100 protein-coding genes and 1 pseudogene (2 of these 101 running past the window's edge) are annotated in these 114,358 nt (G+C 62.0%); 47 read left to right on the top strand and 54 right to left on the bottom strand.

Annotation, left to right across the window (positions count from 1 at the left end; all coding sequences use genetic code 11):
- Positions 1-37: the beginning of an ATP-binding protein gene (locus HU715_RS03955; RefSeq protein ID WP_186705313.1), read on the bottom strand. 1,298 nt of this gene lie to the left of the window's left edge; the window shows 37 of its 1,335 coding nt (coding positions 1-37); it begins with the start codon at positions 35-37; the stop codon falls past the left edge of the window.
- The gene (locus HU715_RS03950) at positions 34-714 is read right to left on the bottom strand and encodes a response regulator (RefSeq protein ID WP_186705314.1); all 681 of its coding nucleotides are present in this window, start codon (positions 712-714) and stop codon (positions 34-36) included. Before HU715_RS03950 ends, HU715_RS03955 begins: the two co-directional genes overlap by 4 nt.
- A gap of 175 nt (positions 715-889) precedes the next feature.
- Between HU715_RS03950 and dsbD the strand changes: the two genes are divergently transcribed.
- The 3 genes from dsbD to dsbG are packed head-to-tail and all read left to right on the top strand — an operon-like array spanning position 890 to position 4,229.
- The gene (gene dsbD / locus HU715_RS03945) at positions 890-2,617 is read left to right on the top strand and encodes a protein-disulfide reductase DsbD (protein WP_186705315.1); all 1,728 of its coding nucleotides are present in this window, start codon (positions 890-892) and stop codon (positions 2,615-2,617) included.
- Positions 2,617-3,486, top strand: coding sequence for a TlpA family protein disulfide reductase (locus HU715_RS03940; RefSeq protein ID WP_186705316.1), 870 nt, complete (start codon positions 2,617-2,619; stop codon positions 3,484-3,486). Before dsbD ends, HU715_RS03940 begins: the two co-directional genes overlap by 1 nt.
- Positions 3,462-4,229 carry a thiol:disulfide interchange protein DsbG gene (gene dsbG, locus HU715_RS03935; RefSeq protein ID WP_186705317.1) on the top strand — a complete coding sequence of 256 codons (768 nt, stop codon included), beginning with the start codon at positions 3,462-3,464 and terminating at the stop codon, positions 4,227-4,229. Before HU715_RS03940 ends, dsbG begins: the two co-directional genes overlap by 25 nt.
- 174 nt (positions 4,230-4,403) lie before the next feature.
- On the opposite strand, the gene HU715_RS03930 is transcribed toward dsbG, so the two are convergent.
- Together HU715_RS03930 and HU715_RS03925 are read right to left on the bottom strand one after the other, a co-directional pair.
- Positions 4,404-5,210 carry an alpha/beta fold hydrolase gene (locus tag HU715_RS03930; RefSeq protein ID WP_186705318.1) on the bottom strand — a complete coding sequence of 269 codons (807 nt, stop codon included), beginning with the start codon at positions 5,208-5,210 and terminating at the stop codon, positions 4,404-4,406.
- A gap of 216 nt (positions 5,211-5,426) precedes the next feature.
- Positions 5,427-18,431: a non-ribosomal peptide synthetase gene (locus HU715_RS03925; RefSeq protein ID WP_186705319.1), complete on the bottom strand. Its 13,005-nt coding sequence runs from the start codon at positions 18,429-18,431 to the stop codon at positions 5,427-5,429.
- Positions 18,432-18,712: 281 nt separating this feature from the next.
- Here HU715_RS03925 and HU715_RS03920 point away from each other — a divergent pair, with 281 nt between their 5' ends.
- The gene (locus HU715_RS03920) at positions 18,713-19,261 is read left to right on the top strand and encodes an RNA polymerase factor sigma-70 (protein WP_092327046.1); all 549 of its coding nucleotides are present in this window, start codon (positions 18,713-18,715) and stop codon (positions 19,259-19,261) included.
- Between the two features lie 136 nt (positions 19,262-19,397).
- On the opposite strand, the gene HU715_RS03915 is transcribed toward HU715_RS03920, so the two are convergent.
- The 3 genes from HU715_RS03915 to HU715_RS03905 form a co-directional block, all read right to left on the bottom strand.
- Complete coding sequence (locus HU715_RS03915) at positions 19,398-20,411, bottom strand: GNAT family N-acetyltransferase (RefSeq protein ID WP_186705320.1); 1,014 nt, start codon at positions 20,409-20,411, stop codon at positions 19,398-19,400.
- A 70-nt stretch (positions 20,412-20,481) separates the two neighbouring features.
- Positions 20,482-21,258: a substrate-binding periplasmic protein gene (locus tag HU715_RS03910; RefSeq protein WP_186705375.1), complete on the bottom strand. Its 777-nt coding sequence runs from the start codon at positions 21,256-21,258 to the stop codon at positions 20,482-20,484.
- A gap of 117 nt (positions 21,259-21,375) precedes the next feature.
- Positions 21,376-21,999, bottom strand: coding sequence for a TetR-type transcription factor C-terminal domain-containing protein (locus HU715_RS03905; RefSeq protein WP_186705321.1), 624 nt, complete (start codon positions 21,997-21,999; stop codon positions 21,376-21,378).
- Positions 22,000-22,179: 180 nt separating this feature from the next.
- On the opposite strand from HU715_RS03905, the gene HU715_RS03900 reads away from it, so the two are divergent.
- The 6 genes from HU715_RS03900 to ppnP all read left to right on the top strand — a co-directional run bounded on the left by HU715_RS03900 (position 22,180) and on the right by ppnP (position 30,058).
- Positions 22,180-23,970: an acyclic terpene utilization AtuA family protein gene (locus HU715_RS03900; RefSeq protein ID WP_186705322.1), complete on the top strand. Its 1,791-nt coding sequence runs from the start codon at positions 22,180-22,182 to the stop codon at positions 23,968-23,970.
- A gap of 178 nt (positions 23,971-24,148) precedes the next feature.
- Positions 24,149-25,765, top strand: coding sequence for a geranyl-CoA carboxylase subunit beta (gene atuC, locus HU715_RS03895; RefSeq protein WP_186705323.1), 1,617 nt, complete (start codon positions 24,149-24,151; stop codon positions 25,763-25,765).
- A 26-nt stretch (positions 25,766-25,791) separates the two neighbouring features.
- Entirely contained in the window at positions 25,792-26,949 is a 1,158-nt protein-coding gene (gene atuD / locus HU715_RS03890) for a citronellyl-CoA dehydrogenase (RefSeq protein WP_186705324.1), read from the top strand.
- A gap of 155 nt (positions 26,950-27,104) precedes the next feature.
- Positions 27,105-29,075, top strand: a complete 1,971-nt coding sequence (locus HU715_RS03885; RefSeq protein WP_186705325.1) for an acetyl/propionyl/methylcrotonyl-CoA carboxylase subunit alpha — start codon at positions 27,105-27,107, stop codon at positions 29,073-29,075.
- Positions 29,076-29,137: 62 nt separating this feature from the next.
- Complete coding sequence (locus tag HU715_RS03880; RefSeq protein WP_186705326.1) at positions 29,138-29,680, top strand: 3'-5' exonuclease; 543 nt, start codon at positions 29,138-29,140, stop codon at positions 29,678-29,680.
- A 93-nt stretch (positions 29,681-29,773) separates the two neighbouring features.
- Positions 29,774-30,058, top strand: coding sequence for a pyrimidine/purine nucleoside phosphorylase (gene ppnP / locus HU715_RS03875; RefSeq protein ID WP_014337306.1), 285 nt, complete (start codon positions 29,774-29,776; stop codon positions 30,056-30,058).
- 166 nt (positions 30,059-30,224) lie between these two features.
- Here the strand turns inward: ppnP and HU715_RS03870 are convergent, their stop codons facing one another.
- On the bottom strand, positions 30,225-31,034 hold the full coding sequence (locus HU715_RS03870; RefSeq protein WP_186705327.1) for an MOSC domain-containing protein: 810 nt from the start codon (positions 31,032-31,034) through the stop codon (positions 30,225-30,227).
- A gap of 70 nt (positions 31,035-31,104) precedes the next feature.
- The gene (locus HU715_RS03865) at positions 31,105-32,028 is read right to left on the bottom strand and encodes a chemotaxis protein CheV (RefSeq protein ID WP_053120553.1); all 924 of its coding nucleotides are present in this window, start codon (positions 32,026-32,028) and stop codon (positions 31,105-31,107) included.
- A 479-nt stretch (positions 32,029-32,507) separates the two neighbouring features.
- Here HU715_RS03865 and HU715_RS03860 point away from each other — a divergent pair, with 479 nt between their 5' ends.
- From HU715_RS03860 to HU715_RS03850, 3 genes are all read left to right on the top strand, one after another.
- Positions 32,508-32,975, top strand: coding sequence for a hypothetical protein (locus tag HU715_RS03860; RefSeq protein ID WP_186705328.1), 468 nt, complete (start codon positions 32,508-32,510; stop codon positions 32,973-32,975).
- A 220-nt stretch (positions 32,976-33,195) separates the two neighbouring features.
- Complete coding sequence (locus HU715_RS03855) at positions 33,196-34,089, top strand: sensor histidine kinase (protein WP_186705376.1); 894 nt, start codon at positions 33,196-33,198, stop codon at positions 34,087-34,089.
- On the top strand, positions 34,086-34,745 hold the full coding sequence (locus tag HU715_RS03850) for a response regulator (protein WP_186705329.1): 660 nt from the start codon (positions 34,086-34,088) through the stop codon (positions 34,743-34,745). Before HU715_RS03855 ends, HU715_RS03850 begins: the two co-directional genes overlap by 4 nt.
- Here the strand turns inward: HU715_RS03850 and yegS are convergent.
- Positions 34,729-35,646 (bottom strand): lipid kinase YegS, encoded by a 918-nt coding sequence (gene yegS, locus HU715_RS03845; protein WP_186705330.1) that lies wholly within the window; start codon positions 35,644-35,646, stop codon positions 34,729-34,731. The two genes, HU715_RS03850 and yegS, sit on opposite strands and share 17 nt — an antisense overlap.
- Positions 35,647-35,955: 309 nt before the next feature.
- Here yegS and HU715_RS27230 point away from each other — a divergent pair, with 309 nt between their 5' ends.
- Positions 35,956-36,264, top strand: a complete 309-nt coding sequence (locus HU715_RS27230; protein WP_225917545.1) for a hypothetical protein — start codon at positions 35,956-35,958, stop codon at positions 36,262-36,264.
- Between the two features lie 59 nt (positions 36,265-36,323).
- On the opposite strand, the gene HU715_RS03835 is transcribed toward HU715_RS27230, so the two are convergent.
- Together HU715_RS03835 and moaB are read right to left on the bottom strand one after the other, a co-directional pair.
- Entirely contained in the window at positions 36,324-37,511 is a 1,188-nt protein-coding gene (locus tag HU715_RS03835; protein ID WP_186705378.1) for a molybdopterin molybdotransferase MoeA, read from the bottom strand.
- A 22-nt stretch (positions 37,512-37,533) separates the two neighbouring features.
- Positions 37,534-38,073, bottom strand: a complete 540-nt coding sequence (gene moaB, locus HU715_RS03830) for a molybdenum cofactor biosynthesis protein B (RefSeq protein ID WP_053120541.1) — start codon at positions 38,071-38,073, stop codon at positions 37,534-37,536.
- Between the two features lie 78 nt (positions 38,074-38,151).
- On the opposite strand from moaB, the gene mobA reads away from it, so the two are divergent.
- Together mobA and HU715_RS03820 are read left to right on the top strand one after the other, a co-directional pair.
- Positions 38,152-38,754, top strand: coding sequence for a molybdenum cofactor guanylyltransferase MobA (gene mobA, locus HU715_RS03825; RefSeq protein ID WP_186705331.1), 603 nt, complete (start codon positions 38,152-38,154; stop codon positions 38,752-38,754).
- 75 nt (positions 38,755-38,829) lie between these two features.
- Positions 38,830-39,051: a YgdI/YgdR family lipoprotein gene (locus HU715_RS03820; RefSeq protein ID WP_186705332.1), complete on the top strand. Its 222-nt coding sequence runs from the start codon at positions 38,830-38,832 to the stop codon at positions 39,049-39,051.
- Positions 39,052-39,358: 307 nt separating this feature from the next.
- Here HU715_RS03820 and HU715_RS03815 read toward each other — a convergent pair whose 3' ends face one another.
- The 3 genes from HU715_RS03815 to HU715_RS03805 all read right to left on the bottom strand — a co-directional run bounded on the left by HU715_RS03815 (position 39,359) and on the right by HU715_RS03805 (position 40,969).
- The gene (locus tag HU715_RS03815; protein WP_186705333.1) at positions 39,359-40,249 is read right to left on the bottom strand and encodes a pseudouridine synthase; all 891 of its coding nucleotides are present in this window, start codon (positions 40,247-40,249) and stop codon (positions 39,359-39,361) included.
- Between the two features lie 71 nt (positions 40,250-40,320).
- Positions 40,321-40,641: a transcriptional regulator gene (locus HU715_RS03810; protein ID WP_186705334.1), complete on the bottom strand. Its 321-nt coding sequence runs from the start codon at positions 40,639-40,641 to the stop codon at positions 40,321-40,323.
- 91 nt (positions 40,642-40,732) lie between these two features.
- Positions 40,733-40,969, bottom strand: coding sequence for a glutaredoxin family protein (locus HU715_RS03805; RefSeq protein WP_186705335.1), 237 nt, complete (start codon positions 40,967-40,969; stop codon positions 40,733-40,735).
- A gap of 188 nt (positions 40,970-41,157) precedes the next feature.
- Here HU715_RS03805 and HU715_RS03800 point away from each other — a divergent pair, with 188 nt between their 5' ends.
- Positions 41,158-42,870 (top strand): cation:proton antiporter, encoded by a 1,713-nt coding sequence (locus HU715_RS03800; protein ID WP_186705336.1) that lies wholly within the window; start codon positions 41,158-41,160, stop codon positions 42,868-42,870.
- Here the strand turns inward: HU715_RS03800 and HU715_RS03795 are convergent.
- Entirely contained in the window at positions 42,867-44,075 is a 1,209-nt protein-coding gene (locus HU715_RS03795) for an ammonium transporter (RefSeq protein ID WP_186705337.1), read from the bottom strand. The two genes, HU715_RS03800 and HU715_RS03795, sit on opposite strands and share 4 nt — an antisense overlap.
- A gap of 328 nt (positions 44,076-44,403) precedes the next feature.
- Between HU715_RS03795 and HU715_RS03790 the strand changes: the two genes are divergently transcribed.
- The 7 genes from HU715_RS03790 (at position 44,404) to HU715_RS03760 (ending at position 54,762) form a co-directional block, all read left to right on the top strand.
- Entirely contained in the window at positions 44,404-44,718 is a 315-nt protein-coding gene (locus HU715_RS03790; protein ID WP_092166820.1) for an ElaB/YgaM/YqjD family protein, read from the top strand.
- A 2-nt stretch (positions 44,719-44,720) separates the two neighbouring features.
- Positions 44,721-45,110 (top strand): phage holin family protein, encoded by a 390-nt coding sequence (locus tag HU715_RS03785; RefSeq protein WP_060738527.1) that lies wholly within the window; start codon positions 44,721-44,723, stop codon positions 45,108-45,110.
- Positions 45,107-45,442 (top strand): hypothetical protein, encoded by a 336-nt coding sequence (locus HU715_RS03780; RefSeq protein ID WP_053120523.1) that lies wholly within the window; start codon positions 45,107-45,109, stop codon positions 45,440-45,442. The genes HU715_RS03785 and HU715_RS03780 overlap by 4 nt, the downstream gene beginning before the upstream one ends.
- Before the next feature lie 212 nt (positions 45,443-45,654).
- Positions 45,655-46,983 carry a deoxyguanosinetriphosphate triphosphohydrolase gene (locus HU715_RS03775; RefSeq protein WP_186705338.1) on the top strand — a complete coding sequence of 443 codons (1,329 nt, stop codon included), beginning with the start codon at positions 45,655-45,657 and terminating at the stop codon, positions 46,981-46,983.
- Between the two features lie 458 nt (positions 46,984-47,441).
- On the top strand, positions 47,442-48,068 hold the full coding sequence (locus HU715_RS03770) for a response regulator transcription factor (RefSeq protein ID WP_186705339.1): 627 nt from the start codon (positions 47,442-47,444) through the stop codon (positions 48,066-48,068).
- 8 nt (positions 48,069-48,076) lie between these two features.
- On the top strand, positions 48,077-51,697 hold the full coding sequence (locus tag HU715_RS03765) for a transporter substrate-binding domain-containing protein (RefSeq protein ID WP_186705340.1): 3,621 nt from the start codon (positions 48,077-48,079) through the stop codon (positions 51,695-51,697).
- Between the two features lie 116 nt (positions 51,698-51,813).
- Positions 51,814-54,762: an HD domain-containing phosphohydrolase gene (locus HU715_RS03760; RefSeq protein WP_186705341.1), complete on the top strand. Its 2,949-nt coding sequence runs from the start codon at positions 51,814-51,816 to the stop codon at positions 54,760-54,762.
- 125 nt (positions 54,763-54,887) lie between these two features.
- On the opposite strand, the gene HU715_RS03755 is transcribed toward HU715_RS03760, so the two are convergent.
- Both HU715_RS03755 and HU715_RS03750 read right to left on the bottom strand, forming a co-directional pair.
- Positions 54,888-55,370 (bottom strand): GAF domain-containing protein, encoded by a 483-nt coding sequence (locus HU715_RS03755; RefSeq protein WP_186705342.1) that lies wholly within the window; start codon positions 55,368-55,370, stop codon positions 54,888-54,890.
- Positions 55,367-56,257 carry an ATP-binding protein gene (locus tag HU715_RS03750; protein WP_186705343.1) on the bottom strand — a complete coding sequence of 297 codons (891 nt, stop codon included), beginning with the start codon at positions 56,255-56,257 and terminating at the stop codon, positions 55,367-55,369. The genes HU715_RS03755 and HU715_RS03750 overlap by 4 nt, the downstream gene beginning before the upstream one ends.
- A 163-nt stretch (positions 56,258-56,420) precedes the next feature.
- Between HU715_RS03750 and HU715_RS03745 the strand changes: the two genes are divergently transcribed.
- Positions 56,421-58,742 (top strand): hybrid sensor histidine kinase/response regulator, encoded by a 2,322-nt coding sequence (locus HU715_RS03745; RefSeq protein WP_186705344.1) that lies wholly within the window; start codon positions 56,421-56,423, stop codon positions 58,740-58,742.
- On the opposite strand, the gene HU715_RS03740 is transcribed toward HU715_RS03745, so the two are convergent.
- The 3 genes from HU715_RS03740 to msrB all read right to left on the bottom strand — a co-directional run bounded on the left by HU715_RS03740 (position 58,726) and on the right by msrB (position 60,317).
- Positions 58,726-59,187: a MarR family winged helix-turn-helix transcriptional regulator gene (locus tag HU715_RS03740; protein ID WP_072408019.1), complete on the bottom strand. Its 462-nt coding sequence runs from the start codon at positions 59,185-59,187 to the stop codon at positions 58,726-58,728. The genes HU715_RS03745 and HU715_RS03740 overlap by 17 nt on opposite strands.
- Complete coding sequence (locus HU715_RS03735) at positions 59,184-59,669, bottom strand: glutathione peroxidase (protein WP_072408021.1); 486 nt, start codon at positions 59,667-59,669, stop codon at positions 59,184-59,186. Before HU715_RS03735 ends, HU715_RS03740 begins: the two co-directional genes overlap by 4 nt.
- A gap of 255 nt (positions 59,670-59,924) precedes the next feature.
- Positions 59,925-60,317, bottom strand: coding sequence for a peptide-methionine (R)-S-oxide reductase MsrB (gene msrB, locus HU715_RS03730; protein WP_186705345.1), 393 nt, complete (start codon positions 60,315-60,317; stop codon positions 59,925-59,927).
- Positions 60,318-60,537: 220 nt separating this feature from the next.
- On the opposite strand from msrB, the gene HU715_RS03725 reads away from it, so the two are divergent.
- Positions 60,538-61,749, top strand: coding sequence for a pyridoxal phosphate-dependent aminotransferase (locus tag HU715_RS03725; protein ID WP_018603142.1), 1,212 nt, complete (start codon positions 60,538-60,540; stop codon positions 61,747-61,749).
- Positions 61,750-62,052: 303 nt separating this feature from the next.
- Entirely contained in the window at positions 62,053-62,940 is an 888-nt protein-coding gene (gene htpX / locus HU715_RS03720) for a protease HtpX (RefSeq protein WP_186705346.1), read from the top strand.
- Between the two features lie 92 nt (positions 62,941-63,032).
- On the opposite strand, the gene HU715_RS03715 is transcribed toward htpX, so the two are convergent.
- Positions 63,033-63,686 (bottom strand): thiopurine S-methyltransferase, encoded by a 654-nt coding sequence (locus tag HU715_RS03715; protein ID WP_186705347.1) that lies wholly within the window; start codon positions 63,684-63,686, stop codon positions 63,033-63,035.
- A 102-nt stretch (positions 63,687-63,788) separates the two neighbouring features.
- Between HU715_RS03715 and HU715_RS03710 the strand changes: the two genes are divergently transcribed.
- Complete coding sequence (locus HU715_RS03710) at positions 63,789-64,556, top strand: DODA-type extradiol aromatic ring-opening family dioxygenase (protein WP_186705348.1); 768 nt, start codon at positions 63,789-63,791, stop codon at positions 64,554-64,556.
- A gap of 196 nt (positions 64,557-64,752) precedes the next feature.
- Here the strand turns inward: HU715_RS03710 and HU715_RS03705 are convergent, their stop codons facing one another.
- Together HU715_RS03705 and HU715_RS03700 are read right to left on the bottom strand one after the other, a co-directional pair.
- Positions 64,753-66,426: a DEAD/DEAH box helicase gene (locus tag HU715_RS03705; RefSeq protein WP_014337279.1), complete on the bottom strand. Its 1,674-nt coding sequence runs from the start codon at positions 66,424-66,426 to the stop codon at positions 64,753-64,755.
- Positions 66,427-66,912: 486 nt separating this feature from the next.
- Positions 66,913-67,668, bottom strand: a complete 756-nt coding sequence (locus HU715_RS03700; RefSeq protein ID WP_186705349.1) for a spermidine synthase — start codon at positions 67,666-67,668, stop codon at positions 66,913-66,915.
- A gap of 143 nt (positions 67,669-67,811) precedes the next feature.
- Between HU715_RS03700 and HU715_RS03695 the strand changes: the two genes are divergently transcribed.
- Positions 67,812-69,158 carry a class II 3-deoxy-7-phosphoheptulonate synthase gene (locus HU715_RS03695; RefSeq protein ID WP_053183144.1) on the top strand — a complete coding sequence of 449 codons (1,347 nt, stop codon included), beginning with the start codon at positions 67,812-67,814 and terminating at the stop codon, positions 69,156-69,158.
- A 134-nt stretch (positions 69,159-69,292) separates the two neighbouring features.
- Here the strand turns inward: HU715_RS03695 and HU715_RS03690 are convergent, their stop codons facing one another.
- Together HU715_RS03690 and HU715_RS03685 are read right to left on the bottom strand one after the other, a co-directional pair.
- Entirely contained in the window at positions 69,293-70,522 is a 1,230-nt protein-coding gene (locus HU715_RS03690; RefSeq protein ID WP_186705350.1) for a winged helix-turn-helix domain-containing protein, read from the bottom strand.
- Between the two features lie 64 nt (positions 70,523-70,586).
- Positions 70,587-70,805: a DUF1127 domain-containing protein gene (locus tag HU715_RS03685; RefSeq protein ID WP_039588913.1), complete on the bottom strand. Its 219-nt coding sequence runs from the start codon at positions 70,803-70,805 to the stop codon at positions 70,587-70,589.
- A 97-nt stretch (positions 70,806-70,902) separates the two neighbouring features.
- On the opposite strand from HU715_RS03685, the gene HU715_RS03680 reads away from it, so the two are divergent.
- Positions 70,903-71,757: a LysR substrate-binding domain-containing protein gene (locus tag HU715_RS03680; protein WP_027912697.1), complete on the top strand. Its 855-nt coding sequence runs from the start codon at positions 70,903-70,905 to the stop codon at positions 71,755-71,757.
- Here HU715_RS03680 and HU715_RS03675 read toward each other — a convergent pair.
- Positions 71,747-72,523, bottom strand: coding sequence for a sulfite exporter TauE/SafE family protein (locus HU715_RS03675; RefSeq protein ID WP_434705471.1), 777 nt, complete (start codon positions 72,521-72,523; stop codon positions 71,747-71,749). The genes HU715_RS03680 and HU715_RS03675 overlap by 11 nt on opposite strands.
- Positions 72,524-72,642: 119 nt before the next feature.
- On the opposite strand from HU715_RS03675, the gene HU715_RS03670 reads away from it, so the two are divergent.
- From HU715_RS03670 to HU715_RS03660, 3 genes are all read left to right on the top strand, one after another.
- A complete protein-coding gene (locus tag HU715_RS03670; RefSeq protein ID WP_186705352.1) occupies positions 72,643-73,104 on the top strand; it encodes a MarR family winged helix-turn-helix transcriptional regulator in 462 nt (153 codons plus the stop codon).
- Between the two features lie 308 nt (positions 73,105-73,412).
- Positions 73,413-73,832 carry an organic hydroperoxide resistance protein gene (locus HU715_RS03665; protein ID WP_186705353.1) on the top strand — a complete coding sequence of 140 codons (420 nt, stop codon included), beginning with the start codon at positions 73,413-73,415 and terminating at the stop codon, positions 73,830-73,832.
- A gap of 36 nt (positions 73,833-73,868) precedes the next feature.
- Entirely contained in the window at positions 73,869-74,882 is a 1,014-nt protein-coding gene (locus tag HU715_RS03660) for an alpha/beta hydrolase (RefSeq protein ID WP_186705354.1), read from the top strand.
- Positions 74,883-75,124: 242 nt separating this feature from the next.
- Here the strand turns inward: HU715_RS03660 and HU715_RS03655 are convergent, their stop codons facing one another.
- Positions 75,125-75,694, bottom strand: coding sequence for an elongation factor P (locus HU715_RS03655; RefSeq protein WP_003199385.1), 570 nt, complete (start codon positions 75,692-75,694; stop codon positions 75,125-75,127).
- Between the two features lie 48 nt (positions 75,695-75,742).
- On the bottom strand, positions 75,743-76,876 hold the full coding sequence (earP, locus tag HU715_RS03650; RefSeq protein ID WP_186705355.1) for an elongation factor P maturation arginine rhamnosyltransferase EarP: 1,134 nt from the start codon (positions 76,874-76,876) through the stop codon (positions 75,743-75,745).
- Positions 76,877-76,997: 121 nt separating this feature from the next.
- Here earP and HU715_RS03645 point away from each other — a divergent pair, with 121 nt between their 5' ends.
- Positions 76,998-77,384, top strand: coding sequence for a hypothetical protein (locus HU715_RS03645; RefSeq protein ID WP_186705356.1), 387 nt, complete (start codon positions 76,998-77,000; stop codon positions 77,382-77,384).
- 1 nt (position 77,385) lies between these two features.
- On the top strand, positions 77,386-77,868 hold the full coding sequence (locus HU715_RS03640; RefSeq protein ID WP_186705357.1) for a GreA/GreB family elongation factor: 483 nt from the start codon (positions 77,386-77,388) through the stop codon (positions 77,866-77,868).
- Positions 77,869-77,875: 7 nt separating this feature from the next.
- Here the strand turns inward: HU715_RS03640 and cysB are convergent, their stop codons facing one another.
- The 4 genes from cysB to HU715_RS03620 form a co-directional block, all read right to left on the bottom strand.
- A complete protein-coding gene (cysB, locus tag HU715_RS03635) occupies positions 77,876-78,850 on the bottom strand; it encodes an HTH-type transcriptional regulator CysB (RefSeq protein ID WP_003199376.1) in 975 nt (324 codons plus the stop codon).
- Positions 78,851-78,960: 110 nt separating this feature from the next.
- On the bottom strand, positions 78,961-79,461 hold the full coding sequence (locus tag HU715_RS03630; protein WP_186705358.1) for a universal stress protein: 501 nt from the start codon (positions 79,459-79,461) through the stop codon (positions 78,961-78,963).
- A gap of 96 nt (positions 79,462-79,557) precedes the next feature.
- Entirely contained in the window at positions 79,558-80,463 is a 906-nt protein-coding gene (locus tag HU715_RS03625) for a 5'-nucleotidase (RefSeq protein WP_186705359.1), read from the bottom strand.
- A gap of 20 nt (positions 80,464-80,483) precedes the next feature.
- Complete coding sequence (locus tag HU715_RS03620; protein WP_186705360.1) at positions 80,484-81,437, bottom strand: putative 2-dehydropantoate 2-reductase; 954 nt, start codon at positions 81,435-81,437, stop codon at positions 80,484-80,486.
- A 267-nt stretch (positions 81,438-81,704) separates the two neighbouring features.
- Between HU715_RS03620 and HU715_RS03615 the strand changes: the two genes are divergently transcribed.
- Positions 81,705-82,781: a 3-deoxy-7-phosphoheptulonate synthase gene (locus HU715_RS03615; RefSeq protein ID WP_186705361.1), complete on the top strand. Its 1,077-nt coding sequence runs from the start codon at positions 81,705-81,707 to the stop codon at positions 82,779-82,781.
- 153 nt (positions 82,782-82,934) lie between these two features.
- On the opposite strand, the gene HU715_RS03610 is transcribed toward HU715_RS03615, so the two are convergent.
- Complete coding sequence (locus HU715_RS03610; RefSeq protein WP_186705362.1) at positions 82,935-83,216, bottom strand: GNAT family N-acetyltransferase; 282 nt, start codon at positions 83,214-83,216, stop codon at positions 82,935-82,937.
- A gap of 634 nt (positions 83,217-83,850) precedes the next feature.
- On the opposite strand from HU715_RS03610, the gene oprI reads away from it, so the two are divergent.
- Positions 83,851-84,102 carry an outer membrane lipoprotei OprI gene (oprI, locus tag HU715_RS03605; protein ID WP_003183784.1) on the top strand — a complete coding sequence of 84 codons (252 nt, stop codon included), beginning with the start codon at positions 83,851-83,853 and terminating at the stop codon, positions 84,100-84,102.
- A gap of 140 nt (positions 84,103-84,242) precedes the next feature.
- Here oprI and HU715_RS03600 read toward each other — a convergent pair whose 3' ends face one another.
- From HU715_RS03600 to HU715_RS03590, 3 genes are all read right to left on the bottom strand, one after another.
- Positions 84,243-85,214 (bottom strand): L,D-transpeptidase family protein, encoded by a 972-nt coding sequence (locus HU715_RS03600; protein WP_186705363.1) that lies wholly within the window; start codon positions 85,212-85,214, stop codon positions 84,243-84,245.
- 238 nt (positions 85,215-85,452) lie between these two features.
- Positions 85,453-85,746, bottom strand: coding sequence for a hypothetical protein (locus HU715_RS03595; RefSeq protein WP_003199347.1), 294 nt, complete (start codon positions 85,744-85,746; stop codon positions 85,453-85,455).
- Positions 85,747-85,802: 56 nt separating this feature from the next.
- Entirely contained in the window at positions 85,803-86,408 is a 606-nt protein-coding gene (locus tag HU715_RS03590; protein WP_186705364.1) for an arylesterase, read from the bottom strand.
- A gap of 10 nt (positions 86,409-86,418) precedes the next feature.
- On the opposite strand from HU715_RS03590, the gene HU715_RS03585 reads away from it, so the two are divergent.
- Genes HU715_RS03585 through greB form a run of 3 tightly spaced genes read left to right on the top strand, consistent with a single transcriptional unit; the run spans position 86,419 to position 90,138 of the window.
- Complete coding sequence (locus HU715_RS03585; protein ID WP_060738553.1) at positions 86,419-87,102, top strand: ABC transporter ATP-binding protein; 684 nt, start codon at positions 86,419-86,421, stop codon at positions 87,100-87,102.
- Entirely contained in the window at positions 87,102-89,606 is a 2,505-nt protein-coding gene (locus HU715_RS03580; protein WP_186705365.1) for an ABC transporter permease, read from the top strand. Before HU715_RS03585 ends, HU715_RS03580 begins: the two co-directional genes overlap by 1 nt.
- 34 nt (positions 89,607-89,640) lie before the next feature.
- A complete protein-coding gene (greB, locus tag HU715_RS03575) occupies positions 89,641-90,138 on the top strand; it encodes a transcription elongation factor GreB (protein ID WP_003199337.1) in 498 nt (165 codons plus the stop codon).
- Positions 90,139-90,155: 17 nt separating this feature from the next.
- Here greB and HU715_RS03570 read toward each other — a convergent pair whose 3' ends face one another.
- Positions 90,156-90,464, bottom strand: a complete 309-nt coding sequence (locus tag HU715_RS03570; protein ID WP_186705366.1) for a class I SAM-dependent methyltransferase — start codon at positions 90,462-90,464, stop codon at positions 90,156-90,158.
- A 515-nt stretch (positions 90,465-90,979) separates the two neighbouring features.
- On the opposite strand from HU715_RS03570, the gene HU715_RS03565 reads away from it, so the two are divergent.
- A complete protein-coding gene (locus HU715_RS03565) occupies positions 90,980-91,255 on the top strand; it encodes a hypothetical protein (protein WP_217884306.1) in 276 nt (91 codons plus the stop codon).
- A gap of 257 nt (positions 91,256-91,512) precedes the next feature.
- Here the strand turns inward: HU715_RS03565 and HU715_RS03560 are convergent, their stop codons facing one another.
- Both HU715_RS03560 and HU715_RS03555 read right to left on the bottom strand, forming a co-directional pair.
- On the bottom strand, positions 91,513-91,947 hold the full coding sequence (locus tag HU715_RS03560; protein ID WP_186710836.1) for a DoxX family protein: 435 nt from the start codon (positions 91,945-91,947) through the stop codon (positions 91,513-91,515).
- A 100-nt stretch (positions 91,948-92,047) separates the two neighbouring features.
- Positions 92,048-93,469 (bottom strand): MltF family protein, encoded by a 1,422-nt coding sequence (locus HU715_RS03555; protein WP_186710828.1) that lies wholly within the window; start codon positions 93,467-93,469, stop codon positions 92,048-92,050.
- Positions 93,470-93,705: 236 nt separating this feature from the next.
- Between HU715_RS03555 and HU715_RS03550 the strand changes: the two genes are divergently transcribed.
- The 3 genes from HU715_RS03550 (at position 93,706) to HU715_RS03540 (ending at position 96,960) form a co-directional block, all read left to right on the top strand.
- Entirely contained in the window at positions 93,706-94,515 is an 810-nt protein-coding gene (locus tag HU715_RS03550; protein WP_186710820.1) for a TatD family hydrolase, read from the top strand.
- Between the two features lie 243 nt (positions 94,516-94,758).
- A complete protein-coding gene (locus tag HU715_RS03545; RefSeq protein ID WP_186710813.1) occupies positions 94,759-96,240 on the top strand; it encodes a methyl-accepting chemotaxis protein in 1,482 nt (493 codons plus the stop codon).
- Between the two features lie 345 nt (positions 96,241-96,585).
- Complete coding sequence (locus HU715_RS03540) at positions 96,586-96,960, top strand: terminase (protein WP_186710811.1); 375 nt, start codon at positions 96,586-96,588, stop codon at positions 96,958-96,960.
- A gap of 12 nt (positions 96,961-96,972) precedes the next feature.
- On the opposite strand, the gene HU715_RS03535 is transcribed toward HU715_RS03540, so the two are convergent.
- The 3 genes from HU715_RS03535 to HU715_RS03525 all read right to left on the bottom strand — a co-directional run bounded on the left by HU715_RS03535 (position 96,973) and on the right by HU715_RS03525 (position 99,145).
- A complete protein-coding gene (locus tag HU715_RS03535; RefSeq protein WP_186710809.1) occupies positions 96,973-97,770 on the bottom strand; it encodes an acyl-CoA thioesterase in 798 nt (265 codons plus the stop codon).
- A 230-nt stretch (positions 97,771-98,000) separates the two neighbouring features.
- Complete coding sequence (locus HU715_RS03530) at positions 98,001-98,762, bottom strand: CHAD domain-containing protein (RefSeq protein WP_186710807.1); 762 nt, start codon at positions 98,760-98,762, stop codon at positions 98,001-98,003.
- A gap of 92 nt (positions 98,763-98,854) precedes the next feature.
- Entirely contained in the window at positions 98,855-99,145 is a 291-nt protein-coding gene (locus HU715_RS03525; RefSeq protein WP_014337256.1) for a hypothetical protein, read from the bottom strand.
- 207 nt (positions 99,146-99,352) lie between these two features.
- Here HU715_RS03525 and HU715_RS03520 point away from each other — a divergent pair, with 207 nt between their 5' ends.
- Complete coding sequence (locus tag HU715_RS03520) at positions 99,353-100,390, top strand: patatin-like phospholipase family protein (protein ID WP_186710805.1); 1,038 nt, start codon at positions 99,353-99,355, stop codon at positions 100,388-100,390.
- Between the two features lie 119 nt (positions 100,391-100,509).
- Here the strand turns inward: HU715_RS03520 and HU715_RS03515 are convergent, their stop codons facing one another.
- From HU715_RS03515 to kdpF, 6 genes are all read right to left on the bottom strand, one after another.
- Complete coding sequence (locus tag HU715_RS03515) at positions 100,510-101,208, bottom strand: response regulator (RefSeq protein ID WP_217884305.1); 699 nt, start codon at positions 101,206-101,208, stop codon at positions 100,510-100,512.
- A 78-nt stretch (positions 101,209-101,286) separates the two neighbouring features.
- Positions 101,287-103,938 carry a DUF4118 domain-containing protein gene (locus tag HU715_RS03510; RefSeq protein WP_186704742.1) on the bottom strand — a complete coding sequence of 884 codons (2,652 nt, stop codon included), beginning with the start codon at positions 103,936-103,938 and terminating at the stop codon, positions 101,287-101,289.
- A gap of 238 nt (positions 103,939-104,176) precedes the next feature.
- Positions 104,177-104,722 (bottom strand): potassium-transporting ATPase subunit KdpC, encoded by a 546-nt coding sequence (gene kdpC / locus HU715_RS03505; protein ID WP_186704741.1) that lies wholly within the window; start codon positions 104,720-104,722, stop codon positions 104,177-104,179.
- 204 nt (positions 104,723-104,926) lie between these two features.
- Positions 104,927-106,981 carry a potassium-transporting ATPase subunit KdpB gene (kdpB, locus tag HU715_RS03500; RefSeq protein WP_186704740.1) on the bottom strand — a complete coding sequence of 685 codons (2,055 nt, stop codon included), beginning with the start codon at positions 106,979-106,981 and terminating at the stop codon, positions 104,927-104,929.
- A 10-nt stretch (positions 106,982-106,991) separates the two neighbouring features.
- Positions 106,992-108,686 (bottom strand): potassium-transporting ATPase subunit KdpA, encoded by a 1,695-nt coding sequence (gene kdpA / locus HU715_RS03495; protein WP_186704739.1) that lies wholly within the window; start codon positions 108,684-108,686, stop codon positions 106,992-106,994.
- Between the two features lie 8 nt (positions 108,687-108,694).
- Positions 108,695-108,784, bottom strand: coding sequence for a K(+)-transporting ATPase subunit F (kdpF, locus tag HU715_RS03490; protein ID WP_003218754.1), 90 nt, complete (start codon positions 108,782-108,784; stop codon positions 108,695-108,697).
- 416 nt (positions 108,785-109,200) lie between these two features.
- On the opposite strand from kdpF, the gene eat reads away from it, so the two are divergent.
- Positions 109,201-110,565, top strand: a complete 1,365-nt coding sequence (eat, locus tag HU715_RS03485) for an ethanolamine permease (protein ID WP_186704738.1) — start codon at positions 109,201-109,203, stop codon at positions 110,563-110,565.
- 120 nt (positions 110,566-110,685) lie between these two features.
- Positions 110,686-110,853: a DUF2897 family protein gene (locus HU715_RS03480; protein WP_003183831.1), complete on the top strand. Its 168-nt coding sequence runs from the start codon at positions 110,686-110,688 to the stop codon at positions 110,851-110,853.
- Between the two features lie 185 nt (positions 110,854-111,038).
- On the opposite strand, the gene HU715_RS03475 is transcribed toward HU715_RS03480, so the two are convergent.
- The 5 genes and pseudogenes from HU715_RS03475 to HU715_RS03460 all read right to left on the bottom strand — a co-directional run.
- Positions 111,039-111,890 (bottom strand): urea carboxylase-associated family protein, encoded by an 852-nt coding sequence (locus tag HU715_RS03475; RefSeq protein ID WP_186704737.1) that lies wholly within the window; start codon positions 111,888-111,890, stop codon positions 111,039-111,041.
- 15 nt (positions 111,891-111,905) lie between these two features.
- Positions 111,906-112,559, bottom strand: coding sequence for a GntR family transcriptional regulator (locus HU715_RS03470; RefSeq protein ID WP_186704736.1), 654 nt, complete (start codon positions 112,557-112,559; stop codon positions 111,906-111,908).
- A gap of 142 nt (positions 112,560-112,701) precedes the next feature.
- Entirely contained in the window at positions 112,702-113,037 is a 336-nt protein-coding gene (locus HU715_RS03465; RefSeq protein ID WP_186704735.1) for a ComEA family DNA-binding protein, read from the bottom strand.
- Positions 113,038-113,151: 114 nt separating this feature from the next.
- Positions 113,152-113,297 (bottom strand): annotated as a pseudogene (locus tag HU715_RS27590) (hypothetical protein); the annotation flags it as partial.
- 192 nt (positions 113,298-113,489) lie between these two features.
- On the bottom strand, positions 113,490-114,358 hold the 3' portion of the coding sequence (locus tag HU715_RS03460; RefSeq protein ID WP_186704734.1) for an acyltransferase family protein. It continues 223 nt past the right edge of the window; only the last 869 of its 1,092 coding nucleotides appear in the window; its start codon lies off the right edge, out of view; the stop codon is at positions 113,490-113,492.

The following is a 114,358-nucleotide window of genomic DNA, read 5'->3' as shown; positions in this document are numbered from 1 at the left end:
CGAGGGTCAGGCTCAGGCGCAGTCGCAGGCTTATCACTTGGAGGACTCTGCGCCGTCGGCCGGCCCCAGGCGATAACCCAGGCCACGCACGGTCTCGACAATGCCGTTGCCCAACTTGCGCCGCAGGTGATGGATATGGACGTTGAGGGCGTTGCTTTCCAGCTCGTCGTTGAACCCGTAGACACTGTCCTTGAGTTGCTCGCTGGACAACACCCGGCCGCGACTGTGCAAGAGTGCCTGCAACAGCGACTGCTCACGCCGGGACAGATCCACCGGCTGGCCGTCGAGGGTGGTTTCCCGACTGCTGGGGTCGTAAGTCAGGCGACCGTGCTCGATCAGGTTGACGCTACGCCCCGCCACGCGCCGCAGCAACGTGTGCAGGCGCGCCGCAAGCTCGCGCAGGTCGAAGGGCTTGAGCAGATAGTCGTCGGCGCCGGCCTGCAAGCCGTCGACCCGGTCGGTCACCGAGTCGCGGGCGGTGAGGATCAGCACCGGCGTCTCCAGCCCCTGCTGGCGCAATTGCTTGAGCAGCTTGAGGCCATCCTCATCGGGCAATCCCAGGTCCAGCACCATGACATCGAACTCCGCCACGCCGACCATCGCCCGCGCCGCCGATGCGGTGGCCACGTGCTCGACGGTCAGGCCCTGCGCCGTGAGGCCGGCAACGATCCCGCTGGCAATCAACTCATCGTCTTCGCAGACCAGTACGCGCATGGAAAGCCCCGTTGAAAAAGGTACATTAGGCCGCCGGCCGATTAAGCCGACATTATGCGACGACTATGGCCAACATGGGCGATCATTGCTGCCTGCCGGTCGTCGCCGGGTTAATCGACGGTTAATCGCCAGTCGCCATTGTGCTTTCCACATGCTTCGTTCTAAGGCTCTGTCCATGCGTCGATTGTTTTTTTTGTGGCTGTTCCTGATCTCGGGCCTGGCCCAGGCCGCCAATCCCTTCGAAACCAAACCCGATTTCCTGCCGGTGGAAAAGGCGTTCGTGTTCACCTCCGAACGCCTGGACTCCGGTGAAACCCAGCTGTTCTGGCAGATCGCCGATGGGTACTACCTCTATCAGCAACGGCTCAAGTTCGATGGCCTGGCCGAGGCGCAAAAACCCAAGCTGCCGGAGGGTGAAGCCCACAGCGACGAGTTTTTCGGCGACCAGCAAGTCTATCGCCAGGCGCTGGAACTGAAGATACCCGCCGGCGCCACGGGCAAGATCAAGGTGGGCTTCCAGGGCTGTGCCGACGCTGGCCTGTGCTACCCACCCCAGACCCAAGTCGTCGACTTGGGCGGCAGCGCACCGGCGGCGACCACCGACGAGGCGCCGGACCAGGCCCTGGCCAGCGGCCTGCAGCAACGGGCCTTGGGCTGGAGCCTGCTGGTGTTCTTCGGCCTGGGCCTGCTGCTGGCGTTCACGCCCTGTTCGCTGCCGATGCTGCCGATCCTGGCCGGGCTGGTGGTGGGCAGCGGCGCCGGACCGAGACGTGGCCTGGCGCTGGCCGGCAGCTACGTGATCAGCATGGCCCTGGTGTACGCCGCCATGGGCGTGCTCGCCGCACTGCTGGGGGCCAACCTTCAAGCGTTGCTACAACAACCGTGGCTGCTGGGCAGCTTCGCGGCCATCTTCGTGTTGCTGGCGCTGCCGATGTTCGGTTTCTTCGAATTGCAATTGCCGGCCGCCCTGCGCGATCGCCTGGAAAACGCCGGGCGCCAGCGGCGCGGTGGCAGCCTGGTAGGCGCCGGCGTGCTCGGCGCCCTGTCGGGCCTGCTGGTGGGACCATGCATGACCGCCCCGCTGGCCGGTGCGCTGCTGTATATCGCCCAGAGCGGCAATGCGCTGCACGGTGGGCTGATCCTGTTCACCATGGGCATTGGCATGGGCCTGCCGTTGTTGCTGCTGGTGACCGTGGGCAACCGCTTCCTGCCCAAGCCCGGCGCCTGGATGAACCTGCTCAAGGGTGTGTTCGGCTTCCTGTTCCTCGGCACCGCGCTGCTGATGATTCGCCCGATCATCGACGGCTCGCTGTGGGTCGGCCTGTGGGGCGTGCTGTTGTTGATCGCCGCCTACAGTGCCTGGCGCCAGACCGAAGGCTTCGGTCGCATCGCCTATGTCTGCGGCAGCGCCTCGTTGCTGTTCGGCCTGTGGGGCAGCCTGCTGGTGATTGGCGCAGCGGGCGGTGGCGATGATTTCTTCCAGCCCCTGAAGGTGTACGCCGCCAGCGAGGGCAGTGCGAACGTCAGTGCCCACGACGCATTCGTCACCGTCAGCGAGCCCGCCGCCCTGCAACGGGAACTGGACGCCGCCAAGGTCCAGGGCCAATGGGTGCTGCTGGACTACTACGCCGACTGGTGCGTGTCCTGCAAGATCATGGAAAAGCAGGTATTCGGCCGCGCCGAGGTGCTCGACGCCCTGAACGGTGTACGCCTCTTGCGCCTCGACGTCACCGCCGACAGCCCCGCCAGCCGCGAGTTGCTGAGCCGTTACCAAGTGCCTGGGCCGCCGAGCCTGCTGTGGATTGGTGCCGACGGTGAAGAGCGCCGCAGCCAGCGGATCACCGGGGAAGTCGACGCCAAGGCCTTCCTGGAGCGCTGGAACCTCACCCGAGACGCACGCTGATGCTGACGTTCACCCTGGGCACCTTTGCCATCGCCCTCAATCATTTGTTGTTGATCAGCGCCCTGGCCCTGGCGACCTTCGTCGGCTGGCGGGTGGCCAAGCGCGGGGGCGAGAACCCCGAGTCGGTGCTATTCGTGCTGTTCGTGCTGGGCCTTTTGGCCGCACGGGTCGGTTTTGTTGTCGCCTATTGGCAACATTACCGGGACGACCCGTGGCAGATCGTCGACCTGCGTGACGGCGGCTTCCTGGCCTGGCCGGGCATTGTCGCGCTGCTGGTCGGCGCCTTGCTGTGGGCCCGGCGCCGCCCGGCCTTGCGCCGACCGCTGGGCTTCGGTGTCGGCAGTGGCTTGCTGTTCTGGCTGGTGGCGACCATGTCGTTGACGATTTATGAACAAGGCACCCGGCTGCCCGAGATAAACCTGCGCACCGCCGACGGCGAGACCGTGAAGCTCACCGACTACCAGGGCGGCCCTCTGGTGATCAACCTGTGGGCCACCTGGTGCCCGCCTTGCCGACGAGAAATGCCGGTGCTGGAAGAAGCCCAGCAACAGCGCCCGGACCTGACCTTCCTGTTCGTCAACCAGGCCGAAAGCATGCAAAGCGTCAGTACCTACCTGGCCACCCAAGGCCTGAGCCTGACCAATGTTCTGTTCGATGGCAGCGGCCGCCTCGGCCAGGCCGTGGGTTCCATGGCCCTGCCAACTACCCTGTTCTACAGCGCCGACGGCCGCCTGCTGGGCAGCCACCTGGGCGAACTGTCGGAAGCGAGCCTGGCCCGCGCCCTGGAACACTTCGAAACGCCCGACTCGCCTACGACGCCCCACTCCGCCACAAGGAAACCGCCATGCCCCGCCTCCGCCACCTGCTGACCCTGGCCGTTGCCGCCGCACTGTTGCAGTCACCGCTGCTCCAGGCCGAAGAGTTGCCTGCGGCCATCAAGAAGATCGAAGCCAAGGGCGCGAAAATCGTCGGCACCTTCGAGGCCCCGGACGGGTTGCGCGGTTACGCGGCGCAATACCAGAACCGCGGGATGGCGCTGTACCTGACCCCGGACGGGCAGCACGTCCTGCTGGGCAACCTGTACGACGCCGACGGCAAGGACTTGAGCGCCGAACCGCTGCAAAAACTGGTCTACGCCCCGATGGCCAAGGAAATCTGGGCAAAGATGGAAGCCAGCAACTGGATCGCCGACGGCAACAAGGACGCACCGCGCACGGTGTACCTGTTCAGCGACCCGAACTGCCCGTACTGCAACATGTTCTGGGAACAGGCCCGGCCTTGGGTCAAGGCTGGCAAGGTGCAGTTGCGCCACATCATGGTGGGCATCATCCGCGAAGACAGCCCGGGTAAATCCGCTGCCTTGCTGGCCGCCAAGGACCCGGAAAAAACCCTGGCCGAGCATGAAAAGGCCGGCAAGGGCAGCCCGCTCAAACCGCTCAAGGACATCCCACCCGCCATCCAGGCCAAACTGGACGCCAACCAGCAGTTGATGGACGAACTGGAACTGTCCGCCACCCCGGCGATTTTCTACCTGGATGAAAAAGGTGACCTGCAACAGCAGCAAGGCGCGCCGTCGCCGGACAAGCTGGTGAAGATTCTCGGGCCGAAGTGACCGGCCTCCACTGCAGATCCCCTGTGGGAGCGGGCTTGCTCGCGAATGCGAAGGATCAGTTAGTACAGCTGTGACTGACCCACCGCATTCGCGAGCAAGCCCGCTCCCACAGTTTTCCCGCGTGTTCACAAAATCAATGTCTATTCCCCATTCCTTGTTCGCGATGACGGTGGATCAGCGACGCAAGAGTCCCAGCAACATCCGATTCACGAATTCCGGATTCTCCAGGTTGGAAATATGTCCAGCCTCGGGAATCAGCACATGGGAACAGCCAATCAGCTCGGCCATTTCCAACGCCTCGGACGGTGGTCGCGGCTTGTCCTGGTCGCCGCACATCACCAGCGTGCGCTTGGCATCCAGTTCATGCAGGCGCGGCAGGATGTCGTCCCGGCCAAAAATGATCCGTCCCAGCGGCACGACGCTGTCGCGCAGGCGCTCGCGCGGCAACGTGGCCAAGGTGGCGCGGAACTGCTGGTAGAGGGCTGACTGCGGATCGATACCCGGCCGGAAGAAGATCGGCACGATGATGTCCAGCAACGGCTCGGGGATACTGCCGCTGGCTTCGATCTTGTCGAACAGCGAGAAGTAGTAAAGCCGGGTCGGCTCCGGCTCGACGCCGACGTAGGTATCCATCAATACCAGCGACTGCACACGCTCGGGCGCCGCCAGTGCCAGCCGCGCGCCCCACATCCCGCCCACTGAAAGCCCGACCAGGTTGAAGCAGTCGATATTCAAGTGATCCATCAATGCCAGCGTCTGGCGGGCCAGGTCGTCCAGGGACGACATGCCTTCTGGCAAGCGTCCGGACTGGCCGTGGCCCCATAATTCCGGAACGATCACCCGGTAGTGCTTCGACAAAACGTCAATCTGCGGCGCCCACATGCTGTGATCCCACAGGTAGCTGCTGCCCAGCACCACCACCGGGCCTTGGCCCTGGTCCAGGTAATGGAGCGGTTGTCCGTCGATCATTGCAAACGGCATCGGTGACCTCCTTGTTTGAATCTGGAAAAAAGCCCTGGGGAGACTGAGCCGCCAGGCGCGAGGCGTCAACCTTGGGCTTGGCAATGTCCGGGCAATGCCATCGCGGGCAAGCCTTGCTCCCACAGGGTTGAAGCTCGAACACAGATAATCTGTTCGCAGCCGATTCCTGTGGGAGCAAGGCTTGCCCGCGATGAGGCCACTACAGACACCATAAAACTACATGCCTTCCAACTCCGCCATCAGGTCATTCAACCGATCCACCTTCTCCTCAGTGATCTCGCTTGCCGCCAGCCCATCGATGTACTCGGCCAGTTCCTGCACCGTGCTGCACTCGAACATTGCCCGCAGTGGCACATTGCGTTGCAGGGCCTTTTGCACCCGTGAGGCGATTTGCGTTGCCAGCAAGGAATGGCCGCCCAGTTCGAAGAAGTTGTCCTTCACCCCTACCCGCTCGACTTTCAGCACCTGGGCCCAGATGTCGGCCAGGGTCTGTTCCAGCTCATTGCCGGGCGCCTGATAATCCTGACTTTGCAACTGGCCGATCTCCAGGGCCGGCAAGGCCTTGCGGTCCAGTTTGCCGTTGGCGTTGAGGGGCAAGCGATCGAGCCACAGCCAGTGCAGCGGCACCATGTATTCCGGCAGTTCGGTCCGCAGGCGCTGCTTGATGCGGTCCAGGCGTTCGGCGGGTTTCAGCGCCGAGTCGGTGGCCACGAGGTAGCCCACCAGATGTTTGCCATTAACCCCCTCCTGCACGCCCACCGCGCCATCGCGCACTTCCGGCTGTTCATGCAACCGAGCCTCGATTTCCCCCAGCTCGATGCGGTAGCCGCGGATCTTCACCTGATGGTCGATGCGCCCGACGTACTCCAATACCCCGTCGCTGCGCCGCCGCGCCAGGTCGCCGGTGCGGTACAGCCGCTCCCCCGGCGCCCCGAACGGGTTCGGCACAAACACCGGGGCGGTGCGCAACGGATCACTGACATAACCACGCCCGACCCCGGTGCCCGCCACGCACAACTCACCCACCGCACCCAGCGGCACCAGGTCCAGCGCGCCATCGAGCAGGTACAAACGGTTGTTGTCGGTGGGCGTGCCGATCGGCAGATAGGTGCCACGGGTCGACGCCTGGTCGACGCGGAAGAACGCCACGTCGTCAGAGCATTCCGCCGGGCCGTAGGCGTTGACCAGGCCGATGTCCGGGTAACGCAACAACCACTGGTGAGCCAGTTCCGGCGGCATCGCTTCGCCGGTGGGCAGCATCCAGCGCAGGCCGTCCAGGCCGATGCGTTCCTGGGCGAGCATGCCCTGGATCAACGACGGCACGCTTTCCAGCACGCTAATGCCCTGCTGCTGCACATGCTCCAGCAGCCCTTGCGGGTCATGGGCGATGGCGTTGGGCACGATGTCGACCCGGGCGCCGAACAACGGCGCGGCGAGGAACTGCCAGACCGAAATATCGAAGCTCTGGGAAGCGGTCTGGGCGATCACATCCGCCTCGCTCAGCGCCAGGTACGGCACTTTGCTCAGTTGGTTGTTGAGCATGCCCCGTTGTTCCACCATCACGCCTTTGGGCAGGCCGGTGGAGCCGGAGGTGTAGATCACGTAGGCGAGATTGTCCGGCCCGCTGTAGACACCAGGGTTTTGCGGCGAAAAGTCGCCGGCCTGGACGCTTTCCCATACCAGCAGCTTCGGCCGCCCGGAGCAGGCAAACTCATCCAACAAGGCCAGTGCCTGGGCCTGGCAGGCCTGGGTGCAAACCAGTAGTGGCGTACGACTCAACTCGATGATGCGGCTCAAGCGCTGGCTTGGCAGGCCGGGATCCAGCGGCAAGTAACCGGCACCGGCCTTGAAGCTGCCGATGATCATGCCCAGCAACTCGGCATCTCGTTCGGCCAGCAGCGCCACCGGCTGATCCAGACCGACACCGGCCGCAATCAGGGCGTGACCGAGGCGGTTGCTGCGGGCATTCAACTCGGCGTAGCTGTAGGTCGCGTCCAGGAAACTGACCGCAAGGCGTTGCGGATGGGCCGCGACCCGCGCCTCGAACAACTCGACGTAGCTCTGCTCCAGCGGATAAGCATGCTCGCTCCGGTTGCAGCCTTCGATCAGGAAATCCTGTTCTTCGGCACCGATCAGCGGCAGCTCGCTCATATCGCCGTGCAAGCCCTCCATCAGCGCCAGCAGCAGCCGCTTGAACTCGCCCAGCAGGCCTTGGACGGTGCTTTCATCGAAGTAGCGCTGGTCGTACGAAAGGTGCAGCCCCAGGTCGTCTCCCGGGTAGCAGACCGCCGTCAGCGGGAAGTTGGTGTGGGTACGACCCGAGTCTGAAGTGGCGTTGAGGCTTTGGGCGCGATCCAGCACCGAGACTTCCACCGGCGCGTTCTCGAACACGAACAAGCTGTCGAACAGCGGCTGGCCCTTGGGCAGTTCGCTGACTTCCTGGATGCTCACCAACGGCAGGTATTCGTACTCGCGCAGTTGCATGTTGCGGTCCAGCAAATCGCTGAGCCACTGGCGCACGCTGCAGCGCTGATGAACCTCGGGCATCTGCACGCGCAAGGCGATGCTGTTGATGAACAGCCCCACGGTGCGTTGCATCTGCGGCAACTCCACCGGGCGCCCGGCCACGGTGACACCGAACAACACGTCGCGGTCGCCGCTGACCCGGCGCAGTACCAGGGCCCACGCCGCCTGGGCGAAGGTGTTGACCGTCAGTTGATGGGCCTGGGCCAGCTCCCGCAGCCGCGCACCGTCCCGAACGTCGAGGCGGGTGTAGCAGTCGCCGACGATCATGCCGCCGCTGTCACCGGCGTGCTCGCGCAGGAACGGCCGGTCGCCAGGGATCGGCGTGGTCCGCTCGAAACCTTGCAGGTTGTCCTTCCACCACTGCCGGGCTTCGTCCAGGCTCTGGTGCAGCAGCCAGCCGATGTAGTCGCGATAGCGCGGCGGCACGGCCAACCGCGGTTCGCGCTGTTCGCCCAGGGCGGTGTAGACCTCGAAGAAATCGTCCATCAGCAGCGAACGGCACCAGGCATCGATGAGGATGTGGTGATTGCTCATCATGAACCAGTAGCGTGCCGCGCCGACCCGGATCAGCCGCAAGTGGAACGGGGCCTGGTTCAACAGATCGAAACCGGCCTCGCGCTCATCCTTGAGCAAGGCCTGGAGCTTGGCTTCCTGGGCGTCTTCGGCCACCTCGGACCAGTCGAGATAGTCCACTGGCGTGCGGCCGGGCTTGTGGATGATTTGCAGCATGTCTTCGCCAACGTTCCAGCAGAACGAGGCTCGCAAGGCTTCGTGGCGAGCGATGACCGCCTGCCAGGCCTGGGCGAAACGCTGCGGGTCCAGTTCACTGTCGATGCGGTAGCGATCCTGCATGTAGTACAGGCCAGTGCCCGGCTCCAGCAAGGTATGCAGCAGCATGCCTTCCTGCATGGGCGTCAGCGGATAGACATCTTCGATCTGCGCGGCCGGCACAGGCAAGCTGTCGAGCTGGCCCTGGGTCAGCTTCGCCAGGGGGAAGTCCGAAGGCGTCAGGCCGCCCGCCTCGTCCGTCAGGCAGTGTTCGATCAGGCGTTGCAACTCATCGAGGTAGGCCTCGGCCAGCGTAGCAATGGTCTCGCGCTCATGACGTTCGGCACTGAAGGTCCAACGCAACACCAACTCGCCGCCGCTGACCTGGCTGTCGACGCTCAGCTCATTGGGCAGCGGCGCGGCGGGATCATGGATCGCCCCCAGCGGCGCATCCAGCGGCTGGAACAGCGCCTCCTGGCCCAAGGTCTGGTCGAGCTGGCCCAGGTAGTTGAAGGTGATCGCCGCGTGCGACAGGCCGGCCATCGCCTCGCGAGTCGCCGCGTCCGCCAGGTAGCGCAGCACACCATAACCGAGGCCCTTGTGGGGCACCGCGCGCAGTTGCTCCTTGATAGCCTTGATCGAGCCGCTGACGCTTTCGCTCGCGGGAGTCAGGCGCACGGGGTAGACGCTGGTGAACCAACCCACGGTGCGGGTCAGGTCGAGGTCGTCGAACAGCGCTTCGCGGCCGTGGCCTTCGAGCTGGACCAAAGCCGAATCATGGCCGCTCCATCGGCACAACACTCGAGCCAGCGCCGTGAGCAGCAGGTCATTGACCTGGGTGCGGTAGGCGCTCGGCGCCTGTTGCAGCAGCTGCCGAGTGCGCTCGGCGTCCAGGCGCACGCTGACGGTTTGCGCGTGACGCTCCTGGCGTCCCCCCTCGGGGTTCGTGCACGGCAGCGCGACGTGCGCACCGCTCAACTGCGCTTGCCACCAACCGAGTTCTTCGCGCAGGGATTCGCTGCCGGCGTAGGCCTGCAAACGCGCGGCCCAGTCGCGCAACGGGCTGGTCTTGGCCGGCAATTGCGCCTCTTGCCCAGCGACGAGCTGGCGGTAGACGGTTTGCAGGTCGTCCATCAGCACCCGCCACGACACACCGTCCACCACCAGGTGATGGATGACGATCAGCAACCGTTGCCGGCCATCCGGCGTTTGCGCCAACACGGCATGCAGCAACGGCCCGGTGGTTAGATTGAAACGGCTCTGCGCCTGGGCAAACAACGCTTCGCACGCTTGCGCGGTGTCCACGGATACCTGCTGCAACAGCACGGCGTCAGACAGCGGCTGGTGCTCGGCGCGCCAGTGCCCGGCGGTTTCGCCGAAGACCAGGCGCAAGGCATCGTGGTGCTGGAAGATCGCGTGCAGGGCCTGTTCCAGCGGTTGCGGGTCCAGGGCCGTGGTCGGCTCCAGCAACAACGCCTGGTTCCAGTGATGCCGGTTGGGCATCGGGCGGTCGAAGAACCAATGCTGGATCGGCGTCAACCCGGACTCACCCTGCACCAGGCCCTGTTCGGCGTGCACCTGCTGGCTGCGCGTGGCGACGGCGGCCAGGGTCTGTACGGTCTGGTGCTGGAACAAGTCCCGGGGCGTGAAATGAATGCCCTGTTGCCGGGCGCGGCTGACCACCTGGATCGACAGGATCGAATCGCCGCCCAGTTCGAAGAAGTTATCGTTGAGGCCCACCTGCGTCACGTTCAGCACGTCGCACCAGATCGCCGCCAGGGTCTGCTCCAGGGCATTGCTCGGCGCCACGTAGTGTTGGCGATTGAGTCCTGGATCGGGCAGCGGCAAGGCGCGGCGGTCGAGCTTGCCGTTGGCGGTCAGCGGCATGCTCGCCAGCAGGATCAGGTGCGTGGGCACCATGTAGTCCGGCAGTTGGGCCTTGAGGTGGTTTTTCAAAGCGTCGCGCAGGGTCGCTTGTTGCTCGCCGTCCTGGCTGGCGATGTCGCTCACCAGGTAGCCGGCCAGTTGCGTGCCGCCCGGCAGGTCGAGAGCCAGGACCACGGCCTCGCGCACCGCCTCATGTTCCAGCAGGCGGGTTTCGATTTCCCCCAGCTCGATGCGGAAACCACGGATTTTCACCTGATGGTCGATCCGTCCCAAATACTCCACCAGACCGTCGGCACGCTGGCGCACCAGGTCGCCGGTGCGATACAAGCGTCCGCCTTCGGGGGCGAACGGGTCGGCGACAAAACGCTCGGCGGTCATGCCCGGACGCTGGTGATAACCCTGGGCCAGGCCAGCACCGCCGACGTACAACTCACCCGTGGCGCCTGGTGGCACCAACGCGAGGTCGGCGTCGAGGATGTAGGCCACCCGGGCGCCAACCACGCTGCCAATCGGCACACTGGCCGCGCCTTCCTCCAATTGCTCGGGGGCCAGGCTCGCCAGCGGCATGACCACGGTTTCGGTCGGACCGTAGGCGTTGAAGAACAGGCTCGGGCTGAACGCCGCGCGAATGCGCTGCAAATGCTCGCCGGTCAGGGCTTCGCCGCCGGTGATGCACATGCGCACCGGCAACGTCTGCCCTTGGGTAGCCAACCACTGCGCCAACTGACTGCCATAGCTGGGGGTGAAGCCGAGAATGTTGATGCGATGCTGGCGAATCAGCCCGCAGATTTCCTCGGCGTCCCACTGGCCTTGGGCACGCAGCACTACTTGGGCACCACTGAGCAACGGCACCAACAGGCGTTCGGTGGCGGCGTCGAAGTTGATGGAATAGAAATGCAGCTCGCAATCGTCCGGGCGCATGCCAAAGCGCTGGATCACCGCCTGGCAATGCATGGCGATTTCACCGTGGGACACCACCACGCCCTTGGGCTTGCCGGTGGAGCCGGAGGTGTAGATCAGGTACGCCTGGTGTTGCGGCAGGTTGATCAACGGCAGCGGGTGGTCCGGGTAGTGGGCCAAGGCCGCCGAGTCGTCTTCCAGGCACCAGCAGCCCACGCCCTCGGGCAAAGCACCCAGGGCCTGGAGCATCGCCCGATCGCTGAGCAACAGGCTGATGCCGCTGTCTTCGATCATGTAGTGCAGGCGATCCAGTGGGTATTCCGGATCCAGCGGCACGTAGGCGCCACCGGCCTTTAGGATCGCCAGCAGGCCGATGACCATTTCCAGCGAACGCTCCAGGGCCAGGCCGACCCGCACCTGCGGTCCGACGCCTCGCTCGCGCAAGTGCCAGGCCAGGCGATTGGCGCGGCTGTCCAGTTGCGCATACGTCAGGGTCTGCCCGGCGAAGGTCAGGGCCGGCGCATCGGGACGCGCCCGGGCCTGTTCGTCGAACAGTTCATGGATGCATTGGTCGAGGCGATGCTCACCGGGCTCGACGCCCAGGCTGTCGAGCAATTGTTGCTGCTCGCCAGCCTCCAGCAACGGCAGCTCGCTCAACCGGTGGGCCGGATCGTCCAGCAACGCTTCCAGCAGGTTACGCCAATGCCCGGCCATGCGCGCGATGCGCGGCTCGTCGAACAGGTCGGTGCTGTAGGTCAGGCAGCAACCCAGGCGCTGGTCCAGATCCGTGACTTCCAGGTTGAGGTCGAACTTGGTGGCCCGGGCGTCGTTGACCAGGTAGTCGACGCTCATGCCGGCCAGCGTGCGGCTCTGCTGGAACTCCCAGCGCTGCACGTTGCACATCACTTGGAACAGCGGGTTGTAGGCCGCACTGCGCGGTGGTTGCAGGGCTTCCACCAGATGATCGAACGGCAAGTCCTGATGGGACTGGCCTTCGATGACGGTGTGGCGGACCTGTTCGAACAATTCGCCCACCGACATTTGCCCGTCGAGTTGGCAACGCAGCACTTGGGTGTTGAGGAACGCACCGATCAGCCCTTCGCTTTCCGGACGGATACGGTTGGCCACCGGCGCGCCGATGCGCAGGTCGGTCTGGCCGCTGTAGCGGTAAAGCAGCACCGCCAGGGCGGCGGTCATGGTCATGAACAGGGTCAGGCCCTGTTGCGCATTGAAGGCGCGGACCCGCGCCGCCAGTTCATCGCTCAGATCGAAACGGAACAATTCGCCGCGATGGCTCTGCACCGACGGACGCGGTCGGTCGCCGGGCAGTTCCAGCAGCGGGTGTTCACGGCCCAGTTGCGCGGTCCAGTAATCCAGCTGCCGCTGACGCTCGCCGGACTCCAGCCACTGGCGCTGCCAGACGCTGTAGTCCAGGTATTGCACCGGCAACGGTTCCAGCGGGGACTCACGATCGTCGATAAAGGCTTCGTACAGCGCGCTCAGTTCACGGGCGAAAATGTCCATCGCCCAGCCTTCGGTGACGATGTGGTGCAGCGTCAGGACAAAGTAATGTTCATGCTCGGCGGTCTTGACCAGGCAGGCCCGTAGCAGCGGCCCGGTTTCCAGGTCGAAGGGCTGGTGGGCCTCGCTGTCCGCCAGTTGCTGCACCCGCTGCTGGCGCGTGTCGGCGGCCAGTGTCGAGAAGTCCTTCCAGTCCATGCGCAGGCCCGTCTCGTTGTGCACCTGTTGGCGGGCCACGCCATCGACGCTCGGGAACGTGGTGCGCAGGGTTTCATGACGCAGGATCAATGCCTGCAACGCCGCCTCGAAGCGCCCGACATCCAACACCCCGCGCAAGCGCGCCATGCCGCCGACATTGTAGGCCGGGCTGTCCGGCTCCATTTGCCAGAGGAACCACATGCGCTGCTGGGAATACGACAGCGGCACCGGTTGACTGCGGTCGACCTGCTCGATGGGTGGCTGGCGGTTGGTCTGGCCGCTGGCTTGGATCAAGCGCACCTGTTCGGCGAAGGCTCCCAATTCACTGGCCTCGAACAGCGCCCGCAACGGCAGTTCCACGTCACAGGCCTGGCGAGTGCGGGAAATGATCTGGGTCGCCAGCAGCGAATGGCCGCCGAGGGCAAAGAAATCGTCCCGCAGGCCGATACGCGCCAGTCCCAGCACATCGCGCCAGATGCCGGCGATTTGCTGTTCGAGGGCGCTGACCGGCTCGACGTGCTCGCGCACCTGCCATTGCGGCTCGGGCAAGGCGCGACGGTCGAGCTTGCCGCTCGGGCTCAGGGGCATGGCGTCCAGGCGCAGCAGTTGGGCCGGCACCATGTAGTCCGGCAGCTCGGCGGCCAGGGCGGCCTTGAGTCGACTATTCAACTCGTCCTGACCTTGAGCGACATCCGGGGCGGTGTAATAGCCGATCAGTTGCGGGCCGGCCGAAGTGTCGCGCACCAGCACCGCCACTTGGACGATGCCGTCCTGGGCCAGCAGGCGCGCTTCGATTTCCTGCGGTTCGACTCGGAAGCCGCGCAGCTTGACCTGCTGGTCGAGGCGGCCGAGGTATTCAATCACACCGTCGGTGCTCCAACGCGCGCGGTCGCCAGTCCGGTACAACCGCGCCCCGGCCGGGCCCAAGGGGTCGGCGACGAAACGCTCGGCGCTCAGGCCCGGACGTCCGAGGTAACCCCGGGCCAGGCCCAGGCCGCCGATGCACAGCTCGCCCGGGACACCGGCCGGCACCGGATTGAGGTCGCTGTCGAGCACCCGGCACAAGACGTTGCCCAAGGGACGGCCGATGGGCGAGCGCTCGCCATCGGCTTCGGTGCACTGCCAATGGGTGACGTTGATCGCGGTTTCGGTCGGGCCGTAGCGGTTGTGCAACTGTACCGACGGCAGTTGCGCCAACACCCGGTTGCGCAACTCGGCCGGCAAGGCTTCGCCGCCGGAAAACAGCCGGCGCAGGCTGGTGCAGCGGGCACTCAGGGGTTCATCGATGAACAGGCTGAGCAGCGGCGGCACGAAGTGCAGCGTGGTGACGCCAAACTGCTGCACCAACTGGGCGATGCGGTGCGGGTCACGGTGTTCGCCGGGGCCAGCCAGCACCAGTTGGCTGCCAGTGATCAGCGGCCAGAAGCATTCCCAGACCGACACGTCGAAACTGATAGGGGCCTTTTGCATCAGCACATCGCTGGCGTCCAGCCCGTAGGTCGCCTGCATCCATTGCAGGCGCTCGGCCAGGGCCGCGTGGGTGTTGCCGACGCCTTTGGGCTGACCGGTGGAACCGGAGGTGTAGATCACGTAGGCCAGGTGATCGCCGTGCAGGTGCAGACCCGGCGGGTTGCTCGGCCATTGCTCCAGATGCAGGGCGTCCATGGCAATGACACTGACGCCGTCGCAGGCTGGCAAACGCTCCAGCAATGCGGTTTGGGTCAGCAGCAGATCGACGCCGCTGTCGTCGAGCATGTAGGCCAGACGGTCGGCCGGGTAGTCCGCATCCAGCGGCACATAGGCGCCGCCGGCCTTGATGATGGCCAGCACACCAATGAGCAACAGCGGCGAACGCTCGGCGGCAATCGCCACGCAGACATCCGGGCCAACGCCCTTGTCCCGCAGGTAATGGGCCAAGCGATTGGCCTGGGCGTGCAGCTCGGCATAGTCGAGTTGGCCGCCGTCCCAGCGCAACGCGATCCGTTGCGGCGTGCAGCGGGCCTGCTCGTTCAGCAGCTCCGGCAGCCATTGACTGGCCGGCGCGCACGGGGCCGCGCTCCACTGTTGCTGTTGGCGGTGCTCATCGGCGGTCAACAGCGGCACGTCACCGATGGCTTGCTGCGGATCGGCACAGACCGCCCGCAACAGGTTGCAGTAGTGCTCCGCCAAGCGGGCGATGGTCGTCGCCTCGAACAGTTCATCGGCGTAGTCGAACGACAGGGTCAAGCGACCGTTGCGATCTTCTTCGCTGTGCAGTTGCAGGTCGAACTTGGCTTCGCGGCTGTGCCACGGCAACGCTTCGGCGAGCAGCCCCGGCAGGCGTCGCAAGGCGCTCAGGTCACGTTGCTGGTGGTTGAACATCACTTGGAACAGGCCGTGCTCGCGCGCCTCGGGAAACGCTTCGAGCAACTGTTCGAACGGCAGGTCCTGGTGAGCCTGGGCACCCAGCGTGGCTTCGCGGGCCTGGGCCAGCAGCGCGGCGAACGGTTGGCGGGAATCGACCTGCCCACGCAGGACCTGGGTGTTGATGAAGAAGCCGATCAGCCCCTGGGTTTCCAGGCGCGGACGGTTGGCGTTGGGTACACCGATGCGCAAGTCGGATTGCCCGGTGTAACGCTGCAACAGCGCCTGGAAAGCGGCCAGCAACAGCATGAACGGCGTCGCGTCATGGGTCTGGGCCACTTGGCGCAGGGCTTCGCCGAGGTCCTTGTCCAGGCGCAAACTGTGCCGCGCGGCGCTGCGTTGGCGTTGAGCGCTGCGTGGATGATCCGTGCCCAACATCAGGGCCGAATGTTCAGCGCCCAGTTGCTGCTTCCAATAGCTCAGTTGACGCTCGGCCTCGCCCTCGGCCAGCCACTGGCGTTGCCAACTGCCGTAGTCGGCGTACTGCAAGGGCAATGGCGCAAGTTCGGCGACCTGCCCTTGGGAAGCGGCGGCGTACAGTCGGGAGAATTCTTCGATCAACACATTCATCGACCAGCCGTCGGCGATGATGTGGTGCAGTGTCACCAACAGTTGGTGGTCATCCTCGTCGAGACGCAACAGGGTGACCCGCAGCAGCGGTCCCGTCTCCAGATCGAACCGCGTGGCCGCCTCGTCTTCTCGAACCTGTCGCGCCCGGTCTGCGCGCGAGTCGGCAGGCAGGTCGCCAAGGTCGATGACATGCAGCTCGAACTCGCCGGCCGGATCGACATGTTGCAGGGCCACGCCATCGCGTTCCAGGAACCGTGTGCGCAGGGACTCATGACGCTCGATCAGTCGCTGGAAGCTGGCGCGCAAGGCGTCTTCGTCCAACTCGCCGCGCAGGTGCAAGCCACCGGGAATGTTGTAGGCGCGGCTCGTCGGGTCAAGCTGCCAGGTCATCCATAAACGGTTCTGCGCCAGGGACTGCGGCAGTGGCACGTGGCGCGGCAACGCGCTGATCGCGCCCTGGGCCTGGCCGCCGTCCTGCTGCTGGTTCGCCACCGCTGCCGCGAACGCGGCCAGGGTCGGGGCGTCGAACAGCAGGCGCAGGTTGAGCGCCAGCCCGAGGGTTTCACTCAATCGCGCAATCACCTGGGTGGCGGCGATGGAGTTGCCACCCAGCAGGAAAAAATGATCATCAGCCTGGACGTGCTCGACCTGTAATTGCTCCCGCCAGACCTGGCCGATGAGGGTTTGCAATCGGCAGGACTGCACGGACTCATCCGCCACGGTGACTTCGGTTGATGGGGTTGCTTCGGCTGAGGGGAACTGGGCATAACTGTCCAAGCTGCCGTCGGCCAATCCGGTGCGGCAGGCCGAGCGCTGCAACTTGCCGCTGGAAGTCTTGGGCAACGCGCCGGGATTGAGCAGCACCACCACGCTCGGGGCTTGCTGGCAGGCCTCGGCCACCGCCTGGCGAATGAATTTAATCAGAGCTTCCGGCGGCAGGATTTTCTGCACGCTGCGGCTGATTTCCGCGGCGATACCGATGCCTTCCTCACCCCCGTCGTTGACCGCGAACGCCGCCACCCGGCCCTTGCGCACCACCTCCACTTCACGCTCGATGGTTTGCTCGATGTCCTGGGGATAAAGGTTGTGCCCGCGCACGATCAGCAAGTCTTTCAGGCGCCCGGTGATGAACAGTTCGCCGCCGCGCAGGAACCCCAGGTCACCGGTGCGCAGCCAGGTCCGGCCGTCGTGCTGGACAAAGGTCTTGGCGCTGGCTTCAGGGTTGCGCCAATAACCCAGGGCGATGCTCGGCCCGGAGGCCCAGACTTCACCGACCTGATTGTCGGCCAGTGGCTGCAACGTCGCCGGCTCGACGACCAGCACCGCGTGCCCGGGCTGACTGACACCACAACTCATCACCGCGCTGCCCTGCCCCGGCTCGACCCGGTTTTGCGCCAGCGCCGCATCAACCACCCGCAGCGAAGGAATGCCGTGGTGGCGTGGCGTGCCGGCGACGAACAGGGTCGCTTCGGCCAGGCCGTAGGAGGCCATGAAATTGTCCGGCGTGAAGCCGCACGGGGCGAACTTCTCGGCAAAACGCTCCAGGGTGTCGAGGCGGATCGGCTCGGAGCCGGAATAGGCCACGCGCCAGCCGCTCAGGTCGAGACGCTGCAGGGCTGAATCACTGACCCGCTCGCTGCATAACCGGTAGGCGAAATCCGGACCACCGCTGATGGTGCCGCCGTACTCGCTGATCGCTTCGAGCCAACGCAGGGGGCGGGCCAGGAAATAAGCCGGGGACATCAATACACAGGGAACGCCACTGAACACTGGCTGCAACAGGCCGCCAATCAGGCCCATGTCGTGGTACAGCGGCAGCCAGCTGACGATCACATCGTCGGGGTTCAGGTCGATGCCGAAGCCATGGCGGATCAGCAATTCGTTGGCCACCAGGTTGCCGTGGCTGACCTGCACGCCCTTGGGCAATGCAGTGGAACCGGAGGTGTATTGCAGGAAGGCAATGTCATCGTCCTGCAGCGTCGGCATCCGCCATTGTCCGGCGCGGGCCGGGTCGAGGGTATCGACGCACACTACCGGTGGCGCCGATTCGATGGCTTGCAGCGGCTCGCGCAGGTCGCTGCTGGTGAGCAGCAGGCGCGGTTCGGCGTCCTTGAGAATCGACAGCAGTCGCTCCTGATGGTGGCGACGGGCGGACTCCGGCGGATAGGCCGGCACGGCAATCACCCCGGCGTAGAGACAGCCAAAGAACGCCGCGACGTAATCCGGGCCACTGGGGAACAGCAACACGGCGCGATCGCCCAGCGCCGCTTCGGCCTGCAAGGCGCTGGCGATGGTCCGGGCGCGCAGGTCCAGGTCGCGATAACTCAACACCACACCCTGCCCAGGGGTGTCGGCGAGGAAGCGCAGGGCCACCCGGTCCGGCGTCAGCGCGGCATGGCGCTGGAGGGCATGAGCCAGGGTGCTGGGGAGTTCGAACGCGTCGGTCATGGGGGGTTCCTGCCTGAATTCGGCTTGCAAGTTGTCCCCCATGGAACGGATAGCGGCGGCAAATAATTAGTCGGGCAACTGACTCACCAAGGCCTGCCGCGAAGCATCCGGCAGCCAGGCGCCGCGGCAATGGGTCGCGGTGCCGAGGCTGGATTTTATTGCATCAATAATTCTTCTTCTCAATTGACAATCATTATCATTAAGCCTAATTTGGCGCTCGATGTGTAGGACGGGTCCGGCATCCGGACGTCCCGCTAACTTTTTGCAGCAAGGTGAATTCCATGACGGAACAAGTATCCACAAGCAGGTGCGACTCACCGTTACTCCAGGCGTTCGTCGATAACCGACTGATCCTGGTCAAGATCGCGGCGCGCATTACCGGCTGTCGGTCCCGCGCGGAAGATGTGGTGCAGGACGCTTTTTTCCGGCTGCAATCGGCGCCACAAATCACCTCCTCGTTCAAGGCGCAGCTCAGTTATCTGTTTCAGATCGTGCGCAACCTGGCGATCGACCACTACCGCAAGCAGGCGCTGGAACAGCGATACTCGGGGCCGGAAGAGGAAGGGCTGAACGTGGTGATCCAAGGTGCTTCGCCAGAAACCTCCCATATCAACTTCTCCACGTTGGAGCACATCGCCGACGCGCTGACCGAACTGCCCAGCCGCACCCGCTATGCCTTCGAGATGTACCGGCTGCACGGCGTGCCGCAGAAGGACATCGCCAAGGAACTGGGCGTCTCGCCGACCCTGGTGAACTTCATGATCCGCGACGCGCTGGTGCATTGCCGCAAGGTGTCGGGGGTTCGCGGGGATACCTTCGCCCGGCGGTAATGCTTACTGGTTCACCGAGGCACCTGTGGGAGCGGGCTTGCTCGCGAAAGGGGCGGACCAGTCACCATTGATGTCGACTGTCAGGCCCCATTCGCGAGCAAGCCCGCTCCCACAGAAGTTCACCTGTCGCCAAACCTCACATCAACCCACACCGATCAAAGAACCGCTCACGTCCCAGGATCATCAGCGCCGCGCGCTTGTGGGGAAAATCGAATTCCTTCTCGCAATGAAAGCACTGGTTATGCAAGTGCCCGATCATCCGCGCATTGTCGGCCCGGGGCTCGGCGACCACGCGCTGGGTGCGCGGGTCGTCCAGGAACAGGTAGTGCACCAGCGCCGATAGCCAGCTCGCCACCTTGTGCGGCCCGCGGTGCTGCTCTTCGCCCACCAGCATATGGATGCCGCGGTCATAGTGGTCGGCCTCATAGAACGGCGCGATCCGATCTTCCTTGGCCCAATAGGCTTCGAAGTAAGCGAACGGCTGATCATCGAAGCAACCGATCAGGGTCAAGACCCGCGGATCGGCCTGCAGCTTGCCCAGGTACTCGCGATGCTGTTCCAGGCTGCCCTCTTCCTGCCAGAAACTCGCCACCCGCGGGCTGTTCTGCCAGCGGTTGAAACGTTCCAGGTCCTGCTCGACTTCCAGGGTGCGCAAGGACACCCAGGCCCCCAGCCGCGCATCGAAACGCCGGTACACCTCGCCGCGCGGTTTCGTCGGCCGGCGTGGATGGCGACGACCATCGGTGATGACCATCTGTTGCGGGTAACTGCCGCTGAACGACTCCCCCAGCCACGGCTGCGGCAATTGCCAGAACAGTGTGCGCTCGCAGCGGTATTCACCGGCACGTTCGGTGCCCGTCAGTAAACCGCTGAGCAAGGCTTCACCAGGGCGCTCGTCGAGGTGCCAGGTCAGGCGCTGACACTCGGGATCGCGGGCGAACAGCCAATAGCAGGCCGCCCACAACGCCGGGCCCATCGGACGGTCGTTGATTTCCTGTAAATGCACATGCAACTCGGGACCGCGCACCAGGCGCAGCCGGATCAGCGGCGCGCCCTCGAGCATCAGGCTCAGGTGGCGTTCGGTTTCATCGGCGCCGAGGCGACGACCACCGGGCAAGGGCAGCGTCGTCGGCTGGTTGAGGTTGGACATAAGAGCGGCTCGCGTATTCGTCGGTAGTCAACGTGGGACGTGAGCCGGGAAGGGAAATTTAGTGTCACCGTCAATGGGAATGCGTGGGCACCAGCTGGATCTGGTACGGCTGGAAAATCTTCAGCAGTTGACCGTTGTCTCGCAGCTTTTGCAGCAACTGTGCGAACGCTTCACTGGAAATGGGCGCTTGCGGGCGGAGCAACGCGTAATGGTGGTAAACCTGATCGATGCGTTCGGACACCAGCAATTGCGGGCCGACTTCCGGGTTGCGCAACACGTAATCGTTGAGGTACGAACGGGTCACCAGGGCGATATCCGCCCGCCCGCGCAACACCATCAGCAGGTTGCTGTCATGGGAATACGTCAGCGTGGCGTTGTATTGGCCGGCGAGGAACTTGGGGTCGGCGTTGAATTCGGCAAAGGCGTAGTGGTAACCGCTGAACAACGCCAGGCGCTTGCCCCTGAGGTCGGCGAAATAACTTTGCTGGCGATCCGGCTGGCGCTGGGCGACGAAGACCTCCGCATCCTCCAGGCCCATGTCCACGGCAGTGTGTGGCACATCCTGCCAACCCCATTCGGGGTTCTCGAAAATCGCCATGTCGACCCGGCCTTGCTTGAAATCATTGAAGCGGCGCGGGATCGACGTCGGCACCAGTACGAATTGATAGTCGCTTTGCGACTGGTTCAGAGCCTCCACCATCTGCGGCAGCAGGCCGGTGTCGGCGCCGTTCTCGGGACGAACGGTATAGGGCGGAAAATGCGCCGCGCCGATCCGCACCTGTTGCGCCGCCTCGATCGGCAACGCCAGGAAAGCGGCCAAAGCAGCCAGTAGCACACGCGAGGTCATCCCCATCGGCGAAAACGTCAAGATAACCCACTCCCCAAAAGTCCCGTCACTACAATCAAGCTAGGCGGTTTCAGCCGCTTAGCCAGCCACACGGCCCTTCAAAGCACCGTTCGATTATTATTTTTCTTCAAGCACCAGGATCAGGGCCTGCTCGGCCAGTTCATCGAGACTCAAGTTGCCTTCGGCGCGAAACCAGGTGGTGGTCCAGGACAACGCCCCCGTGAGGAACCGTCGAGTAATGGACACGTCCCCGCGAATATACCCGGCCTCCTTGGCTTGGCCCAGAACCTCCAGCCACAAGTCTTCATAAATGTCACGCAGGGCCAGTACCTGCCGCTGTCCGTCATCCGAAAGCGAACGCCATTCGTAGACCAGCACGGCCATGGCCTCGCCCGTGCCGCCCATGATCGATTGCAATTCGCAGCGGATCAGCGCCAGCACCCGCCCGCGTACGCTGTCGGCCTCGGCCAGGGCGGCGCGCATCAGCGCCGTGTTGTAGCGGATGGTTTCTTCCATCACCGCCCGCAGGATTTCATCCTTGCTCTTGAAATGGTGAAAGATGCTGCCCGACTGGATGCCCACGGCACTGGCCAGGTCGCGCACCGTGGTGCGCTCGAAGCCCTTGTTGCGAAACAGGTGGGCGGCGGTCTGGAGCAGTTTGCCGCGAGCACTGTCCGGGTCGGTCAGTTGCCCGCTGTCGACCAGCTCACGCATCACGTCCAAGGCTTTTTGCTCGTCCACCCATTCTCTCCTACAGTCGATCAACCAACGCGCCGCCATTGCCCGTCAAACCATCGGTGGCGCGGGCAATTTAAGCCGAGCGAGGCAACCAAGCAAGCGCTCGGCCCCAAGTCAGAGGCAGCATTTACAAACCAAGCGCTTGCTTGGTAGTCTCAAGCCACCTTTGCCGGAGGGAACGCCATGCCAAAAACGATCCGTATCGGTTGCGCCAGTGCCTTTTGGGGCGATACCTGCACCGCGTCGGCGCAACTGGTCGAGGGCGGGAAGCTGGATTACCTGGTATTCGACTATCTGGCCGAGGTGACGATGTCGATCATGGCCGGAGCGCGCTTGAAGGACCCGTCGAGCGGCTATGCCACGGACTTCATCGAGCTCCTCGCCCCGCTGCTCAAGCGATTGCATGACGACCGGATCCGCGTCATCAGCAACGCCGGCGGAGTCAATCCCCAGGCCTGCGCGAGGGCCTTGCAAGCTGCCTGCGATCAGGCCGGCGTACCACTGAAAATCGCCGTGCTGCTGGGCGATGACCTGCAACCGCAAGGCGAACGGCTCGCCGCCCAAGGCATCCGCGAGATGTCCAGCGGCGAGCCCCTGCCGCCCGCGTGCGTGTCCATCAATGCCTACCTCGGCGCGCCCGGTATCGTCGAAGCGTTGCGCCTGGGCGCCGATGTAGTGATCACCGGGCGGGTGGTGGACAGCGCCGTGGTCAGCGCCGCCCTGGTGCATGAGTTCGGCTGGGCCTGGGACGATTACGACAGATTGGCCCAGGCCGCGTTGGCGGGGCATCTCATCGAGTGCGGCGCCCAGTGCACCGGCGGCAATTTCACCGACTGGCAGCAAGTGCCGGATTTCGAGCACATTGGCTTCCCCATCGTCGAAGCCAGCGCCGACGGCCAATTTATCGTCACCAAGCCCGAAGGCAGCGGTGGACTGGTCACGCCGCTGACCGTCGGCGAGCAGTTGCTCTACGAAATCGGCGACCCGCAGGGCTACCTGCTGCCGGACGTGATCTGTGATTTCAGCCACGTCAGGTTGACCCAGCAGGGCAAGCACGCCGTGCGTGTCCACGGGGCCAAGGGCCTGCCGCCCAGCGACCGGTACAAGGTCTGCGCCACCTGGTTGGACGGCTGGCGCTGCACCGCCACGTGCCTGATCGCCGGCATCGATGCCGTGGCCAAGGCTGAACGGGTCAGCCAGGCGCTCCTCGCCAAGACCTCGCAGCTATTGCGCCAGCGTGGCTGGGCGCCCTTCAGCGAAGTGAACATCGAACTGCTGGGCAGCGAAGCCACTTACGGCCCACACGGCCAGCGCCGGGACAGCCGTGAGGTGGTCATCAAACTGGCGGTACGACACCCGGACAAACAACCGTTGGTGCTGTTTTCCAGGGAAATCGCCCAAGCCGCCACCGGCATGGCACCGGGACTGACCGGCCTGGTCGGTGGCCGGCCGACGGTGTCGCCGTTGATTCGCCTGTTCTCGTTCCTGATCGACAAAGCCACTTGCCGGCTCGACATCGAGTTTGACGGCCAGCGCCACCCGTGCCCCCTGCCCGCCCTCGAACCGCTGGACATCACCGGCCTGCCGGTCGCCCCGGACCTGCCCAAGCCCCAGGGCCGGGCCGACGCCAGCGTGCCGCTGATCAAACTGGCGGTGGCGCGCTCTGGCGACAAGGGCAACCACAGCAACATTGGCGTGATTGCCCGCGAGCCCGAATACCTGCCCTGGATCGCCGAAGCGCTGACGCCGGAGGCGATGGTCGACTGGATGAGCCACGTGCTCGACCCGCGGTTGGGCCGGGTCGAACGCTGGTACCTGCCGGGCACCCATAGTTTGAATTTCCTGCTGGAAAACGCCCTCGGTGGCGGCGGTGTCGCCAGCCTGCGCATCGACCCCCAGGGCAAGGCGTTCGCCCAGCAATTGCTGGAGATCCAGATACCGGTGCCGCAACACGTTGCCGATCAGGTCGGCTAAGGACGGTCGCCATGGCAAATGAACGATCCGCAGCACCTGTGAAACCTGTGGCGAGGGAGCTTGCTCCCGCTCGATTGCGCAGCAATCGCAAAAAAGCCGGGGTCGCTGCGCAACCCAGCGGGAGCAAGCTCCCTCGCCACAGGGGTTCGGCTAATCCGTTCCAACACGAGGAGGCTGCATGCCGGTCATCGAATCGCACCTGGATCCCCACAGCGCTGACTTCGCACGCCATTACACGGCGATGCGGGCCGGCGTCGAACAACTGCGCCAGCTCGAACAGGCCGTGGTGGAGAAAGCGGCCCAGGCCCAGGGCAAATTCGAGCGGCGCGGCCAACTGTTGCCGCGCCAACGCCTGAACCTGCTGCTGGATCCCGGCGCGCCATTTCTTGAGCTGGCGAGCCTGGCCGGCTACAAACTCCATGACGACAAGGATGGCAGCCAGGCCGGCGGCGGCCTGATCGCCGGGATCGGCTACGTGTCCGGGACGCGGGTGCTGGTGGTGGTCAACAACAGCGCGATCAAGGGCGGCACGATTTCCCCCAGCGGCTTGCTCAAGACCCTGCGCCTGCAACAGATCGCCATGGAAAACAAACTGCCGGTCATCACCCTGGCCGAAAGTGGCGGCGCCAATCTCAATTACGCCGCGCAGATTTTCGTCGAAGGCGCGCGCTGCTTCGCCAATCAGGCACGTATGTCGGCCATGGGCCTGCCGCAGATCACCGTGGTGCATGGCTCGGCCACGGCCGGCGGGGCCTATCAGCCGGGTTTGTCGGACTACGTGGTGGTGGTGCGCGATAAGGCGCGGTTGTTCCTCGCCGGGCCGCCGTTGCTCAAGGCGGCGACCGGCGAAGTGGCCAGCGAGGAGGAACTGGGTGGTGCGCTGATGCACGCGCAGGTGGCCGGCACCGCCGAATACCTGGCCGAGAACGACGCCGACGGCGTACGCCTGGCCCGGGAAATCCTCAGCCTGCTGCCCTGGAACGCACAACTGCCGCCACAACCCGAACGAACCTGGACCGAGCCGCTCTACCCCGCCGACGAATTATTGGGCCTGGTGCCCGACGACCCGAAGAAGCCCTATGACGTGCGGGAAATCATCGCCCGCATCGCCGACGGCTCGAACTTCCTGGCTTTCAAAAGCGAATTCGACGTCCAGACGATTTGCGGCCACCTGCACATTCGCGGCCATGCCTGTGGCCTGATCGGCAACAACGGACCAATCACGCCCCAGGGCGCCAGCAAGGCCGCGCAGTTCATCCAACTGTGCGACCAGAGCCGCACACCATTGCTGTTCTTGCACAACACCACCGGGTTCATGGTCGGCATCGAGTCCGAGCGACAAGGGGTGATCAAGCACGGCGCCAAGATGATCCAGGCCGTGGCCAATGCCCGGGTGCCCAAGCTGACCGTGGTCGTAGGCGGCTCCTACGGCGCCGGCAACTACGCCATGTGCGGCCGCGGGCTTGATCCGCGCTTCATCTTCGCCTGGCCCAACAGCCACACCGCCGTGATGGGCGGCGTCCAGGCCGGCAAGGTCCTGCGGATGATCACCGAGGCCACGCAACTCAAGAACGGCCTGAGTCCCGACCCGAAGATGCTGGACCTGCTCGAGCACACCACCGCGCAGAAACTCGACAGCCAATCCACCGCCCTCTACGGCAGCGCCAGCCTGTGGGACGACGGGCTCATCGACCCGCGTGACACCCGCACATTGCTGGGCTACCTGCTGGACATCTGTCACGAGGCCGAACAGCGGCCATTGCAAGCCAACAGCTTTGGCGTGGCCCGTTTCTGAGCGCTGACTCCAGGAGAACAATAAGAATGATCTTCACCCAAGAACATGAAGCACTGCGGCGCACCGTTCGCCAATTTGTCGACCGCGACATCAACCCCTACGTCGACGAATGGGAGCGCGCTGGACGTTTCCCCATCCACGCGATTTTCCGCAAGGCTGGCGAGCTGGGCCTGCTGGGCATTTCCAAGCCGACGGCATTCGGCGGCATGGGCCTGGACTACAGCTATTCGATCGTCGCGGCCGAGGAATTCGGCACCATTCATTGCGGCGGTGTGCCGATGTCCATTGGCGTGCAGACCGACATGTGCACCCCGGCCCTGGCCCGGTTCGGCTCCGATGAGTTGCGTGACGCATTCCTGCGCCCGGCCATTCGCGGTGAACAGGTGGGCTGCATCGGCGTCTCGGAAGTCGGCGCCGGTTCCGACGTCGCCGGGCTCAAGACCACCGCGCGCAAGGATGGCGACGACTACGTCATCAACGGCAGCAAGATGTGGATCACCAATGCGCCGAGCGCCGATTTCATTTGCCTGCTGGCCAACACTTCGGACGACAAGCCCCACGTCAACAAATCGCTGATCATGGTGCCGATGGACAGCCCCGGCATCAGCCTCGGCCAGCACCTGGACAAACTCGGCATGCGCAGCTCCGAAACCGCCCAGGTGTTTTTCGACGACGTGCGCGTGCCACAACGCAACCGCATTGGCCAGGAAGGCGCCGGCTTCATGATGCAGATGCTGCAATTCCAGGAAGAACGCCTGTTCGGCGCGGCCAACATGCTCAAGGGCCTGGAACAGTGCGTCGACAGCACCATCGCGTACTGCAAGGAACGCAAGACCTTCGGCACGGCCCTGATCGACAACCAGGTGATCCACTTTCGCCTGGCGGAACTGGCCAGCGAGATCGAATGCCTGCGGGCGCTGGTCTACCAGGCCACCGAGCAGTACATCAACGGCCAGGACGTCACGCGGCTGGCGTCCATGGCCAAGCTCAAGGCCGGGCGCCTGGCCCGGGAAACCACCGACAGTTGCCTGCAATATTGGGGCGGCATGGGTTTCATGTGGGACAACCCCGTCGCCCGGGCCTATCGCGACGTACGGCTGGTGTCCATCGGCGCCGGTGCGGACGAGATCATGCTGGGCATCATCTGCAAGCTCATGGGGATTTTGCCGGGGAAGGACAAGTGAGTGCCCTGTCCGCTCGGTTGTGGAGTTTGAAAAGCTTCGCGAGCAAGCCCGCTCCCACATTGAACTGGGACTACCTGATGATCTCGGTCAACTGTGGGAGCGGGCTTGCTCGCGAAAGGGCCCGAACAGACAGCGCAAAAACCCAGGAATGACCCATGCCCACCTTCAGCAAAATCCTCATCGCCAACCGCGGCGAAATCGCCTGTCGCATCCAGCGCACCGCCCAGGCCCTGGGCTACCGCACGGTAGCGGTGTTCAGCGAGGCCGACGCCGATGCGCTGCACGTGCGCATGGCCGATGAAGCCGTGCTGATCGGCCCGGCCCCGGTGCAACAGTCCTACCTCAATCCCTTGGCCATGCTCGACGCAGCCCGGCGCAGCGGCGCCGACGCGATCCACCCCGGCTACGGCTTTCTTTCGGAAAATGCCGGGTTCGCTCAAGCCTGCGAAGAAGCCGGCATGGTTTTCATCGGCCCCAGCCCCCAAGCCATCGACCTGATGGGCAGCAAGCGCCGCGCGAAAATCGCCATGCTCGCAGCCGGTGTTCCCTGCATCGCCGGTTACCAGGGCGCGGCCCAGGACGACGACACACTGCAACGCGAAGCCGAGCGTATCGGCTACCCGCTGATGATCAAGGCCAGCGCCGGTGGCGGCGGTCGTGGCATGCGCCTGGTCCAGCGCGCCGAAGACATGCTGGAGCAATTGCGCAGCGCACGCTCGGAAGCCTTGCACGGTTTTGGCAGCGATGAGTTGATCCTCGAACAGGCGTTGATCGATCCACGGCATGTGGAAGTGCAGATCTTCGGCGACCATCACGGTCAACTGATCCACCTGGGGGAACGGGACTGCTCGATTCAGCGGCGCCACCAGAAAATCATCGAAGAGGCGCCCTGCCCGGTCATGACCGCCGACCTGCGCCGGGCCATGGGCGAGGCGGCGCTTGAAGCGGGGCGTGCAGTGAACTACGTCGGAGCCGGGACCGTTGAATTCCTGCTCGCGGCGGACGGTCGGTTTTACTTCCTGGAGATGAATACGCGCCTGCAAGTCGAACACCCGGTCACCGAGTCGATCACCGGCCTGGATCTGGTCGCCTGGCAATTGGACGTCGCCGCCGGCAGGCCGCTGCCCCTGCGCCAGGACCAGGTGACGCTCAGCGGCCATGCCCTGCAGGTGCGCTTGTACGCCGAGGACCCGGCGGCGGATTTCCTGCCCCAGACCGGGCGGTTGATCGGCTGGGCGCCGCCGATACAGGACGGCGTGCGAATCGACCATGGCCTGCTGCCAGGCCAGGCCATCACACCGTTCTACGATTCGATGTTGGGCAAACTCATCGCCCATGGCGCCACCCGCGAAGACGCCCGGCGCAAATTGCTCCGGGCGGTGGAAGATTGCGTGCTGCTGGGCGTCCAGAGCAACCAGCGCTTGCTCGCCGGGTTGCTGGCACATCCGCGCTTCATCGACGGCGACTTCGGTACCGGTTTCATCGGTCAGCACTTTGCCAATCATCCCGCACTACTGCCCATTGAGCCCTCGACCGAGCAACTGGCCATCGCCACGGCAGCGTTTTATCAGGCCTCGCAGGCACGGCATGCCCCCGGCCTGGGCGGGTGGCGCAACAGCGTCGGCACGGCGCGGCATTATAGGATTGGCTTCGGTGAACACGACTGGACGCTGGCCCTTGAGGCCAAAATCGACGGGACCTTGAACATCCGCAGTGCCGAACGCCTGGTCGAACTGAGGCTGCTCGACGTTGACGCCAATGGCGCGTCGCTGATGATCGATGGGATTCGCCAGCGCCATGCCTGGCGCCTCGATGGCCACGACCTCTGGCTGTCCACCCGCCCCGGCAGCCTGCACCTGCAAGACCGGACCCTGGCTCCGGTCACCGCCAAGGCCACCGCCAGCGACGGAACGCTCAAGGCGCCCATGGACGGCGCCATTGTCGAGTTGCTGGTCAGCGAAGGCAGCCCGGTGCGCCAGGGCCAACTGCTGATGGTGCTCGAAGCGATGAAAATGGAGCATCCACTCATGGCCGGCGTCGACGGCGTGGTCAGGCAATTGCAGGTCAAGCGGGGTGACCAAGTGAAAAACCGTCAGGTTTTGTTGCGTGTCGAAACAGCCCACTAGTCGGATGCCCGGGGTTTGACTACGCTCAAACCCATCAGCACGCCGATACCGGGAACCCTGCGATGCCTCACTGGCTGGTGATTGATCTGGAGGCCACCACCGATGAGGGTGGCTGGCCGGTAACCGAAATGGAAATTATCGAAATCGGCGCCACGCTGGTGAATCGTGACGGCCGCGAAGTGGATCATTTCCAGCGCTTCGTGCGGCCCCTGAGACGCCCGCTGCTCACGCCTTTCTGTCGTGAACTGACCCATATTACCCAGGCCAATATCGACAGCGCCGAGCCCTTGACCGAAGTCTGGCCGGCGTTCGAGCGCTGGCTGGCGCCGTATCATCCGAAGCTGGAAAGCTGGGTCAGTTGGGGCGACTACGACCGCAAGCAACTGCTGCAGGAATGGCAGCAACAGCGGTTACACAGTGTCCTCGGCCAAGTGCCGCACATGAACCTCAAGCAACGCTTCGCCAAGGCCCGTCGGCTGGAACGACCGCTGGGGCTCAATGGCGCACTGCAACTGGCTGGCCTGCAATTCTGCGGTCAACAGCACCGAGCCCTGGAAGATGCCCGCAATACCGCGCGGTTGTTGCCCTTGGTGCTGCCGGGTTGAGCGGTGCCCGCCACCCGGCGCGGCAGATGACGAATGTTGCAGCCTTGTGCATACTGGCCGGCCTTTTTCAGCCCCTTTTTCGAGGAATCGCCCATGTTCAAAGTCAACGAGTACTTCGACGGCACCGTCAAGTCGATCGCTTTTGGCACTGCCGAAGGCCCAGCGACCATCGGCGTCATGGCTCCGGGCGAATATGAGTTCGGCACGGCCCAACGGGAAATCATGCACGTCGTCTCCGGTGCCCTGACCGTGAAGCTGCCCGACAGCACCGACTGGGAAACCTTCGAGGCCGGCAGCCAGTTCAATGTACCGGCCAACAGCAAGTTCCAGCTCAAAGTGGCTGTCGACACTGCGTACCTGTGTGAGTACCGCGGCTGATTCGACCACAACCTGTGGCGAGGGAGCTTGCTCCCGCTGGACTGCGCAGCAGTCCCAAAAGGCTTAGCACAATCGGCCTGACACGCCGAGGTGGCAGTTCTAGGGGCTGCTTCGCAGCCCAGCGGGAGCAAGCTCCCTCGCCACACATTTTTATTCACGGCGCTTTTTACTCAAGCACCTCAACCGGCATGCCGACTTCAAGCCGACCGTTGCTGTCGTTGACCAGGTTCTGGCCGAACATCGCGCCGTCCGGTGTCGAACGGTATTGCTGCAGCGTGGCAAAGGGTTCGCGATTCGGATCGCGCTCGCCGGTTTGCGGATCGACCGTGGTCATGATGCACCGCGAGCAGGGCTTGACCAGCCGGAACTCCACCTCGCCGATACGAATACGCTTCCACCCGTCCTCGGCAAACGCTTCGCTGCCCTCGACCACCAGGTTGGGACGAAAGCGCAACATTTCCAGCGAACGACCGACCCGACTCGACAGGTCCTGCAACGAGGCCTGGCCAATCAGCAACAAGGGGAAACCATCGGCAAAGGCGACCTTGTCGTCGTCCTTGCCATAACCGGCTGCGGTGGTGCGCGCCAGCTCCACCGGCACATGCACCAGCCGCGTAGGGTTGCCGATGAATTCACTGACCCAGGCCGCGGCCTCGTCACCGGCATCCGGCACACGCAAGGTGTCACGCCAGATGATCACACCGCGCCGCTGCTCTTCCTGGGTAGATGGCAACGACACGTCGATGGCGCCATGGCCGGGCGCACTGAGCGTCAGGCCCCCCGCCTCGTTCCACAAGGCCGAAAGCTGGCTCATCTTCGCCACGGCGCGCTGGGTCAGGAATCGCCCCGTGCCCTCGTCCACCAGCATCCAGCGCCGATCGCCGTCCAGCCCGAGCTTGTCCAGGCCGATTTCCGACAAGGGCTGGCCCTTGCCGGACTTCAACGGATACCGATACAGCGCGCTCAGCCGCAACATGCTCAACTTCCCCGGGGGCAAAAAAAGCCACCTTATACGAGCCGGCCATTGAAGCAAACCACCATCGGTTTCAGTCGAGCATCAACCGCTGGCGCACGACGTCGACCAGCTTGTCCGGCTGGAATTTGGAGAGGAAATTGTCGCAGCCAACCTTCTTGACCATCGAGTCGTTGAAGCTGCCCGACAGCGAGGTGTGCAGTACGACATAGAGCCCGCGCAAACGCGGGTCGTTACGGATTTCGGTGGTCAGGCGGTAGCCGTCCATTTCAGGCATTTCCGCGTCGGTGAAGATCATCAGCAATTTATCGGTCATGACCTCGCCGGTATCGGCCCAGGCCTTGAGCATGTTCAGCGCCTTCAGGCCGTCGCTGGCAATGTGCATTTTCACGCCCAGTTGACCCAAGGTGTCGCGCAGTTGCGAGAGCGCCACATTGGAGTCGTCCACCAGCAACACTTCGCGGCCGCGGGCACGTTCCAGCACCGGATCTTCGAGTTTGTCCCGGGAGACCTTGGCGTTGTACGGCACGATTTCGGCCAGGACTTTCTCCACGTCGATGATTTCCACCAACTGATCGTCCACCTTGCTGATGGCCGTCAGGTAGTGCTCGCGGCCAGCACTGGTCGGCGGCGGCAGGATGGCTTCCCAGTTCATGTTGACGATGCGGTCGACGCCGCCCACCAGGAATGCCTGCACCGAACGGTTGTATTCGGTCACGATAATGGTGCTGTTGGCGCCCGGCACCAACGGGCGCATGCCAATGGCCTGGGACAAGTCGATCACCGGCAGCGTCTGGCCACGCAGATTGACCACACCGCACACGAACGGGTGACGTTGCGGCATCAACGTCAGCTTCGGCAGTTGCAGGACTTCCTGGACCTTGAACACGTTAATGGCGAACAGCTGTCGACCCGCCAGGCGAAACATGAGAATTTCCAGGCGATTCTCACCCACCAGTTGGGTTCGTTGATCTACTGTGTCGAGAATGCCGGCCATCGATGACTCCTGGGCTTGTTCGGATGAATCCAATAAAACAGCTATCGGCGGCACGAGCCGAATCTTGACCCCAGATAAAATACAGCGCGGGGAATTGATATCACATTAACATCATGTTTTACTGGCTTCACGATCTCATTCTCCGTTTTTCCCGCTGCGCGACTCCTGTTTGCGCACTAAGTTCCGCTGCCTAAGGGATTCCCCTAGGTACAATCAGGTCCAACCTGATATTCCCGCTTTCCAATAGCCATTAATGTGACGCCATTCTCATTGCTGAACGGAGTCAGGCTTTTGTGCGCGACCACAGGACATCGGACCTGCTGCCTTTCGGCCGATCCCATCCGTGCAATCGTTTGCGAACTCGCCTTCGCGCAACGGCTCGGGCGTGTCGTCGCGCGTCCGTCCGCGGTCGTCCTTGAGATCCAGCCGTTCGCCATACGCGGTTTCCTTTCGCCTGACATGATGTTGTGGAGATAAGCATGCCGAACGATCGTAGAAACTGGAATCAACGTCTTCCCGAATTTCTGATCGAGGCCGAGACGCTGCTGGCCAAGTCGGAGGAATGCCTGAGCCATCTGCAATTGATCAACAACGACAAGGACGCCATCGATTGCATGCTCAGCACCTTGCTGAAGCTGTCGAACAAAGCCAATGCCCTGGCGCTGGAAGCCGTTTCGGAGTTTTCCATGCATATCCATGGTTTGCTCAGCCACGCGCAAAACATGGAATTACATGATCAGGCCCTGGAAGCCTTGAAGGATTGCTTCACCCTGATGGCCTGGCAATTGGAGCTGGTCGATCACACCACCGGCCAGTTGGGCCTGGACAGCAGCGAGCAGACCTCCTTGATCGAGGCATTCGCTTTCCAGGTAGGCCAAAGTCCCGGCGAGGCATTGGCCGCGTCACGTCCGTTGGCGTTGGTGTCCTACCCCCAGAAACAAGCCTGATCTGATGGCAATTAGCCTGCGCTTTAGCGTGTTCAGGGCACCATGCCGAGCGCGACCCGCGATAGGCGAAGTGGTACTATCTCCTGCGTCAGCCACTTCAAGACAGCGCCATAAAAGCCGTCGACCGAAGCCGTCTCCGACCTGATACGTTTACCCGACCCGGCCTGTCAGATGCGCTGACCGGCCTGCCCGCAGCGAACATTCATTGGCTCCATCCGCTATGCACGCCAGCCTCAAGTCATTTATCACCTGGCCTCCGTCCCGAGATAACGCCCGTCGCTTCACATTACTACTGTGCATCTGCTCGACCCTCGGCTGCCTGCTGGCCTACCTGTACGCCCACACGGTGCCGCTGGGCCTGCTGGCCCTGAACGTCGCGGCCTTGAGCTGTGTCTGGATCCACCATCGATTGTCGCGCAAATCCATCAAGTTCCAGCCCCAGGAGCTGGCCGACCGGCTGCTGGAGGTCCAGGAGAATGAGCGCCATCGGCTCAGCCGTGAATTGCACGACGACATTGGCCAGTTGCTGACCGCGGCGAAACTGCAAGGCGAATGGCTCAAGCGGCGGATGCCGGAAGAATTGCAAGACCAGTGCGCACTCCTGTGCGAGACCCTGGACGAAACCCTCAACAAGGTCCGTGATGTATCGGCGATCCTCAATCCGCGGGAACTGACCAGTCTCGGGCTTGAAGCCAGTCTGCGGGCACATCTGCTCAAGACCCTGGCCAACGTCCCGGTGAAGTGGAGCCTCGATTGCCAGCAGCGCATGACGGGCATCCCGGAGGAGATGTCGGTGGCGGTGTTCCGGATCACCCAGGAAGCGGTCACCAATATCTTGCGCCATGCCCGGGCGACAAATCTGCTGGTACGCCTGCAACGCTTGCCCGACGGCCTGACCCTGCTGATCAGCGACGATGGCCTGGGTTTTGCGCCCGCCAGCCACCCCGCTCGTGAAGGTCAACGGGGCATGGCCGGCATGTCGGAGCGGGTCGAACAATTAGGCGGCACCCTCAAGGTCATTAGCGAGGCCGGCAAAGGCACGCACATCGAAGCACGCTTTCCCTGGGCGCCGCGTGCCCTGGAACGAGCCAGTAAGAATAAGGTTCTCCTTTGATTTGTAATTTGCTTCTGGTAGATGACCACTCCCTGATCAGGGCCGGCGTACGAGCCCTGGTCATGGATATCCCAGGTTACGCCGTGATCGGCGAAGCCAATGACGGCACGCATTTGGTGGAGTTGGTGGAGCGACTGAACCCCGACATCGTGCTGCTGGACATTTCCATGAAGGACACCAGTGGCCTGGACGCCTTGCAGCAGCTCAAGCGGGTGCGCCCCCACAGCAAGGTGCTCATCCTGTCGATGCATACGGATCCGGCGCTGATCATGCAGGCGCTGGAATACGGAGCCCATGGCTATCTGCTCAAGGACACCACCGCCACTGAGCTGAAACACGCCCTGGAGGCGCTGCGCAACAACGAACGCTACCTGAGCCCGGCCATCGCCCATACCGTGATCAACCAGGCGCTGACCCGTGTCCAGAAACATCAGCCGGACCCAGCCCAGACCCATAACCTGACCGCACGCCAGTTGGAGATCCTGCGGCTGATCGTGCGCGGCAAGTCCACCCGGGAAATCGCCAACGGCCTGAACCTGAGCATCAAGACCGTGGAAACCCACCGGGCGCAAATCATGAAGCGCCTACAGATCCATGACGTGGCCGGCCTTGTGCTGTTCGCGGTGCGCGAGCAAATCATCAGCCTGGACGATTGAGCGCCGTCGCGCCGCCCAACAGCGGCGAATCGGACGGCAGGTGCAGCCGCAACACCTTTGGGCGGACAGTGAAGCGCAGGGTATCGACCTGCAACGGCTCGCCATCGAGATTGATGTCCAGGCCTTGCGCGACCTTGATCTCCACCCAGGGCAAGCGCGCGCGGACAAACATGTTGTCGATGCCCAGGCCGCCCGCGAGCAAGTCCTTCAAGGTGCTGACCACTTCCTGGGGTGCCGGCAGGATGCTGATGTCCAGCAATCCATCATCCGCCAACGCCTCCGGGCACAGCACATGGCCTCCCCCCGCCTGCCGGCCATTACCGATGCCCAGCGCGAGCAAATCGCCCTGCCAGTGGAAATCGGGCCCCTGCAACTCACCATAGGCGGCACTGAGCTCACTGAATCGCGACAGGCCCGTGAACAGATAGGCAGCGCCGCCCAGGACCTTCTTGAGGTCCTCGGAGGTGTTCGCCGTCACCTGGCTGCCGAAACCACCGGTGGCCATGTTCAGGAAAATCCGCCCGCCGACTTCGCCCACGTCAACGGCCCGCGGCGCAACGTCCAATAAATCCATGGCTTGCGCAGGTTCCAGCGGCACACCGGCCGCCCGGGCGAAATCGTTGGCCGTGCCCAGCGGCAACAGGACCAGGCTGGCATCGCTGGACTTGCGGGCGATCGCTTCGGCGATATCACGCAAGGTCCCATCACCGCCGCCAGCGATCAGTCGCGTATATCCGGCAGCCAGCGCTTCATCGACCCAGCGCTGGGCATCACCGGCTTCCCAGGTCAACCGTACCGCCAAGTCCCAGCCCTGCTCGCGCTTGAGCATCACGGCCGAGCGAACCTCTTCGTTGAGCGCTTGCTTGCCATGCAAAATCAACAGCGCCTTGCCTTTGCTCATCGTGGTCTCCGTCATTGGAAGGTTCAGGCATGGGACCGCTCATTCGAGCGAAAAAGCCCAGTACACCTCATTATTTTAGAAGCGCAGGACGGCTCGTCCGATCAACGCGCCCTGATTCGAAGAGTTTTCTTACAGGATCTGGCGAATCAGCTCAATTGACCCTCCAGTGGTATTGAGACACCTTGGGTTCATGTTTTGCTGGATCGCTTAAACCTCATCACACAAGGAAGCATGCTCCCATGGATGGATACGTTACGGCCCGCAGGGGCCGGATCACTCGCTCGAACAGTTATGGGGATGGACCGTCCCATGCATAACCGTGAATACAAGCTGTCTCCCCGGCAGCTCGCGTCCTTTGGAAGCGGGCAGGCCGATACTCGAAACGAATGCAAAAGTTGCAGTAATCCCGCTGGAGGAATTGATTTGGAACCGCGCGTCGTTGAACTGGAAACCCACCTCAAATACATCCGTAAAGACATGGATGAAATTCGTACCGACGTCAAGGTGATCCGCCACAGGCTGGCCTATTCGGCTGGCGCCGCGGCGGTGGTGCTCGGCCTGCTGGGCTGGGTCGCCAACAACCGATTCGATCAGTTGGTGATGCTGCTCACGCGATAAGGTGAGGCGCGCAACGGCCCGAGCGTCCCACTCGGGCCGGAGAACACCTGGTAGGCATGCTAGCCCAGGACTTCGCTCAAGGGGATGAAGCCCACTTCGTCACCCTCCACCAGCGTCTGTCCTTCGAGCACTTCGACCAATCCTTCGGCCCAGGCCGCGCTGCGCAGGACCCCCGAGCTCTGATTCCGGTAGATGACCGCTCGACCATTCTCCATGCGGCCTCGCAGGTATTCTCGGCGACTGCCCGCCTTCGGCCAGGCGAAACCGGCCGGCACCTTGAACTTGAGCGGCGTCACCGACTGAACGCCTTGGCGTCTCAACAGGTAAGGCCTTGCCAGCAGTGCGAACGTCACGAGGGTCGACGCGGGATTTCCAGGCAGGCCTATGACCGGCACGCCACGGTAATGCCCGAACGTCAGCGGCTTACCTGGCTTGATGGCGAGCTTCCACAGTGTCAGCTCACCGTCCTCACGCAAGGCGATGCCGAGGAAGTCCGCCTCCCCCACCGAGACACCACCGGTGGACAGGATCAGATCGACATCCGACAACTGCGCCAGGCGCTCGCGGGTGGCCGGCAAATCGTCGGGCAGGATACCGGCATCAACCACCTCACAATCCAGGCGTTGTAGCCAACCACACAGCAGCACGCGGTTACTGTTATAGATCTGACCAGGCCCCAGTGGCTGGCCGGGCTCGACCAGCTCATCACCCGTGGACAGAACGGCGACGCGGACCTTGCGCACCACGTCCAGCGATGCGCAGCCCAAGGATGCCGCCAAGCCCAGCTCGATCGGCCCCAGGCGAGTGCCGGCAGAGAGGACCTGCTCGCCAACGGTGGTCTCCTGTCCTTGAGGACGAATGTTCTGTCCACTGACCATGGGCTCGGTAAACCGCACCCGCTGGTCGCTTTCAACCACGGCATTTTCCTGCATCTCGACGCAATCAGCGCCAGCAGGGACTGGCGCCCCCGTGAAGATCCGCGCGCACGTGCCAGCGGCCAGCGGCTCCGGCGCCTGCCCGGCAAAAATCCGCTGGCTGACCACCAACGGCTCGCCGCTCCAGTCCGCCAGCCGCAAGGCATAGCCGTCCATGGCGCTGTTGGGCCATGGCGGCAAGTCAAGGGTCGATACCAGATCCTCGGCCAGCACTCGCCCTGATGCCTCGGCCAACGGCAAACGCTCGCGTTGGACAATCGGTGTGCTCGCCGCCATCTCGAGCAGCCGTTCCAGCGCCACCTCAACGGCCATCAAGGCGCCGGCCTTACCCGGTTTACCCACGGGATTCACAAGGGGCTGCCTGTTTCAAATGAGCCACAAAGTTACATGGCCGATGCCGCACATCCAATTGTTCGGCCAGGATCCCATCCCATCCGGTACGCACCGCGTTGGTCGACCCTGGCAGGCAACATACCAGCGTGCCATTGGCCAGGCCGGCCAGCGCACGGGACTGCACAGTGGAAGTGCCGATGTCGGCCACGGATATCTGCCGGAACAACTCGCCAAAGCCATCGACCTGCTTGTCCAGCAGGCACGTGACGGCTTCCGGCGTACTGTCACGCCCCGTGAAACCGGTGCCGCCGGTGATCAGCACGACTTGCACCACGTCCTCGGCAATCCAGGTCGCGACTTGTGCCCGGATCTTGTACAAATCATCTTTGAGCAGGACCCGTGCCGCCAGGTTGTGACCCGCCGCCGTGAGCCGATCGACGAAGACCTGCCCGGACGTATCGGTTTCCAGGGTACGGGTGTCGCTGACAGTCAGCACCGCGATATTGAGCGGCACGAAAGGTACATCAGCCTTGGCTTTCATAGGCTCGTCCAGTTGTGAAGGAAACAGCCCGGTGTTATATCACAGCGCTTCATTTTTTCGCCCGTGCGGAGACACGCCATGACCTCGGAAACGCCACTGCCATCCTGCTCCATTCTGCTCCTGGCCGGTGGGCGCGGACAACGCATGGGCGGCCAGGACAAAGGGCTGGTGCAATGGCAAGGCGAACCGCTGATTGCCCATCTCCATCGCCAGACCCGCGCCATGAGCGATGACCTGATCATTTCCTGCAACCGCAATGCGCAACGTTATGCGCCGTATGCCGATCAGTTGGTGCACGATGAGGAAGGTGATTTTCCCGGGCCATTGGCGGGCATCCGCGCAGGTCTGAAGGCCGCGAGATACCCCTATCTATTGGTGCTGCCATGCGACGTGCCGCAAATCGACGCAAGCCTGCTCGACAATATGCGCAGGACGGCCAGCCTGCACCCCGACCGACCGTTGATGGTGCGCCACGGCGAGCATTGGGAACCGCTGCTGTGCGTCATCCCGTTGACCCTGGCAGCACGCTTCGAACAGGCCTGGAGCGAAGGCGAACGCAGCCCCGGCCGCATCATGCGCGCGCTGCACGCCGTTGCCTTGCAATGCCCTGCCGATGATCCGCGACTGGCCAATCTGAACACCCCGGAACTATTGGCCCGACATAAAGGCGTGTCAGATTGACACTAGCCAGGAACTTGCGCGCAATGTATACGTCTGAAGGTCAGTAACTTGAAGAATCCATTTCGGAGAAACACCATGACACAACGGACCCTCGCCACGTTCATGCTCGCTCTGGGCCTCGCCACCCTTGCCGGGTGCGCTTCGCCAACGGTGATCACCTTGAATGACGGTCGCGAAATCCAGGCCGTCGATACCCCACATTTCGATGAAGAAAGCGGCTTCTACGAATTCGAACAACTGGATGGCAAGCAGACTCGCGTGAACAAGGATCAGGTTCGTACCGTTAAGGATTTGTAATCTGTAACGCTGCTGCCCGATGTTGTTAAAAACCGGCGCTTCCTGAAGAGGGAAGCGCCGGTTTTTTTTGGGGCTTGGTTTTGGGTTTTAGGATAGCCGACCTGGTTATTGGTGAGACCGTGTTACCCCTGCGGGAGCGGGCTTGCTCGCGAAAGCGGTGTGTCAGTTTGCGGTGGCGTTGGATGGGCCGGCCTCTTCGCGAGCAGGCTCGCTCCCACAGGTTGTGCGGTGCACATGGGCTTTGGGCCTGCTGAAGATCCAACGAAAAAATCAAAACCTCACGCAGTAATAGCGGCTTCTAAACCAACTACCACTGCAACGAAATACCACTCTCGAACACCCGCTCCCGACCACTCACCGGATCAACAAAACGCAACCCCTGAGCCAGCAATTTCAAAGGATTGGCATAATCATCCTCAACATCCCGAAGCACATCCGGATAAAACGGATCATTGCAGATCCCCGCCCCAAGGGCATTCATGTGAACCCGCAATTGATGCTTCTTACCCGTAACCGGATACAAGCCATAACGCCACAACTCACCCTTCCTTTCCAACACTTCAATGGCCGTTTCGGTATTGGGCGCGCCCTGCCCTTCCTGCATCCGGAAGAACGGTTCGCCATCAATCATCCGGCTTTTATGCACCAGGGGAAAATTCAACCCAGGCAACGCACGGGCAATGGCTTGGTAGCGTTTCTCGATTCGCCGTGTCGGGAACAATGACTGATACGCCGAACGGGTTTGCGGGTTGGCCGAAAACAACACCAGCCCGGCCGTATGCCGATCGATGCGGTGCAGGGGCACCAGATGCGGATTGTCCAGCCGCCGGATCAACCGTCGCAACAAGGTTTGCTCGACATACTCGCCCGCCGGAGTGACGGGCAGAAAATGCGGTTTGTCTGCCACCACCAGGTGCTCGTCGGCGTATAGGATCGACTCCACCACCGGGATCGGTTTCTCGTCGGGTACTTCCCGGAAGTAGTGGATGCGCAAACCTTCGCGGTACGGCAAGCCGACAGGGATCGCCTTGCCCTCCGCGTCCAATACCCGGCCCCGGGCGATCCGGTCCAGCCACTGTTCACGGCTGATGGCGCTGAAATGCTCGCACAGGCATTCCAACACCGTCGGCCAGGAACCGGGCGGCAGGTACAACGTACTGGCCTGATGATGAGTGGCGGAAAACAATGAACCGGACATTAAAAACTCTTGGATATTTGGCATGCCGGCATTATCCGACAGTCGCCCCAGCCAGCCCAGCGATGATTGCTTTACGCCGTGGCCGATGTCGGTTTTGCCGCCGCTTCGGTGAACTCTTTCAACCAGCGCAGTACGTCCACCGCCTCCCAGCGACCCGGATCGTAGAGCGCGTACAGCAAGCCCTGGTAACCCACCACATCCAACTGCTTGTGATAGCCGGCGCGCTGGAACAACGCTTCGATTTCGGCGAAGCAGGTATTGAAATGCAGTTTATTGAAGGGTGTCTTGCCTTCGGTCACCAAGCCATCCAGGCGAAGCTCCAGGACCGCCTCATGCACAACGTCCGCGGACATCCTGTTTACGCTGGCTTTCAGTTGTTCGACATTGACCAAGGGGTGCACTCCAGATAGCTGTATGGGCATACAGTAACCGAAGCGCGATATTTTCGCCAACCACAGTGTCAGGAACTGACGAACGAGCCGTTCAACGGAGGAATGTCACGATCTGTTCGGTATCGAAGGGCCAGTCCAGCTCGGCACCGGTATCCAGCCTGCGCAGCACGGGAATCCGCAGCCCATAGTCCTCCACCCAGTCTTCACGTTCTGAAATGTCCACTAATTCCACCAACAATCCATGTTCGACCAAAGGCATCAGTTCAGCTTCGGCGACTTCGCAAAGATGGCACCCCAGGGTACCGAACAATTGGCATTCAGGAGGCATGGCGGGTAGACCCAAAAAAGATAGACGGTCATTCTAGGCTCGCCTCGGAAAACCGTCGAGTCGCTGGCTCGCTTCAGGGTGTTTCGGTAAAACGCTGATGCAAATCACTGAACGCAAATGCTTTTCCAGCGACGCTTGTCGCGTTTTTCCCTCTACGCTGTGCGTTGTACCTTGAAACGGAGTTCCCCTTGTTTGCCAACCTGCTGATCATCCTCGCCTCGTCCCTGGTGGTCATCGCCCTGTTCAGGCGGCTGCGCCTGCCACCGGTGCTGGGTTATCTCTGCGTCGGGCTGGCGGTCGGCCCTACCGCGCTGGACTGGGTCAACGACAGCGAAGAATTGCCCGACCTGGCCGAGCTTGGGGTAGTGTTCCTGCTGTTCTCGTTGGGCCTGGAGTTTTCCCTGTCGAAAATGCTCGAACTGCGCCGGGTCGTGTTCGGCCTGGGCAGCCTGCAGGTGCTGTGCTCGGGAGCGCTGCTGGCAGGATTGCTCGCTGTATGCGGTGCCCCAGCGATCGCCGCGTTGCTGCTCGGCGCCGGGCTGGCCTTGTCCTCCACCGCCATTGTCAGCAAGGAGTTGACCAGCCTGGGCGAGATCTTCAGCAGCCACGGCCAGAACGCCATCGGTGTGTTGTTGTTCCAAGATGTTGTCGCGGTGCTGCTGTTGACCCTGGTGCCGGTCTTCGCCGGCAGCAGCGAGCACCCATGGTATTGGGCGCTGCCCCTGACCCTGGGCAAGACCCTGGTGTTGTTTGGCGGCCTGCTGCTGGCCAGCCGATTGCTGCTGCCACGGCTGTTCCATGAAGTGGCGGCGTCCCGGTCCGCGGAACTGTTCGTGCTGCTGGCCCTGGTGATCGTGCTGCTGACGGCATGGCTGACCCATCTGCTCGGATTATCGCCGGCCCTGGGCGCCTTCCTGGCGGGCATGCTGCTGGGGGAAAGCCACTACCGGCATCAGATCGAGGCCGATATACGCCCGTTCCGTGACATCCTGCTGGGGCTGTTTTTTGTCAGCATCGGCATGCTGATCGACCTGCAACTGTTCCTTGATGATGGCCTGTTGATCCTGGGATTGACCCTCGGCTTGATGCTCATCAAGGGCTGCGTGGTCGCCGTCCTGGTGAAATGGCGCGGCAGCGACCGTGAAACCGCCTGGCGCAGCGGCCTGGCCTTGGCCCAGGGCGGCGAATTCTGCTTTGCCTTGATGGCGCTGATGCAGCAGAACCGACTCATGCCCGCCGACATCAGCGGCCTGCTGCTGGCTGCGACGTTCTGCTCGATGCTGCTGACCCCGTTGCTGCTGCGCGCGGCGCCACGCATCGCCGCACGCCTGCATCGCAAACCCAACGAAGAGGCACAACTGGACCAGATCAGCGCACTCAATGCCGGGTTGTCGAATCATGTGGTGATTTGCGGCTACGGACGCGTCGGCCAGTCCATCGGACGCTTCCTGCGTCGCGAAGGCCAGGCGTTCGTCGCCCTGGATGACGACCCGGTGATCATCCAGGAAGCCACCGTCGGCGAGAACTGCGTGCATTATGGCGATTCCCGACGAGGGGACTTGCTCACCGCCGTTGGCTTGAACCGCGCCCGGCTGCTGGTGATCGCGGTGGACAAGACCGACATCGCCATCACCGTGCTCCAGGCGGCCCGGCGGATCAATCAACAGGTGCCGATTCTGGTGCGCACCCGTGACGACAGCCAACTGGCCGAGTTGCAGGCGGCCGGGGCCAGCGAAGTGGTCCCCGAGCTGTTGGAGTCGAGCCTGATGCTGGCCTCCCACGCCTTGATCATGCTCGGCCTGCCTGAACAGCAGGTCCGGCATCACGTGGATCAGGTCCGCCACGACCGCTACCGCCTGCTACACGGCTTTTATCCTGGTAACCAGGATAAGGAACCTTAGTCCTGGCTGACGGCGCCAATCTTGTGAATCGACAGGTCGGCGCCGTAATACTCTTCTTCCTGGGTCAGGCGCAGCCCCAGCACAACCTTGATGGCGCCATAAACCGCGAACCCACCGGCCAGGGCGATGACAACGCCCAGCGCCGTGCCGATCAACTGGCTGATCAGGCTGACCCCACCCAGGCCGCCCAAGGCACTCTGGCCAAAGACGCCACAGGCAATGCCGCCCCAAACCCCGCACAGCCCATGCAGCGGCCAGACGCCGAGCACATCGTCGATCTTCCATTTGCCCTGGGCTGCCGTGAAGCACCAGACAAACAGGGTACCGGCAATGGCACCGGTGGCCAGCGCACCCACCGGGTGCATCAGGTCGGAACCGGCGCAGACGGCCACGAGCCCGGCCAGCGGGCCGTTGTGCAGGAAACCTGGGTCATTGCGCCCGACAATCAATGCCGCCACGGTACCGCCCACCATCGCCATCAACGAATTGATCGCGACCAGCCCGCTTACCCCTGGCAAGGTCTGGGCACTCATCACGTTGAAGCCGAACCAGCCGACAATCAGGATCCACGAGCCCAGGGCCAGGAATGGAATGCTCGAAGGCGCGAACGCCACCAGGCGACCGTCCCGGTAGCGGCCATTACGCGGGCCGAGCAAGAGCACGGCGGCCAGCGCCAACCAGCCACCCATGGCATGCACCACCACGGAACCGGCGAAGTCATGGAAACTGGCGCCGAACCGGGCTTGCAGCCACGCCTGCAGGCCGAAATTGCCGTTCCAGACCAAACCTTCGAAAAACGGATAGACAAACGCCACGATCAGCACCGTGGCGCACAACTGCGGGGCGAACCGCGCGCGCTCGGCAATACCGCCGGAAATGATGGCCGGGATCGCCGCAGCAAAGGTCAGCAGGAAGAAGAACTTCACCAGGCTGTAGCCATGATCGGCACTGAGCACCGCTGCCGGTTGCAGGAAGGTCACGCCGTAGGAAATCCAATAGCCGACAAAGAAATAGGCCAGGGTCGAGACCGCAAAATCGCTGAGGATTTTCGACAACGCATTGACCTGGTTCTTTTGCCGGACCGTTCCCACCTCCAGGAACGCGAAGCCGGCATGCATGGCCAGGACCATGACCGCGCCGAGCAGGATGAACAGCGTGTTGGAGCTGTGGACCAGACTGTCCACGGCACTTTGCATATTTTCCATGGTGTTGGCAGACCTGAAAAAGTTGAAAAAAGCACCAAGCCGGTTCGCTCACCTCACAAACGCACCAAGTTGAAACGGACCAACGACCGAGTGCAGGTCGATGAACCGCTTTGGTGCGCCATAACGGGCAAACGAAGCCCCGCTTCGCGGGTTTTAATTATTTGGGTTAAGGTTTTACGGGCTTGCGCCCAGCTTCAGCGCACTGGCACGGGCTAACGCACCAGTACATGGCGCAAGCCTGAGCAAAAGTTGTACCAGCCACTTGCACTGAACCTTCCGGCAAGGCTCATACTCGAACGCTTCAGACGTCACTTACGGAGATTCACCGATGGCCAGAACCCAGGCAAAGACTGCTCAAGAAATTCTGATGGAAGATTTCCAGACGCTGGTCAGCGACACGGAGCGCTTGCTCGATCACACCGCGACGCTGGCAGGCGATCAAGCCGATGCACTACGCAGCCAGATCCACGAAACCCTCCTGCGCGCCCGCGAAACACTCAAGCTGACCGAAGATTCCATGCGCGAACGCGGCCAGGCTGCGGTAGTCGCCACCGAGGAGTACGTGCAGGCCAACCCTTGGCAATCGGTGGGCATCGCCGCGGGCGTTGGTTTTCTGATTGGTCTGTTGGCAACACGGCGCTGATCATGGGTATCGACGAATCCGGCTCGTCCGAAGCGGGCACACAACCTACAGCGCGCCGCCTGGGCGCGGCGTTTCTAGGCTTGCTGCACAGTCACGTCGAATTGTTCGGCATGGAACTGCAGGAACAGAAGGCACGCACCGTCAGCCTCCTGCTGTTCGCCGGCCTTGCGCTGGTATTCGGCTTGCTGCTGTTGGTCGGGCTTTCGGCGCTGGTGCTGATCCTGGTGTGGGACACCTATCGTCTGTCGGGCATTATCGGCCTGTGTCTGTTTTACCTGCTGGCGGCCCTGTTTTGCGGTCTGCGGCTCAAGGCGGCGATCTATGACGAGTCCTCCCCTTTCAATGCCACCCTCGAAGAACTGGCCAATGACCGGGAGCGCCTGCTGCCATGAGCCTGCCTGATATCCCCCAAGCCCGGACACGACAGGAAATGCGCAAGGCACTGGTGCGCCTGCGCATGGAAATGCATCGCCAGGAAATCCGGCAAGAGACGCGCCAGTTGTTGCAGCCTTTGCATCGAGTGCGCGGCTTGACGCAAAGCTGGCACGAAGGCTTCGGCATCAAGCATGCGCCACTGTGGGGCGTGGCGGCGGTGTCCCTGCTGGGCTTTCTCACTGGCAAACGGACCCGCCGTGGTGGTGGCGGTGGTGTAACAGGCTTGATCCGCCTGGCAACCACATTGCTGCCGCTGATCAAGCTGGCCAAGACCCTGCGCAAACCCTGAAAACCTACACCCTGTGGCTAGGGAGCTTGCTCCCGCTTGAGTGCGAAGCACTCACAAAATTTGGCCTGCTTCGCAGTCCAGCGGGAGCAAGCTCCCTCGCCACAAAGGATATGTATCCAGCCTGCGCAGGCCTATAGGCCTTGCAGGCCGCCCCACGAACCGGGAAGCTAGGGCATCGACCTCATCGACCTCATCGAACGGAGCAACCGGCCTTGGATTGGCATACCCTGCTGACTCGCGAACGTCTCGGAAAACCGCTGCACAGCCCACAAGAGCTGGGCCGTAGTCCCTTCCACAAGGACCACGACCGCATCATCTTTTCCGGTGCCTTCCGCCGCCTCGGGCGCAAGACGCAAGTGCATCCGGTATCCAGCAACGATCACATCCATACGCGCCTGACCCATTCCCTGGAAGTCAGTTGCGTCGGGCGCTCCCTGGGCATGCGTGTGGGCGAAACCATCCGCAACGCCCTGCCCGACTGGTGCGAGCCCAGCGACCTGGGCATGGTGGTGCAATCGGCTTGCCTGGCCCACGACATTGGCAACCCGCCGTTCGGTCATTCCGGCGAGGACGCCATTCGCTATTGGTTCCAGCAGGCCGCCGGGCGTGGCTGGCTCGATGCCATGAGCGAAGCCGAGCGCAACGACTTTCTCAACTTCGAAGGCAACGCCCAGGGCTTCCGCGTCCTTACCCAGCTTGAATACCATCAGTTCGACGGCGGAACCCGGCTGACCTATGCCACCCTCGGCACCTACCTGAAATACCCCTGGACCGCCCGTCACGCCGACTCCCTGGGCTACAAGAAGCATAAGTTCGGTTGCTACCAGAGCGAACTGCCACTGTTGGAACAGATTGCCCACAAGCTCGGTTTGCCACAGATCGAGGATCAACGCTGGGCACGGCATCCCTTGGTGTATCTGATGGAGGCCGCCGATGACATCTGCTACGCGCTGATCGACCTGGAAGACGGCGTGGAGATGGATCTTCTGGAATACCCCCAGGTGGAATCGCTGCTCCTGGACCTGGTAGGCGACGATCTTCCGGACACCTACCGGCAGCTCGGGCCGCAGGACTCTCGGCGGCGCAAGCTGGCGATCCTGCGGGGCAAGGCCATCGAACACTTGACCAACGCCGCCGCCCGGGCGTTTGTCGAGCAGCAGGAAGCGTTGCTGGCCGGCACGCTGCCAGGGGACCTGGTGGAACATATGCACGGCCCGGCAAAACGTTGCGTGTTGAATGCCAAGGACATGGCACGGCGGAAAATTTTCCAGGACAAGCGCAAGACCCTGCATGAAATCGGTGCCTACACCACGTTGGAAATCCTGCTCAACGGCTTTTGCGGCGCCGCCCTCGAACAGCACGGCGGGCGCACGCCTTCGTTCAAGAATCGCCGCATCCTCGACCTGCTGGGGAACAATGCGCCGGATCCCAACGGCCCTTTGCATGGTGCGTTCTTGCGCATGATCGATTTCATCGCCGGCATGACTGACAGCTACGCCAGCGAGATGGCCCAGGAGATGACGGGCCGTACGCGTCAATAAAAGGCGGGGAGTCGACGGTGTGCGGCACCTGGCACAAAACCTGTGTGCGAGCTTGCTCGCGATGGCGGTAGATCTGTGCTCATCGATGCAGGATGTGCCACCGTCATCGCGAGCAAGCTCGCTCCCACAGGGAACGGCGGTGAATGTGAATTTTGTAGCGCTGCGCCACAGGAAGTTTGAACTAGATAAATAAATGTTTGGCTTACACGAACCTTGATTTAAACGCTTCCTTTGTTTGCGCAAAAAACACAATCAAAGAAATATTCCTTCACTCGTTGCCAACAACTCCCCCTCTTTATTGTCATCCACCTACTAAAAAACCGTTTACGTCGTAATATCTTGCCTCTTTTTTTGTAGGAAACTTCTGAAATTGAAGTTGCATGCCTGTCTCTTCGTACGGCCCTGGCTGTAAGTGGGCTAAGGTGCGCGCTTTATTCAAGTTCGCAGGGTATTTATTCATGAACTCCGTTTTCATTGTCGACGATCATCCGGTCATTCGCCTCGCCGTTCGCATGCTCCTGGAACATGAGGGTTATAAGGTCGTAGGAGAAACTGACAACGGCGTCGACGCGATGCAAATGGTGCGCGAGTGCATGCCAGACCTGGTTATCCTGGACATCAGCATCCCCAAACTCGACGGGTTGGAAATCCTGTCACGCTTCAACGCCATGACCACGCCGCTCAAGACGTTGGTGCTCACGGCACAATCGCCGACGCTCTTCGGGATCCGATGCATGCAATCCGGTGCCTCTGGTTACGTTTGTAAGCAGGAAGACCTCAGCGAACTCGTCAGTGCGATCAAAGCGGTATTGTCCGGCTACAACTATTTTCCCAGCCAGGCGCTGAACCCGGTACGCCCGGATGATCCACGCAGCGTAGAGCTGGACCTTTTCAAAAGCGTCAACGATCGGGAACTGATGGTTCTGCAACTTTTTGCCCAGGGCCGTACCAACAAGGAAATAGCCAAGGGAATGTTTCTCAGCAATAAAACCGTCAGCACTTATAAAAAACGCCTGATGCAGAAACTCAAGGTCAAGTCCCTGGTCGAGCTGATTGAAATGGCGAAGCGCAACGCGCTGGTGTGAGAAACATCATGCTCAGACGCATAACCGAATGTCTCTTGCTGATCAGCGTAGCGTTGTACTCAGGAGCGCTCGCGGCGACGCCAGAGACGCCCGGGCAGTACACGCTGCTGGGTCGGTCGTCCACGGCTCAGGCCGAGATCAAACTCGATGACGCTCACCGCGCCTGGCTAAAAGACCGACCGGAACTGGTCCTGGGCACCTCCGCACCTGATTACCCGCCCTTCGATCTCTCCGCCAGTGGACGCGACTACGAAGGCCTGACCGCCGACTATGCCAACATTGTCGCCAAGGCCACCGGCCGGCCCATCAGCGTCCTGCGCTTCGCTTCCCGTGAGGCCGCCATGGCGGCTCTCAAGAACGGGCACATCGATATGCTTGGCACCGCCAACGGTTTCGAAGCCCGCGACCCAGACATTGTGCTATCGACGCCATACGCGGTGGATCAACCCGTGCTTGTCACCCGAACGAATGAAAGCCGATCCCTGAATGAAGACCTCAAGGGGTTGCGGCTGAGCATGGTCTATCACTACCTGCCGCTGCGGGAAATCGAAAAACTCTACCCCAAGGCGATCATCACCACCTACCCGTCCTACCAGAACGCCATCAATGCCGTCGCCTTTGGCCAGGCCGATGTATTTCTCGGCGATACCCTGTCCACCCACTACATGATCAGCAAGGGCTACCTGAGCAATATCCGCATGGCCAGCTTCGGCAAGCATGAAACCTATGGATTCGGTTTCGCCGTTCGCCGTGGCGATACCCGCTTGCTGGAAATCATCAACACCATACTGAACCAGGTCCCCATTGCCGAGCAGGCGGCCATCTCCAAACGCTGGAGTGCGGGCAGCGACCTGTACCTCACCGATCACCGGGTACAACTGACCGACCGCGAGCAACGTTGGCTGGACAGGCATCCGGTGGTCCGGGTGGTGGTGAACGAAACCTCCGCCCCCTTCACCTTCTTCGATCCGGACGGCGATTTTCGCGGCATCAGTGCCGACCTGCTTGAACTGATTCGGTTGCGCACCGGCTTGCGCCTGGACATCCAGCGCCGCCAGAACGACAGTGAGATGATCGCTGCCGTCCTGAACGATCAAGCCGACATGATCGCCGCACTGTTGCCCAGCAGTGAACGGCAACGCCAGTTGAAATTCAGCCGCCCCTACATCGACAGCGCGTTCGTCCTGCTGACTCGCAAACAGTCCGACACCCCCACGACACTCGATCAGTTCGGCCAAGCCAGCCTGGCGATCGCCAAAGGCAACCCCGTCATTGACTGGCTACGCAGCCAGTACCCGAATATCCGGATCATCGAAACGGACGGCTCCGTGCGCGCCGTGGAAATGCTCGCCCATGGCCAGGTCGACGGCAGCGTGCACTCGCAGGTGATGGCCAACTACTTCATCTCCTCCCATGCGTGGCGGGACAGATTGCAAATCAGCAGCACGGTGGGCACCCAGCAAGCCCTGTTCGCGCTGGCCACCGCCAGACACGCCAGCGAGTTGAACGCCATCCTCGACAAGGCCCTGACCAGCATCGACCCTGACGAACTGGGCGTCATCAACAACCGCTGGCGCGGTTACGTCTCGCCCTCGGAACACACCTGGCGCACCTATAATCGCCTGTTCTTCCAGGTCGTCGCGGGGGTTGGCCTGTTGCTGCTGCTGTCCCTGGCCTGGAACGCCTACATGCGGCGCCAGATCAGGCAACGTCAACGGGCGGAACTGGCGCTCAACGATCAACTGGAATTCATGCACGCACTGCTCAACGGCACCCCGCACCCCATCTACGTGAGGGATCGCAACGGTATGCTGCAAAGCTGCAACGACAGTTACCTGGAAGCGTTCAACGCCCGGCGTGAAGACGTCATCGGCAAGGACTCGATGCCAGGCTCCATGAGCAACGCCTTCGAAGCGCAGGAGTACCAGGCGGACTACCAACGCGTCATGGCCGAAGGCAGCGCCCTGATCGTCGACCGCCCGCTGCACATCGGCGACCGGAAACTGACGATCTATCACTGGATCCTCCCCTACCGAAACTCCGCCGCCGAAGTGCAAGGCATCATTGGCGGCTGGATCGACATCAGTGAACGACGGCAGTTATTCGAGGAATTGCGCGCCTCCAAGCAACGGGCCGATGACGCGAACCGCGCCAAAAGCACGTTCCTCGCCACCATGAGCCATGAAATCCGCACCCCCATGAACGCGGTGATCGGCATGCTCGAGCTGGCCCTGAAACACGCCGACAAGGGCCACCTGGACCGCTCGACCATCGAAGTCGCGTACGAGTCGGCGTCCGGCATGCTCGAGCTGATCGGCGATATCCTCGACATCGCCCGTATCGAATCCGGCCATCTGAGCCTGGCCCCCGAACGCGTCAATCTCAGGGCCCTGCTGCAATCGGTCATACGGGTCTTCGAGGGCGTGGCCCGGCAAAAAAACCTGGTGTTGTCGTTGCAGTTCGACGCCGCCGAGGGAAACCCTGACGTGTCGATAGACCCCTTGCGATTCAAGCAGGTGCTGTCGAACCTGATCAGCAATGCCCTTAAATTTACCGAGCAGGGCCAGGTCGTGGTCAAGGTCCGGCTATCCCCAACCGAGCGGGACGATGTCCTGGACATGCATCTGGAAGTCAACGACAGCGGCATCGGCATCGGCCCGGCCGATCTGCATCGATTGTTCGAGCCTTTTGCCCAGGTCGATAACAGCAGCCGGATGGCCCGCAAAGGCGCGGGACTGGGGCTGGTGATCAGTCGCAACCTGTGCCAGATGATGGGCGGCAACCTCCATATGAGCAGCCAACCCGGCGTTGGCACCCAGGTCCAGGTCCGCCTGCAACTCACCGTCCTGTCAACGGCGCCGGTCAGCGCCCCACTGGAACCGGTCATCGAAACGGCACAGGCCATCTTGAACGTCCTGATCGTGGACGATCACCCGGCCAACCGCCTGCTGATGTCCCAACAATTGGAATACCTCGGCCATCACTATCAGGTCGCCCACGATGGCGCCCATGGGCTCGAGGTTTGGCAAAAAGGCGATTTCGATCTGGTCATTGCCGATTGCAACATGCCCATCATGAGCGGCTACGAACTGGCCCGGTCGATTCGTCGCGAGGAGTCCGAACAGCGACGGGCGCCCTGCACGGTCCTGGGGTTCACCGCCAATGCCCAGCCGGAGGAAAAACAACGCTGCCTGGACGCCGGAATGGATGATTGCCTGTTCAAACCGATCAGCTTGAGCGCCCTGAGCCAGTGGATCAAGACCGTCAAACCGGTCGGCCATCCAGCGGTTTTCTCCCTCCACAGCCTCCAGGCGTTGACCGGCGGCGACCCTTCGTCGAACCGGCGCCTGCTGGCGGAGTTACTCAGCAGCAGCCGCGCGGATCGCCAGGAGTTGCTCGACGTCGCCCGGGGAGCGAACCGGCAAGCACTGACCGAAACGGCGCACAAGATCAAAGGCGTCGCCCGCATCGTCCAGGCGACCTCTTTGATCCAGCGGTGCGAGGCGCTGGAACAGGCGTGTCATCAGGCACAGGCACCTGAACGCATTAGCGACTGCATCGATGCCCTCGACCGCGCCATGACCGAACTGGAGTGGGCCCTGGAAACGGAAATCGCCAAGGCAAAATAACCCAGTGTTTACTATGCTATTCGCTCAGCAGTGCGTACCTGGGGGGTTCTCGATCGGTTTCCCTTGCACGCGGAAACACCATCGAGAACGCCCCCTGCCCCCATGGAGTGACTGCAATGCCCAGCGCACCGCGTCCGGACAAACGCCGGTTCCCCCTGCACGTCCATATCAGCGTGATGTTTACCCTGCTTTTGTTGTTGACCGGGGTGGTGCTGGGCATTTTCAACTACCGGCAAACCACGCAAATCATCCTTTCCAGCAGTGAAAAACTGTTCAACCGCATTGAGCAGGACGTGCGCCTGGACCTGTATGACACCTACGAACCCATCCGCCACCTGTTGAGCCTGTTGGCCGATTACCCGGCGACACGTACGCCGCAGATGGCGCAACGCCTGGCCCTGCTCGCGCCCTTCAGCCAGGCACTACGGGACAACCCGAACCTGGCGTCGTTGTACCTGGGCGATCAGCGTGGCAACTTCCTGATGGTTCGGCCATTGCGCACCCCAGCCCTGAGAACCGCCCTGCAGGCACCCGCCGAGGCGGCCTATCAGGTCTGGACCGTTGAGCGAGCCTCCGAACAAGGCCCGGTCCATTCCCAGTCGCTGTTCTACGACGAGACCCTGACGCTCATCAATCGCCGGGACATTGCCGACGAAACCTACGATCCGCGCAACCGTGGCTGGTTTCGCAGCGCCGCCGACAGCGCCGAGCAGATCACCACCGAACCCTACGTTTTTTTCTCCACCCACAATGTCGGCACCACCCTGGCCCGGCGTAGCGGCGAGCAAGCGGTCATCGGCGCCGACCTGACCCTGGCGGCCCTGTCCCAGACCCTGGCCAAGCACAAGGTCACTACCGGCACCGAGATCGTCCTGCTCGACCCCAAGGGCAACGCCGTGGGTTATCCCGACAGCGACCGGCTGCTCGCCGACGCCCAGTCGGCGCGCCTGATCAAGGCCCGCGACCTCAGCCCGGCCATCGCCGCCGTCCTCGATGACAACGCTGACACGACCCGCCTGGAAGCGGCTGGACGCCAGTGGATCGTTTCCCGCAGCCACATGCAGGAAGGCGGTCCCCAAGGCCTGGAACTGGCGTTGCTGGTGCCTGAAGACGAGCTGCTGGACAACGCCTATCGCATGCGCTGGCAAGGCGCGCTCATCACCCTCGCCACCCTGCTGCTGTGCCTGCCCCTGGGCTGGTTGACGTCGAGGATCCTGGTCAAGCCGTTGCGCGAACTGGTGCAGGAAGCCGACGCCATTCGCAGCTTCGATTTCAACTACCCGGTGTCACGCCGCTCCCCGGTGCTGGAGGTCGACCAGTTGAGCGTCTCGATGGCGCGCATGAAAGACACCCTGGCGAGTTTCTTTGAAATCACCGCCAGCCTGCGCGCCGAAACACGCTTCATCCCACTGCTGGAGCGGGTGTTGTTCGAAACCGTAAAAATCGGCCAGGCCCAGGCCGGCCTGATCTACCTGCGCGAGAACGACGACAATCGGCTCAAGCCCTACGGGCTGGTGATCGATGGCACGCCCAGGGACCTCGAAACCTTCAAGCTGCGCAATCTTGAATTGCTGGCTGGCGACAGCCCGCAATGGCTCCAGCAACTGGCCGTTTCGGACAATCTGGTGACCTCCCTGGGCTTCGAGCAGGCGGCCGACCTGCAGGGCATCCTGCGGGCACTGGACTCGCCTCGAGCCCATCTGATTGGCATCCGCCTGCGCAATCGTCACCAGGAAACCGTCGGCGTGTTGGTGTTGCTGATCACCGACAGCGGCACCGAAGCCGACCTGGAAAAACTCCAGCCCGACCGCATCGCCTTCCTCCAGGCCGTGTCCGGCGCCGCCACCGTGAGCATCGAAGGCCAGCGCCTGCAAGCCAAGCAAAAACAACTGCTGGACGCCTTCATCCAGTTGCTGGCTGGCGCGATCGATGCCAAGAGCCCCTACACCGGTGGCCATTGCCAGCGGGTGCCGGTCCTGACCCTGATGCTCGCCCAGGCCGCCGCCGCCAGCCAGGCGCCGGCATTCGACGCCTACCGGCCCACAGAGGATGAATGGGAGGCCCTGCACATCGCTGCCTGGCTGCACGACTGCGGCAAGGTCACCACCCCTGAATACGTCGTCGACAAAGCCACCAAACTGGAAACCCTGCACGACCGGATCCACGAAATACGCACCCGCTTCGAAGTACTCAAGCGCGACGCCTGGATCGATTACTGGCGGGCCGTGGCAAACGGTGGCGAGTCGTCGTCCCTGGAGCAACAGCGTGACGCGACGTTGACGGCCCTGGATGACGACTTCGCTTTTGTCGCGCGCTGCAACCTGGGCTCCGAAGCCATGGCCGAGGCCGACCTGCAACGCTTGCAACACATCGCGCAACGCCCGTGGACCCGGACCCTCGACGATCGCCTGGGGGTTTCCTGGGAAGAGAACCGGCGCCAGGCCCGTACGCCCAAGCCGACGCTACCGGTCACCGAGCCGCTGTTGGCGGACAAGCCCGAGCACCTGTTCGAGCGCCACGCGGCCGAACTGATCCCGGCAGACAACCCGTGGGGCTTCCAGCTCGATGTGCCGGCCTGGAAATACAACCGCGGCGAGCTCTACAACCTGAGCATCACGCGCGGCACGCTGACCCGCGAGGAGCGCTACGTCATCAACCATCACATGGTGCAGACGATCCTGATGCTCAGCCAGTTGCCCTTCCCCAGCCACCTGAACAATGTGGCGGAGATCGCCGGCGGTCATCACGAGAAGATGGACGGCAGCGGTTATCCCAAGCGCCTCAAACGCGAGGAAATGAGCCTGCCGGCACGCATGATGGCGATTGCCGACATTTTCGAAGCACTGACAGCGGCCGACCGCCCCTACAAGAAAGCGAAGAAGCTGAGCGAGGCCCTGGGCATCATGGCCACCATGTGCCGTGACGCCCATATCGATCCCGAACTGTTCGGGCTGTTCATCGAGGAAAAGATCTACCTGAGCTACGCCGAGCAGTTCCTCGACCCGCACCAGATCGATGAAGTCGACCCCGACAGCCTGCTGGCCAAGGCCGGGCTGAAGGCATGAAAGCAATTCCTGTAGGCGCTGCCGAACGAAGCGAGGCTGCGATCTTTCCCCTGACACTTGCATCTCAAGCGAACAATCAAGGGAACAAAAGATCGCAGGCTTCGCCAGCTCCTACAGGACGTGGATCAGCAATCCGTCAGGCGCAGGAAGATCGCAGCCAACGCTTCAATGCCGGCCTGGTCATGGTCGCTGAAACGCGCCAATTTCGGGCTATCCAGATCGAGCACGCCGATCAGGCGCCCGTCCTTGACCAGCGGCACCACCAGCTCGCTGTTCGACGCACTGTCGCAGGCGATGTGCCCAGGGAAGGCATGGACATCTTCGACGCGCTGGGTCTGCCGGGTCGCTGCCGCCGTGCCGCAGACGCCGCGGCCAAAGGGAATCCGCACGCAGGCGATCTGGCCCTGGAACGGCCCCAGGACCAGTTCTTCAGTGCGATTGAGGTAAAAACCAGCCCAGTTCAGGTCTTCCAGTTGCGTGAACAGAAAGGCCGAGAACTGCGCGGCATTGGCGATGAAATCACGCTCATCGGCCAGCAAGGATTCCAGCTGTGCCGATAACAAGCCGTAGCCATCGAGGCCTTCGCCGGCAGCGTTCAAATCGATCATGCCTTGTGCTCCAACAATTTCAGGCCGACCCAGTAACGGGCAAACTGATAAGCGCAACGTCCGTTGCGGTTGCCGCGACCGGTTGCCCAGCGCACGGCCTGTATCTCCAGGGCTTCATCGCGCTCCCAGGCCAGCCCGGCCTTGGCCGCCAGTTCGCCGATCCAGTGCTCCACGACGTCGAGGAAATGCTCCTGGGTAAACGGATAAAACGACAGCCACAAACCAAAGCGGTCGGACAAGGCGATCTTGTCCTCCACGGCTTCGCTGGGGTGAAGTTCGCCGTCGACCCGCTTCCAGTTTTCGTTGTCGCTTTCCTTTTCCGGCACCAGATGGCGACGGTTGGACGTGGCATACAGCAGCACGTTGTCCGGCGCCTGTTCCAGCGAACCATCCAACACGCTCTTGAGCACGCGGTAATCGCCTTCGCCGGACTCGAACGACAAGTCGTCGCAGAACAACACGAAGCGCTGTGGCAGTTTCGCCACCTGCTCGACCACCCGGGGCAAGTCGGCCAGGTGGTCGCGTTCGATCTCGATCAACCGCAGGCCATGCTGGGCATGTTCGGCCAACAGGGCGCGCACCAGGGACGATTTGCCGGTGCCACGCGAGCCCCAGAGCAAGGCATGGTTGGCGGGCATGCCATCAATGAACTGCCGCGTGTTGCGCCCCAGTTGTTCGACCTGGCGATCCACGCCGATCAGGTCCGACAGGCGCATGTCGAGGCTGACTTGCAGCGGCAGCAAGTAGCCGTTGCGCCCGTCCCGCTGCCAGCGGGCGGCCAGGGTCTGGCTCCAGTCGATGGTGGGCCGGGGCGCCGGCAGCAACGGCTCGATCCGGGCCAGCACGGCATCGGCGCGCTCAAGAAAAGCATTCAATCGCGAGTCCACATCTTCTCCTCGGACAGGTTCACAGTAATGATGGCGCTCCAGCAACGAAACGCCGTATCCAATGGCGGGTCTACTTCACACAAAACCAACCGGTTGCACCGGTATTCAGAGATGATCAGCTATGCTTGACCGGCGAAGGGAAACGTAAGTGGTTCATCACTCCATGGACATCCGATTCACTCAACGGCTTTCCTATAAGCAGGCCCGCCTGACCGTCCTGGTGGGCTTCGTGCTGGGCACCTTGCTCAGCCTGATGCAGATCGGCATCGATTATGCCAGCGAAGACGCGTCGATCAACCGTGAAATCCTGTCGTTGCTGGAAATCAGCCACAACCCGGCCTCGCGCATCGCCTACAACATCGACGCCGAACTCGCCCAGGAGCTGTCCATGGGCCTGTTGCGCTCACCGGCCATCATCGGGGCCGAGCTGATCGACAACAACAATACCGTGCTGGCCAGCGTCAAGCGGCCCGAACTGCAAAGCAGCTACCGGTTCATCAGCGACTTCCTGTTCGGCGCCCAGCGTCAGTTCGAGGACCGGCTCTACCTGGACCATTTACCCGCCGAATCCCTGGGCATACTGCGACTGGACGTCGACACCTATGCGTTCGGCAGTCGTTTCCTGCGCCGCGCCGAGGTCACCTTGCTCAACGGCTTCGCCCGCAGCCTGATCCTGACCGGGCTGCTGCTGGCGCTGTTCTACGTGATGCTGACCAAGCCCCTGGTGCGGGTCATTCGCGAGTTGAGCAGCCGCGATCCAAGTAGCAACGAACAGAACCGCCTGGAATGCCCTTCCGGCCACCAGTCCGATGAAATCGGCGTGCTGGTGTCCGTCGCCAACCAGCAGTTCGAAAATATCTCCACGGAAATTCAACAACGGCGCACGGCCGAAAATCGCCTCACTGAATACCTGGCGCAGCTGGAGAACATCGTCTCGGCACGCACCGCCGAACTCAAGGCCATCAACGCCCGCCTCAGCCAGTCCAACGAGGAGCTGGAGGTAGCCCGGCGCACGGCCCTGGACATGGCCGAAGCCCGCTCCGTGTTCCTCGCCAACATGAGCCATGAGATCCGCACGCCGCTCAACGGCCTGCTGGGAATGATCGCCCTGTCCCTGGACGGTCCCCTGACGGCCGAGCAACAGCAGCAGCTCTCGATTGCCCATGACTCGGGCAAGGTATTGGTCGAACTGCTCAACGACATCCTTGACCTGTCGAAATTCGACGCCGGTCAACTGGAACTCGAACGCATCCCGTTCGACCTCGGCGCCTTGGTGGAGGACACCGCCAATCTGCTTTCCCAGAACGCGGCCCCCAGTGTCGAATTGGCTTGCCTGATCGAGCCGCAGTTCCCGGCGCAAGTCATCGGCGACCCGACCCGAGTGCGGCAGATCGTCAGCAACCTGCTGTCCAACGCATTGAAGTTCACGCGCTTTGGCCGGGTCGACGTGAAGTTGAGCCATTACGAAGGCGGCGTGCGAATCGAAGTCTGCGACACCGGTATCGGTATTCCCCAGGAGGCCCAAGCGCGGATCCTGCAACCGTTCACCCAGGCCGGGGCCGGAATTACCCGTCAGTTTGGCGGCACCGGGCTGGGCCTGGCATTGACCTACAACCTCTGCGAAGCCATGCAGGGCCGATTGACGATCAGTTCCGAAGCCGGCTTCGGCAGTCAGTTCTGTGCAGAGCTGCCGCTGCCCTGCCATCTTCCGGCAACGCCGGTCGAACCGCTGCACGGCAATGTCGTCGCCATCACCGCCGGCAGCAGCGGCCTGGCCGAGTTGCTAGGCATGCTACTGCCAGGATGGGGCCTGGATTATGTGCGGCGCTCCATCGATGACGGGCTGCTGGGGCTCAAGCCTGACGTGCTGATCACTGACTGCCCGGAATGCCTGTTCAACCTGCGGCCGACCTTTGATGCGCCGATCCTGCTGGTCACCGCCTATGGCAGCTTCATGCCCAGCGAAGAAGCGGCTGCCCTCGCACCGCTGGTACAACAGGCCCGACCATTGGCACGCCATGCGCTGTACCAGATCCTGCGACGCGCCATGCAAAACGAGGCGACCACCATCAACGACGCACAGATCGAAACCCTGGTGCCGTCCAGGCGCGGACAGGTATTGCTGGTGGAGGACAATCCGGTTAACCAACTGGTGGCCAAGGGCATGTTGGTCAAGTTGGGCTGTGAAGTCACCGTCGCGGCCCACGGCGTCGAAGCCCTGGATCAACTGGAACAGCGGGTGTTCGACCTGGTGTTGATGGACTGCAACATGCCAGTGATGGACGGTTACGAAGCCAGCCGGCAGATTCGCCGCAGCGGACGCTGGTCGGACCTGCCGATCGTTGCACTGACGGCCAACGCGATGCCCGAGGAACGTGAGCGCTGCCGGGCGGCCGGCATGAACGATTACCTGTCCAAGCCGTTCCGCCGCGAAGAACTGGCGGCCGTGCTGGACCAGTGGGTGCCCACTACGTCAGCGCTTTGATCTGGCCCAGCAAATGATCGAGACCGTCTCGCAACGCGCCCAGGCGGTCCAGATCGACACCGCTGTCGCACAACAGGCGGGCCTTGAGCGGGCCGACCTGCTCGCGCAAGGCGCGCCCCGCAGCCGACAGGCTCAAGTGCACCTCCCGCTCGTCCCGGGCTGAACGCTGGCGCTGGACCAGGTCCAACTGCTCCAGGCGCTTGAGCAGCGGCGTCAGCGTGCCGGAATCCAGCAGCAAACGCTCACCCAGGGCCTTGACCGTCGGCTGTGGCGGGGCCGTGTCCTGCCACTCCCACAACACCAGCATCGCCAGGTATTGCGGATAGGTCAGGCCAAGTTGATCGAGCATCGGCTTGTAGCCACGGATCACCGCACGGGAAGCGGCGTACAGCTTGAAGCACAACTGGCTGTCGAGCTTCAACGAATCGGCTGACAGATCATTCATTTGAGCAGTGCTTCGATCTCGCCGGTCAGGTCCTGGGGTTTGGTGGTCGGGGCAAAACGCTTGACCACCTGGCCGTCCTTGCCGATCAGGAACTTGGTGAAATTCCACTTGATGCCTTTGGACCCCAGCACGCCAGGGGCCCGCTGTTTAAGCTGGACGAACAGTGGATGGGCGTTGGCGCCGTTGACTTCGACTTTCTTGAACAGGGGAAAACTCACGCCGAAATTCAGTTCGCAGAACTCGGTGATCGCCCCTTCATTGCCCGGCTCTTGCTTGCCGAACTGGTTGCAGGGAAAGCCCAGTACCACCAGGCCCTGGTCCTTGTAGGTCTGCCACAACGCCTCCAGCCCTTTGTACTGCGGGGTAAATCCGCACTGGCTGGCCGTGTTGACCACCAGCACAGCCTTGCCGGCGAAATCAGCGAGGGTCTTTTGCTCACCCTTGATGGTGGTGCACGGGATGCTCAGCAGGTTGTCGCTCATGGCAAGACTCCGGATTGGAAGAAGAGGACGCAGAAGATAGCGAGCAATTAAATTGTATGCAATCTAATTGTTCGCCCCACGGCCTTGAGAACCTACGGGACTCTGTGGCGAGGGAGCTTGCTCCCGCTCGGCGGCGCAGCCGTCGTAAACCGGCCGACACGGTCTTCTTGAAAAACCGCGCCAAGCCGTTTTGGGGCGGCTGCGCCGCCCAGCGGGAGCAAGCTCCCTCGCCACAGGGGTCGTGGTGAACAGGCCCTACCGGGGGACCAGGTCCAGGCACACCGAATTGATGCAGTACCGCAACCCCGTAGGCGGCGGGCCGTCGGGGAAGACATGGCCCAGGTGGGCATCGCATTGGGCGCAGACCACCTCGGTGCGGATCATGCCGTGGCTGACGTCCCTTACCTCTACCACCGCGCTGCCTTCGATCGGCGCGTAGAAACTCGGCCAGCCACAGCCCGAATCGAATTTGGTCTTCGAATCGAACAGCGGCTCGTTGCAGCAGATGCAGTGGTACACACCGTCAGTCTTGGTTTCGTTGTATTTACCGGAGAATGGCCGCTCGGTGCCCTTCAACCGACAGACGTTGTACTGCTCCGGGTCGAGCATGGCGCGCCATTCTTCAAGGGTTTTCTGCAACTTTTCCATCGTCCTACCTCGGCAATTGAAAAAGCCCGATCCGACGCTTTTCCGCAGATCGGGCGGCACGTATGATTGCGCCTCGTCAGACGCCAGTCTGGCAGTCACGTCATGCGCATTCAAACGGATTGTGGCGCCTATACCGCGTCAGGCCTGGGCACAGACGCAGGATCCCCAGTACGGTAGTTCACACGCCGCCTGGATCGTTCATTTTCGGGAACACATCGCCATGCAGGTCAGCAAATCGAACAAGCTCGCCAACGTCTGCTACGACATTCGCGGCCCGGTGCTCAAGCACGCCAAACGCCTGGAAGAGGAAGGCCATCGCATCCTCAAGCTGAACATCGGCAACCCGGCCCCCTTTGGTTTCGAAGCGCCCGATGAAATCCTCCAGGACGTCATCCGCAACCTGCCGACCGCCCAGGGCTACAGCGACTCCAAGGGCCTGTTCAGCGCGCGCAAGGCCGTAATGCAGTATTACCAGCAAAAGCAGGTCGAAGGGATCGGCATCGAGGACATCTACCTGGGCAACGGCGTGTCCGAGCTGATCGTGATGTCCATGCAGGCCCTGCTCAACAACGGCGACGAAGTACTGGTGCCGGCACCGGATTATCCGCTGTGGACCGCTGCCGTAAGCCTTTCCGGCGGCAACCCGGTGCATTACCTGTGCGACGAACAGGCCAACTGGTTCCCCGACCTGGCGGACATCAAGGCCAAGATCACCCCGAACACCAAGGCCCTGGTGATCATCAACCCGAACAACCCGACCGGCGCCGTGTACTCCAGGGAAGTGTTGCTGGGCATGCTGGAACTGGCCCGCCAGCACAACCTGGTGGTGTTCTCCGACGAGATCTACGACAAGATCCTCTACGACGACGCCGTGCACGTGTGCACCGCATCCCTGGCGCCGGACCTGCTGTGCCTGACCTTCAACGGCCTGTCCAAATCCTATCGGGTTGCCGGTTTCCGCTCCGGCTGGATCGCCATTTCCGGGCCCAAGCACCATGCCCAGAGCTACATCGAAGGCATCGACATGCTGGCCAACATGCGCCTGTGTGCCAACGTGCCGAGCCAGCACGCGATCCAGACGGCACTGGGCGGCTACCAAAGCATCAACGACCTGGTCCTGCCCCAGGGCCGGCTGCTGGAACAACGCAATCGCACCTGGGAATTGCTCAACGACATCCCCGGCGTCAGTTGTGTCAAGCCCATGGGCGCGCTGTATGCCTTCCCACGGATCGACCCGAAGGTCTGCCCGATCCACAACGATGAAAAATTCGTCCTCGACCTGCTGCTGTCCGAAAAGCTGCTGGTGGTCCAGGGTACGGCGTTCAACTGGCCATGGCCGGACCACTTCCGCGTCGTGACGCTGCCGCGGGTCGATGACCTCGACCAGGCCATTGGCCGGATCGGCAACTTCCTAAAGTCCTACCGTCAATAAGCCGGACTGCGTGCGAGGCGTCCTCACCTCGCACGCTGTTTGATTCAGCAACATATCCGTTCGGGCCGGTTTCGTCGGGCCTTCTACACTCGGTGCAGGACGGCCAACGTGCAGCGGGGCTCAACGTTCACGGGGCGCAGGCAGCGCATTTCTTTTCCCTTGTCACTTTCAGAAAAGTCTTTCAAACATTTAGGACGGCTGTAGGACACAGTTTGAAATAGTCGGCGAGTTGAATAGCCTGCGGCAGCACCTTATATACCCCGCATAACGCTACATCTTTAGCATGAGGAGATTTTCACAACCATGATGCGCATCCTGCTGTTCTTGGCCACTAACCTGGCGGTCGTGCTGATTGCCAGCATCACCCTGAGCCTCTTCGGCTTCAACGGGTTCATGGCGGCCAATGGGGTTGACCTCAACCTCACTCAGCTGCTGATCTTCTGTGCGGTGTTCGGTTTCGCTGGTTCCCTGTTCTCGCTGTTCATCTCCAAGTGGATGGCGAAGATGAGCACCGGCACCCAGATCATCAGCCAGCCGCGCACGCGTCACGAACAATGGCTGTTGCAGACAGTAGAGCAGTTGTCCCGCGAAGCCGGTATCAAGATGCCGGAAGTCGGTATCTTCCCGGCCTACGAGGCCAACGCCTTCGCCACCGGCTGGAACAAGAACGACGCCCTGGTTGCCGTCAGCCAGGGCTTGCTCGAGCGGTTCTCGCCCGATGAAGTCAAGGCCGTGCTGGCCCACGAGATCGGCCACGTCGCCAACGGCGACATGGTGACCCTGGCGTTGATCCAGGGCGTGGTGAACACCTTCGTGATGTTCTTCGCCCGGATCATCGGTAACTTCGTCGACAAGGTGATCTTCAAGAACGAAGAAGGCCAGGGCATCGCCTACTACGTGGCGACCATCTTCGCCGAGCTGGTACTGGGCATCCTCGCCAGCGCCATCGTCATGTGGTTCTCGCGCAAACGCGAGTTCCGCGCCGACGACGCCGGTGCGCGCCTGGCCGGCACCAGCGCCATGATCGGCGCCCTGCAGCGCCTGCGCGCCGAGCAAGGCCTGCCGGTGCACATGCCAGACACCCTGAATGCCTTTGGCATCAACGGCGGCATCAAGCAGGGCCTGGCTCGCATGTTCATGAGCCACCCGCCGCTGGAAGAGCGTATTGACGCACTTCGTCGTCGGGGCTGATAGGTAACTCAAAAGAAAGCCCGCTGTAATGCGGGCTTTTTCTTGTCTGCTCATTTGCGTACTGCCGACCTGACGCCATCCCAGCCAACACATCAACGGCCGAAAATCCGATACACCCGCTCATCCAGCCTCTTCACACCCGCCTGCAAGAACTTCCAGCTCTCCCCAAGCACATCCTGCTCCTGCAAGACTTCCAGCCGCCAGCCATTCCCCAGCAGCCGCTGCACCTCATCATTTCCCACGGAGAAAGGTGGACCCGGCATTTCGTCCTGGTTGTAATCCAGGGTAATCAACAATCCGACGCCGTTTGGCAAGATCTTTTGCAGATGAGTCGCGTACCGTTCCCGCATCGGCACCGGCAAGGCAATCAACGCCGCACGGTCATACAGCGCCGTGCAATCGGCCACATCCTCCGGCTCCAGGGCAAAAAAATCACCGCAGCGAATTTCGATATCACCGGACCGAAAGACTTTGAACGCGCCCTCTTCACTGATGCTCGGCTCAAGCTGATGTTCAAGGAAAAAATCAGCCGCAGCTTTTTCCGACAACTCCACCCCCAACACCGAATACCCCTGATCGGCAAGCCACAACAGATCCAGGCTTTTCCCACACAGCGGCACCAGCACCCGACTGCCCTGGGCCAATCCCAGCTGCGGCCAGAACCGTTGCAGGTAGGGGTTCACCTCCGGCAAGTGAAAACCGATCTGGTTCGATGACCAGCGCTTGTGCCAAAACTCGGGCTCCATGATTCACTCCAAAAAATCGATCAAAACGGGCTAAAACTTATATTAGATTTAGATCATAGACCTGACGGAAGATGACCCATCTTAACGCTCAGGAGTCCGTCCATGCTGCCCAGCCTGTTTATCTCCCATGGCTCACCGATGCTCGCCCTGGAGCCCGGCGCCAGCGGCCCGGCGCTGGCCAGCCTTGCCGCTCAATTGCCCAAGCCCAAGGCCATCGTCATCGTCTCCGCCCACTGGGAAAGCAATGACCTGCTGGTCAGCGCCAACCCGCAACCGCGCACCTGGCACGACTTCGGCGGTTTTCCACCGGCGCTGTATGAAGTGCAATACCCCGCGCCAGGCAATCCACAACTGGCGATGCAAGTCGCAGACATGCTCAACGCCGCGCACCTGCCGACACGCCTCGACCCTCAACGGCCGTCCGACCATGGCGTCTGGGTGCCATTGTCGTTGATGTACCCCGACGCCGACATCCCGGTGGTACAGGTTTCCCTGCCTAGTCGCCAGGGGCCGGTGTTACAGACCCAGGTGGGCCAGGCCTTGGCGAGCCTGCGCCACGAAGGCGTCTTGCTGATCGGCTCCGGCAGCATCACCCACAACCTGCGCGACCTGGACTGGAATGCCGGCCCTGACAGTATCGAGCCCTGGGCCAAGGCCTTTCGCGATTGGATGGTCGAGCAACTGACAGCCAACGACGAGACCGCCTTGCACGACTACCGCCGCCAGGCGCCCAATGCCGTGCGCAGCCACCCCAGCGACGAGCACTTGCTGCCGCTGTATTTTGCCCGGGGTGCGGGTGGGAAATTCAGTGTTGCCCATGGGGGGTTCACCATGGGGACGCTGGGGATGGACATCTATCGGTTCGAATGATGGACCGCGTCGCTTCAATCGCGAGCAGGCTCGCTCCCACAGGGGTTTGGTGAGCGCCGAAGTCCAGTGTGGGAGCGAGCCTGCTCGCGATTGGCGTCCACACCACTCCCCCTGAAGGAGCCCCAAACGACAGGCGAAAAAAATCCCCGAACCAGTCGGGGATTTTTCATGTTCGATCAATCAGCCCAAGGGCCGATCAATCTTCGCGGTAGCGACGCAGCTTGAGCTGCTTGCCAGCCACGCGGGTGTCTTTCAACTTGGTCAGCAACTTCTCCAGACCATCTTCCGGCAGCTCTACCAGGCTGAAGCTGTCACGCACCTGGATGCGACCGATCGCTTCGCGGGCCAGGCCACCTTCGTTGAGGATGGCACCCAGCAGGTTCTTGGCGGCGATGCCGTCACGGGCACCCAGCGCAGTACGGCAGCGCGCACGACCTTCGGCCAGCGGGATCGGTGCACGACGCTCGCGATCACCACGGTCCGGACGATCACCGGTGCGCTCAGGACGATCGCCACGCGGTGCGTTGTTCGGCACCAGCGGACGTTCCTTCTCGATTGCAGCCAGGTTCAGCGCTTGGCCATTGGTGGCCTTGCGCAGCAGTGCGGCGGCCAGGGCGCGTGGGGTGCAACCGATGTCGGCGGTCAGGCGATCAAGCAGATCACCGTGGGTCGATTCGGCGTCAGCCACCAGTGGCGACAGGCTGTTGGTCAGTTTCTTGATGCGGGCATCGAGAACGGCCTGGGCGTCCGGCAGGCGAACTTCAGCCACCTTCTGGCCAGTCACACGCTCGATCACTTGCAGCATGCGGCGCTCACGCGGGGTGACCAGCAGCAGCGCACGGCCTTCGCGACCGGCACGGCCGGTACGGCCGATACGGTGAACGTAGGACTCAGGATCGTACGGCATGTCCACGTTGAATACGTGGGTGATGCGCGGAACGTCCAGGCCACGGGCCGCGACGTCGGTCGCCACAACGATGTCCAGGCGGCCATCCTTGAGGGAGTCGATCACGCGCTCACGCTGGTTCTGGGCAATGTCACCGTTCAGCGCGGCGGCTTTGTAGCCTTTGGCTTCCAGGGCGCTGGCCAGGTCCAGGGTCGCTTGCTTGGTGCGTACGAACATGATCAGGGCGTCGAAGTCTTCCACTTCCAGCAAGCTGAGAACGGCGGACGTCTTCTGGTCAGCGTGAACCAGCAGGTGAGCCTGTTCGATCGCGGTGACGGTCTGGGTCTTGGTCTGGATCTTCACGTGTTGCGGATCGCGCAGGTGGCGCTCGGCAATGGCACGGATCGATTGCGGCAGGGTGGCCGAGAACAATACGGTCTGGCGAGTCGCTGGCAGGGCCTTGAAGATGACTTCCAGGTCATCCATGAAGCCCAGCTTGAGCATTTCGTCGGCTTCGTCGAGAACCAGGTGGTTCACGGTAGCCAGGACTTTTTCGTCACGACGCAGGTGGTCGCACAGACGACCCGGGGTGGCGACAACGATTTGCGCGCCGTTACGGATGGCTTTCAGTTGTGGGCCCATCGGGGCGCCGCCGTAAACGGCCACAACGGTAACGCCAGGCATTTGCTTGGAGTAGGTTTCGAAAGCGGTTGCTACTTGCAGCGCCAACTCACGGGTTGGCGCCAGGATCAGGGCTTGCGGTTCGCGCTTGGCAGGATCGATGCGATGCAGGATCGGCAGGGCGAACGCAGCGGTTTTACCCGTACCGGTTTGCGCCTGGCCAATCATGTCGTGGCCGGCCATGATGATCGGGATCGATTGCTGCTGAATCGCCGAAGGTTCTTCGTAGCCGGTCGCAGTGACGGCAGCAAGAATGTTCGGGTTGAGATTAAAAGCGGCGAAGCCGCCGGTTTCCTGGGTCATGGGTCTGCCTCTAAGTGCATCCGCAAAGACCCATGCTCCAAAGCTGCGCATGCCGTGTTGAGACTCAAGAGTCGCCCTGGCTGCTTTGTCGGCGGGGATTTGCGAAAACGAATGAATGGAAAAAGAACGTCGTGGAAGCATCCGTTGTGCGGACATGCAACCGAAGCTGACTTCGGAGAATTGCGCTACCTTGACGCGGCCCGGCTAAAGGCCGGCGCGCACTATACCGGAATTCGCCCAAAAAGGGAGCTTTTTTTATTGCCAAACCCCGTTATGGGGCTCGCTGCCCCAGGCCCGGGGACAGCCGGCTAAAACGGTTCACCTCCAGACGCCTCCGCCCTTGTGGCGAGGGAGCTTGCTCCCGCTGGGTCGCGAAGCGGCCCCCTTCAATTTCAGAGATCAACCCAGGCGTCTGCTTCGCAGCCGAGCGGGAGCAAGCTCCCTCGCCACAGGGGAACTCACCGGCCATAAGATTCCTGACTTTGATCAGGTCGCCGGGCGAATGGCCTTGATCAACGACTGCAACGAATAGCCCAATCGCGGTGCCAACCCTTCGGCCCTGGCCACCAGCCCTTGCATATCCAGTTCCTGATCCAGGTCCGCCGGCACGATCAGGATCACGTTGCCCTCCTTCACCGGCAGCTCCCAATAATGCCGGTGGTACAAACCACGCAACAGCGCCGCGCCCAACGGCTTGCCGTCGTCGGTAGCCCATTGGTTGATCACCAGCCAGCCGCCGGGGTTGAGGCGTTTCTGGCAGTTTTCCAGAAACCGCCAGGCCAAGTGCCCGACGCCTGGGCCGACATCGGTGTAGAGGTCGACGAAGATCAAGTCCGCCGGCTCCGCCGTTTCGAGCAATTCCAAGGCATCGCCAACGCGAATATACAGTCGCGGATCGTCGTCCAGCCCCAGGTATTCGATGGCCAGGCGCGGCACGTCGGGGCGCAGTTCGATGGCTTCGACATCTTCCAGCGGCAGGAACTTGAGGCAGGCCTGGGTCAGCGTACCGGCGCCGAGCCCCAGGAACAGCGCACTTTCCGGCTGCTCGTGACACAACGCACCGATGAGCATGGCGCGGGTGTAGTCATATTCGAGCCAGCTGGGATCGGCCGTGAACACGCAGCTCTGCTCGATGGCATCGCCAAACTCGAGAAATCGGTAATCGGCCACTTCGAATACGCGGATCATGCCGAACTCGTCGTGCACCTCGGCGAGCAAATGCTCGACGCGCTCCTCAGTCATTTCATCTCCTGATGTTGCCGGGCGGGCATGAGCCTGCGCATACGGGGGGCAAAGGCGCGATTGTCCGCGAAGCAAGCGGAACAGGTCACGCACTAATTTGCTGATAACATGGCCGTCCGAGCGTAAATCACCTAGAGATCATGATGAGCCAACCCTGGAGCCCTGACAGCTGGCGCGCCCTGCCGATCCAGCAGCAACCCCGCTACCCCGACGCCGCGCACCTGTTGCAGGTGGAGCAGACCCTGGCCAGTTATCCGCCGCTGGTGTTTGCCGGTGAAGCCCGGGAGTTGCGCCGTCAGTTCGCCGAGGTGACCCAGGGCCGGGCGTTCCTGCTGCAAGGCGGCGACTGCGCCGAAAGCTTCGCCGAATTCTCGGCGGCCAAGATCCGCGACACCTTCAAGGTGCTGCTGCAGATGGCGATCGTCATGACGTTTGCCGCCGGTTGCCCGGTGGTCAAGGTCGGGCGGATGGCCGGGCAGTTCGCCAAGCCGCGCTCGGCCAACGACGAAACCATCGACGGCGTGACCCTGCCGGCCTATCGCGGCGACATCGTCAACGGCATCGGTTTCGACGAAAAAAGCCGCGTCCCTGACCCGGAGCGGTTGTTGCAGTCCTATCACCAGTCCACCGCCACCTTGAACCTGCTGCGCGCCTTCGCCCAAGGCGGTTTTGCCGATTTGCACCAAGTACACAAGTGGAACCTGGATTTCATCGCCAATTCAGCCCTGGCGGAAAAATACAGCCACTTGGCCGACCGCATCGACGAAACCCTGGCATTCATGCGTGCCTGCGGCATGGACAGCTCGCCGCAACTGCGCGAAACCAGTTTCTTCACCGCCCACGAAGCACTGCTGCTCAACTACGAAGAAGCCTTCGTGCGCCGTGACAGCCTGACCAACGACTATTACGACTGCTCGGCCCACATGCTGTGGATCGGCGACCGTACCCGTCAGTTGGACGGCGCCCATGTCGAATTCCTGCGCGGGGTGAACAACCCGATCGGCGTCAAGGTCGGCCCGAGCATGGACCCGGACGACCTGATCCGTCTGATCGACGTGCTCAACCCGGACAACGATCCCGGCCGGCTGAACCTGATCGCCCGGATGGGCGCCAACAAGGTTGGCGAACACTTGCCGCCACTGTTGCGCGCCGTGCAGCGTGAAGGCAAGCAAGTGCTGTGGAGCTCCGACCCGATGCACGGCAATACCATCAAGGCCAGCAGTGGTTACAAGACCCGGGACTTCGCGCAGATCCTCGGTGAAGTGAAGCAGTTCTTCCAGGTTCACGAAGCCGAAGGCACCTACGCCGGCGGGATTCACATCGAAATGACCGGACAGAACGTCACCGAATGCATCGGCGGCGCACGGCCGATTACCGAAGACGGGCTGTCGGACCGCTACCACACCCACTGCGACCCGCGGATGAATGCCGATCAGTCGCTGGAACTGGCATTTTTGATTGCCGAGACATTGAAACAGGTTCGGCGGTAATTCAGACAGCTTTGTAGCGTTTGATTTATCGCTTTCGCGAGCAAGCCCGCTCCCACAAAGGAACTGTTGAGTTCACAAAATCAGTGACCGACTCGGCCCAATGTGGGAGCGGGCTTGCTCGCGAAAGGGCCCGCTCAGTCACCATCAATCTGTGCCAATGCCACCGCCAACCGCACCCCACCCTCCCGCCGGCAATTGAGCTGAACCCGCTCCAGCCCCAACCACCGAGCCATGCGCCACAGGTTCAGTGCAAGAGCCTGCATCCCCTCCTCGTCCAGCCCCGGCGCCTCTTCGTGCACGGCATGCACCGCCAACTGTCCCAAGGCCCGCTCCGCCCGCAGATCGACCCGGGCGGCAATTCGTTCGTTGTGCAGAAATGGCAGGACGTAATAGCCATACACCCGCTTTTGCACCGGTGTGTAGATCTCCAACCGATAGCGAAAGTCGAACAACCGCTCGGTACGACCGCGCTCCCAGACCAGCGAATCGAACGGCGACAGCAAGGCACTGGCGGCAACTTTGCGAGGGATTTTCACCGCGGGTCGGCACCAGGCCGGTTGCTTCCAGCCTTGCACCTGACAGCGCAGCAGTTCGCCAGCCTCCTCCAACTCGGCCAAGCGCCCGCGACTGTCGGCCGGGTCGAGGCGAAAGTAGTCGCGCAAGTCTTTCTCGGTCGCGATGCCCAGGGCTTCGGCGGCATGTACCAGCAAGGCGCGCTGGGCCTGGGCTTCGTCCGGCAGCGGTTGCTGCAGGATCGAAGCCGGCAGTACCCGCTCGGGCAAGTCATAGAGCCGCTCGAACCCACGCCGCCCGGCTACCGTGACTTCGCCTGCCGCGAACAACCATTCCAACGCATGCTTCTCAGCGCTCCAGTCCCACCACGGCCCGGCCTTTTCCTGGCGTGTGGACAAACTGCCTGCGCCAAGAGCGCCCTGCTCCTGGACCGCCGCCAGGACGCGGCGGATGACATCCTGGCGTTCCTGGCCGAAACGCGCCAATTGCTGGTAGATCCCTTCGCCACCCGACGCCCGATTCATGCGCCAGCGCATCAGCGGATACATCGACATCGGCAATAGCGAGGCCTCATGGCCCCAGTATTCGAACAGCGTGCGACGTCGGCCCTGGCTCCAGGCAGCTTGATCGAGCAAATCGCGATTGTAGTGACCGAGGCGGGAGAACAGCGGGAGGTAATGCGAGCGCACCAACGCATTGACGGAGTCGATCTGCAGGACGCCGAGGCGTTCGATCAGGCGGTTGAGGCGCGAGGGTTGCACCGAAGCTGGCGGCGACCGCCCATCGAATCCTTGGGCGGCCAACGCCAGACGCCGGGCCTGTTTGAGGGTAAAGGACACAGTCGCGGGCATGGAGATCTCCTTGTCTGCTCGCAACCTACCTCACCAATAAGGGGTTTGTGTAGGAAAGGATGGCTCATTTGTGCATTGGGTCATCCCAGAATGGCCGAACCACTTCCTGCTCTACGTCGGCACGACTCACGCCAATGTCCTTGAGCGCCTCGTCGCTCATGCCGGCCAGCAACTCACGTTCGTGGTGCAATTCGTACCAGCGACTAACCTTATGCAGCAGAGCACTGACCGAGAAGCCGTGGGAGAGTTTGTCTATCAGTAGATAACCTTTTTGACCTTTCATCGTGATGTCCTCCGTTGGGGATGGCTCAAGTCTCGCGCTAACGCTAAGATCAATCCAACGAATGTTTCTTATGCAATACATCTCGGAGATTGATCAATTGTCGAGTTACCCGAGCATCGATACGGAAGTGCTGCGCACCTTTGTCGCCATCGCCGACCAGGGCGGTTTCACCCGGGCCGGGGAATTGGTCAATCGCACCCAGTCTGCCGTGAGCATGCAGATGAAGCGGCTGGAAGAAGACGTGTTGCAGCGACGACTGTTCGAGCGTGACGGGCGCCAGGTCAAGCTCACCGCCGAAGGCCAGGTGCTGCTGGGTTATGCCCGGCGGATCCTCAAGCTGCACAGCGAGGTGTTCAATACCCTGCGCGAACCGCACATGGTCGGCACGGTGCGCATCGGCACGCCGGACGATTACGTGATGCGCTTCCTGCCGGGCATCCTGCAACGCTTCGCCCAGTTCTACCCTTTGATCGAAATCGAAGTGCACTGCGAATCGTCCAAGCAGTTGCTGCTGCGCCAGGACCTGGACCTGTCCATCGTCACCCGTAAACCGGGGGACGAGATCGGCCAGTTGCTACGCAAGGAACGTTTTGTCTGGGCCGAAGCCGCCTGCTTCAACGTCCACGAACAAACACCGCTGCCGCTGGCGATGTTCAACAGCGATTGTTTCTGCCGGCAATGGGCGTGCAACGCATTGGATGCCATGGGCCGCGATTATCGCGTGGCGTACAACAGCTCGAGCCTGTCGGCACTCATGGCGGTGGTGGGGGCCGGCCTGGCAATCACGGCGCAACTGGAAAGCCTGCTGACCCCGGACATGCGCGTACTCGGCGAGGCCGAAGACCTGCCGGAACTGCCCGAGGCCAGCATCATGCTGATCCGCAACCTGCACAACCCGTCGCCGATCACCGAGTGCCTGGCCGAACACATCGTCGAAGGTTTCAAACTTTAAAGGCGAGCAGCACCGCGCACAGCACCAGGAAACCGCAGAATAGCCCGCGCAACAGCCGCTCCGGCAGCGCGTGGGCGACTTTCACTCCCCAACTGATGCTCAGCAGGCCACCGATGGCCAGCGGCAGGCCGATGCTCCAGTCCACTTCGTGGTGAAACGCATACGTGGCGAGGGTCACGCCAGTACTGGGCAAGGCCAGCGCCAGGGACAAGCCTTGGGCAACCACCTGGGTGGTGCCAAAAATGCTGGTCAGGATCGGCGTGGCGACCACGGCCCCACCGACACCGAACAGACCGCCCATGGTGCCGGATGCGGCCCCCAGCACGGCAAGCCATGGCCAGCCATGACGCATCTGCGCCGATGCCGGTGCAGTGGCGGCGAACATGCGGACCAGATTGTAGAGTGTCAGCGCGATCAGGAACGCTACGAAGCCGATCCGCATGCGGTCCGCGTCAATCCCCACGGCCCAGATCGAGCCAAGCCAGGCAAAGCAGAAACCCATGGAAGCCAACGGCAGGACATGCCGCAACTCAATGCGATTGCGCTGGTGATAGCGCCACAACGCAAGCATGACGTTGGGCACCACCATGACCAGCGCCGTACCTTGGGCCAGTTGCTGGTCGAGGCCGAACCAGACGCCCAGTACCGGAATGGCAATCAGGCCGCCACCGATCCCGAACAATCCTCCCAAGGTGCCCAAAACGGCACCAAACAGCAAAAACTGCACAAATTCGAACAAGACGATTCCCCTTTCCTTAGGGCGCATATCCTACGCAGTCGGCGGCAGCGGGGAAACGGGCCATCTGATCAGGTCGTCAGAATTATCTGGCGCATTAAAGATTTGCCCGCTAGATTCATAACGATCATTGATTTGAAGGTTTTGCCATGAACACCCTGCGCGACACCCCCGAAGCCTGCGAAGCCCTGCTGCTCGACAACCAGGTCTGCTTCGCCCTGCACTCCACGTCACTGCTGATGACCAAAGTCTATAAACCGCTGCTACAGGCCTTGGGCCTGACCTACCCGCAATACTTGGCGATGATGGTGCTGTGGGAAAAGGACGGATTGACCGTCGGTGAAATCAGCACACGCTTGCTGACCGACCCCGGCTCGTTGACGCCATTGCTCAAGCGCCTGGAGGCCGAAGGCCTGTTGAGCCGCACCCGCAGCCGTGAGGACGAACGCGTGGTGATTGTCGAACTCACCGAACAGGGCCGTGCCCTGCGGGAAAAAGCCCTCGACATCCCCCAATGCATCCTCGCCGCCAGCGGCCAGACCCTGGAGCAGTTGAAGAAGCTGCAACTCGACCTGCAAGAGCTGCGCGGGCATTTGCAAGACAGCATCTGACTCCCATCTGTGGGAGCGGGCTTGCTCGCGAAGGCGCCGGTACATCCAAGACCCCTACCAACTGATCCACCGCTATCGCGAGCAGGCTCGCGATAGCGCCAACCCTGTCTACCCTGCCCTCCTAAAAAATTTTATACGCTTAATAACCGCTCTAGCTAAAGGCTTTCAGGCTTTTTCAGATCGCCGATTCCATCTCGCCTCGAAAATTTATCTTGCGCACAATATATTAGCGCTATACATTCTCTCCACACCTACTTAGCGCGCAAACATTTAGCGTAAAACACCTACCCAGAAACGAGGCGATCATCATGCAAACTCTCTACACCGCAATCGCAACTTCCACTGGCGGCCGTGACGGTCGTGCGATCTCCAGCGACAACATCCTCGATGTCAAACTCGCTACACCCAAGGAACTCGGCGGTGCAGGCAGTGCGGCTACCAACCCTGAGCAGCTGTTCGCCGCCGGCTATTCGGCCTGCTTCATCGGCGCCTTGAAATTCGTGGCTGGCCAAAGCAAACGCAAGATCCCGGACGACGCCTCGATCACCGCCCATGTCGGCATTGGCCAGATCCCCGGCGGTTTTGGCCTCGACATCGACCTGCACATCAGCCTGCCGGGCCTGGACCAAGCCGACGCACAAAGCCTGGTGGACGCGGCTCACCAAGTCTGCCCGTACTCCAACGCCACCCGCGGCAACGTCGATGTGCGCCTGCATGTCGCCGTCTGACCATAGCCCCCTGGACCCGAACTTAAGGAGATACACATGAACACGCTCAGCAAAGCCTTGACCGCCACCCTTCTCGCCCTCAGCGTCAGCAGCGCCTTCGCCGACGGCATCGTCGAACACAACACCCAGGCGTTTCTCGACGCTCTCAATGCCGGCACCGGCAAGCCCTTGGAACAACTGTCGCCCAAGGACGCCCGTGCCGTATTGGTGGGTGCCCAGGCGGGAGTCAAACTGACCTTGCCCAAGGCCGACGTCAGTGAGAAAACCATCCAGGTCGATGGCCAACCGATCAGCCTGACCATCGTTCGCCCAGCCGGGGTCAAGGGTGAGTTGCCCGTGTTCATGTTCTTCCATGGTGGTGGCTGGGTATTGGGCGATTTCCCGACCCATGAACGACTGGTTCGGGATCTGGTGGCGGGTTCGGGTGCTGTCGCGGTATTCGTCAACTACACGCCTTCACCCGAGGCGCATTATCCGGTGGCGATCAACCAGGCCTATGCGGCGACGAAGTGGGTCGCCGAGCATGGCAAGGAGATCAATGTCGATGGCAAGCGCCTAGCGGTAGCGGGTAATAGCGTGGGTGGCAACATGGCCGCGGTCGTGGCGCTGATGGCCAAGGACAAGGGCACCCCGGCGATCCGCTTCCAGGCATTGCTGTGGCCGGTGACCGATGCCAGCTTCGAGACGGCGTCCTACAACCAGTTCGCCGAAGGGCACTTCCTCAGCAAAAACATGATGAAGTGGTTCTGGGACAACTACACCACCGACGCCGGGCAACGCGGCGAGATCTATGCCTCGCCATTGCGGGCAACCACCGCGCAACTCAAGGGCCTGCCGCCCGCGCTGGTACAGACTGCCGAAGCGGATGTCTTGCGCGATGAAGGCGAAGCCTATGCCCGCAAACTGGACGCGGCGGGGGTCCCGGTCACAGCTGTACGTTACAACGGCATGATCCACGACTATGGCTTGCTCAACGTCGTCAGCCAGGTGCCTGCGGTGCGTTCGGCGATGTTGCAGGTGTCGCAAGAGCTCAAGCAACACTTGAAGTAATTGCACGCCGAAGCTGAAGTGACTGCACGCCGAAGCTTTTGTGGCGAGGGAGCTTGCTCCCGCTCGGCTGCGTAGCAGTCGTCATCGGGTCAATGCGGTATGACTGGATGACCGAGTTGCCTGGGGTGGGGCTGCTACGCAGCCCAACGGGAGCAAGCTCCCTCGCCACAGGGGCCGGGTCGAAATAGAAATATAAAAAAGCCCGACTCAATGGTCGGGCTTTTTTATACAGAAGGCTTCGCTTATTTAGCGCGGCCTTTGTAGGAACCGCCTTCGCGGGTATCGATCTCGATCATGTCGCCGATTTCGATGAAGTCAGCAACCGATAGCTCGGTGCCGTTCTTCAGTTTGGCAGGCTTCATCACCTTGCCGGACGTGTCACCGCGAGCGGAGCCTTCGGTGTAGTCAACCTGACGCACGATGGTGGTCGGCAGCTCTACGGAAACCAGGCGCTCTTCGAAGAACACGGCTTCGCAGACGTCGGTCATGCCTTCTTCGATGAACGGCAGAACGCTTTCGATGTCTTCGGCGTTCAGCTCGTACATGGTGTAGTCAGTGGTGTCCATGAACGTGTAGGTGTCGCCGCTGATGAAGGACAGGGTCGCTTCTTTGCGGTCGAGGATCACATCGTCCAGTTTGTCGTCGGCGCTGTAGACGATCTCGGTCTTGTAACCGGTCAGCAGGTTCTTCAGCTTGGTCTTCATGATCGCGCTGTTACGACCCGACTTGGTGAACTCAGCTTTCTGAACCAGCCAAGGATCGTTTTCGAGACGGATCACGGTCCCGGGTTTCAGTTCTTTACCAGTTTTCATTGCGAATATCCGAATTTGGATGGGATTTACAAAAATCTAGGCCGCGTATCATATCCAATTTACATAAAACTTCACCAGCGCTGCGGCAAGATCCGGTCGCGAGGCCTGTTCCAGACACCACGCCTGGGCGTGTTCGAGCAGTTCCGGCTGCTGTTCGCGGCTGGCTTTCCAATGTTCGGCCATGTCCTGGCCGGCATTCCAGGCCCGCCACAGACCACCGGTCGCTTTTTGCGCGGCTGGCGAAAGCCCCTGATTGTAGAGGGTGAGAAACGCCTCGAGTTTTTCCAGGTGGACGTCCTCTTCCTGCTGGTAGATATGCCAGAGCAGCGGACGGCCGGCCCATTGGGCGCGCACGAAGGAGTCCTCGCCGCGCACGGCATTGAAATCACAGCACCACAGCAAGTGGTCGTACTGATCCTGGCGGACGAACGGCAGCACCTGCACCGTCAGCGCGCCGCGTCGATGCAGCGCACCGGCTTTCAGGCCTTCGACAGCGAGCCAACGCTCGACATCGCCCAACACCCGACCTTCGGGAACCAGCACATGGAACGCCTGGGCATCGGTTGCCATTGCGTCAAACCAGCTCGCCAAACCTGCGTTTTCATAGGCAAACAGCGAGATCAGGCACGTCTCCGGCGCCCGCTCGATGCCCAATCCCTGGAGGAAAATACGTTGTGCCTCGGCATCCTGTTGGAATTGCCGACGACGCTCCAGCAAACCGGCCTCACGCAGCAAACCACCTGTTCCCTCCCGAAAGCCCGGAAAAAAGAAGTATTTCTGCACGTGTTTGTACTTGACCGACGGCAAGCCGTGGCAACCGATCACCCAGTCCTCGGCGCTCAGATAATCGAGGTTCATCCACAAGGGCGCGGTCGGGCGCTCGGCCATCGCCTCCATGTAGGCACTCGGCAACTGGCAGGCAAAAGCGGCGATCACCACCTCGGCGGCCTCGGTAGCCGGCCAGACCGCAGGCCAGTGGCGCACCTGTACGCCCTGCTGCCATTGCTCGGACAGGGTGATATCGATTTCCGGACACAGCCGTTCGAAGGCGCGTAGATCGTCAACCCAGAGCCGCACCGCGCATTGGTGCTCGGCCACCAGTTGCCGAGCCAGGCGCCAAGTGACACCGATGTCGCCATAGTTATCGACGACGGTGCAAAAAATATCCCAGCGCACAGCCATTCTCGACTCCCTGTGACAAAGGCCTGATTGTCCCGAATAAACCGATCGCGCAGAAGAGCCGACGGCGATTAATCTTCATGCGACAATCACCGCCTGCCCATGCCCCTGCCAGGAAGCAGCCATGCCCGATCACTCCCCAGCCCCACGTCTCAGCGCTTTGAAATTGACGGTCAGTATTGCCCTGGGCCTATGGTTGGGGTTTCTCGCCATCGTCCTGACCGGCTGGCTGCTGTCAAAGTTCCTGTTCGACGAACAACTGGCGCCCGTGGCCGCCGCCGTCCATCAATTGGCGCAACCGCCGGCGGTGCAACCGGCCCCGGAACCGTCCGCCCCGATGTTCGAGCAGTACCAGCAGAACCTGCAAAGGAACGAGCAGCGCCAGGCGCTCGATCAGGCCAGGAGCAATCCGCGCAACCTGTCCAACCCCAAGTGCCAGTTCTGGTTGCAGCAAGACCAGAATGCGCCCAGTGAAAAAAGCCGCGCCAACGTCCTGCAATTCTGCGAATGATATGAACAAACAGACCGTCCACCAGTTGATTCTCGACAAGCTCAAGATTGATCTCGACATCGCCGAACGCGCCGCGCAGACCGCCTACGAAACCGCGACCCACGAAGAAAACATCGCCGAGAACAAATACGACACCCTGGGCCTGGAGGCGTCCTATCTCGCCGCCGGACAAGCCAGGCGCGTGGAAGAAATCCGCCAGGCCCTCGCCCTCTGCCAGAACCTGGCCTTAAGGCCCTATGACGAGGAGCGCGGCATTCAGGTCGGCACGTTGATCGGCCTGGAAGATGAGGACGGCCGCCAGCAATGGCTCTTTTTGGGGCCGGATGCGGCGGGTTTGAAGGTTTCGCTGGTGGGCCAGCCGATCACCGTCATCACCCCTCGCTCACCGCTGGGCCGCGGCCTTTTGGGCAAGTTCGAAGGGGATGAGGTGGAAATCGTCGTAGCGGGCGCCCGGCAACAGTTCGCTGTCACCGAGGCGATCTAGAAGGGCCTTAGTGCACCGGCAGCTCGACACCGTCGAACAACTCTTCGAGTTCCTGCTTGTTGTGGCACTGGATGGCTTTGGCCATGACTTCACGGGTCAGGTGCGGCGCGAATTTCTCGATGAAATCACACATGAAACCGCGCAGGAACGTGCCACGACGGAAACCGATCTTGGTCACGCTGGATTCGAACAATTCGCTGGCATCCAACACCACCAGGTCACTGTCGAGCTTGGTATCGACGGCCATCTTCGCGACGATGCCCACGCCCAGGCCCAGGCGAACGTAAGTCTTGATCACGTCGGCGTCGGCGGCGGTGAACACCACTTTCGGCGTCAGGCCACGGTGGCTGAAGGCTTCGTCGAGTTTGGAACGACCGGTGAAACCGAATACATAGGTCACGATCGGGTATTCGGCCAGGGCTTCGAGGGTGAGCTTGGGCAGCTTGGTCAACGGATGGCCCTGGGGCACGACCACGCAGCGGTTCCAGCGGTAGCACGGCATCATCACCAAGTCACCGAACAACTCCAGGGCCTCGGTGGCAATGGCGAAATCCACCGTGCCATCGGCCGCCATCTCGGCGATCTGCATCGGCGACCCCTGGTGCATGTGCAGCGCCACGTCCGGGTATTGCTTGATGAAATTACTGATCACCGGCGGCAGCGCATAACGAGCCTGGGTGTGGGTGGTGGCGATCGAGAGGGTGCCTTTTTTCTCGTTGGAGAATTCCTGGGCGATCTGCTTGATGCTCTCGACCTTGCGCAGGATCTCGCCGGCCGTGGTGATGATGCGCTCACCCGCCGGGGTCACGCGGGTCAAGTGCTTGCCGCTGCGGGCGAAGACTTCGACGCCCAGTTCATCTTCCAACAGGCGGATCTGCTTGCTGATGCCGGGTTGCGACGTGTAGAGGCTTTGGGCAGTAGCGGAAACGTTGAGGTCGTGGTGCGCCACTTCCCAGATGTAGCGCAGTTGTTGAAGCTTCATATGTATCCCTCAAAGCAGTTGGACGCCACGGGCATCAGCGACGGTATATAACTATATGGAAGGTCACGACAATAAATCTAGAACTTTTTATAGAACGCCATCATTTAGCCTCAGGCCTCGCCCTGGCGTCGGCGCTGCACCAGGGGGACCAGGTAGACCGGCACCCGGGATAACTGCAATACCCGCGCAGCGGTCCTGCCCAAGGGGGTTTCACCGCTCGCTCCTTGGCAATGACTGCCCACGATCAACAAATCCACGGAGAGTTTCGCAGCCTGCTCCAGGATGACCTGGGAAGGATCGCCCTGGTACACCCTGACCGATTTGATCAGTTTCAAGTCCTGTTGCCCGTCCCCCAATTCCTCGCGGAAATTGTCGAGCACCCGCTGTTCGATATTGGCCATCACCGTACTCAGACCTTGGCGATGGAATTCGTTCAGCGCTTGCTCGTCGAGATAGCTTTGCAACACCGATTCGGCGAACAGCCCCATCGGTTCTACCGCATGCACCACATACAACTCGGCTTCAAACGTCCGTGCCAGCGCCAAGGCATGCTGCATCACATAAGGGGCGTAGAGACCCAAGTCTGTGGCGTACAGCATCGAACGAATCATGTGACCTCCTCGAGTGCCAGAATGGCGGAGATTGATTCAGCTTAGCAGCGCCTTGGCGACTGCGACGTGCGGCCTGACGTCCCGGCCCCGAGGTCGTCAGGGCTTTATTTCGTTACTGATGCCATGGGGCACGTGACCGGTGGCGACCACCTCCCGAGCCAGTTCGCAATGGCCCGTCTGGTCATCGAAAAACACATCGGCGGCGAAGGCCTCCAGAAAGGCCGATTTGGTCAGGCCGCCGAGAAACAACGACTCATCCAGACGGATGTCCCATTCACGCAACGTCCGGATGACCCGCTCGTGGGCCGGTGCCGAACGGGCCGTCACCAGCGCCGTGCGGATGGGGCAGGCGTCCTCGGGAAACTCACGCTGCAGCGCATTGAGCGCCGCCAGGAAGCCCTTGAACGGCCCGCCCCGCAGCGGCTCGCGGGCGGCCTGTCGCTCGCTGGCCTGGAATGCCTCCAGACCACCGGTCTGATAGACACGCTCCGACTCATCGGAAAACAGCACGGCATCGCCGTCGAAGGCGATGCGCAATTCCCCGCTAGCGGCGCGACTGGCACCACCCGACAGGATGGTCGCCGCGGCAAAGCCAGCGTCCAGGGCGCTGCGCACGTCTTCAGCGTGAGTGGACAGAAACAGATCGCAGCCGAAAGCCTTGAGGTACGGGTAAGGGCTACGGCCGCCAACGAAGGCCGCGCGTGAAATGGCCAGCCCATAGTGATGAATGGAGTTGAACACCCGAAGGCCGGTGTCGGCACTGTTGCGCGAGACCAGGATCACCTCGACCCGGGCACGCCCCAGGTGCTCGTTGAGGTCCAGCAGTTTCTGCACGAGGGCGAACGCGTCACCGGGCGCCAGGACTTCGTCTTCATGCTCGATCTGATATTGCCGATAGGCCTCGACGCCACTCGACAGGTACACCTTGTGGCTTTCCCTCAGGTCGAACAGCGCCCGCGACGAAATCGCCAGCACCAATTTGTCGTCGATGTTGTTTGCCATGCCGCTCCCCCTTCGCCCGCTCAGCGGTTGTTCCGATCCATGAACGCCAACGCCTGATACAAGGCTTCGATTTTCGGCAGCTCACACCCTGCCGCTTTCGCCGCCGCCAATGGCCGGCCATAGATCGCGTCCAGTTCCAGCGCACGCTTGTGGGAATAATCGTGGTACATGCTCGGCCAGTAGTCGGGCATCTTCTCGGTCATCGCGAACAGGTACTCGGCATAACCCGGCGCGATCTGATGCCCGCAGGCTTGGGCACCGCGAACCACCTCCCCCATCAGCGCCTGGATCAATTCGCGGCTATGGTCGTTGGCCATCAACGGCGTAGTACTGGCGCCCAGCAGAACCGAAAGGCCGTTGTACGGCACATTCCACACCAGCTTCTGCCAGCGGGCCTGTTGCAGGCCGGGCATGGCCTGGGCGTCGATACCGGCGCTGCGGAACATCGTCGTCGCTTCTTCGACGATCGCCATGCGTTGCGCCTGATCGGCGCAAGGACCGCTGTGATAACCGACGTTGACCGCGCCAAGTGCCTGATGGGCGACGACGCCAGGGCCGACGCGATGCACGCAGATCAGGCACAGGCCACCCAGCAGGTGCAACGAGTCGGGCAGCAACGGTCGAAGGTCGTCCTCGACATCGAGGCCGTTCTGCAGCAGCAGGACTTTGGCCCCATCAGCGGCCGCCTGGGCAATGGCCGGGGCCAGGTCGGCATTGCTGGTGGTCTTGGCGCCGACCAGCAGCCAGTCGCAGGGCGGCATGTCGGCTGCCGAGGGATAGGCCTGGACCGGGTGGAGGGCCAGCGCACCGTGGACCGCGCTGTCGATCCGCAAACCGGCTTCGGCCACGGCGGCAAATTCGCTGCGCAACAGGAAGTGCACGTCAAAACCCGCACGCGCCAGCATCACCCCGTAGAACCCGCCAATCGCCCCGGTGCCGATCATCCCGATCCGTGGTTTAGCGCCTGCCTGCATCGTCGCAACTCCCCTGGTAAAAGTTCCTGCACACTATCAGCGCGAGCGGCACGGCATGCAATCTTCATTACATCTGCTGACGAAACTGTTGCAGAGCCACCTCCAGGGCCTTTTCCCCAGCCTGTAGGGCATTAAACCCGTCCCAGCCCATTGTCGAGCCACCTCGTAACGCGATAAGGTTCGGCTCCCCGACGCGCTTAAAATCCGCTGTGCACCGCCGCGCGGGGATCGCTGGCGGCCGGCACCCGTGACCTGACGAGTAACACGATGGCTGATTTACCGATCAACGACCTTAACGTCGCCTCCAACGAGACCCTTATCACGCCTGACCAGCTCAAGCGCGATGTTCCCTTGAGCGACGCTGCCCTGCGCACCGTGACCAAGGGCCGGGAAGTCATTCGCAACATCCTGGACGGCACCGACCATCGCCTGTTCGTGGTCATCGGCCCCTGCTCGATCCACGACATCAAGGCCGCCCACGAATACGCCGAGCGCCTGAAAGTGCTGGCCGCGGAAGTATCGGACACCTTGTACCTGGTCATGCGCGTGTATTTCGAGAAACCTCGGACCACCGTCGGCTGGAAAGGCCTGATCAACGACCCGTACCTGGATGACTCGTTCAAGATCCAGGACGGCCTGCACATCGGTCGCCAGTTGCTGCTGGACCTGGCGGAAATGGGCCTGCCCACCGCCACCGAAGCCCTCGACCCGATCTCGCCGCAGTACCTGCAGGACCTGATCAGTTGGTCGGCCATCGGCGCGCGTACCACCGAATCCCAGACCCACCGCGAAATGGCCTCCGGCCTGTCGTCGGCGGTAGGCTTCAAGAATGGCACCGACGGTGGCCTCACCGTGGCGATCAACGCCTTGCAATCGGTTTCCAGCCCGCACCGTTTCCTGGGCATCAACCAGGAAGGTGGCGTGTCGATCGTCACCACCAAGGGCAACGCCTACGGTCACGTGGTGCTGCGCGGTGGCAACGGCAAGCCGAACTACGATTCGGTCAGCGTTGCCCTGTGCGAGCAGGCACTGAACAAAGCCAAGATCAAACCGAACATCATGGTCGATTGCAGCCACGCCAACTCCAACAAGGACCCTGCCTTGCAACCGCTGGTCATGGAAAACGTGGCCAACCAGATCCTGGAAGGCAACCAGTCGATTATCGGCCTGATGGTCGAAAGCCACCTGAACTGGGGCTGCCAGGCCATTCCGAAAGACCTCGCCGACTTGCAATACGGCGTCTCCATCACCGATGCCTGCATCGACTGGAGCGCGACCGAGAACACCCTGCGCAGCATGCATGCCAAGCTCAAGGATGTATTGCCTAAGCGGCAGCGTGGCTAAAAGATCGCAGCCTCGTTGCACTCGACAGCTCCTACACGCTCCTACGCATATTTGGGGTATGTAGGAGCTGGCGAAGCCTGCGATCCTTGCTCCACCAGAAATAAAAAACGCCGGGCTTCTCAGCCCGGCGTTTTTTATTGGGAATCCGTTTTCTCAGAGCTTCGCCGCGTGCCGCTGGTGACGCTCCATGTAGCGCTCCACGTAGGAGCAGGACGGGATCACCGTGTAGCCCATTTCTTCAGCGTACTTCAGCGCCTCTTCGGTCAACTTCGCTGCAATCCCCCTGCCGCGCAGGGCGTTGGGCACGAAGGTACGATAGATGTCCAGGGTCTGCTTGCCCAGGTCCATGTAGGTCAGATAGGCACGATGACCGTCCACATTGGTCTCGAACTGATGACCAGCCTGGTCATGGTGGATGGTAACCGCCTCGCTCATCACTACTCCTCGCGGGTCTGAATGCCGACCCCTACCTTACCGATGTTTTTCCGGCGAAGGAACCTCTACGCCACCCCGTGCCTTCCTGGTCACCGAGCGCCAAAACCGATCCGCCCAAACCCGAGCACGTCGTGAATAGTAGGCACCAATGACGCAAATGCTCAAGGCACGCCTGTCATCGAAGGGGTGAACCTGGTCGGGTTTATCGATTGAGCGCCATCGTCGCGCTGTAGTCGGTCACGGTGCAATAGCTGAACATCGCCAGTTGTTGAGTCTTGAGACGAGCGCGCGTAGTTAAAGTCACCGCCAATACCAATAAAGATGCCCGGAGCGCTGCACAAAAAATGTACAAAAGTGTAGGTGAATCAATAAACAACGACGTTAGCGAGGTCTGCGAGAGTTCACCCGGCCACGGAACTTTTTTTCGTCGACGCGCTCCAGGCAAGGGCTTTGGCCTGTATATTTTTTAAACAACCCTCAGAAAAGTTGCTCGAAAAAGAATCACCGCCTACAATTTTTTTGCTTCTTGCGCTACGTCAGTTTACTTACTACAAGTAATGGGTAGTATGTACGCCGGCTAACTCCTCAGTCTGGGGAGACAGTCACTAATAGAAAGTCCTTGAAGGGGAAACCGATGAACAACGTTCTGAAATTCTCTGCTCTGGCCCTGGCCGCAGTTCTGGCTACCGGTTGCAGCAGCGCATCGAAAGAAACCGAAGCACGTCTGACTGCTACCGAAGACGCAGCAGCTCGCTCCCAGGCTCGTGCAGACGAAGCTTACCGTAAAGCTGATGAAGCTCTGGCTGCTGCTCAAAAAGCACAACAGACTGCTGACGAAGCTAACGAGCGTGCTCTGCGCATGCTGGAAAAAGCTAGCCGCAAGTAATAGTCCTTCGGGATTGTTATCGAGCCGACCCATTCTTGGGTCGGCTTTTTTTTTGGATTCAAGAGCTATTGACTGGTGTTTTACCAGGCGATAAAAAACCCGCCGACATCGCGAAACGTCGGCGGGTTGCTTTCAAGCTTTTACTGCTGCAGGTCGATCGGCGCGCTCGAAACCATCGGTGCCGAGGTATTTGGAACTGCGATTTCCACTGGCAGGCCATCTTCGGCCGCGACCACGTCCCGCACCACGTCCCAGTTCATGCGCAGGTTGCTGGTGATGTCTTCGCGCTTGAGCATCGCGTTGATGACGGCGGTGTGCTTGTCCACCACCGACGGGTTGCCCTTGTCGTCCAGCGGCGTATGCGCTTCCAGATACACCTTGCCGCCGCTCAAGCCCAGCTTGTAGGGGTCGTTGATGATCCGCACCGACGTGCCCACCGGCACCATGCCGGCCATTTCCAGTACGTTGTTGTTGAACATCCGGAAGCAACCGTGACTGGTGCGCATGCCGATGCCGAACTTCTTGTTCGAACCGTGGATCAGGTAGCCCGGGGTGCCCAGGGTGAACTTGAAAGGACCCAGCGGGTTATCAGGGCCGGCAGGCACGACATTCGGCAACGGGTCGCCGTCGGCGGCGTGTTCGGCCTTGATCGACGCGGGCGGAGTCCAGGTCGGGTTCGGGGTCTTGGCGATGATGCTGGTGTGGGCGATTGGCGAGCCCCAGCCCTCACGGCCAATCCCCAGCGGGAAGGTGTAGACCACGTTCCGCCCCTTGGGGAAATAGTAGAGACGGTACTCGGCCAGGTTGATCACGATGCCCTCGCGCGGGCCCGGCGGCAGGATGAAGCGAGTGGGCAACACGATCTCGGTACCAGTGCCCGGCAACCAGGGATCAACCCCCGGGTTGGCAGCGACCATCTCGCTGTAGCCCAGGTCATAGGCGGTGCCCAGGTCGGCGAAGGTGTCTTCGTATTTGGCCTTGATGACCTGCACCTGGCCGATGATGTCTTCACCCGGCGGTGGCAGGGGCAGCTCCAGGGCGGCAACGGGGCCCGCCATACACAGGGCGGCAAGAGACAGGCAGCGGGCGACGGCAGGCAAGCGCGGCAACATCCGGGAAATCCTTCGCAGATCGAACTGGGGTATGAAAACGGCGATTGTACACTGCCACCTGTTATTTCGGGGAGAGCGGTACGGAGGCGTCCGATGCGCAGCATGTCTGGAAATTGAAATGGAACCCTGTGGGAGCGGGCTTGCTCGCGAAAGCGGTGGGTCTGCTTGCGTTGATGTCGAATGTGCCGCCTTCGCGAGCAAGCCCGCTCCCACAAAGGCAATACCTAGAATTCGGGGATTAAAGTTCGAACCGCAGCTCCGGCCAGATCGGCGAGGTGCCGCGCTTTTGGGATTCCAGGATCGCCCGGCACAGCGAGCACAGGCGATGATCCTGGAAAATCTTGCGATCGACGCTCGACCAGCGCGGCTGGGCCGGCAACAGGCTGCCGCAGAGGGTCCGGTCGGCCGAGCCACCGAGTTCCAACTGCCGGGTCACCAGGTGCACCCGTACTTCCTGGCAGGCGAACAGGTCCAACTGCTCGTCAGGCTCGATCAGTTGGTAGGCAAACAGGGACCAGGCGGGACGCGGCATCGGGGGCTCCAAATCGGGGGCGCCACATTAGCCGAAAGCCCGCCGGTAGAAAAGCGTCAAAGCAGCGGTTTCAGCGTCGGCCAGACATTTTCCAGCAACTTGCCCTGGGCCGCGACGGACGGGTGCAATCCGTCACTCTGCATCATGGTCGGAACGCCACCTACGTCCTTGAGGAAAAACGGCACCAGCGGGACTTTCTTCTCCTCGGCCAGGGTGCTGTAGACCCGAGCGAAGGCATCGGTGTAGCGCCGTCCGTAGTTGGGCGGCAATTGCATACCCAGCAAAAGTACCTTCGCACCGCTGGCGCGGGCGCTGTCGATCATCGCTGCAAGGTTTTGTTGCAATTGTGTTGGCGGTTGTCCACGCAAGCCATCGTTGCCGCCCAGCTCCAGGATCACCAGGTCCGGTTTATGGGCTGCAAGCAGCGCCGGCAGCCGCGCCTGGCCTCCGGCGCTGGTGTCGCCGCTGATGGAGGCATTGACCACTTTATCGTCAAAACCCTCGGCCTTGAGCCGTTGTTCGAGCAACGACACCCACCCCTGCCGGGTATCCAGGCCGAAAGCCGCGCTGATACTATCGCCAACGATCAGGACTGTACCCGCCGCTGCGTTCTGGACCATGCACATCAAGGCCAGGCCGGCACTCAAAAACCACACACGCATCGGATTCTCCATGGGCTCAAGCATTCTCACCGCGACGGACCTTAGCAAAGTGGTCGCCAGCGCGGAAGGTGAACTGACCATCCTGCATGAACTCAGCCTGGAACTGAACAAGGGCGACAGCCTGGCCATCGTCGGCGCGTCCGGTTCCGGCAAATCCACCCTCCTGGGCCTGCTGGCCGGCCTCGACCTGCCCAGCAGCGGCGAGGTCACGCTCGCCGGGCAGGCCCTCAGCGCGTTGGATGAAGACCAGCGGGCGCGGATCCGCGCCGAGCATGTCGGTTTCGTCTTCCAGTCATTCCAGTTGCTCGACAGCCTCAATGCACTGGAAAACGTCATGCTGCCGCTGGAGCTGGACGGCCGCAAGGATGCCCGCGAACGCGCCACGCAACTGTTGCAGCGCGTCGGCCTGGGCCAGCGCCTGACCCATTCGCCGCGCCAGCTCTCCGGTGGTGAACAGCAACGGGTGGCGATTGCCCGCGCCTTTGCCGCCGAGCCCGACGTGCTGTTTGCCGACGAACCCACCGGCAACCTCGACAGCCACACTGGCGAGCGCATCAGCGACCTGCTGTTCGAACTGAACAAGGAACGCGGTACGACCCTGGTGCTGGTCACCCATGATGAACGCCTGGCCCATCGCTGCCGGCGCCTGATCCGACTTGAAGCCGGCGAGATGGTCGCCCCTCTGGAGCCTTGATGGCACGTCTGCCGCTGTTGCGCCTGTTCAGCCTCGCTGTCCGTCAATTGCTTCGCGATGCCCGCGCCGGAGAGTTGCGGGTGTTGTTCTTCGCCCTGTTGGTGGCGGTGGCGGCGAGCACCGCCATCGGCTACTTCGGTGCCCGCCTCAACGGCGCGATGATGATGCGCGCTACCGAATTCCTCGGCGCCGACCTGCTGCTCGAAGGCAGCTCGCCGGCCCGCCCGGAGCAAATCCGCAGCGGCACCGAATTGGGCCTGGAACATGCCCGGGTGGTGGAGTTCTCCAGTGTCGTGGCCACCGACAATGGCATCCAGCTGTCCAGCGTCAAGGCGGCCGATGACCGCTACCCATTGCGCGGCGAGCTGAAAAGCACCCCTGCCCCGTTCGCCCCGGAAGAAACCGGCGGACGTCCGAACCCTGGCGAGGCCTGGGTCGAGGCACGGCTGCTGACGGCACTGGACCTGAAGATCGGCGACAGCATCGACGTCGGCAACCAGACCCTGCGCCTGGCCCGGGTGCTGACCTATGAACCCGATCGCGCCGGCAACTTCTACAGCCTCACCCCGCGGGTACTGATCAACCTCAAGGACCTGGAGGCCACCGGCGTGGTGCAACCGGGCAGCCGTGTCAGCTATCGCGACCTGTGGCGCGGCCCGGCACCGGCCCTGCAAACCTACCGCGACCTGGTCAAGCCTGGGCTTGAACCCAACCAGCGCCTGCAGGATGCCCGCGACGGCAACCGCCAGATCGGCGGCGCCCTGGGCAAGGCCGAGCGCTACCTGAACATGGCCAGTCTGGTGGCGGTGTTGTTGTCCGGTGTGGCCGTCGCGCTTTCGGCCAACCGCTTCGCCACCCGACGCTTCGACGCCAGCGCGCTGCTGCGCTGCCTGGGCCTGTCCCGCCGGGAAACCATGGTGCTGTTCAGCCTGCAATTGACGGTGCTGGGCCTGCTGGCCAGCATCAGCGGCGCACTGCTCGGCTGGGTCGCCCAATTGGGCCTGTTCGCCCTGCTGCATGACCTGCTGCCTACCACCGTTCCGCCCGGCGGCCTGCTGCCGGCGATCGCCGGAATCGGCACCGGGCTGGTGGCGTTGGCGGGGTTCGCCTTGCCGCCACTGGCTGCGCTGGGGCGAGTGCCGCCGTTGCGTGTACTGCGCCGGGACATGCTGCCAATCCCCTCCAGCTCCTGGGTGATCTACGGTGCCGCACTGGGCGCCCTGGGCCTGATCATGTGGCGCCTGAGCCTGGACCTGGTGCTGACCTTCGCCCTGTTGGGCGGTGGTGTCGTTGCCGCGCTGGTGCTCGGCGGCCTCTTGTTGCTGTTGCTCCAGAGCCTGCGTCGCCTGCTGGCCCGCGCCGCCCTGCCCTGGCGGCTGGGCCTCGGCCAATTGCTGCGTCATCCCCTGGCGGCGGCCGGCCAGGCCCTGGCGTTCGGCCTGATCCTGTTGTCCATGGCGTTGATCGCGCTGCTGCGCGGCGAGTTGCTGGACACCTGGCAAAACCAGTTGCCCAAGAATGCGCCGAACTATTTCGCCCTCAACATCCTGCCCAACGACAAGCAGGCCTTCACCGACAAGCTGCTGGAATTGTCCGCGCAATCAGCCCCGCTCTACCCCGTGGTACCCGGGCGCCTGATCAGCATCAATGGCGAATCGGCCACGGAGTTCGTCACCAAGGATTCGGCGGGTGACCGGGCACTGCAACGCGACCTGAGCCTGACCTGGGCCGCGGACCTGCCGGCGGGCAACGTCGTCACCGCCGGGACCTGGTGGCCGCAGCAGCCACCGGACGATGTCCCGGGGGTTTCGGTGGAAGGCAAAGTGGCCGAAAACCTCAAGATCAAGCTGGGCGATCGCCTGGTCTTCAGCGTGGGCGGCGTCAACCGTGAGGCGAAGGTCACCAGCTTGCGGGAAATCAACTGGGACAATTTCCAGCCCAACTTCTTCATGATCTTCCAGCCCGGCACATTGAAGGACCTGCCGGCGACCTACCTCACCAGCTTCTACCTGGCGGCGGGTCACGACCAACAAATCGTCGACCTGTCCCGGGCCTTCCCGGCGGTGACGATCCTGCAAGTCGAAGCCCTGCTCGAACAACTGCGCAGCATCCTGGCCCAGGTGACCCTGGCCGTGGAGTACGTGCTGTTGTTTGTACTGGCGGCGGGGATGGCGGTGCTGTTTTCCGGCCTGCAGGCCACCCTCGACGAGCGGATTCGCCAGGGCGCGTTGTTGCGCGCACTGGGCGCCGAACGCCCCCTGCTGGTCAAGGCCCGACGCATCGAATTCGGCCTGTTGGGGGCGGTCAGCGGCCTACTGGCGGCCCTGGGCTCGGAGCTGGTGAGCCTGGTGCTTTACCGGTACGCCTTCGACCTGCCCTGGCACCCGCATCCATGGCTATTGGTATTGCCGCTGTTGGGGGCCTTGTTGATCGGCGCGGCCGGGGTGTTTGGTACCCGTCGGGCGCTCAACGCCAGCCCGCTGACAGTATTGCGCGAGGGTTGATAGACTCCCGGCTTCGCTATCACAAGAAGTTGCCATGAGCCGTTATCGCCCACCCCGCACCGCCGGCACCGCGCTGATCACCCCCGAGGGTGAAGCGCGGATGCGCGCCGAATTCCATGAGCTGTGGCATGTGCGCCGTCCCCAGGTGACCCAGGCGGTCAGCGAGGCAGCGGCCCAGGGCGATCGCTCGGAAAATGCCGAATACACCTACGGCAAGAAAATGCTGCGGGAAATCGACAGTCGCGTGCGCTTCCTCACCAAGCGCCTCGAGGCGCTCAAGGTGGTCAGTGAAAAACCCAGCGATCCAAACAAGGTTTATTTCGGCGCCTGGGTCACGGTCGAAGATGAGGACGGCAAGGAATCACGCTATCGCATTGTTGGCCCGGACGAGCTGGATCTGAAACAGAACCTGATCAGCATTGACTCGCCGTTGGCCCGCGCACTGATCGGCAAGGCCTTGGACGCGGAGGTCAGCGTCCAGACGCCCACAGGTGAGAAGCGGGTCTACATCGTCGACATCGCGTATCCGTAATATCCGTAATCCTCGCCTCAGCGGCGAGTGATCAGGCCCTGCCGTGCAACACGGGTCAGTTGCCGGATCATTTCGGGAGCGTCCGCCGTGCTGGGGGATTGGATGACAGCCAGGTCGAAGCTGTCATTGGCAAAACGTGCCAGTGACTCACCGTCTTCGACGAATTGGATCAGGAAAGCAGCAGGCCCGTGGTTGCGACGTGGCCAGCCGTCAAGGTAACGCAAGAGTGTTGGCTGGTGGGTGCCGCCCAGGAGAATTTTCGGGTTGCGCTGCACTAGGTTCGCCGTGATCGGCGCAAGACGTACAAGGGGACTGGGTGCGTTCATTGTGTCGTGTCTCTGCCTCAAAAGTCTGCATGGCAGGTGAGAGGCAACACCGAACCAGCGCTTTAGCGGTATTTCGAAGCCGTGTTTTTCCGGCTTCTATCGGCGACTGGATGAGTCACCTGGCGCCCCGCAAGTAGCTGTTTAAATCGGCGCATGAGCGGCATCCTAGAGAAGCTGACTGGTCAGTGTCAAGAATCACTCTCCATAAAAGACGCTGACAGAACGTAATGCTGTTTACGTCAGGAAGTGCGCTTTTCTGAGGGAGGGAGAGCGCTTTTGTTTGGGGTTGGGTACATATCCGTTGCTGCGGTAACGGCGGCTTAGGGTTCCGCCCTGACGGCGGGTCACTTTTGGAAGAGCGCCAAAAGTAACCAAAAACGCTTTGCCCCACCACTCGGTGCCTCGCTTAGGCTCGGCATGCCCTCACTCCGGCATTGCTCCGTGGGCCGCCGCGAAGGGCCATCCATGGCCCAGCGCGGCTACCTCGGCATCCATGCCGAGGTGCCCACTGCGCAATGCCTGCGTTCGGCCAGCGTGGTTTAACGGGGCGTCCAGATCAAGATCAAGATCAAGATCCAAAGCAAGAGCAAGAGCAAGAGCAAGAGCAAGAGCAAGAGCAAGAGCAAGAGCAAGAGCAAGAGCAAGAGCAAGAGCAAGAGCAAGAGCAAGAGCAAGAGCAAGAGCAAGAGCAAGAGCAAGAGCAAGAGCAAGAGCAAGAGCAAGAGCAAGATCAAGATCCAAAGCAAGAGCAAGAGCAAGAACGGGGCACATGCCGGCATCTATGTGGCTGAGGCACCGCCTTCGCGAGCAGGCTCGCTCCCACAGGAAAAACGCTACACGCTTCTCAACAGTGACCCGCCGTCAGGGCGAAGCCCTAAGCCGCCGTTACCGCAGCAACGGATATACACACGATCCATCCGGGAAAAGGCGAGTAGATTTTTCCAAAAAGCCGCAAAAAAAAACGGCGCTTCCCATTTCTGGAAGAAGCGCCGTTTTCCTAAGTGAACAGCATTACGTACAAGACGGGCGTCGAATTCAAATCGAGCAATCAACCCGCAACGGCACGATCGACCGACAACTTGCCCGCCCCTTCGATCAACACGGCAATACTGCCCCCCAGCAACGCCAGGGCAAACTCATAACCGTTGTTGGCCATGAACAAGCCGTTACCGATGTGCACCGAGAAAATCGCCACCAGCGACACAAACGCCAGGCCCAACGCCGCAGGACGGGCCAGCAGACCGATGATCAACGCCAGGCCGGCAAAAAACTCCGTGCCGCCCGCCAGTGTCGCCATCACATAACCCGGGGTCAGGCCGATGCTTTCCATCCACTGCGCCGTGCCTGCCAGGCCGTAGCCACCGAACAGACCGAAGAGTTTCTGCGAGCCGTGGGCGGCAAAGATGACGCCGACGACGATGCGCAGCACAGTCAAGCCGTAGCCGGCGCGGGTGAACAGGACTTTGTTGATGAATGTGCTCATAAGGTTATTCCTTGGGGTAGTGGAGAGTTGGCCGCTATATTAATCAATAAAATTCATGTTAAAAGCGGAAATAATCCGTTATATCAATCAATTTATTCGATCACTTACGCAATGCAACCTTTTGCTCCTTCGGTTCCAAGGACTCCCGTTCACGATCAAACGCCAGGTAGTACTTATTCACACTATTAACATAGCTGACGGCGCCCATTCCCACCTGCTCCATGGCAATGCGCTCGACTTGGAAAAACCATTGGTTGGGGTTCAGTCCCCGTCGCCGAGCCTCGGCGCGCATACCTTGGACGCGTTCGGGGCCCATGTTGTAGGCCGCCAGGACAAAGGCCATGCGTTCGCGCTCGTTGAGCTTGGGGCTGGCGAAGAACTTGCGGCGGATGAGGGCCAGGTACTTGGCGCCGGCTTGCACATTGGCGTCCAGGTTCTGGATGTTATCGACCCCGACGCGCTGGGCCGCCGCCGGGGTGATCTGCATCAGGCCGGTGGGGCCTGAGCCGCTGCGGGCGTTGGGTTGCAGGGCGGATTCCTTGAAGGCCAGGGCCGCCAGGTTGAGCCAGTCCATGCCCTGGGCATCGGCATGTTTTTGCAGCACCGGGCGCAGCTTTTCCAGGCGCTGGCGATTGGCCCGGGCCAGCGGATAGTGGACTTGGTACAAACGCCGATAGATACGCAGGAATGCCGCGTCTTGATTAGAGGGCACCTTGTAGGTCACCAGGAATCGGTCGATGCTCGCCCGCAGCATGGCGGCGTCACGGCGAACGAACCAGTATTCGTCACCCGGCTCGCCAATCAGCACCTGACGGTCGAAGCGCAGCTTGGGCAGGATCTTGCCCCAGCGCTCGGCGATGGGCTGCTCGACGATGGTCAAATGGAAAATCCCACCCTGAACCATCTCCAGGACATCCTCCACAGCCAGGGAGGGATCGACCCATTCGATCTTCACCGGCGGCAGCTTGAGCAGCGCCAGCTTCTGGTTGATCTGGCTCACGGCGTCCCCCGCCGCGCTGCCGTTGGGCAGGGCCAGGGTCTTGCCGGACAGTTGCTCCACGCGCGTGTAGCGCTTCTCACCCTTGATGCCCACCAGCAGCAAAGGCACGTCGGTACGGATCGGATTGCTGGCACTGACGGCATGGCCGGCCTGGGGCTCAAGCAACTCACCCGGCGCGACGAGGTCGCCCTCCCCACGCTGCAAGGCACCGAGCAATTGGTCCTTGGCCTTGGGGATGATCTTGAGAGTGATTTCCTGGCCATCCAGTGCGTGGCCATTGAGGTATTGCTCGAAAGCGCGCAGCCGGTGGTATTCGACGCCAATGGGTTGGCCCTGGACTTCACCGGAGCTGTTGCGACTCTGATTGACCAGCACCTTCAACACTCGGCTGCTACGGATTTGCGCCAAGTCGCGCACCGTGCCCGGCGCCACCGCCTGCACTGGGCCAGGCAGCCGCGCTTCGGCCGGCATCGGCAACAGCAGCGAACAACACAACAGTAGCAACGCCTGGGGACGTGTCATCCACTCTCCGGAAGGAATACCGCCGACCGCCTCCCTTGAAAAACGAGGCTGAGTCGACGGAAACAGAGCGTCTGAGACGCCGAAAAAGTGCGGAAGACTGGCACAGCGATGGCCTTTATACCAACCCAATGTGTCTCGCGGCCTTAACAGACAGCCTCAACTCGTTGTAGTTCTTGGTTTTTCTTATAAATCTACAGCTCTGATATGCTTTCCGGCCTTTGGGCCGAGGTAGCACCATGCAACTCATCGATATCGGCGTCAACCTGACCAACCCCAGTTTCGCCGACAAACACCAGGCGGTACTTGAGCGCGCCTATGAATCCGGGGTCTGCCAATTGGTTCTGACCGGCACCAGCCTCGAGGGCAGCGAACAGGCCCTGGAACTGTGTCAACAGCTCGACGACACCGGGCAGCGGCTGTTTTCCACCGCTGGCATTCACCCCCACAGCGCCAGCGAGTGGACCGCCGACAGCGCCCGGCACCTCAAGGACCTGCTGATGCACAGCCGCGTGCGTGCGGTGGGCGAATGCGGACTGGATTTCAACCGGGACTTCTCTCCTCGGCCCCAGCAGGAAAAAGTCTTGGAGGAGCACCTCGCCCTGGCAGTCCAGTTGCAACTGCCGGTCTTCCTCCATGAGCGCGACGCCGACCAGCGCTTGCTGGACATCCTCCGGGATTTTCGCGATCAGTTGCCGGCGGCCGTGGTGCATTGCTTCACCGGTGAAAAAAAGGCGCTGTTCAGCTACCTCGACCTGGACCTGCACATCGGCATCACGGGCTGGATTTGCGACGAACGCCGGGGCACGCACCTGCACCCATTAGTGCGTGAAATACCCCGCGGTCGGATGATGCTTGAAAGCGACGCGCCCTACTTGCTGCCCCGTACGCTGCGGCCCAAACCCAAGAACGGGCGCAACGAGCCGGCCTACCTGACGGAGGTCCTGCGCGAAGTGGCCTTGCACAGGGGTGAAACCCAGGAAGACCTGGCCGACCACAGCACCGCTTGCGCCCGGGCGTTCTTTGGGTTGCCCACTCTTTCCGAATGAACCCACCCCCCTGTGGGAGCGGGCTTGCTCGCGAATGCGTTGGATCAGTCACAACTGTATTTGCTGATCCACCGCATTCGCGAGCAAGCCCGCTCCCACAAGAGATCCGGTTGTCTGTTAGTCCATATCAAAATCCCCGGCACCTCAGCTGTCCGTTGACCCACATCAAAACCTAGCCTCCTGAGTAGCGGCACAATAATGGCACCTTGCCAATGCTGTTTCCGCTATCAGAGAAAACCTTCCATGGGTGCCTGGCTTAGCAATATCTCGTTGAAATACAAATTCTGGGCGGTCAATGCAGTCGCCTTTATCACCACGTTGCTGCTGGTGCTCTACGCCGTGCACCTCGAACAGCAAGCCCGCAACCACGCGGCCCAGGCGAACGCCCGGGTCCAGGCACAGGTGCTCGACGCCTGGCCTACTGGACACCCCGTGCCCAAAGCCAACAACCTTTTGGCATTCCAGCGCGGGCAGATCCCGGTGTTCAATGAGCAACCGTTGCCTTCGCTGGTGCAGGCCGAGGGCTGGGTCGAATTCGATGCCGGGCCGCTGTTGGGCGACAATCCGCTGCTGGGTGCCCAGGTGATCCGTCGAGGTGACGGCCAGCAACTCGCGGTGTTGGCCCATGGTGCAAGCCTGAGCCAAGTGTTCGGTGAACGCTTCAGCCAATACGCCGTGGCGGTGTTCGTGTTGATGCTGGCGATGTTGGGCGCGTCGCAACTGTTGATCCGCTTTTTGCTCAGCCAGCTCAATACGCTCAAGGATGTGATGCTGCACGTGGAAAAAACCGGCGACTTGTCCGCCCGCGTGCCCCTGGCCTGCAAGGATGAAGTGGGCCAGATGGCGGCGGCATTCAATGCCATGCAAGCCGGCTATCAACGGGTGGTCGACACCGTTGCCAGCACCGCCCGGCAGTTGGACAGTGGTGCGGCGCGCCTGGCGTCGAGCATGAACGAGGTACGCCACGGCATGCTCGGCCAGCAAAGCGAAACCGATCAGGCGGCTACGGCGATCAACGAAATGTCCGCCACGGTTTATCACATCGCCCAGCACGCCGGCGCCACCCGCGACCTGTCGAAAACCGCCGACACCCTGGCCGGCAATGGCCACGAAGTGGTCGGCCGGGTGCAGCAGTCGATCACCGGGTTGTCTTCGGGCGTGCAGCAGACCGCCGAGATGATCCAACGCCTGGCCGAAGACAGCCAGAAGATCAACGGCGTGGTCAATGTGATCCACAGCATCGCCGAACAAACCAACCTGCTGGCCCTGAACGCGGCCATCGAAGCAGCGCGGGCTGGGGAAATGGGCAGGGGGTTTGCGGTGGTGGCCGACGAGGTGCGCAATCTGGCCAAGCGGGTCCAGACGTCCACGGACGAAATCACCACCATGGTCTCGGCCCTGCAAGCCGGAACCCGGGACGCGGTGGACTTCATGCAGGAGAGTTCGCTCAAGGCCGACGACTGTGTACAACAGGCCCGCGAGGCCGGCGATGCGTTGGCGCAGATCACCGCAGCGGTGGCGCAGATGCGCGAGAGCAATACCCAGATTGCTGTCGCGGCCGAGCAGCAAAGCCACGTCGCCGAAGAAATGAACCGGGCGGTGGTGAGCATTCGCGACGTGACCGAAAATACCGTGCGCCAGACCGTGGATTCAGCCACCACCAGTGACGAACTGGCAACGTTGGCGGGGGAGTTGAGCAAGGCGATCGGGCAGCTGAAACTGTAGAAACTGGCTTTCCTGGGGCTTCTGTGGCTCCTGTGGCTCCTGTGGCTTCTGTGGCGAGGGAGCTTGCTCCCGCTGGGGCGCGTAGCGCCCCCAAGAAGCCGAACCTCGTCAGCCTGAGACATACCGGGCTTGCAGTTTGGGTCCGCTTCGCGGCCCAGCGGGAGCAAGCTCCCTCGCCACAACAGCGGTTCCTCGCCACAAAGCAGTTCCTTGCACAACAGCGGTTCCTTGCCACAACAGCAAAACTGTATGGCCACCTATCGCTTCGATAGCCAACCGCCATTCGCCGCACCGCCCGCCCGGACCTATCCTTGGGTTATTCGGTTTCGTTCAAGGAATAGCATCATGGGCAAACGTCACCCCAACCTTCCGGCCTGGCAATGGCGCGCCTACCCCGACAATCATCGCCACCCCACCAACCTGGTGTTGCACCTGATTGCCGTGCCGCTGTTCATCATCGCGTTTCTGCTGATTGTGTCGGGGGTGTTCAGCTTGAGCCTGGGCGATGTCGCCATCGGTGTCATCGGCCTGCTCGCGGCGTTGGGCTTGCAGCGCCACGGCCACAGCCTGGAGGCCCAGGTTTCCGAACCGTTCAGCGACCGCAAGGATGCAGTCTCACGCCTGTTGGTGGAGCAGTTCCTGACGTTTCCGCGGTTCTTTCTCAGCGGTGGCTGGTGGCGCGCCTGGCGCGATCGCCACCGTCACAACCGCAAGCCTTAACCGAGGAAAGCGTTAACCAAAGACCGTTACGGTCTGCCGGCTCAGGGCGATCAAGCGGCCATCGGCGCTCCAGAACTTCGCGGCGACATGGCCGTAGCCGTCCTGGGCATGCTCGATCTCGGCCAGGTATTTGCACCAGTCCAGCGTCGTGAGCTCCAGCAACGGCTGGACGAACTCGATGGTCCAGGTGAGCGTACTGCCGGGGGCCATTTGCGAGAGGTGCGGCAACAACGCCGGCGGCCAGGCGTCCACCAAGGCCAGGATATGGCTTTCGTTAAGCGGCTCCTCCTGCACATCACCGCGCAAGCGCACCCAGCCGCCCATGTTCCGGGATTTATTGCCGCTGAACGGCAAGCCGCCGACGCTCCAACGCATCGCCAGGTGCCGCATGAATTCCGGGGTCATGCCCTTGACGTAAGGCAGCTCCTGGCATTGCTCCACGCTTTTGAAATCCGGCGCGGGGTCGGCCTGCACCGCCACCACGGACGGGCGCGAGGCGCCAAAGCTGCCTTGCACCACGGTCACCACCTGGCCGTTCTGCACCGCCCGCCCCAACACCTGGCTCACCGCCTTGCCTTCACGCAACACATCGACTTCAAAACTCACCGGCACGTCGGGCTCGACCGGGCCGACGAAGGTGATCGCCAGCGAACGCACCGGGCGATCGGCCGGCACTCGGGCACGCATCGCCTCATATTGCAGCGCCGCCACCAACCCGCCAAAACTGGCCCGACCCTGGCCCCATTCTGGCGCGATGGTCACCGCGCCTGGCTGCCGGCGCACGGCATCGATCAACTCGGAAAAGCGCATGACGACCTCGAAAACAGGGGAAAAGGATGAAGGCATCTTAACCAGCCCGGACGGGCGGCACAGGGCTCATTCCGGCCAAAGAGACTGACAGAAAAGCCGCAATTCTTGAATCCACCCCCAATCAACTGTGGGAGCGGGCTTGCTCGCGAAGGCGGTGGGTCAGTCACAACTGTATGAACTGATCTATCGCCTTCGCGAGCAAGCCCGCTCCCACAGAGGCATGTACAGGTTCAGGATTTTTCAAAGCAACTGGCAATCAACTTGTCGAGCACCTTGTCGGACTTGGCCTCGGCCTTTTCCATCGTGGCGTGCCAGGTCGGCACGCAAGCGTGCAGATCGGTTTCTTCCTTGGCCCTGGCCAGCCATTGCCAGCAATCATGCCAGTCGCCCAGCGCGCCCTGGGCGGATTTGAGCCGGGGCATGGCCGCTTCGGGCAGACGGTCGAGTTCAGGGTAGGCTTCGATGGCGTAGCGCACGCGCTTGATCAACAGGCGCAAACGGTGGCGGTCATGGGCCGGATCGCGCAGGGCTTCGTCGAGTTTCTTCCATTGCTTGTCCAGGCGCTTTTCGATGCGTTTGCGCAAACCCTTCAGCAACCCCTCACGCTGGGCGGCGCGAATGAAGCGCGGGAACGCATCGAGGATCATCAGCAATTGGGCCAGCTCGACACTGGCGGCCACGGCGGGATAGGCATCGGCCATTTGCACCTGGCGTCGCCGCGCCGCCGCGGTCTGGCCGTGTTGCTCAAGGTAAGCCGCCAACACTTCGCGGTCACGCAACGGGGTGGTCAACGTACCGACCGCCGAAGCCGCCGTTTCCAGTTGTTCAACGCCGGGCAATCCACGCAGCGGACGCAACAAGCTGCGCAAACGGCGTACCGTGGTGCGCAGGTCATGCAGGGCTTCGCTGTCGGTGTGGGCATTCAAGCGGGCCTGACAGGCCAGCAGCCGGACTTCCAGGCCCAATATGCGGGCCACCAGCCGATCGATCATGGGCGTACTCCGTACGCAGCTTCAAGTCGGGAGCCTCAAGCCGCAAGTAAGGAGCGCGTCGCACGTTCCTTACTTATAACTTGTAGCTGTTTTTATCGTCCCGCGCGGGATTCGCGGATGTAGAAACGCGCCTTCTCGGCTTTCTTGGCGCAGCCTTCGAACGCTTCGAATTGCTGCTGGGTCTTGGCGCCGGTCAGCAGGGACAAGGCCTTGGAGTAGCTGACGGTGCCGGCAAAACCTTCGGCCTTGGCCAGGTCCAGTTCACGCCAGGCGCTGTCGAGTTGGCTGCCACAGCTGTCACGGTAAGCGGTTTTACCTGCGCAACCAGCCAGGGCCAGAACCATCAGGGATGCCACCAGGGGCAAGCAGATCCGGGCTTTCATCGATTACACCTCAAGTCAGGAAAACAGTCGTGCTGGTAAGACGGTCGCACCGGCAAAAAGTGCCAAGGCCCGACCGGGTAAATTCCAGTGTGGGAAGAATACGCAAATGCCGCGCTGGCGTATCAAATAACGACGCGTGCGCCACAATGATTGAGCCGAGCCGTCGATGAGTGCATTGTTGAAGTCTGTTCGACAAGAGGCCGGGTCATGACAAAACGTGTCGCATTGGTATTGGGTTCGGGTGGGGCCCGGGGCTATGCCCATATCGGGGTGATCGAAGAAATCGAACGGCGTGGCTACGACATTGCCTGCATCGCCGGTTGTTCCATGGGCGCTGTCGTCGGCGGGATCTATGCCGCGGGCAAGCTCAAGGATTACCGCGACTGGATCGAAAGCCTCGACTACCTGGATGTCCTGCGGCTGGTGGACGTCAGCTTTCGCCTGGGGGCGATTCGCGGTGAAAAAGTGTTCGGGCAGATCCACAAGATCGTCGGCGACATCAATATCGAGGACCTGCGCATTCCCTACACCGCCGTGGCCACCGACCTGACCAACCAGCAGGAAATCTGGTTCCAGGAAGGTTGCCTGCACCAGGCAATGCGCGCCTCGGCGGCGATTCCCAGCCTGTTCACGCCCGTGATGCAAGGCAACCGCATGTTGGTGGACGGTGGTCTGCTCAATCCGTTGCCGATTGTGCCGGTGGTGTCGAGCCACTGCGACCTGATCATCGCCGTCAACCTCAACGCCACCAACCAGAAACAGTATCGATTACCGGTGATTCCGCGCCCCGCCGCGTTCCGGCGCCGCTTCGATACCCTGGTCAGCTCACTGGGTTCGCGCCTGCCGTTTCGCCGCAAGCAGGCCGAACAACTGTTGCTGCTGGAGCAGGAAGCCTTGAAGGCCGAGGCGGCCGACATCAACCCATGGATCGACTCGGCCGAGCCCGAAGGCCAACAACCGGCTGCCGCGCCGGAGAATGAAGGCGCGCCGAAATCCGCCACCGGTTCATTCATCATCGATAACGTCGGCCCAGCCTCGTTGCTGGACTTGATCAACCAGAGTTTCGAAGTGATGCAGACCTCCCTGGCCCAGTACAAGATCGCCGGTTACCCGCCAGATGTGCTGATCAACGTGCCTAAGCGGGTGTGCCGGTTTTTCGAGTTCTACAAGGCGCCGGAATTGATCGCCCTGGGGCGGGAGATTGCCAGCGATACCCTGGATCGGTATGAGCGTGAGCAGAACTGAGCGATCTGGCTGTCAGGGCCTCTTCGCGAGCAGGCTCGCTCCCACAGGGGCAGTGTCCACCGCAGATCCTATGTGGGAGCGAGCCTGCTCGCGAAGGCGGCGGATCAGACAACACAAGATTAAAGCCCACCCTCCCCCAACAACCGATACCCCACCCCCGCCTCGGTCACGATGAACCGCGGCCGGGTCGGGTCGTCGGCCAACTTCTGGCGCAAGTGACCGACCACGATCCGCAGGTAGTGACTGTCTTCGGTGTGGGTCGGGCCCCAGATGTCCTTGAGCAGTTGTTGCTGGGTGATGACCCGCCCCGGATGCCGCGCCAGTTGCGCCAGGACGGCGTACTCCTTGCGGGTCAAGGCCACTTCGGTGTCGTCCAGCAGCACCCGTCGATAGGCCAGGTCCACCGTCAGCGGTCCGAACTTCAGCGCCGCCTCCTGGGGCTCGCCGGTCGGGGCCTGGCGCAACAGGGCGCGAATACGGGCGAGGAACTCCTGGATGCCGAACGGCTTGGTCACGTAATCGTTGGCGCCGTTGTCCAGCGCCTCGACTTTTTGCGCTTCGCTGGCCCGCACCGAGAGCACCAGCACCGGCACCGTCGACCATTGGCGAAACTCGCGCAACACCTCCTGGCCGTCCATGTCCGGCAGGCCCAGGTCGAGCACCAGCAAGTCGGGTTTGTTCAGCGCCGCTAGGGCCAGCCCTTCGGCGCCGGTGCCGGCTTCCAGCACCTTGTAGCCTTGGGAGCTCAGGCTGATGCGCAGGAATTTGCGGATCTGCGGTTCGTCATCGATGACCAAAAGGGTCGCGGTCTGGCTCATGGGGCTCGTTCATTGCAATCAAATGGAAAGGCTAGCAGGTCGCAAGCTGCTGGTAGCAAAAGAGTATCTCAGCCGGGCTCAAGCTTCATCGTCCATGCCTGGTTGCGCCTGCAACGGCAGGTGCAGCGTGATGCAGGTGCCGCGTCCGTCGAGACCTTCGGCCACGCTGATCCGCCCGCCGTGAGCGCCGACCATACCCTGACAGATCGCCAACCCCAACCCCGTGCCCTGCCCGCCCCGATCACCACGGGCGGCGGTATAGAACATGTCGAAGATTTTCTCCCGTTCCTCTTCAGGAATCCCGGGTCCTTCATCGGCCACGGCAAAAAACACCTCGCTGTCGGTCGCCCCGGCGCTCAGCAACAGGCGTCCGTGGGCCGGCGAGAAGCGCGCCGCGTTCTCCAGCACGTTCACCAGCGCCTGTTCGATCAATGCCGCATGGACATGCAACAAGGGCAATTCAACAGGCACCTCGACACTGAGCGCCAGCGGCACCAGCACCGCCCGCAGGCGGTTCAGCGCGCTGCCGACGATATCGGCCGGCGCCACCCAGTCCCGCGCCAGCTTCAGGGCGCCGTGGCCGAGACGGGTCATGTCCAACAGGTTCTGGATGTAGCGATCCAGTCGCTCGGCTTCATCGCGGGTGCCTTCGAGCAAGTCGCGACGATCGGCCAGCGGGATCGCCTCTCCCAGCGCCAGCAAGCTGTCGATGCTGCCGCGCATGGCGGTCAGCGGCGTGCGCAGGTCGTGGGACACTGAAGCCAGCAAGGCGCTGCGCAGCTGTTCGGTTTCACCATGCAGACGCGCCGCCTCCAGGTCCTGGGCCAGTTGCGCCCGCGCCAGCGCCTGGGCCAAGGGTTGACTGAGGGCCGCCAGCAAACGGCGGCGCTGGCCACTCAACGGCTTGCCTTCTTTCGGGCATACGCCCAGCAACGCCAACGGCCCGCCTTCGGCCGACAACGGCCACCACCACCAACGTCCGGAAGGCAAGGTGCCGGTGCCGGCGCCCGCCGGTTGATCGTGCTGCCACGACCAGTCGGCCGCCGCGCGCTCGGCCTCGGTGAAGGTCAACGATTCACCGCTTTCGATTTTCCAACCGCCCTGGCCGTCGCGGTTGAGCAAGCACAGTTGCAAGTCATGCCAATCGTTGAAGTGCTGCACGGCGGCGCTGATCACCGCTTGGCGGTCGGTGGCGGCCGTGAGTTTGCGGGACAGGTCGAGCAGCTCGCCGGTTTCCTGTTGGGTATCGCGCAAGGCCTGCAACTGGCGACGCTGGCGCGCGGCAAGATTGCCGGTCAGGGCCGCCATGAGCAGGAAAAACACCAGCGTCAGCACGTCTTCTTCGCGCTGGATGGTCAGGGAAAAGTTCGGCGGGATGAACAGGAAGTCATAAGCCAGGAACGACAGCGCCGCGCAGGCCAGCGCCGGGCCGAGACTGCTGCGCACCGCCACCAGCAACACCGCCATCAGGAACAACAGGGAAATATTGGGCAATGCCAACAACCCCGAGATACCCCAGGCCAATGCGCTGGCCGCCGCGGTCGCCAGCAATGCCAGCACATAATCGAACCCGGTCTGGACGGCGCCGGAACGCACCCGGGCAGGACGCGGTTGCTCATCGCTGTCCAACACGTTGATCTCCAGCCCCCGGGCATCGCGCAGCAAACGGGAAGCGAGGCCGCCGCCAAACAAGCGTCGGCGCAGACGTGGCCGGGACTGGCCCACCAGCACCAGCGTGGCGCGCCGTTCAGTGGCATGCTGGATCAGCGTCCTGGCCACTTCGCCGGCCCGCAGCAACACCACCTCGCCACCGAGGCGTTCGGCCAGTTGCTGGGCGTTCTGCAAACGCTGGCGCGAAAGTTCGTCACGGGCACTGCCGTTGTCCACATGCACCAGGCTCCACGGCAGATGCCGACGCTGGGCGACGCGGCTGGCATGGCGCACCAGGCGTTCCGCCTGCATGTCACCGTCCACGCCTACCAGCAAGCGTCCGCGCACCGCCGGCGCGGCCTGGCCCAGTTGTCGATAACCCTGGGCCAAGTCATTGTCGACCTGGGCGGCGGCCGTCTGCATCGCCAGCTCACGCAACGCGGTGAGGTTGGTCTGGGAAAAAAACGCATCGATCGCCGCCCGAGCCTGCTCCGGCACGTAGACCTTGCCATCGCGCAGGCGCTCCAGCAGCTCACGCGGCGGCAGGTCAATCAGCAGCAGTTCATCGGCTTCCTGCAGGACCCAGTCCGGCAACGTCTCGCGCACCTGCACGCCAGTGATGCCGCGTACCTGGTCGTTGAGGCTTTCCAGATGCTGGACATTGACGGTGGTGTAGACATCGATGCCCGCCGCGAGCAGGTCCTGAATGTCCTGCCAGCGTTTGGCGTGACGGCTGCCGGGCGCGTTGCTGTGGGCCAGTTCGTCCACCAGGACCAAGGTTGGCCGGGCGGCGAGCAGACCGTCGAGGTCCATTTCCTCGAGCATCACACCGCGATATTCCGAGCGCACCAACGGCTGCTGTACCAGGCCGCCGAGCAGCGCTTCGGTTTCGCTGCGACCGTGGGTCTCCACCACCCCGGCCATGACCCTCACGCCTTGGCGCAATTGGCTGTGGGCCGCTTGCAGCATGGCGTAGGTCTTGCCCACACCCGGGGCCGCGCCCAGGAAGACCTTGAGCCGGCCACGGTCGTTGCGGGGCAGATTGGCTAACAGTGCGTCGGCGCGGCCGGAGTCGCTCATGGCGTGGAAATCTCTTTCAAATATTGATCAAACACCCTGTGGGGAGCCGGACCTGTGGGAGCAAAGCTAATGGGAACTGGACCTGTGGGAGCAAAGCTTGCTCGCGATCAAGGCGACACAGTTCAACGGATGGACCGCGTTATCGTTCATCGCGAGCAAGCTTTGCTCCCACAGGCTTTGCTGCAGCAGGCTTTTGCTGCAGCAAGCTTTGCTCCCACAGGCGCCGCTCCCACAGGTTTTACAGTTTTTCCAGGGCCAGGTTCAGCGCCAACACATTCACCACAGGCGGGCCCACCAAGGGTTGCTGGATGTTGACGTCGAGCAGTTGCTGCAACGTCGAGATCGGCAGGTTGCGCGCCGCGGCGACACGCGCCAGTTGATAGGCAATCGCCGCCGGAGGCAAGTGCGGATCCAGCCCGCTGGCGGAGGTGGTCAACAGCGCCAGAGGCACCGGGCCCTGACCGGGTACCTGGAGCTTGCCGGCGGCATCGATCACCCGTGTGGCCAGGGCCGGATTGCTCGGGGAGAAATTGCTGGCGCCGCTGGCGACCGTGGCGAAGGCACCGGCCGATGGCCGTGGATGAAACCAGGCATCACCGGTGAAATCCTGGGCGATCAGCGTAGAGCCTCGGACCTTGCCGGCGGCGTCGACGATCAGGCTGCCGTTAGCCTGGGCGGGAAACGCGACTTGCGCCACGCCGGTGACCACCAACGGGTAAGCGACACCGGTGATCAGGCTCATCAGTAATAACAGGCTCAAGGCCGGGCGAATCAGAGTGGACATCTCAAAACCCTCGAATAAGAAAACAGCTGATTGGCAGGCATACCTGTTTGTGGCGAGGGAGCTTGCTCCCGCTGGGCTGCGCAGCAGCCCTGAAAATCAGCGAATGCGGTGTGCTGGGCAGATAGCATTCAGCTTCTTGGGGCTGCTTCGCAGCCCAGCGGGAGCAAGCTCCCTCGCCACAACGGCCTCACCTGCCACAACGACTCAAACCAGCCCCAACGCCGTCAGCAACATATCGATCGCCTTGATCCCCACGAACGGCACCACGATCCCGCCCAGGCCATAGATCAACAGATTGCGCCGCAACAACGCCGCCGCGCTTGCCGCTTGCACGCGCACGCCGCGCAGGGCCAGGGGGATGAGCACGACGATGATCAAGGCGTTGAAGACAATCGCCGACAAAATCGCGCTCTGCGGGCTGCTCAGGTGCATCACGTTCAACACGCCGAGCTGTGGATAAATCGAGGCGAACAGTGCCGGCAAAATGGCAAAGTATTTGGCGATGTCATTGGCGATGGAAAAAGTGGTCAGCGCCCCACGGGTCACCAGCAACTCCTTGCCGATCTGCACCACGTCCAGCAGTTTGGTCGGGTCGCTGTCGAGATCGACCATGTTGGCCGCCTCCCGCGCGGCCTGGGTGCCGTCGTTCATCGCCATGCCGACATCGGCCTGGGCCAGCGCCGGGGCGTCGTTGGCACCGTCGCCACACATGGCCACCAGCCGACCGTCATTTTGCTCGTGACGGATACGCGCCAGTTTCTTTTCCGGCGTGGCCTCCGCCAACACATCATCGACACCCGCCTCGGCGGCAATCGCCGCGGCAGTCAGCGGGTTATCGCCGGTGACCATCACCGTGCGGATCCCCAGCTTGCGCAACTCGGCGAAACGCTCGCGGATGCCCGGTTTGACCACGTCTTTGAGGTGGATGGCACCCAGCAACCGGCCGTCCACACACACCAGCAGCGGCGTGCCGCCACTCTGGGCGATCTTGTCGACCTCCCGCGCCAGTGCCGACGGCAACTCATTGCGTGCAAGGCCGATGAAATCCAGCAAGGAATCCACGGCGCCCTTGCGGTAGATGCGGCCCTGATAGTCGACCCCGGACAAACGGGTTTCGGCACTGAACGGCACAGCCGTCAGCGCGTCGATGCCAGGCTCGGGCTGTGGTTGCAAACCGCGCAGGTACTCGACGATGGACTTGCCCTCGGCCGTGTCATCGGCCAACGAGGCGAACAGCGCGCCTTCGGCCAGTTCCTTGGCGCTCACACCGGCAGCGGCATAGACCGCCGTGCAGCGACGATTGCCAAAGGTGATGGTGCCGGTCTTGTCCAGCATCAACACATGCACATCCCCCGCCGCCTCGACCGCGCGGCCGGATTTGGCGATCACGTTCAGGCGCACCAAGCGGTCCATCCCGGCGATGCCGATGGCCGACAGCAACCCCCCGATGGTGGTGGGAATCAAGGTGACCAGCAGGGCCACCAGAAACACCAGCGGCAGGCTGGCGTTGGCGAAATGGGCAAACGGTTGCAGCGTCACCACCACCAACAGGAAGATCAGCGTCAGGCCGATCAACAGGATATCCAGCGCCACTTCGTTTGGGGTTTTCTGGCGCTTGGCACCTTCCACCAAAGCGATCATGCGGTCGAGAGTGGACTCACCAGGATTGCTGGTGATGCGTATTAGCAGCCAGTCGGAAACCAGCCGCGTATTGCCGGTGACGGCCGAGCGATCACCGCCGGATTCACGGATGACCGGTGCCGACTCGCCAGTGATCGCCGCCTCATTGACCGCGGCGATGCCTTCGATCACTTCACCGTCGCCGGGGATCATGTCGCCGGCCTCGACGCGCACCACATCGCCTTTGCGCAGACGGGTGGCGGGGATGATTTCAAAGCCGCTGGCGGTCTGGCGACGGGCGTTGAGGCCTTCGCTGCCGGCCTTCAAGCTGTCGGCCCGGGCCTTGCCCCGCCCTTCGGCCAAGGCTTCGGCGAAGTTGGCGAACAGCACCGTGAACCACAACCACAGGGCGATTTGCGCGGCGACGAAGGTCGGCACGGCGCTGTCGGGGATGAAGCACAACACGGTGGTGAGGATCGCGGTCAGCTCCACCACCAGCATCACTGGTGCACGGTGCAACTGGCGAGGATCGAGCTTGACGAAGGCTTGCACCAACGCCGGGCGCCAGAGGGCCGACAGGTGAGTCTTGGGTTGCTCCGGCGCCTTGGCGGCGATGGTTTTGCTCATTGGCATATTCATCATCAAGTCCTCAGAAGCCCATGCTCAGGTGCTCGGCAATCGGCCCCAGCGCCAAGGTCGGCAGGAAGGTCAAGCCGCCGACCAGCAGGATGGTCACGGTCAACAGGGTCACGAACAGCGGGCCGTGGGTGGGAAAGCTGTTCTGGCCAATCGGCGCGGTCTTCTTCAAGGCCAGGCTGCCGGCCAACGCCAGCACCGGCAGGATGTAGCCGAACCGGCCGATCAGCATGCCCAGGCCCAGCATCAGGTTGTGGAAGGGTGTATTGGCACCGAACCCGGCGAATGCCGAACCGTTGTTCGCCCCCGCCGAGGTGTAGGCGTACAACAACTGGCTGAAACCATGGGCGCCAGGGTTGCTCACCGCCGCGGCCGGCCCGGGCAGGCTGGCGGCGACAGCCCCCAGCACCAGCACGCTGACGGGCATCACCAGCAGCGTTGCGACCAACAGTTGCACCTCTCGGGCGCCCAGCTTCTTGCCCAGGTATTCCGGGGTGCGACCGATCATCAAGCCGGCCAGGAACACCGCGATCAGCACGTTCAACAGCATCCCGTAGAGCCCGGCCCCGACGCCGCCGAAGATCACCTCGCCGACCATCATGTTCACCAGCGACACCATGCCACTGAGCGGGTTGAGGCTGTCGTGCATGCCGTTGACCGAGCCGTTGGACGCGGCCGTGGTGGTCACCGACCACAGCACGGTGGCGGTGGTACCGAAGCGGGTTTCCTTGCCTTCCAGCGGTGCGGTTTGTTCGACGGCCGGGTTGTCCAGGGCCGGGTTGGGCTGGTATTCGGCCCACAGTGACGTGGCGCCGCCGATCAGGAACAGCGCCAACATGCAGGCGATGATCGCGCGGCTCTGGCGCAGGTCCTTGACGTAATGACCGAAGGTGAACACTAGCGCGGCAGGAATCAGGATGATCGAAGCGACTTCGAACAGGTTGCTCCAGGCCGTCGGGTTTTCGAAGGGGTGCGCCGAGTTGACGCCGAAGAAACCGCCGCCGTTGGTACCCAGTTGCTTGATGGCGATCTGGCTGGCGGCCGGCCCTAGCGGGATGACCTGGTCGGCACCCTGCAGCGTGAGCCCATGCACATAGTGGGCGAAGGTCTGCGGCACGCCCTGCCAGACCAGGAGTAACGCCAGCAGCAGGCACAGCGGCAACAGTCCATAGAGGGTGGCGCGGGTCATGTCGACCCAGAAGTTACCCAGCGTCGTGGCGGACTTGCGCCCGATGCCGCGACACAGCGCCACCAGCACGGCCAGGCCGGTGGCGGCGCTGACAAAGTTCTGCACGGTCAGGCCGACCATCTGGCTCAGGTAGCTCAGGGACGCTTCACCGCTGTAGGACTGCCAGTTGGTGTTGGTCATGAAGCTCACGGCCGTGTTGAAAGCCTGGGTCCACTCCATGCCGGGCAGTTGGTCGGTATTGAGGGGTAAATATCCCTGCAGCAGCAGAATCGCAAACAGCAAGACAAAACCCGCCAGGTTGAACGCGAGCAAGGCCAGGGTGTATTTCTGCCAGCTCTGCTCAACGGTGGCGTCGACACCGGCCAGGCGATAGCAACCGCGCTCCACCGGGCTGAGAATCGGCGAAAGCCACGTACGCTGGCCTTCCATCACTCGGTAATAAAACCGCCCCAGGAACGGCGCCGGAACCAGCACCAGGGCGAAAAAGGCGAGGATCAGCCCGAAGTCATAACCGTGCATAACCGCTCCTAGTTCCGATCGGCGCGCAACAGCGCAACCAGCAGATAAATGAACAGCGCCACTGCCAGCAGCAGCGACACCCCGTCCAGAACACTCATGGGATTTCTCCGTGATACGGCGTCGTGCCGTGTGGGGAGTGATTGTCTGCAGGGAGGCTGTAAAGGAGCGAGATCGAGAGCGGGATTGGGGGATAAAGAATCTGTAAAGAATGTATTTATCGCGTTGTTATGGCGGTGATCGGGAGGGCCTCTTCGCGAGCAAGCCCGCTCCCACAAGGATTTGTGGTGTGCATGAAATCGACTGTTCACCGCAAGTCCAGTGTGGGAGCGGGCTTGCTCGCGAAGGCGGCATCATCAGCGCCAACGCCCTCAACTGGCGCACAACAGGGGCACATAAAGCAGCGAACATCCCCGATACGACACGATTCCACCCATTACGACCGCCCCCGCCAGCCTGGCACGCCCGCTGCACAGTCCTCCCTAGCGCTTTTGCTATGGATCGAGGGGAGCCACCGATGAACACACAACTCAAACCCACCCTGGGCACCCTGCATTTATGGGGCATTGCCGTCGGCCTGGTGATTTCCGGCGAGTATTTCGGCTGGAGCTACGGCTGGGGCGTGGCCGGGACACTGGGCTTTTTGGTGACGTCCTTCATGGTGGCGGCCATGTACACCTGCTTCATTTTCAGCTTCACCGAACTGACCACCGCCATTCCCCATGCCGGCGGGCCGTTTGCCTACAGCCGTCGCGCCTTCGGCGAGAAAGGCGGATTGATTGCCGGGCTGGCAACACTGATCGAATTCGTCTTCGCCCCGCCGGCGATTGCCCTGGCCATCGGCGCCTACCTGAACGTGCAATTCCCAGCGCTGGACCCAAAACACGCCGCCGTCGGCGCCTATATCGTGTTCATGGGCCTGAACATCCTCGGGGTCAAACTGGCCGCGACGTTCGAGTTGGTTGTCTGCGTACTGGCGGTGGCCGAACTGCTGGTGTTCATGGGCGTCGTGGCCCCGGCGTTCAGTTTCAGCAGCTTCGCCCTCAACGGCTGGGCCGGCTCCGATGTGTTCGGCGCACCGGCCATCGCCGGGATGTTCGCCGCGATCCCCTTCGCCATCTGGTTCTTCCTCGCCATCGAAGGCGCGGCCATGGCCGCCGAAGAAGCCAAGGACCCGAAACGCACGATTCCCAAGGCCTACATCAGCGGCATCCTGACCCTGGTGTTCCTGGCCATGGGCGTCATGTTCATGGCCGGCGGCGTCGGCGATTGGCGTACCCTGTCGAACATCAACGATCCCCTGCCCCAAGCCATGAAAACCGTGGTCGGCGAAAGCTCCGGCTGGCTGCACATGCTGGTGTGGATCGGCCTGTTCGGCCTGGTGGCGAGTTTCCACGGCATCATCCTCGGCTACTCACGGCAGTTCTTCGCCCTGGCCCGCGCCGGCTACCTGCCCGCCTCCCTGGCCAAACTGTCACGTTTCCAGACCCCGCACCGGGCGATCATCGCCGGCGGACTGATCGGCATTGCCGCAATCTACAGCGACGGCCTGATCAACCTCGGCGGCATGACCCTCACCGCCGCGATGATCACCATGGCCGTGTTCGGTGCCATCGTCATGTACATCATGAGCATGCTCAGCCTGTTCAAGCTGCGCAAAACCGAACCCAACCTGGAACGTACTTTCCGCGCACCGGGTTACCCGATCGTGCCGGGGATCGCCCTGGTGCTGGCGGTGGTGTGCCTGGTGGCGATGGCCTGGTTCAACGCGTTGATCGGGCTGATCTTCCTTGGCTTCATGGCGGTGGGCTTTGTCTACTTCGTCCTCACCGCACAACTGCGTGCGGATGCTCCCGCCGATGCGATGCTGACCGGGCTGTGAGGTGAAGCCGGCAGAACGGGCGTAGTATTGAACCACTGCGAACAACATTCGCTCATAAGTGGTAAGTGCGATGGATTGGCGAAACGTTCGTCTGTCCATCGCGCCCTCAAGGAGAGCCCTATGCCCTGGTATGCCTGGTTGATTCTGATTGTCGCAATCGGCTCGATCGTGGGAGGCCTGATGATGCTGCGCGACACGGCCAACAAAGTCGAACTCACGGACGAACAGCGCAAGCGTGTTGCCGAGCGCAATGCGGAAATGGATGCCAAAGAAGCCAAGGACCGTTGATTACCTGGCTTGCTTAGTGCTTTTGTGGCGAGGGAGCTTGCTCCCGCTGGGGCGCGAAGCGGCCCTAACCCTGCTGGCGCGGAGTGTCAGGCTAAATCGAGTTTTGGCCGCTGGGGCTGCTGCGCAGCCCAGCGGGAGCAAGCTCCCTCGCCACACAAGCAGGCACCCGATAGCAAAACGCGGTGCTATTTTTCCCAATCCGCCTTGGCAATATGCAAGCCATGCAGCCCCTTGTACGCGGCCCGCTCAGGCTGGCTCCAGTCCTCCAGCAATGAATCCTCCAACCGATAGATCTCCACACCCAGCGGGCGGCAGACGCTGAGAGGATCCTGCGCGTCCGGCCCCCACATCGCCAGCGACAGGTCACCACCCGGGCAGGTGGACAAGGCACACAACAAATCGATCTCGGCAAAAAACTCCAGGTAATCACCCTTCTGCGCCGGACAGGCCTTCATGAAGTACATGTCGTCATGATTGAGCCCTGTGCACTGGAAAATATTCAGCACATCATGCACGTCGAACTCAGTCAGGCCGTGGGGCAACACCGCACGGGTCAGGTTCGAATGGCAGTGATGATGGAAATCCTCCCCGGTCAGCATCTTGTTTACATAGGGATCACAGCGCGTACCCAGCAGATCATGCAATCGTCCACCATGCTCATCGATGCCGTAGCCGGCCAGGCTGTCGTCGGTGATGGTCACCAACGGCCGCAGGAATGGCAGGTTCGACCACAACCGATCATGGGTGCTGACATGAGCGCCCTGAAGCTGACGGGTGCGCGCCGCCCAGAGGCGCTCCCGCGGGTCATGGGCATTCCAGACGTTGAAGTCCCCCACTTGCGGCCCTACTGGGGTGGTGACGCGGAACACGTGACCGGCGGGTACGTGCCAGGCGCGGCCAGTGCGGATGGGCACTTCGAACTGCTCGATCAGGCTGCGTTTGTCCTGCTGGGTGCGGATACGGTCGTAGAAGGGTTTGTCCACCTGCAGGGCTGAACCTTTGCTGACCTGGTAGGCGGCTGGGTAGTCTTTGTACATGGCGCGGGTCCTTGATCAGGGGTGATGGGTGGGAGCCAGCATCTGCAAAAGCAGTTGCTCGGAATCATCGAGATAAAGGCTCATCGCTTCGTGAGCCGCCGACTTGTCGCCTTCGGCCAGCCAATCATGAATGCGCCGGTCACGGGCCAGCCACGGCGCCTGAAAACGTGCCTCATCGGGTGCGGAGCTAAACACCAGGCGCAGTTGTGCGACCACATTAGTGAAGAACTCATCCAGCAACGGACTGCGCATCAAACCAACGATGTGCTGATGGAACGCCAGGCCATGAGTACCGACCGAACGCCAGTCCTCACGCTCCCGAGCCAGATCCGCCGCCTCGAGTGTTTCGAGCATCCGGTCTGACTGATACTCGCGTAATGGTTGGCTGCCTAGGATGGCCTGAAGCTCCAAGGTGCGACGGACCTTGAACAGATCTCGCACGTCATCGACACCGAGCCTGCGGACCATTACCCCTTTGTTGCGCACGTAACGGGTCAGGCCTTCCTGGCCCAGGCGGTGTAACGCTTCGCGGATGGTATTGCGCGAAGCGTTGTAGGCCGATACCAGGCTGTTCTCTACCAACGCCATGCCTGGCAGCAGGCGGCCGCCAATGATGTCGGCGCGTAGCTCCAGAGTGATCTGGTCGGCGAGGGAGAGAGTGTTGGTCATGGATGAAGGCCTTGGATTGTTGAACAATCGATTGGCTGTAGATAATCATTATTTATGCCAACCACGGAAAAGCCTTCGGAATTTGCAAACACCAGCTGGCGAAAAGGCCAGTCTATTCGACCGGCCTCTTTCAATTACAAACTCAATTCACTTCCAGCTTGTCACGGTTCCTGTCGAGAATCGACTTGCCGATCCCCTTGACCTCCAGCAACTCCTCTATTGAAGAGAACGGCCCATTACTCTCCCGATACGCAACAATCGCTTCGGCTTTGCCCTTCCCTATGCCTGACAGCTCGCGCTGCAACGTTGCAGCATCCGCCCCGTTTAAATCCACCTTGGCGCCCTGGGTTTTGGCTGGCTGCTCCACGGCCTGAGACGTGGCGACCGACTCGGGTTTGACCACTGGGGCAGCGATAGCAGCAATCGAGGCGCTGGTCAGAAGGGCAAAAATCAAAGAGTAGAAGTAGCCTGTACGCATAAATGACGCTCCATGACATCGTTAAGAGAGAAGCAGCTTTTCCGAAGCTGCCTCTCAAACTTAGGCGATGATGTGTCGCTGTCAAAAATGTGTACGTTACGGCGTGTGTAATAATCAGGGTTCGAGACGGCGTTGCTGGTAGATCCAGTCGACAATCTCACCGTCCGGAGCGTAACCACTGACGGTATCGCGAAGCAGTTGACGGTCTCTGGTGGTCAATCATCCCGCTCGATGGCGATCAGCAATTCCGCCAGCTTGAATGGCGTCGTCATGCAATGCTCCAGTAGATCAAGTCACGCAAGAACCGCATAGCGTCCAAGAAGGTCCGCAGCATCCACTTCCTGGATGTCATCAACTTCGAGCCGGTCATTCGCCAAGTCCTGAACTCCGGGACGTCGAACCTTCGAGCACCGCCTAAATCCACTACCGAAGCATAGGGTCAGGCGATGATGTCATTTCGGCCGGTATGATTTCAATCGCTCAAAACCTCCCGTAAACAGCACCGCAATTTTATTACTACTGTGGTCTAGAACGCGTCTTAGTTGCCGCGCCATAGCCCTTTCAAACACAACATGAATAAACAGGGACATGGCAATCATAAGTGCCATTGTCCCCCATAGTAACAAATGCGGATTGACAGCCGGATAGAGTGCGTTAAAGACCATAAAGCCAACATTTTGATGAAGCAAATAGAGTGGATATGTAATTATGCCCAGCACCACCCATCTCCGCCCCGCCACCCACCCCATCTTCTTTTTGGCAACCAAACCCATGACTACATAACAGATAAAAATTATCGTAGCCACTATAAAAGCGTTAAAGTCAACGTGATAGTGGCGCTCCAACCTAGGCAGCATATTAACACCTTGATAAATAGCGAACGCACACGAGCTGATTATCGTCGCCCATCTCAACTTCGAAGCGCCGCTCAGCCACACGTGATAAAACATGGCCCCGGCAATAAAGTAAGTTGAGTATTCGGTAATGAAAAACCTCCGCCACCCTCTGGCATCGGTGAATTCAAGCGCTACGGACAACACGAGCCAAACACACAGTAGCGCCTCTATTCGATGAAGTTTTCGAAAAAGCATAACGAGCGCTATCAGGAAATAAAAACGGATCTCGATAAACAACGACCAATACACGCCGTCAATTGGACGAATATCGAAAAAATCGCCCATCAGCGTCAAGTTGCCAAGGTACTGAGGAACTGTCGCAGAAAAACGATCCCCACCCAAAGCAAGCGTCACCACAAACGTTATTGAGCAACACACCCAGAACGCCGGATAAAGGCGGACCGCCCGCGATATCAAAAATTTCC

Source organism: Pseudomonas zanjanensis (assembly GCF_014268745.2).
Lineage (GTDB): Bacteria > Pseudomonadota > Gammaproteobacteria > Pseudomonadales > Pseudomonadaceae > Aquipseudomonas > Aquipseudomonas zanjanensis.
Note: the sequence above shows the minus strand (reverse complement) of the source record. Positions and strands in the feature narration are given on the sequence as shown.

Excerpts from the sequence above, each read along its gene's own strand:
- HU715_RS03725 (WP_018603142.1), top strand. The coding sequence starts at position 60,538 with ATGCAGGTCAGCAAATCGAACAAGCTCGCCAACGTCTGCTACGACATT.
- HU715_RS03665 (WP_186705353.1), top strand. The coding sequence starts at position 73,413 with ATGCAAACTCTCTACACCGCAATCGCAACTTCCACTGGCGGCCGTGAC.
- ppnP (WP_014337306.1), top strand. The coding sequence starts at position 29,774 with ATGTTCAAAGTCAACGAGTACTTCGACGGCACCGTCAAGTCGATCGCT.
- kdpA (WP_186704739.1), bottom strand. The coding sequence starts at position 108,686 with ATGCACGGTTATGACTTCGGGCTGATCCTCGCCTTTTTCGCCCTGGTG.
- HU715_RS03675 (WP_434705471.1), bottom strand. The coding sequence starts at position 72,523 with ATGCGCCCTAAGGAAAGGGGAATCGTCTTGTTCGAATTTGTGCAGTTT.
- greB (WP_003199337.1), top strand. The coding sequence starts at position 89,641 with ATGAGCCGTTATCGCCCACCCCGCACCGCCGGCACCGCGCTGATCACC.
- HU715_RS03480 (WP_003183831.1), top strand. The coding sequence starts at position 110,686 with ATGCCCTGGTATGCCTGGTTGATTCTGATTGTCGCAATCGGCTCGATC.
- HU715_RS03525 (WP_014337256.1), bottom strand. The coding sequence starts at position 99,145 with ATGAAAGCCCGGATCTGCTTGCCCCTGGTGGCATCCCTGATGGTTCTG.
- HU715_RS03545 (WP_186710813.1), top strand. The coding sequence starts at position 94,759 with ATGGGTGCCTGGCTTAGCAATATCTCGTTGAAATACAAATTCTGGGCG.
- HU715_RS03640 (WP_186705357.1), top strand. The coding sequence starts at position 77,386 with ATGAACAAACAGACCGTCCACCAGTTGATTCTCGACAAGCTCAAGATT.
- HU715_RS03855 (WP_186705376.1), top strand. The coding sequence starts at position 33,196 with ATGCACGCCAGCCTCAAGTCATTTATCACCTGGCCTCCGTCCCGAGAT.
- HU715_RS03530 (WP_186710807.1), bottom strand. The coding sequence starts at position 98,762 with ATGATCGATCGGCTGGTGGCCCGCATATTGGGCCTGGAAGTCCGGCTG.
- cysB (WP_003199376.1), bottom strand. The coding sequence starts at position 78,850 with ATGAAGCTTCAACAACTGCGCTACATCTGGGAAGTGGCGCACCACGAC.
- HU715_RS03550 (WP_186710820.1), top strand. The coding sequence starts at position 93,706 with ATGCAACTCATCGATATCGGCGTCAACCTGACCAACCCCAGTTTCGCC.
- HU715_RS03805 (WP_186705335.1), bottom strand. The coding sequence starts at position 40,969 with ATGCCTCCTGAATGCCAATTGTTCGGTACCCTGGGGTGCCATCTTTGC.
- HU715_RS03585 (WP_060738553.1), top strand. The coding sequence starts at position 86,419 with ATGGGCTCAAGCATTCTCACCGCGACGGACCTTAGCAAAGTGGTCGCC.
- HU715_RS03620 (WP_186705360.1), bottom strand. The coding sequence starts at position 81,437 with ATGCAGGCAGGCGCTAAACCACGGATCGGGATGATCGGCACCGGGGCG.
- HU715_RS03880 (WP_186705326.1), top strand. The coding sequence starts at position 29,138 with ATGCCTCACTGGCTGGTGATTGATCTGGAGGCCACCACCGATGAGGGT.
- HU715_RS03660 (WP_186705354.1), top strand. The coding sequence starts at position 73,869 with ATGAACACGCTCAGCAAAGCCTTGACCGCCACCCTTCTCGCCCTCAGC.
- HU715_RS03670 (WP_186705352.1), top strand. The coding sequence starts at position 72,643 with ATGAACACCCTGCGCGACACCCCCGAAGCCTGCGAAGCCCTGCTGCTC.
- yegS (WP_186705330.1), bottom strand. The coding sequence starts at position 35,646 with ATGAGCAAAGGCAAGGCGCTGTTGATTTTGCATGGCAAGCAAGCGCTC.
- HU715_RS03565 (WP_217884306.1), top strand. The coding sequence starts at position 90,980 with ATGCCTGCGTTCGGCCAGCGTGGTTTAACGGGGCGTCCAGATCAAGAT.
- HU715_RS03785 (WP_060738527.1), top strand. The coding sequence starts at position 44,721 with ATGGGTATCGACGAATCCGGCTCGTCCGAAGCGGGCACACAACCTACA.
- HU715_RS03625 (WP_186705359.1), bottom strand. The coding sequence starts at position 80,463 with ATGGCAAACAACATCGACGACAAATTGGTGCTGGCGATTTCGTCGCGG.
- HU715_RS03815 (WP_186705333.1), bottom strand. The coding sequence starts at position 40,249 with ATGTCCGGTTCATTGTTTTCCGCCACTCATCATCAGGCCAGTACGTTG.
- HU715_RS03655 (WP_003199385.1), bottom strand. The coding sequence starts at position 75,694 with ATGAAAACTGGTAAAGAACTGAAACCCGGGACCGTGATCCGTCTCGAA.
- HU715_RS03535 (WP_186710809.1), bottom strand. The coding sequence starts at position 97,770 with ATGCGCTTTTCCGAGTTGATCGATGCCGTGCGCCGGCAGCCAGGCGCG.
- HU715_RS03615 (WP_186705361.1), top strand. The coding sequence starts at position 81,705 with ATGGCTGATTTACCGATCAACGACCTTAACGTCGCCTCCAACGAGACC.
- moaB (WP_053120541.1), bottom strand. The coding sequence starts at position 38,073 with ATGAAAGCCAAGGCTGATGTACCTTTCGTGCCGCTCAATATCGCGGTG.
- oprI (WP_003183784.1), top strand. The coding sequence starts at position 83,851 with ATGAACAACGTTCTGAAATTCTCTGCTCTGGCCCTGGCCGCAGTTCTG.
- HU715_RS03860 (WP_186705328.1), top strand. The coding sequence starts at position 32,508 with ATGCCGAACGATCGTAGAAACTGGAATCAACGTCTTCCCGAATTTCTG.
- HU715_RS03580 (WP_186705365.1), top strand. The coding sequence starts at position 87,102 with ATGGCACGTCTGCCGCTGTTGCGCCTGTTCAGCCTCGCTGTCCGTCAA.
- HU715_RS03745 (WP_186705344.1), top strand. The coding sequence starts at position 56,421 with ATGGACATCCGATTCACTCAACGGCTTTCCTATAAGCAGGCCCGCCTG.
- HU715_RS03835 (WP_186705378.1), bottom strand. The coding sequence starts at position 37,511 with ATGGCCGTTGAGGTGGCGCTGGAACGGCTGCTCGAGATGGCGGCGAGC.
- earP (WP_186705355.1), bottom strand. The coding sequence starts at position 76,876 with ATGGCTGTGCGCTGGGATATTTTTTGCACCGTCGTCGATAACTATGGC.
- atuD (WP_186705324.1), top strand. The coding sequence starts at position 25,792 with ATGATCTTCACCCAAGAACATGAAGCACTGCGGCGCACCGTTCGCCAA.
- HU715_RS03560 (WP_186710836.1), bottom strand. The coding sequence starts at position 91,947 with ATGAGCACATTCATCAACAAAGTCCTGTTCACCCGCGCCGGCTACGGC.
- HU715_RS03740 (WP_072408019.1), bottom strand. The coding sequence starts at position 59,187 with ATGAATGATCTGTCAGCCGATTCGTTGAAGCTCGACAGCCAGTTGTGC.
- HU715_RS03510 (WP_186704742.1), bottom strand. The coding sequence starts at position 103,938 with ATGAGCGACTCCGGCCGCGCCGACGCACTGTTAGCCAATCTGCCCCGC.
- htpX (WP_186705346.1), top strand. The coding sequence starts at position 62,053 with ATGATGCGCATCCTGCTGTTCTTGGCCACTAACCTGGCGGTCGTGCTG.
- HU715_RS03540 (WP_186710811.1), top strand. The coding sequence starts at position 96,586 with ATGGGCAAACGTCACCCCAACCTTCCGGCCTGGCAATGGCGCGCCTAC.
- HU715_RS03715 (WP_186705347.1), bottom strand. The coding sequence starts at position 63,686 with ATGGAGCCCGAGTTTTGGCACAAGCGCTGGTCATCGAACCAGATCGGT.
- HU715_RS03870 (WP_186705327.1), bottom strand. The coding sequence starts at position 31,034 with ATGTTGCGGCTGAGCGCGCTGTATCGGTATCCGTTGAAGTCCGGCAAG.
- HU715_RS03470 (WP_186704736.1), bottom strand. The coding sequence starts at position 112,559 with ATGACCAACACTCTCTCCCTCGCCGACCAGATCACTCTGGAGCTACGC.
- HU715_RS03760 (WP_186705341.1), top strand. The coding sequence starts at position 51,814 with ATGCCCAGCGCACCGCGTCCGGACAAACGCCGGTTCCCCCTGCACGTC.
- HU715_RS03925 (WP_186705319.1), bottom strand. The coding sequence starts at position 18,431 with ATGACCGACGCGTTCGAACTCCCCAGCACCCTGGCTCATGCCCTCCAG.
- eat (WP_186704738.1), top strand. The coding sequence starts at position 109,201 with ATGAACACACAACTCAAACCCACCCTGGGCACCCTGCATTTATGGGGC.
- HU715_RS03590 (WP_186705364.1), bottom strand. The coding sequence starts at position 86,408 with ATGCGTGTGTGGTTTTTGAGTGCCGGCCTGGCCTTGATGTGCATGGTC.
- kdpC (WP_186704741.1), bottom strand. The coding sequence starts at position 104,722 with ATGTCCACTCTGATTCGCCCGGCCTTGAGCCTGTTATTACTGATGAGC.
- HU715_RS03940 (WP_186705316.1), top strand. The coding sequence starts at position 2,617 with ATGCTGACGTTCACCCTGGGCACCTTTGCCATCGCCCTCAATCATTTG.
- HU715_RS03600 (WP_186705363.1), bottom strand. The coding sequence starts at position 85,214 with ATGTTGCCGCGCTTGCCTGCCGTCGCCCGCTGCCTGTCTCTTGCCGCC.
- dsbG (WP_186705317.1), top strand. The coding sequence starts at position 3,462 with ATGCCCCGCCTCCGCCACCTGCTGACCCTGGCCGTTGCCGCCGCACTG.
- HU715_RS03920 (WP_092327046.1), top strand. The coding sequence starts at position 18,713 with ATGACGGAACAAGTATCCACAAGCAGGTGCGACTCACCGTTACTCCAG.
- HU715_RS03790 (WP_092166820.1), top strand. The coding sequence starts at position 44,404 with ATGGCCAGAACCCAGGCAAAGACTGCTCAAGAAATTCTGATGGAAGAT.
- HU715_RS03475 (WP_186704737.1), bottom strand. The coding sequence starts at position 111,890 with ATGTACAAAGACTACCCAGCCGCCTACCAGGTCAGCAAAGGTTCAGCC.
- HU715_RS03610 (WP_186705362.1), bottom strand. The coding sequence starts at position 83,216 with ATGAGCGAGGCGGTTACCATCCACCATGACCAGGCTGGTCATCAGTTC.
- HU715_RS03765 (WP_186705340.1), top strand. The coding sequence starts at position 48,077 with ATGCTCAGACGCATAACCGAATGTCTCTTGCTGATCAGCGTAGCGTTG.
- HU715_RS03555 (WP_186710828.1), bottom strand. The coding sequence starts at position 93,469 with ATGACACGTCCCCAGGCGTTGCTACTGTTGTGTTGTTCGCTGCTGTTG.
- HU715_RS03915 (WP_186705320.1), bottom strand. The coding sequence starts at position 20,411 with ATGTCCAACCTCAACCAGCCGACGACGCTGCCCTTGCCCGGTGGTCGT.
- HU715_RS03570 (WP_186705366.1), bottom strand. The coding sequence starts at position 90,464 with ATGAACGCACCCAGTCCCCTTGTACGTCTTGCGCCGATCACGGCGAAC.
- atuC (WP_186705323.1), top strand. The coding sequence starts at position 24,149 with ATGCCGGTCATCGAATCGCACCTGGATCCCCACAGCGCTGACTTCGCA.
- HU715_RS03950 (WP_186705314.1), bottom strand. The coding sequence starts at position 714 with ATGCGCGTACTGGTCTGCGAAGACGATGAGTTGATTGCCAGCGGGATC.
- HU715_RS03820 (WP_186705332.1), top strand. The coding sequence starts at position 38,830 with ATGACACAACGGACCCTCGCCACGTTCATGCTCGCTCTGGGCCTCGCC.
- HU715_RS03695 (WP_053183144.1), top strand. The coding sequence starts at position 67,812 with ATGAGCCAACCCTGGAGCCCTGACAGCTGGCGCGCCCTGCCGATCCAG.
- mobA (WP_186705331.1), top strand. The coding sequence starts at position 38,152 with ATGACCTCGGAAACGCCACTGCCATCCTGCTCCATTCTGCTCCTGGCC.
- HU715_RS03645 (WP_186705356.1), top strand. The coding sequence starts at position 76,998 with ATGCCCGATCACTCCCCAGCCCCACGTCTCAGCGCTTTGAAATTGACG.
- HU715_RS03755 (WP_186705342.1), bottom strand. The coding sequence starts at position 55,370 with ATGATCGATTTGAACGCTGCCGGCGAAGGCCTCGATGGCTACGGCTTG.
- HU715_RS03910 (WP_186705375.1), bottom strand. The coding sequence starts at position 21,258 with ATGACCTCGCGTGTGCTACTGGCTGCTTTGGCCGCTTTCCTGGCGTTG.
- HU715_RS03900 (WP_186705322.1), top strand. The coding sequence starts at position 22,180 with ATGCCAAAAACGATCCGTATCGGTTGCGCCAGTGCCTTTTGGGGCGAT.
- HU715_RS03705 (WP_014337279.1), bottom strand. The coding sequence starts at position 66,426 with ATGACCCAGGAAACCGGCGGCTTCGCCGCTTTTAATCTCAACCCGAAC.
- kdpB (WP_186704740.1), bottom strand. The coding sequence starts at position 106,981 with ATGAATATGCCAATGAGCAAAACCATCGCCGCCAAGGCGCCGGAGCAA.
- HU715_RS03515 (WP_217884305.1), bottom strand. The coding sequence starts at position 101,208 with ATGAGCCAGACCGCGACCCTTTTGGTCATCGATGACGAACCGCAGATC.
- HU715_RS03735 (WP_072408021.1), bottom strand. The coding sequence starts at position 59,669 with ATGAGCGACAACCTGCTGAGCATCCCGTGCACCACCATCAAGGGTGAG.
- HU715_RS03465 (WP_186704735.1), bottom strand. The coding sequence starts at position 113,037 with ATGCGTACAGGCTACTTCTACTCTTTGATTTTTGCCCTTCTGACCAGC.
- HU715_RS03630 (WP_186705358.1), bottom strand. The coding sequence starts at position 79,461 with ATGATTCGTTCGATGCTGTACGCCACAGACTTGGGTCTCTACGCCCCT.
- HU715_RS03685 (WP_039588913.1), bottom strand. The coding sequence starts at position 70,805 with ATGAAAGGTCAAAAAGGTTATCTACTGATAGACAAACTCTCCCACGGC.
- HU715_RS03885 (WP_186705325.1), top strand. The coding sequence starts at position 27,105 with ATGCCCACCTTCAGCAAAATCCTCATCGCCAACCGCGGCGAAATCGCC.
- HU715_RS03930 (WP_186705318.1), bottom strand. The coding sequence starts at position 5,210 with ATGCCGTTTGCAATGATCGACGGACAACCGCTCCATTACCTGGACCAG.
- HU715_RS03780 (WP_053120523.1), top strand. The coding sequence starts at position 45,107 with ATGAGCCTGCCTGATATCCCCCAAGCCCGGACACGACAGGAAATGCGC.
- HU715_RS03700 (WP_186705349.1), bottom strand. The coding sequence starts at position 67,668 with ATGACTGAGGAGCGCGTCGAGCATTTGCTCGCCGAGGTGCACGACGAG.
- kdpF (WP_003218754.1), bottom strand. The coding sequence starts at position 108,784 with ATGAGTGTTCTGGACGGGGTGTCGCTGCTGCTGGCAGTGGCGCTGTTC.
- HU715_RS03595 (WP_003199347.1), bottom strand. The coding sequence starts at position 85,746 with ATGCCGCGTCCCGCCTGGTCCCTGTTTGCCTACCAACTGATCGAGCCT.
- msrB (WP_186705345.1), bottom strand. The coding sequence starts at position 60,317 with ATGGAAAAGTTGCAGAAAACCCTTGAAGAATGGCGCGCCATGCTCGAC.
- HU715_RS03690 (WP_186705350.1), bottom strand. The coding sequence starts at position 70,522 with ATGCCCGCGACTGTGTCCTTTACCCTCAAACAGGCCCGGCGTCTGGCG.
- HU715_RS03770 (WP_186705339.1), top strand. The coding sequence starts at position 47,442 with ATGAACTCCGTTTTCATTGTCGACGATCATCCGGTCATTCGCCTCGCC.
- HU715_RS03520 (WP_186710805.1), top strand. The coding sequence starts at position 99,353 with ATGACAAAACGTGTCGCATTGGTATTGGGTTCGGGTGGGGCCCGGGGC.
- HU715_RS03865 (WP_053120553.1), bottom strand. The coding sequence starts at position 32,028 with ATGGCCGGCATTCTCGACACAGTAGATCAACGAACCCAACTGGTGGGT.
- dsbD (WP_186705315.1), top strand. The coding sequence starts at position 890 with ATGCGTCGATTGTTTTTTTTGTGGCTGTTCCTGATCTCGGGCCTGGCC.
- HU715_RS27230 (WP_225917545.1), top strand. The coding sequence starts at position 35,956 with ATGCATAACCGTGAATACAAGCTGTCTCCCCGGCAGCTCGCGTCCTTT.
- HU715_RS03710 (WP_186705348.1), top strand. The coding sequence starts at position 63,789 with ATGCTGCCCAGCCTGTTTATCTCCCATGGCTCACCGATGCTCGCCCTG.
- HU715_RS03795 (WP_186705337.1), bottom strand. The coding sequence starts at position 44,075 with ATGGAAAATATGCAAAGTGCCGTGGACAGTCTGGTCCACAGCTCCAAC.